The sequence below is a fragment of the Streptomyces subrutilus genome (genome assembly GCF_008704535.1).
GTDB lineage: Bacteria > Actinomycetota > Actinomycetes > Streptomycetales > Streptomycetaceae > Streptomyces > Streptomyces subrutilus.
Window position 1 is genome coordinate 5,309,974 of the sequence record NZ_CP023701.1, and the last position, 115,343, is coordinate 5,425,316.

99 protein-coding genes, 1 pseudogene and 1 riboswitch (2 of these 101 only partly in view) are annotated in these 115,343 nt (G+C 73.2%); of the genes and pseudogenes, 62 read left to right on the forward strand and 38 right to left on the reverse strand.

The window, feature by feature from the left end:
- From CP968_RS23510 to pulA, 7 genes are all read left to right on the forward strand, one after another.
- Positions 1–1,002 carry the 3' portion of an extracellular solute-binding protein gene (locus tag CP968_RS23510; RefSeq protein ID WP_150519882.1) on the forward strand. 273 nt of this gene lie to the left of the window's left edge, so the window shows 1,002 of its 1,275 coding nt (coding positions 274–1,275); the start codon falls outside the window, past its left edge; the stop codon is at positions 1,000–1,002.
- Positions 1,003–1,008: 6 nt separating this feature from the next.
- The gene (locus tag CP968_RS23515) at positions 1,009–2,067 is read left to right on the forward strand and encodes a carbohydrate ABC transporter permease (RefSeq protein ID WP_150519883.1); all 1,059 of its coding nucleotides are present in this window, start codon (positions 1,009–1,011) and stop codon (positions 2,065–2,067) included.
- Positions 2,068–2,069: 2 nt separating this feature from the next.
- Positions 2,070–2,909 carry a sugar ABC transporter permease gene (locus tag CP968_RS23520; RefSeq protein WP_189829262.1) on the forward strand — a complete coding sequence of 280 codons (840 nt, stop codon included), beginning with the start codon at positions 2,070–2,072 and terminating at the stop codon, positions 2,907–2,909.
- A 51-nt stretch (positions 2,910–2,960) separates the two neighbouring features.
- A complete protein-coding gene (locus tag CP968_RS23525; RefSeq protein ID WP_150519885.1) occupies positions 2,961–4,562 on the forward strand; it encodes a glycoside hydrolase family 13 protein in 1,602 nt (533 codons plus the stop codon).
- The gene (locus CP968_RS23530) at positions 4,550–5,566 is read left to right on the forward strand and encodes a LacI family DNA-binding transcriptional regulator (RefSeq protein ID WP_229886359.1); all 1,017 of its coding nucleotides are present in this window, start codon (positions 4,550–4,552) and stop codon (positions 5,564–5,566) included. The genes CP968_RS23525 and CP968_RS23530 overlap by 13 nt, the downstream gene beginning before the upstream one ends.
- Positions 5,567–6,391: 825 nt before the next feature.
- The gene (locus tag CP968_RS23535; RefSeq protein WP_150519887.1) at positions 6,392–8,107 is read left to right on the forward strand and encodes a carbohydrate-binding module family 20 domain-containing protein; all 1,716 of its coding nucleotides are present in this window, start codon (positions 6,392–6,394) and stop codon (positions 8,105–8,107) included.
- Positions 8,108–8,201: 94 nt separating this feature from the next.
- Positions 8,202–13,574 carry a pullulanase-type alpha-1,6-glucosidase gene (pulA, locus tag CP968_RS23540; RefSeq protein ID WP_150519888.1) on the forward strand — a complete coding sequence of 1,791 codons (5,373 nt, stop codon included), beginning with the start codon at positions 8,202–8,204 and terminating at the stop codon, positions 13,572–13,574.
- Here the strand turns inward: pulA and CP968_RS23545 are convergent.
- From CP968_RS23545 to CP968_RS23575, 7 genes are all read right to left on the reverse strand, one after another.
- Complete coding sequence (locus CP968_RS23545; protein WP_150519889.1) at positions 13,561–14,097, reverse strand: GNAT family N-acetyltransferase; 537 nt, start codon at positions 14,095–14,097, stop codon at positions 13,561–13,563. The two genes, pulA and CP968_RS23545, sit on opposite strands and share 14 nt — an antisense overlap.
- 25 nt (positions 14,098–14,122) lie before the next feature.
- On the reverse strand, positions 14,123–14,869 hold the full coding sequence (locus tag CP968_RS23550; RefSeq protein ID WP_150519890.1) for a TetR/AcrR family transcriptional regulator: 747 nt from the start codon (positions 14,867–14,869) through the stop codon (positions 14,123–14,125).
- A 50-nt stretch (positions 14,870–14,919) separates the two neighbouring features.
- Positions 14,920–15,963, reverse strand: coding sequence for a PDR/VanB family oxidoreductase (locus tag CP968_RS23555; RefSeq protein ID WP_150519891.1), 1,044 nt, complete (start codon positions 15,961–15,963; stop codon positions 14,920–14,922).
- On the reverse strand, positions 15,960–16,856 hold the full coding sequence (locus CP968_RS23560) for a metal-dependent hydrolase (protein WP_150519892.1): 897 nt from the start codon (positions 16,854–16,856) through the stop codon (positions 15,960–15,962). The genes CP968_RS23555 and CP968_RS23560 overlap by 4 nt, the downstream gene beginning before the upstream one ends.
- Positions 16,857–16,975: 119 nt before the next feature.
- On the reverse strand, positions 16,976–18,898 hold the full coding sequence (locus CP968_RS23565; protein WP_373304066.1) for a hypothetical protein: 1,923 nt from the start codon (positions 18,896–18,898) through the stop codon (positions 16,976–16,978).
- An 81-nt stretch (positions 18,899–18,979) separates the two neighbouring features.
- Entirely contained in the window at positions 18,980–19,774 is a 795-nt protein-coding gene (locus CP968_RS23570; RefSeq protein WP_150519894.1) for a tyrosine-protein phosphatase, read from the reverse strand.
- Positions 19,775–19,930: 156 nt separating this feature from the next.
- Positions 19,931–20,530, reverse strand: coding sequence for a rhomboid-like protein (locus tag CP968_RS23575; RefSeq protein WP_229886357.1), 600 nt, complete (start codon positions 20,528–20,530; stop codon positions 19,931–19,933).
- Positions 20,531–20,595: 65 nt separating this feature from the next.
- Between CP968_RS23575 and CP968_RS23580 the strand changes: the two genes are divergently transcribed.
- Positions 20,596–21,552: a hypothetical protein gene (locus CP968_RS23580; RefSeq protein ID WP_150519895.1), complete on the forward strand. Its 957-nt coding sequence runs from the start codon at positions 20,596–20,598 to the stop codon at positions 21,550–21,552.
- 74 nt (positions 21,553–21,626) lie between these two features.
- A complete protein-coding gene (locus CP968_RS23585; protein WP_150519896.1) occupies positions 21,627–23,090 on the forward strand; it encodes a PepSY-associated TM helix domain-containing protein in 1,464 nt (487 codons plus the stop codon).
- Positions 23,091–23,177: 87 nt separating this feature from the next.
- Here the strand turns inward: CP968_RS23585 and CP968_RS23590 are convergent, their stop codons facing one another.
- On the reverse strand, positions 23,178–23,795 hold the full coding sequence (locus CP968_RS23590; protein WP_150519897.1) for a winged helix-turn-helix domain-containing protein: 618 nt from the start codon (positions 23,793–23,795) through the stop codon (positions 23,178–23,180).
- Between the two features lie 509 nt (positions 23,796–24,304).
- On the reverse strand, positions 24,305–25,324 hold the full coding sequence (gene glnII / locus CP968_RS23600; protein WP_150519899.1) for a glutamine synthetase: 1,020 nt from the start codon (positions 25,322–25,324) through the stop codon (positions 24,305–24,307).
- Between the two features lie 294 nt (positions 25,325–25,618).
- Here glnII and CP968_RS23605 point away from each other — a divergent pair, with 294 nt between their 5' ends.
- Positions 25,619–26,491, forward strand: coding sequence for a Gfo/Idh/MocA family protein (locus CP968_RS23605; RefSeq protein WP_229886374.1), 873 nt, complete (start codon positions 25,619–25,621; stop codon positions 26,489–26,491).
- A 16-nt stretch (positions 26,492–26,507) separates the two neighbouring features.
- Here the strand turns inward: CP968_RS23605 and CP968_RS23610 are convergent.
- A pseudogene (locus CP968_RS23610) lies at positions 26,508–26,870 on the reverse strand (ArsC/Spx/MgsR family protein); the annotation flags it as partial.
- 130 nt (positions 26,871–27,000) lie between these two features.
- On the opposite strand from CP968_RS23610, the gene CP968_RS23615 reads away from it, so the two are divergent.
- Positions 27,001–27,252 carry a hypothetical protein gene (locus CP968_RS23615; RefSeq protein WP_150519900.1) on the forward strand — a complete coding sequence of 84 codons (252 nt, stop codon included), beginning with the start codon at positions 27,001–27,003 and terminating at the stop codon, positions 27,250–27,252.
- Between the two features lie 52 nt (positions 27,253–27,304).
- On the opposite strand, the gene CP968_RS23620 is transcribed toward CP968_RS23615, so the two are convergent.
- Entirely contained in the window at positions 27,305–28,423 is a 1,119-nt protein-coding gene (locus tag CP968_RS23620; protein ID WP_150519901.1) for a PP2C family protein-serine/threonine phosphatase, read from the reverse strand.
- Positions 28,424–28,513: 90 nt separating this feature from the next.
- Between CP968_RS23620 and CP968_RS23625 the strand changes: the two genes are divergently transcribed.
- From CP968_RS23625 to CP968_RS23635, 3 genes are all read left to right on the forward strand, one after another.
- Complete coding sequence (locus tag CP968_RS23625; protein WP_373304065.1) at positions 28,514–29,284, forward strand: VIT1/CCC1 transporter family protein; 771 nt, start codon at positions 28,514–28,516, stop codon at positions 29,282–29,284.
- A 112-nt stretch (positions 29,285–29,396) separates the two neighbouring features.
- Positions 29,397–30,284, forward strand: coding sequence for a TIGR01777 family oxidoreductase (locus CP968_RS23630; RefSeq protein ID WP_150519902.1), 888 nt, complete (start codon positions 29,397–29,399; stop codon positions 30,282–30,284).
- 255 nt (positions 30,285–30,539) lie between these two features.
- Positions 30,540–31,811: an NAD(P)/FAD-dependent oxidoreductase gene (locus CP968_RS23635; protein ID WP_150519903.1), complete on the forward strand. Its 1,272-nt coding sequence runs from the start codon at positions 30,540–30,542 to the stop codon at positions 31,809–31,811.
- 93 nt (positions 31,812–31,904) lie between these two features.
- On the opposite strand, the gene CP968_RS23640 is transcribed toward CP968_RS23635, so the two are convergent.
- On the reverse strand, positions 31,905–33,347 hold the full coding sequence (locus tag CP968_RS23640; RefSeq protein WP_150519904.1) for an NsdA family TPR-like regulatory protein: 1,443 nt from the start codon (positions 33,345–33,347) through the stop codon (positions 31,905–31,907).
- A gap of 297 nt (positions 33,348–33,644) precedes the next feature.
- Between CP968_RS23640 and lipB the strand changes: the two genes are divergently transcribed.
- The 4 genes from lipB to CP968_RS23660 all read left to right on the forward strand — a co-directional run bounded on the left by lipB (position 33,645) and on the right by CP968_RS23660 (position 36,664).
- A complete protein-coding gene (gene lipB, locus CP968_RS23645; RefSeq protein WP_150519905.1) occupies positions 33,645–34,442 on the forward strand; it encodes a lipoyl(octanoyl) transferase LipB in 798 nt (265 codons plus the stop codon).
- 108 nt (positions 34,443–34,550) lie between these two features.
- Entirely contained in the window at positions 34,551–35,501 is a 951-nt protein-coding gene (gene lipA / locus CP968_RS23650; RefSeq protein ID WP_150519906.1) for a lipoyl synthase, read from the forward strand.
- 257 nt (positions 35,502–35,758) lie between these two features.
- A complete protein-coding gene (locus CP968_RS23655; protein WP_150522085.1) occupies positions 35,759–35,947 on the forward strand; it encodes an SCO2195 family GlnR-regulated protein in 189 nt (62 codons plus the stop codon).
- A gap of 18 nt (positions 35,948–35,965) precedes the next feature.
- Positions 35,966–36,664: a DUF4191 domain-containing protein gene (locus tag CP968_RS23660; RefSeq protein WP_150519907.1), complete on the forward strand. Its 699-nt coding sequence runs from the start codon at positions 35,966–35,968 to the stop codon at positions 36,662–36,664.
- Positions 36,665–36,799: 135 nt separating this feature from the next.
- Here CP968_RS23660 and CP968_RS23665 read toward each other — a convergent pair whose 3' ends face one another.
- A complete protein-coding gene (locus CP968_RS23665; RefSeq protein ID WP_150519908.1) occupies positions 36,800–37,267 on the reverse strand; it encodes an RDD family protein in 468 nt (155 codons plus the stop codon).
- Positions 37,268–37,451: 184 nt separating this feature from the next.
- Between CP968_RS23665 and glnA the strand changes: the two genes are divergently transcribed.
- Both glnA and CP968_RS23675 read left to right on the forward strand, forming a co-directional pair.
- Positions 37,452–38,861 (forward strand): type I glutamate--ammonia ligase, encoded by a 1,410-nt coding sequence (gene glnA, locus CP968_RS23670; protein ID WP_150519909.1) that lies wholly within the window; start codon positions 37,452–37,454, stop codon positions 38,859–38,861.
- Positions 38,862–39,028: 167 nt separating this feature from the next.
- Entirely contained in the window at positions 39,029–39,415 is a 387-nt protein-coding gene (locus CP968_RS23675; protein ID WP_150519910.1) for a hypothetical protein, read from the forward strand.
- On the opposite strand, the gene CP968_RS23680 is transcribed toward CP968_RS23675, so the two are convergent.
- Entirely contained in the window at positions 39,409–40,071 is a 663-nt protein-coding gene (locus tag CP968_RS23680) for a TetR/AcrR family transcriptional regulator (RefSeq protein ID WP_150519911.1), read from the reverse strand. The genes CP968_RS23675 and CP968_RS23680 overlap by 7 nt on opposite strands.
- Positions 40,072–40,157: 86 nt before the next feature.
- On the opposite strand from CP968_RS23680, the gene CP968_RS23685 reads away from it, so the two are divergent.
- On the forward strand, positions 40,158–40,928 hold the full coding sequence (locus CP968_RS23685; RefSeq protein WP_150519912.1) for an SDR family NAD(P)-dependent oxidoreductase: 771 nt from the start codon (positions 40,158–40,160) through the stop codon (positions 40,926–40,928).
- 84 nt (positions 40,929–41,012) lie between these two features.
- Here CP968_RS23685 and CP968_RS23690 read toward each other — a convergent pair whose 3' ends face one another.
- The 6 genes from CP968_RS23690 to CP968_RS23715 all read right to left on the reverse strand — a co-directional run bounded on the left by CP968_RS23690 (position 41,013) and on the right by CP968_RS23715 (position 50,414).
- The gene (locus CP968_RS23690) at positions 41,013–41,531 is read right to left on the reverse strand and encodes a DUF4240 domain-containing protein (RefSeq protein ID WP_150519913.1); all 519 of its coding nucleotides are present in this window, start codon (positions 41,529–41,531) and stop codon (positions 41,013–41,015) included.
- Between the two features lie 118 nt (positions 41,532–41,649).
- Positions 41,650–44,334: a pyruvate dehydrogenase (acetyl-transferring), homodimeric type gene (aceE, locus tag CP968_RS23695; RefSeq protein WP_150519914.1), complete on the reverse strand. Its 2,685-nt coding sequence runs from the start codon at positions 44,332–44,334 to the stop codon at positions 41,650–41,652.
- Positions 44,335–44,577: 243 nt separating this feature from the next.
- Positions 44,578–45,201, reverse strand: coding sequence for a GntR family transcriptional regulator (locus CP968_RS23700; RefSeq protein WP_150522086.1), 624 nt, complete (start codon positions 45,199–45,201; stop codon positions 44,578–44,580).
- Between the two features lie 132 nt (positions 45,202–45,333).
- Positions 45,334–47,118, reverse strand: a complete 1,785-nt coding sequence (gene sucB, locus CP968_RS23705; RefSeq protein WP_150519915.1) for a 2-oxoglutarate dehydrogenase, E2 component, dihydrolipoamide succinyltransferase — start codon at positions 47,116–47,118, stop codon at positions 45,334–45,336.
- 57 nt (positions 47,119–47,175) lie between these two features.
- The gene (gene lpdA / locus CP968_RS23710; RefSeq protein ID WP_150519916.1) at positions 47,176–48,564 is read right to left on the reverse strand and encodes a dihydrolipoyl dehydrogenase; all 1,389 of its coding nucleotides are present in this window, start codon (positions 48,562–48,564) and stop codon (positions 47,176–47,178) included.
- Positions 48,565–48,887: 323 nt separating this feature from the next.
- Positions 48,888–50,414 (reverse strand): leucyl aminopeptidase, encoded by a 1,527-nt coding sequence (locus CP968_RS23715; protein WP_150519917.1) that lies wholly within the window; start codon positions 50,412–50,414, stop codon positions 48,888–48,890.
- A 346-nt stretch (positions 50,415–50,760) separates the two neighbouring features.
- Here CP968_RS23715 and CP968_RS23720 point away from each other — a divergent pair, with 346 nt between their 5' ends.
- The 5 genes from CP968_RS23720 (at position 50,761) to CP968_RS23740 (ending at position 57,567) form a co-directional block, all read left to right on the forward strand.
- Positions 50,761–52,791: a hypothetical protein gene (locus tag CP968_RS23720; RefSeq protein ID WP_150519918.1), complete on the forward strand. Its 2,031-nt coding sequence runs from the start codon at positions 50,761–50,763 to the stop codon at positions 52,789–52,791.
- 104 nt (positions 52,792–52,895) lie between these two features.
- Entirely contained in the window at positions 52,896–54,410 is a 1,515-nt protein-coding gene (gene pelF, locus CP968_RS23725) for a GT4 family glycosyltransferase PelF (protein ID WP_150519919.1), read from the forward strand.
- Complete coding sequence (locus CP968_RS23730; RefSeq protein WP_150519920.1) at positions 54,407–55,978, forward strand: hypothetical protein; 1,572 nt, start codon at positions 54,407–54,409, stop codon at positions 55,976–55,978. The genes pelF and CP968_RS23730 overlap by 4 nt, the downstream gene beginning before the upstream one ends.
- Positions 55,979–56,074: 96 nt before the next feature.
- Positions 56,075–56,737 carry a spherulation-specific family 4 protein gene (locus CP968_RS23735; RefSeq protein WP_150519921.1) on the forward strand — a complete coding sequence of 221 codons (663 nt, stop codon included), beginning with the start codon at positions 56,075–56,077 and terminating at the stop codon, positions 56,735–56,737.
- Complete coding sequence (locus CP968_RS23740; RefSeq protein ID WP_150519922.1) at positions 56,734–57,567, forward strand: endo alpha-1,4 polygalactosaminidase; 834 nt, start codon at positions 56,734–56,736, stop codon at positions 57,565–57,567. Before CP968_RS23735 ends, CP968_RS23740 begins: the two co-directional genes overlap by 4 nt.
- 43 nt (positions 57,568–57,610) lie before the next feature.
- On the opposite strand, the gene CP968_RS23745 is transcribed toward CP968_RS23740, so the two are convergent.
- The 5 genes from CP968_RS23745 to CP968_RS23765 all read right to left on the reverse strand — a co-directional run bounded on the left by CP968_RS23745 (position 57,611) and on the right by CP968_RS23765 (position 63,927).
- Positions 57,611–58,846 (reverse strand): sensor histidine kinase, encoded by a 1,236-nt coding sequence (locus CP968_RS23745; protein WP_373304064.1) that lies wholly within the window; start codon positions 58,844–58,846, stop codon positions 57,611–57,613.
- 48 nt (positions 58,847–58,894) lie between these two features.
- Entirely contained in the window at positions 58,895–59,602 is a 708-nt protein-coding gene (locus tag CP968_RS34425; protein ID WP_229886355.1) for a hypothetical protein, read from the reverse strand.
- The gene (locus CP968_RS23755; RefSeq protein WP_150519923.1) at positions 59,599–61,491 is read right to left on the reverse strand and encodes a phosphatidylglycerol lysyltransferase domain-containing protein; all 1,893 of its coding nucleotides are present in this window, start codon (positions 61,489–61,491) and stop codon (positions 59,599–59,601) included. The genes CP968_RS34425 and CP968_RS23755 overlap by 4 nt, the downstream gene beginning before the upstream one ends.
- Positions 61,492–61,574: 83 nt before the next feature.
- A complete protein-coding gene (cobT, locus tag CP968_RS23760; protein ID WP_150519924.1) occupies positions 61,575–62,648 on the reverse strand; it encodes a nicotinate-nucleotide--dimethylbenzimidazole phosphoribosyltransferase in 1,074 nt (357 codons plus the stop codon).
- Positions 62,649–62,721: 73 nt separating this feature from the next.
- Positions 62,722–63,927, reverse strand: coding sequence for a bifunctional adenosylcobinamide kinase/adenosylcobinamide-phosphate guanylyltransferase (locus CP968_RS23765; RefSeq protein WP_150519925.1), 1,206 nt, complete (start codon positions 63,925–63,927; stop codon positions 62,722–62,724).
- Positions 63,928–64,020: 93 nt separating this feature from the next.
- On the opposite strand from CP968_RS23765, the gene CP968_RS23770 reads away from it, so the two are divergent.
- Positions 64,021–64,233 (forward strand): hypothetical protein, encoded by a 213-nt coding sequence (locus CP968_RS23770; RefSeq protein WP_150519926.1) that lies wholly within the window; start codon positions 64,021–64,023, stop codon positions 64,231–64,233.
- A gap of 117 nt (positions 64,234–64,350) precedes the next feature.
- Here the strand turns inward: CP968_RS23770 and CP968_RS23775 are convergent, their stop codons facing one another.
- Positions 64,351–65,151, reverse strand: coding sequence for a class I SAM-dependent methyltransferase (locus CP968_RS23775; RefSeq protein ID WP_373304063.1), 801 nt, complete (start codon positions 65,149–65,151; stop codon positions 64,351–64,353).
- A gap of 8 nt (positions 65,152–65,159) precedes the next feature.
- Positions 65,160–65,768: a DUF3043 domain-containing protein gene (locus tag CP968_RS23780; RefSeq protein ID WP_150519927.1), complete on the reverse strand. Its 609-nt coding sequence runs from the start codon at positions 65,766–65,768 to the stop codon at positions 65,160–65,162.
- A 271-nt stretch (positions 65,769–66,039) separates the two neighbouring features.
- On the opposite strand from CP968_RS23780, the gene CP968_RS23785 reads away from it, so the two are divergent.
- Positions 66,040–66,834: a PspA/IM30 family protein gene (locus CP968_RS23785; protein WP_150519928.1), complete on the forward strand. Its 795-nt coding sequence runs from the start codon at positions 66,040–66,042 to the stop codon at positions 66,832–66,834.
- Between the two features lie 13 nt (positions 66,835–66,847).
- A complete protein-coding gene (pspAA, locus tag CP968_RS23790) occupies positions 66,848–67,126 on the forward strand; it encodes a PspA-associated protein PspAA (RefSeq protein WP_150519929.1) in 279 nt (92 codons plus the stop codon).
- Between the two features lie 68 nt (positions 67,127–67,194).
- On the opposite strand, the gene CP968_RS23795 is transcribed toward pspAA, so the two are convergent.
- Positions 67,195–67,980 (reverse strand): hypothetical protein, encoded by a 786-nt coding sequence (locus tag CP968_RS23795; RefSeq protein WP_150519930.1) that lies wholly within the window; start codon positions 67,978–67,980, stop codon positions 67,195–67,197.
- 87 nt (positions 67,981–68,067) lie between these two features.
- Here CP968_RS23795 and CP968_RS23800 point away from each other — a divergent pair, with 87 nt between their 5' ends.
- The 3 genes from CP968_RS23800 (at position 68,068) to CP968_RS23810 (ending at position 72,963) form a co-directional block, all read left to right on the forward strand.
- Positions 68,068–68,889: an adenosylcobinamide-GDP ribazoletransferase gene (locus CP968_RS23800; protein WP_150519931.1), complete on the forward strand. Its 822-nt coding sequence runs from the start codon at positions 68,068–68,070 to the stop codon at positions 68,887–68,889.
- A 45-nt stretch (positions 68,890–68,934) separates the two neighbouring features.
- Complete coding sequence (locus CP968_RS23805) at positions 68,935–69,654, forward strand: response regulator (protein WP_189828897.1); 720 nt, start codon at positions 68,935–68,937, stop codon at positions 69,652–69,654.
- A 174-nt stretch (positions 69,655–69,828) separates the two neighbouring features.
- Positions 69,829–72,963 (forward strand): efflux RND transporter permease subunit, encoded by a 3,135-nt coding sequence (locus tag CP968_RS23810; protein ID WP_150519932.1) that lies wholly within the window; start codon positions 69,829–69,831, stop codon positions 72,961–72,963.
- Between the two features lie 82 nt (positions 72,964–73,045).
- On the opposite strand, the gene nadA is transcribed toward CP968_RS23810, so the two are convergent.
- Positions 73,046–74,233 carry a quinolinate synthase NadA gene (gene nadA / locus CP968_RS23815; protein WP_189828896.1) on the reverse strand — a complete coding sequence of 396 codons (1,188 nt, stop codon included), beginning with the start codon at positions 74,231–74,233 and terminating at the stop codon, positions 73,046–73,048.
- 294 nt (positions 74,234–74,527) lie between these two features.
- Here nadA and erpA point away from each other — a divergent pair, with 294 nt between their 5' ends.
- A complete protein-coding gene (erpA, locus tag CP968_RS23820; RefSeq protein ID WP_008738845.1) occupies positions 74,528–74,884 on the forward strand; it encodes an iron-sulfur cluster insertion protein ErpA in 357 nt (118 codons plus the stop codon).
- A 103-nt stretch (positions 74,885–74,987) separates the two neighbouring features.
- Here erpA and CP968_RS23825 read toward each other — a convergent pair whose 3' ends face one another.
- A complete protein-coding gene (locus tag CP968_RS23825; RefSeq protein WP_167536719.1) occupies positions 74,988–76,442 on the reverse strand; it encodes a hypothetical protein in 1,455 nt (484 codons plus the stop codon).
- 107 nt (positions 76,443–76,549) lie between these two features.
- A complete protein-coding gene (locus tag CP968_RS23830; RefSeq protein ID WP_150519935.1) occupies positions 76,550–76,789 on the reverse strand; it encodes a hypothetical protein in 240 nt (79 codons plus the stop codon).
- A 132-nt stretch (positions 76,790–76,921) separates the two neighbouring features.
- Here CP968_RS23830 and CP968_RS23835 point away from each other — a divergent pair, with 132 nt between their 5' ends.
- Positions 76,922–77,896 (forward strand): carbohydrate kinase family protein, encoded by a 975-nt coding sequence (locus CP968_RS23835; RefSeq protein ID WP_150519936.1) that lies wholly within the window; start codon positions 76,922–76,924, stop codon positions 77,894–77,896.
- Between the two features lie 60 nt (positions 77,897–77,956).
- Here the strand turns inward: CP968_RS23835 and CP968_RS23840 are convergent, their stop codons facing one another.
- On the reverse strand, positions 77,957–79,342 hold the full coding sequence (locus CP968_RS23840) for a cysteine desulfurase/sulfurtransferase TusA family protein (protein ID WP_150519937.1): 1,386 nt from the start codon (positions 79,340–79,342) through the stop codon (positions 77,957–77,959).
- 283 nt (positions 79,343–79,625) lie between these two features.
- On the opposite strand from CP968_RS23840, the gene ctaC reads away from it, so the two are divergent.
- From ctaC to CP968_RS23860, 4 genes are all read left to right on the forward strand, one after another.
- The gene (gene ctaC / locus CP968_RS23845) at positions 79,626–80,648 is read left to right on the forward strand and encodes an aa3-type cytochrome oxidase subunit II (RefSeq protein ID WP_150519938.1); all 1,023 of its coding nucleotides are present in this window, start codon (positions 79,626–79,628) and stop codon (positions 80,646–80,648) included.
- Positions 80,645–82,378, forward strand: coding sequence for an aa3-type cytochrome oxidase subunit I (ctaD, locus tag CP968_RS23850; RefSeq protein WP_150519939.1), 1,734 nt, complete (start codon positions 80,645–80,647; stop codon positions 82,376–82,378). Before ctaC ends, ctaD begins: the two co-directional genes overlap by 4 nt.
- Entirely contained in the window at positions 82,375–82,773 is a 399-nt protein-coding gene (locus CP968_RS23855) for a cytochrome c oxidase subunit 4 (RefSeq protein WP_150519940.1), read from the forward strand. The genes ctaD and CP968_RS23855 overlap by 4 nt, the downstream gene beginning before the upstream one ends.
- A gap of 129 nt (positions 82,774–82,902) precedes the next feature.
- Positions 82,903–84,150, forward strand: coding sequence for a L,D-transpeptidase (locus CP968_RS23860; RefSeq protein ID WP_150519941.1), 1,248 nt, complete (start codon positions 82,903–82,905; stop codon positions 84,148–84,150).
- A 141-nt stretch (positions 84,151–84,291) separates the two neighbouring features.
- Here CP968_RS23860 and CP968_RS23865 read toward each other — a convergent pair whose 3' ends face one another.
- A complete protein-coding gene (locus CP968_RS23865) occupies positions 84,292–84,696 on the reverse strand; it encodes a DNA-binding transcriptional response regulator (protein WP_150519942.1) in 405 nt (134 codons plus the stop codon).
- Positions 84,697–84,895: 199 nt separating this feature from the next.
- Here CP968_RS23865 and ctaE point away from each other — a divergent pair, with 199 nt between their 5' ends.
- The 6 genes from ctaE to CP968_RS23895 all read left to right on the forward strand — a co-directional run bounded on the left by ctaE (position 84,896) and on the right by CP968_RS23895 (position 92,196).
- Positions 84,896–85,516 carry an aa3-type cytochrome oxidase subunit III gene (gene ctaE / locus CP968_RS23870; RefSeq protein ID WP_008738823.1) on the forward strand — a complete coding sequence of 207 codons (621 nt, stop codon included), beginning with the start codon at positions 84,896–84,898 and terminating at the stop codon, positions 85,514–85,516.
- A 76-nt stretch (positions 85,517–85,592) separates the two neighbouring features.
- Positions 85,593–86,402: a cytochrome bc1 complex diheme cytochrome c subunit gene (gene qcrC, locus CP968_RS23875; protein WP_150519943.1), complete on the forward strand. Its 810-nt coding sequence runs from the start codon at positions 85,593–85,595 to the stop codon at positions 86,400–86,402.
- Entirely contained in the window at positions 86,399–87,457 is a 1,059-nt protein-coding gene (gene qcrA, locus CP968_RS23880) for a cytochrome bc1 complex Rieske iron-sulfur subunit (protein ID WP_150519944.1), read from the forward strand. The genes qcrC and qcrA overlap by 4 nt, the downstream gene beginning before the upstream one ends.
- Complete coding sequence (qcrB, locus tag CP968_RS23885; RefSeq protein WP_150519945.1) at positions 87,454–89,085, forward strand: cytochrome bc1 complex cytochrome b subunit; 1,632 nt, start codon at positions 87,454–87,456, stop codon at positions 89,083–89,085. The genes qcrA and qcrB overlap by 4 nt, the downstream gene beginning before the upstream one ends.
- Positions 89,086–89,272: 187 nt before the next feature.
- A complete protein-coding gene (gene trpD / locus CP968_RS23890) occupies positions 89,273–90,337 on the forward strand; it encodes an anthranilate phosphoribosyltransferase (protein WP_150519946.1) in 1,065 nt (354 codons plus the stop codon).
- A gap of 90 nt (positions 90,338–90,427) precedes the next feature.
- Positions 90,428–90,544: riboswitch (SAM riboswitch) on the forward strand.
- 227 nt (positions 90,545–90,771) lie between these two features.
- A complete protein-coding gene (locus CP968_RS23895; RefSeq protein ID WP_189828895.1) occupies positions 90,772–92,196 on the forward strand; it encodes an aminotransferase class V-fold PLP-dependent enzyme in 1,425 nt (474 codons plus the stop codon).
- Between the two features lie 61 nt (positions 92,197–92,257).
- Here CP968_RS23895 and CP968_RS23900 read toward each other — a convergent pair whose 3' ends face one another.
- Together CP968_RS23900 and CP968_RS23905 are read right to left on the reverse strand one after the other, a co-directional pair.
- A complete protein-coding gene (locus CP968_RS23900; protein ID WP_008738815.1) occupies positions 92,258–92,539 on the reverse strand; it encodes an Lrp/AsnC family transcriptional regulator in 282 nt (93 codons plus the stop codon).
- Complete coding sequence (locus CP968_RS23905) at positions 92,536–93,270, reverse strand: rhomboid family intramembrane serine protease (protein ID WP_150519947.1); 735 nt, start codon at positions 93,268–93,270, stop codon at positions 92,536–92,538. Before CP968_RS23905 ends, CP968_RS23900 begins: the two co-directional genes overlap by 4 nt.
- A gap of 124 nt (positions 93,271–93,394) precedes the next feature.
- On the opposite strand from CP968_RS23905, the gene CP968_RS23910 reads away from it, so the two are divergent.
- The 7 genes from CP968_RS23910 to CP968_RS23940 all read left to right on the forward strand — a co-directional run bounded on the left by CP968_RS23910 (position 93,395) and on the right by CP968_RS23940 (position 101,758).
- Positions 93,395–93,634 carry a hypothetical protein gene (locus CP968_RS23910; RefSeq protein ID WP_008738811.1) on the forward strand — a complete coding sequence of 80 codons (240 nt, stop codon included), beginning with the start codon at positions 93,395–93,397 and terminating at the stop codon, positions 93,632–93,634.
- Between the two features lie 40 nt (positions 93,635–93,674).
- Positions 93,675–95,039, forward strand: coding sequence for an NYN domain-containing protein (locus CP968_RS23915; protein ID WP_150519948.1), 1,365 nt, complete (start codon positions 93,675–93,677; stop codon positions 95,037–95,039).
- 252 nt (positions 95,040–95,291) lie between these two features.
- Complete coding sequence (locus CP968_RS23920) at positions 95,292–96,323, forward strand: C40 family peptidase (protein ID WP_150519949.1); 1,032 nt, start codon at positions 95,292–95,294, stop codon at positions 96,321–96,323.
- A gap of 264 nt (positions 96,324–96,587) precedes the next feature.
- Entirely contained in the window at positions 96,588–97,631 is a 1,044-nt protein-coding gene (locus CP968_RS23925; protein ID WP_150519950.1) for a C40 family peptidase, read from the forward strand.
- A gap of 93 nt (positions 97,632–97,724) precedes the next feature.
- Positions 97,725–98,840 carry a hypothetical protein gene (locus CP968_RS23930; protein ID WP_150519951.1) on the forward strand — a complete coding sequence of 372 codons (1,116 nt, stop codon included), beginning with the start codon at positions 97,725–97,727 and terminating at the stop codon, positions 98,838–98,840.
- 33 nt (positions 98,841–98,873) lie between these two features.
- On the forward strand, positions 98,874–100,016 hold the full coding sequence (locus tag CP968_RS23935; protein WP_150519952.1) for a glycosyltransferase family 4 protein: 1,143 nt from the start codon (positions 98,874–98,876) through the stop codon (positions 100,014–100,016).
- Between the two features lie 125 nt (positions 100,017–100,141).
- Positions 100,142–101,758 carry a GMC oxidoreductase gene (locus tag CP968_RS23940; RefSeq protein WP_150519953.1) on the forward strand — a complete coding sequence of 539 codons (1,617 nt, stop codon included), beginning with the start codon at positions 100,142–100,144 and terminating at the stop codon, positions 101,756–101,758.
- 19 nt (positions 101,759–101,777) lie between these two features.
- On the opposite strand, the gene CP968_RS23945 is transcribed toward CP968_RS23940, so the two are convergent.
- On the reverse strand, positions 101,778–103,574 hold the full coding sequence (locus CP968_RS23945; protein WP_150519954.1) for an AMP-dependent synthetase/ligase: 1,797 nt from the start codon (positions 103,572–103,574) through the stop codon (positions 101,778–101,780).
- Between the two features lie 231 nt (positions 103,575–103,805).
- Here CP968_RS23945 and CP968_RS23950 point away from each other — a divergent pair, with 231 nt between their 5' ends.
- The 6 genes from CP968_RS23950 to CP968_RS23975 all read left to right on the forward strand — a co-directional run bounded on the left by CP968_RS23950 (position 103,806) and on the right by CP968_RS23975 (position 108,922).
- On the forward strand, positions 103,806–104,582 hold the full coding sequence (locus CP968_RS23950; protein ID WP_150519955.1) for a metallophosphoesterase family protein: 777 nt from the start codon (positions 103,806–103,808) through the stop codon (positions 104,580–104,582).
- A gap of 132 nt (positions 104,583–104,714) precedes the next feature.
- Positions 104,715–105,155: an SRPBCC family protein gene (locus tag CP968_RS23955; protein WP_150519956.1), complete on the forward strand. Its 441-nt coding sequence runs from the start codon at positions 104,715–104,717 to the stop codon at positions 105,153–105,155.
- Between the two features lie 178 nt (positions 105,156–105,333).
- On the forward strand, positions 105,334–106,557 hold the full coding sequence (locus CP968_RS23960) for an ArsA family ATPase (RefSeq protein WP_150519957.1): 1,224 nt from the start codon (positions 105,334–105,336) through the stop codon (positions 106,555–106,557).
- 73 nt (positions 106,558–106,630) lie between these two features.
- Complete coding sequence (locus CP968_RS23965; protein WP_150519958.1) at positions 106,631–107,086, forward strand: DUF5304 domain-containing protein; 456 nt, start codon at positions 106,631–106,633, stop codon at positions 107,084–107,086.
- A 61-nt stretch (positions 107,087–107,147) separates the two neighbouring features.
- Positions 107,148–108,089 carry an ROK family glucokinase gene (locus tag CP968_RS23970; RefSeq protein WP_150519959.1) on the forward strand — a complete coding sequence of 314 codons (942 nt, stop codon included), beginning with the start codon at positions 107,148–107,150 and terminating at the stop codon, positions 108,087–108,089.
- 71 nt (positions 108,090–108,160) lie between these two features.
- A complete protein-coding gene (locus CP968_RS23975; RefSeq protein WP_150519960.1) occupies positions 108,161–108,922 on the forward strand; it encodes an endonuclease/exonuclease/phosphatase family protein in 762 nt (253 codons plus the stop codon).
- A gap of 67 nt (positions 108,923–108,989) precedes the next feature.
- Here CP968_RS23975 and CP968_RS23980 read toward each other — a convergent pair whose 3' ends face one another.
- Both CP968_RS23980 and CP968_RS23985 read right to left on the reverse strand, forming a co-directional pair.
- The gene (locus CP968_RS23980) at positions 108,990–109,640 is read right to left on the reverse strand and encodes a hypothetical protein (RefSeq protein WP_150519961.1); all 651 of its coding nucleotides are present in this window, start codon (positions 109,638–109,640) and stop codon (positions 108,990–108,992) included.
- The gene (locus CP968_RS23985) at positions 109,633–110,412 is read right to left on the reverse strand and encodes an alpha/beta hydrolase (RefSeq protein WP_150519962.1); all 780 of its coding nucleotides are present in this window, start codon (positions 110,410–110,412) and stop codon (positions 109,633–109,635) included. The genes CP968_RS23980 and CP968_RS23985 overlap by 8 nt, the downstream gene beginning before the upstream one ends.
- A gap of 170 nt (positions 110,413–110,582) precedes the next feature.
- Here CP968_RS23985 and CP968_RS23990 point away from each other — a divergent pair, with 170 nt between their 5' ends.
- The 5 genes from CP968_RS23990 to CP968_RS24010 form a co-directional block, all read left to right on the forward strand.
- Positions 110,583–111,320 carry a lysophospholipid acyltransferase family protein gene (locus tag CP968_RS23990; RefSeq protein WP_150522091.1) on the forward strand — a complete coding sequence of 246 codons (738 nt, stop codon included), beginning with the start codon at positions 110,583–110,585 and terminating at the stop codon, positions 111,318–111,320.
- Between the two features lie 35 nt (positions 111,321–111,355).
- The gene (macS, locus tag CP968_RS23995) at positions 111,356–112,573 is read left to right on the forward strand and encodes a MacS family sensor histidine kinase (protein ID WP_150519963.1); all 1,218 of its coding nucleotides are present in this window, start codon (positions 111,356–111,358) and stop codon (positions 112,571–112,573) included.
- Positions 112,570–113,265: a response regulator gene (locus tag CP968_RS24000; protein WP_150519964.1), complete on the forward strand. Its 696-nt coding sequence runs from the start codon at positions 112,570–112,572 to the stop codon at positions 113,263–113,265. The genes macS and CP968_RS24000 overlap by 4 nt, the downstream gene beginning before the upstream one ends.
- A gap of 99 nt (positions 113,266–113,364) precedes the next feature.
- The gene (locus CP968_RS24005; protein ID WP_150522092.1) at positions 113,365–114,393 is read left to right on the forward strand and encodes a 6-phosphofructokinase; all 1,029 of its coding nucleotides are present in this window, start codon (positions 113,365–113,367) and stop codon (positions 114,391–114,393) included.
- 82 nt (positions 114,394–114,475) lie between these two features.
- A protein-coding gene (locus tag CP968_RS24010; RefSeq protein WP_150519965.1) for a 2-hydroxyacid dehydrogenase crosses the window boundary here: on the forward strand, positions 114,476–115,343 show its 5' portion. The gene runs 128 nt beyond the window's last position; the window shows 868 of its 996 coding nt (coding positions 1–868); its start codon is at positions 114,476–114,478; its stop codon lies off the right edge, out of view.

Sequence of the window (115,343 nt, forward strand, 5' to 3'; positions counted from 1 at the left end):
AGCGGCTCCGACGCACCCGACGTGATCCGCGCCGACGTCGGCTGGGTCGCGGACTTCGCCTCCCTCCAGTACCTCGACGAGGTGCCTGCCGAGACGGCCGGGAAGATCGACGCCGAGTTCCTCCCGCAGGCCGCGGCCAGCGGCAAGTACGAGGGCAAGAGCTACGCCGTACCGCAGGTCATCGACACCCTCGGCCTCTTCTACAACAAGAAGATGCTCGCCGACGCCGGTGTGCAGCCCCCCGCCACCCTGGAGGAGCTGAAGACCGCCGCGGCCGCGATCAAGGCCAAGACCGGCAAGGCCGGCCTCTACCTGCGCGGCGACGACTCCTACTGGTTCCTCCCGCTGATCTACGGCGAGGGCGGCGACCTGGTCGACGCCAAGAACAAGACGGTCACCGTCGACAACCCGGCGGGCGTCAAGGCCTTCAAGGCCGCACGCGACCTGGTCACCTCGGGGGCGGCGCTCACCAACGCCACCGACGGCTGGACCAACATGCAGACCGCCTTCAAGTCCGGGGAGGTCGCGATGATGATCAACGGCCCCTGGGCCGTCGCCGACACCTACGCGGGCGACCAGTTCAAGGACAAGGCCAACCTCGGCGTCGCCGCCGTCCCGGCCGGCTCCGTCAAGGCCGGCGCCCCGCAGGGCGGCCACGACCTCGCGGTCTACGCCGGCTCCAAGAACACCGCCGCCGCGCACGCCTTCGTCGACTACATGACCTCCCAGGAGGTGCAGGTCCAGACCGCGAAGGAGCTGAGCCTGCTCCCCACCCGCACGGCCGCCTACGAGCAGCCGGACGTCAAGGGCAGCGAGATGGTGCAGTTCTTCAAGCCGGCCGTGGACAAGGCCGTCGAGCGCGCCTGGATCCCGGAGAACGGCTCCCTCTTCGAGCCGCTCAAGGTCGAGTACACGAAGGCGATCACCGGGTCGTCGAGCCCGGAGGACGCCGCGAAGGCGGCCGGGGCGGAGTTCCGCAAGATCCTCAAGGGTTGGAAGTAACGAACGATGGCTGCTCACACCAGCCAGTCGGTGGCGAAGGCCGCGGGCGACGACGTCGAGAACAACGACGCCGCCGCCCGCGGCCGGAGCCGCTTGGCTGACGGCCGGAACACCGGCACCGGGAACAAGAACGGCGCGCGCGGCGGACTGCGCCGCGCCCTCGCCACCCACTGGTACGCCTGGACCATGATCGCCCCGGTGGTGCTGGTCCTCGGCGTGATCATCGGCTGGCCGCTCGTCCGCGGCGTGTACCTGTCGCTGACCGACGCCAACGAGCGCAACGTCGCCCGGACCATCGGCGTCCGGCACATCGACGCCACGTACCGGTTCGTCGGCCTCGACAACTACACCGCCGTGCTCGGCGACCCGGTGTTCCTGCAACGGCTGGTGTGGACGGTCGTCTGGACCGTCGCCTGCGTGTCGATCACCTTCACGATCGGCCTGGCCCTCGCGAACATGCTCAACCGGGACTTCCGGGGCCGCGCCGCCTACCGGATGGCGCTGATCCTGCCCTGGGCCGTCCCCGGCTTCGTCTCCGTCTTCGCCTGGCGGTTCCTCTTCAACCGCGACAACGGCATCCTCAACAAGGTCCTCGACGGCGGCGGCATCTCCGCGATCCCGTGGCTCGACGACCCGACCTGGGCCAAGTTCTCGGTCATCGCCGTCAACGTCTGGCTCGGCGTCCCCTTCATGATGGTCGCCCTCCTCGGCGGCCTCCAGTCCATCCCCGGCGAGCTGTACGAGGCCGCCGAGATGGACGGCGCCACCCCCTGGCAGCGGTTCCGCCACATCACCCTGCCCGGGCTGCGCTCGGTCAGCATGACGGTGATCCTCCTCTCCACCATCTGGACCTTCAACATGTTCCCGGTGATCTTCCTGCTCACCCGGGGCGGCCCGGGCGACTCCACGGAGATCCTGGTGACCCAGGCCTTCCGCGAGGCCTTCATCACCAGCCCGCGCGACTTCGCCACCTCGGCGACCTGGGGCGTCCTGATCCTGGCCCTGCTCATGATCTTCGCGCTGGTCTACCGGCGCTCGCTGCGCAAGCAGGGAGAGGTGTGGTGACCATGACCACGCGCACGCGGGGCCGCCGCGCCCCCCTCGCCTCCGTCGGCCTGCACGCGACGCTCGTCGTCGCGTCCGTGATCGCCGTCTTCCCGGTCCTGTGGATCCTGCTGACCTCGCTCAAGCCCGCGCAGCACGCGATCACCACCGACTTCGTCAAGGAACCGACGCTCGCCAACTACACCTACCTGCTGGAGTCGAGCCACTTCCTCAGCTGGTTCGCCAACTCCGTCCTCGTGGCCGGCGTCACGACCGTGCTCGGCGTCTTCATCGCCGCCACCACCGGCTACGCCGTCAGCCGGTTCAAGTTCCCCGGCATGAAGCCGCTCATGTGGACGCTGCTCATCACGCAGATGTTCCCCATGGCCATCCTGATCGTCCCGCTCTACAACCTGATGGGCGACCTCGGCCTGCTCAACCAGCCGGTCGGCCTGATCATCACCTACCTCACCATCGCCGTGCCGTTCTGCGCGTGGATGATGAAGGGCTTCTTCGACACCATCCCGGTCGAGATCGACGAATCCGGCCGCGTCGACGGACTCAACCCCTTCGGCACCTTCTGGCGCCTCATCCTGCCGCTGGCCAAGCCCGGCCTCGCCGTCACCGGCTTCTACGCCTTCATCACGGCCTGGGGCGAAGTCGCCTACGCCTCCGCCTTCATGGTCGGCGAGGAGAACCTCACCCTCGCCGGCGGCCTGCAGACCTTCGTCACGCAGTACACCTCCAACTGGGGTGCGATGAGCGCGGCCTCCGTCCTCATCGCCATCCCGGCGGCCGTCTTCTTCCTCTTCGCCCAGCGTCACCTCGTCGCCGGGATGACGGCAGGCGCCACCAAGGGCTGACCACCCGAGCCTGCCCGCCACACCTCCCGGCCCGATCTCTCCAAGGACGACATGACCCAGCACCTCGCCGACGCACTCCCCACCTCCACCGGCACCCGGCCCGGCTGGTGGAGAGAAGCGGTGATCTACCAGGTCTATCCGCGCAGCTTCGCCGACTCCAACGGGGACGGCATGGGGGACCTCGAAGGCATCCGCCGCCGCCTGCCCTACCTCAGGGACCTCGGCGTCGACGCCGTCTGGCTCAGCCCGTTCTACGCCTCGCCGCAGGCCGACGCGGGCTACGACGTCGCCGACTACCGGGCCATCGACCCCATGTTCGGCACCCTGCACGACGCCGACGCCGTGATCCGCGAGGCCCACGCCCTGGGCCTGCGGATCATCGTGGACCTCGTCCCCAACCACTGCTCCGACCAGCACGAATGGTTCAAGCAGGCCCTCCGTGAAGGCCCCGGCAGCCCGCTGCGCGAACGCTTCCACTTCCGCCCCGGGCAGGGCGCCGACGGCGAACTCCCGCCCAACGACTGGGAGTCGATCTTCGGCGGCCCCGCCTGGACCCGGGTCGCCGACGGGCAGTGGTACCTGCACCTCTTCGCCCCCGAGCAGCCCGACTTCAACTGGGAGCACCCCGCCGTCCAGGACGAGTTCCGCTCCATCCTGCGGTTCTGGCTCGACCTCGGCGCCGACGGCTTCCGCATCGACGTCGCCCACGGCCTCGTCAAGGCCCCCGGCCTGCCCGACCTCGGCCGCGACGAGCAGCTCAAACTGCTCGGCAACCAGGTGCTGCCCTTCTTCGACCAGGACGGCGTCCACGACATCTACCGCTCCTGGCGGACCGTGCTCGACGAGTACGCCGGCGACCGCATCGGCGTCGCCGAGGCCTGGACCCCGAGCGCCGACCGCACCGCGCTCTACCTGCGCCCCGACGAGCTGCACCAGGCATTCAACTTCCACTACCTGAACACCGGCTGGGACGCCGACGCGCTGCGCGCCGCCATCGACGACTCCCTCGACGCGATGCGCCCCGTGGGCGCGCCGACGACGTGGGTGCTGTCCAACCACGACGTCGTCCGGCACGTGACCCGCTACGGCGGCGGGGAGCGGGGCCTGGCCCGGGCGCGGGCGGCCGCCCTGCTGATGCTGGCCCTGCCCGGGTCCGCGTACGTCTACCAGGGCGAGGAACTCGGCCTCCCCGAGGTCCTCGACCTCCCCGACGACGTCCGCCAGGACCCCTCCTTCTTCAAGGAGAACGGGCAGGACGGGCTGCGCGACGGCTGCCGCGTGCCGATCCCGTGGTCCGGCGACCGGGCCCCGTACGGCTTCGGCGACGGTGGCAGCTGGCTGCCCCAGCCGGCCGAGTGGGCCGGGCTGAGCGTGGCCGCGCAGACCGGCGACCCGGCATCGACGCTGGAGCTGTACCGCGCGGCCCTGCGGGTGCGCCGGGAGCGGCCGGAGCTCGGCGCGGGCGACGCGGTGGAGTGGCTCGACGCCCCCGCCGGGGTGCTCGCCTTCCGGCGCGGCGGCTTCGTCTGCACCGTGAACACCACGGGCGAGCCGGTCCGGCTGCCCGCACCCGGCACCGTGCTGCTGGCCAGCACCGACCCCGTCGACCCGGAGCTGCTGCCGGCCGACAGCGCGGTGTGGTGGCTGGGGTGACGTCCCCGCTGCGGCTCACCGACATCGCCGCGCAGGCCCAGGTCAGCGAAGCGACGGTGAGCCGCGTGCTCAACGGCAAGTCCGGCGTGGCCGCCGGCACCCGGCACAAGGTGCTGGCCGCGCTCGACCTGCTCGGCTACGAGCGGCCCGTCCGGCTGCGCCGACGCAGCAACGGGCTGGTAGGGCTGCTGATCCCGGAGCTCACCAACCCGATCTTCCCGGCCTTCGCCCAGGTCATCGAACAGGCCCTCGCCGGGCACGGCTACACGCCGGTGCTGTGCACGCAGACCCCGGGCGGCGCCACCGAGGACGAACTGGTGGAGCAGCTGGAGGAGCGCGGGGTCACCGGCATCGTGTTCCTGTCGGGCCTGCACGCCGACTCGGCCGCGGACCCCTCGCGCTACCAGCGGCTGGCGGCGCGGGGGGTGCCGTTCGTCCTGATCAACGGCTTCAACGAGCAGGTGCACGCCCCGTTCATCTCCCCGGACGACCGGGCGGCGGCCGACATGGCCGTACGGCACCTGGAGGACCTGGGGCACCGCAGGATCGGCCTGGCGATCGGGCCGACCCGCTACGTGCCCTCGGCGCGCAAGGAGCAGGGCTTCCTGGCCGCGCTGCCGGGCGCGGACGAGGAGGGCCTCGTGCAGCGCACCCTGTTCACGGTCGAGGGCGGCCACGCGGCGGGCGGCGCGCTGCTCGACCGCGGGTGCACGGGCATCGTGTGCGGGAGCGACCCGATGGCGCTCGGCGTCATCCGCGCGGCGCGGGAGCGGGGGCTGCGGGTGCCGCAGGACGTGTCGGTGGTCGGGTTCGACGACTCGCCGCTGATCGCGTTCACCGACCCGCCGCTGACCACGGTGCGCCAGCCGGTGCGCGCCATGGCCACGGCCGCGGTCGGCGCCCTCCTGGAGGCGGTGGGCGGCACCCCGGTCCAGCGCACCGAGTACGTCTTCCAGCCCGAACTGGTGGTCCGCGGCTCAACCGGCCAGGCCCCGGGCCAGTAGCGACCACCCGGCCGGGGCCTGGCCCGCACCCCGGCCGACCCCGGGCTGGGCGGGGCCGGCGGGGGCGGAGGCGAGCCTGGCCCGGTGCGGGGCCACCCCCACCTGGGTAGGGCTTGGGCCCGGACCGGGGCCAACCCTCCGGCCCGGCCACCGCCCGGGCCCGGGCCGGGGCACGGCCACCCCCGCCGCCCGGGCGCGGCCTCGGCCCCGCCATGGCCGAGCCAGGCCTTGGCCGCGAACGGGTCGGCCTGCACTCGGCTTCGCCCGCGTTCGGGCCCGGCCACCTCCGCCCGGGCGCGGTGTGACCCGCGCCCGGGTCCTCCGCAGGTCCGCGCCCGACGCACCCGCCCCGCCGGGCTCCAGCCCACCTCCGGCCCGCACTCGCCTTCGCCCGCGCCCGGGCCCTCCGCAGGTCCGCGCCCGACACTGGGCCCCGGCCAGGGCGCGGCCACCCCCGCCGGGCACGCCTCGGGCCGCTCCGCGCCCGGCTTCGCCCGGCCTCCGCCGACCCACCCGCCCCACGCCCGACCCCCCCCACCCCACGCCACGGCTCCGACCGGCCCCGGCTTCGGCCGACCCGCGCGCACCCCCACCCCACCACCACCCCCCCCTGCGGCGGGAGCTCGGCGGGTGTGTTCCGACTGGGTCGTGTCCGGGGTGAGTTGATCGATCCGGATTCGCCCCCTCCTGGGGCCGGCCGGCGGGCCGCCGGTTCGGACACGTCGCGGAAACAATTCTGCAATCCCTTGCGCAATCTCTTGCAGGGCTCCCGACCGGCCCCTACGGTCGCTGCAATCCCCACCTCTTCCGCCAGGAGGCCCCCGCATGCCTGCCAGAGCCGCCAGAGCTGCAACCCTTTTCGCCACCACCGCACTCGCCGCCGCGACCCTCACCGGACCGGCGTCCGCGCCGGCCGTCGCCGCGGCGCCCGGCGACAAGGACGTCACCGCCGTCCTCTTCGAGTGGAAGTTCGACTCGGTCGCCCGGGCCTGCACCGACACCCTGGGCCCCGCCGGCTACGGCTTCGTCCAGGTCTCGCCCCCGCAGGAGCACATCCAGGGCCCGCAGTGGTGGACCTCGTACCAGCCCGTCAGCTACAAGATCGCCGGGCGGCTGGGCGACCGGAACGCCTTCAAGGCCATGGTCGAAACCTGCCACGCCGCCGGTGTGAAGGTCGTCGCCGACTCCGTCATCAACCACATGGCGGCCGGCGACGGCACCGGAACCGGCGGCAGTCCGTACACGAAGTACGGCTACCCCGGCATCTACTCCGGCGCCGACATGGACGACTGCCGGGCGACGATCACCAACTACCAGGACCGGGCCAACGTCCAGAACTGCGAACTGGTGCAGCTGGCCGACCTCGACACCGGCGAGGACTACGTGCGCGGCCGCATCGCCGGCTACCTCAACGACCTGCTCTCCCTCGGCGTCGACGGCTTCCGGATCGACGCCGCCAAGCACATGCCCGCAGCCGACCTCGCCAACATCAAGTCGCGGATGTCCAAGCCCGGCGTCTACTGGAAGCAGGAGGCCATCTACGGCGCCGGAGAGGCCGTGTCGCCCTCCGAGTACCTCGGCACCGGCGACGTCCAGGAATTCCGCTACGCCCGCGACCTCAAGCGGGTCTTCCAGAACGAGAACCTCGCGCACCTGAAGAACTTCGGCGAGGCGTGGGGCTACATGCCCTCCGGCCAGTCCGGGGTCTTCGTCGACAACCACGACACCGAGCGCAACGGCGAGACCCTCAGCTACAAGAACGGCTCCGCCTACACCCTGGCCAACGTGTTCATGCTGGCCTGGCCCTACGGATCGCCCGACGTGGCCTCCGGCTACGAGTGGTCCGACAAGGACGCCGGTCCGCCCAACGGCGGCAGCGTGAACGCCTGTTACGCGGACGGCTGGAAGTGCCAGCACGCCTGGCGGGAGATCTCCTCCATGGTGGGCCTGCGCAACGCGGCCCGCGGCCAGGCCGTCACCGACTGGTGGGACAACGGCGGCGACCAGATCGCCTTCGGCCGCGGTTCCAGGGCCTACGTGGCGATCAACCACGAGGGCGCCTCCCTCACCCGCACCTTCCAGACCTCCCTGCCGGCCGGCGACTACTGCGACGTGCAGAGCGGCCGGGGCGTCACCGTGAACGGCTCCGGCCAGTTCACCGCCACCCTCGGCGCCGGGACCGCCGTCGCCCTGCACGCCAACGCCCGCAGCTGCGCGGGCGGCGGCGGGACGACCCCGCCGCCCTCCGCAGCCGGGGCCTCCTTCGCGGTCAACGCCACGACCGTGCCGGGCCAGGACGTCTACGTGACCGGGGACCGCCCCGAGCTCGGCGGCTGGAACACCGGCTCCGCCCTCAAGCTCGACCCGGCGGCCTACCCCGTCTGGAAGCTCGACGCGGCCCTCCCGGCCGGGACTGCCTTCGCCTACAAGTACCTCCGCAAGGACGCCGCCGGGAACGTCACCTGGGAGAGCGGCGCCAACCGCACCGCCACCGTCCCCGCGTCCGGCCGGGTGGCGCTGAACGACACCTGGCGCAGCTGAGCCGCGGCTCGACGCCGCACAGACCAGGGCCGCCCGGCACCCCGGCCCCGCCACCGCCGGGCGGCCCTCACCCCCGTACCCGAGGAGAACCGCCGTGATACGCCCCGCCGCAGGAGTCCTCGCCGCCGCGCTGGCCGTGACGCTCCTGCCCGCCCTCCCCGCCGCCGCCGCCGCGGCCAAGGCGCCACCGCCGCCCCCGGACGCGAAACTGGCCGCCGAGCCCGCCCGCCACGACCTCACCCGGGAGCAGTTCTACTTCGTCCTCCCGGACCGCTTCGCCAACGGCGACCCGCGCAACGACCGGGGCGGCCTGACCGGCTCCCGGCTCCAGACCGGCCTGGACCCGACCGACAAGGGCTTCTACCAGGGCGGCGACCTCAAGGGGCTCACCGACCGGCTCGACTACGTCAAGGGCCTGGGGACGACGGCCATCTGGCTGGCGCCGATCTTCAAGAACCAGCCGGTGCAGGGCAAGGGCGACGACGTGTCGGCCGGCTACCACGGCTACTGGATCACCGACTTCACACAGGTCGACCCGCACTTCGGCACCAACGCCGACCTGGAGCGGCTGATCGACAAGGCGCACGCGAAGGGGATGAAGGTCTTCTTCGACGTCATCACCAACCACACCGCCGACGTCGTCGACTACCGCGAGGCCTCCTACTCGTACCTGTCCAAGGGCGCCTTCCCCTACCTGACCAAGGACGGGGTGCCCTTCGACGACGCCGACTACGCCGACGGCCGGCGCGCGTTCCCGAAGACGGACGCGGACTCCTTCCCGCGCACGCCGTTCGTGCCCGACGCGAAGAAGGACCTCAAGGTCCCGGCCTGGCTCAACGACCCGCGGATGTACCACGACCGGGGCGACTCCACCTTCGCCGGGGAATCCTCCGAGCAGGGCGACTTCTACGGGCTCGACGACCTGTGGACCGAGCGCCCCGAGGTCGTCGAGGGGATGGAGAAGATCTACGAGAAGTGGGTCGGGGACTTCGACATCGACGGCTTCCGCATCGACACGGTCAAGCACGTCAACACCGGCTTCTGGACCCAGTGGGCCACCGCCCTCGACGCGTACGCGGCCGAGCGCGGCCGGGACGACTTCTTCATGTTCGGCGAGGTCTACTCCGCCGACACCGCCGTCACCTCGCCCTACGTGACGCGGGGCCGCCTCGACGCCACCCTCGACTTCCCGCTCCAGGACGCGATCCGCGCGTACGCCTCCCAGGGCGCGGGCGCCGGCCGGCTGGGCTCCGTCCTGGCCGACGACTACCGGTACACCACCGACAAGGCCAACGCCTACGAGCAGGTCACCTTCCTCGGCAACCACGACATGGGCCGCTTCGGGACCTTCCTGAAGCAGGACCGGCCGGGTGCGGGGGAGCAGGAGCTGCTGGACCGCTACCGGCTCGCCAACGAGCTGATGTTCCTCTCCCGGGGCAACCCGGTCGTCTACTCCGGTGACGAGCAGGGCTTCACCGGCGCGGGCGGGGACAAGGACGCGCGGCAGCCGCTGTTCGCCTCGCAGGTCGCCGACTACCTCGACGACGACCAGCTCGGCACGGCCCGCACCCACGCGAGCGACGCCTACGATCAGCAGCACCCCCTCTACCGGCAGATCAGTGCCCTCTCGAAGCTGACCAGGGCCCACCCCGCCCTGCGCGACGGAGTGCAGAGCGAGCGGCTCTCCGACGGCTCCGTGTACGCCTTCGCGCGCACGGACGACGGCAAGGGCGGCCGCAAGGGCGGCCGCACCGAGTACCTGGTCGCCGCCAACAACGCCGCCGAGGCCCGCACGGTGCAGCTCGACGCCCCCGCCGGCGCCCAGTACCGCACCCTCTACGGCGGCACCGCCCTGATCCGCGCCTCCGCCGCCGGCAAGCTCACCGTCACCGTCCCGGCCCTCGGCTCGGTCGTCCTCCAGGGCGTCACCCCGCTCGCCGCGCCCGCCACCCGGCCCTCCCTCACCCTCAAGGCCCCGGCCCCCGGCGCCGCGGGCACCGTCGAGCTCTCCGCCGACGTCACCGGCGGGGCCCTGAACCGCGTCGTCTTCGCCGCCCAGACCGGCACCGGCCCGTGGCAGGTCCTCGGCTCCGCCGACCACGCCCCGTACAAGGTCACCCAGCACGTCGAGGCCGCACCCGGCACCCCCCTGCGCTACAAGGCCGTCGTCGTCGACTCCGCCGGCCGCACCGCCGGCGCCCTCGCCGCGTCCACCGCCGGCCGGACGCCCCCGCCGGAGGTCCCGACCGCCACCCAGCGCGACTACGCGGTCGTCCACTACAACCGGCCCGACGGCGACTACACGAACTGGCGGCTCTACGCCTGGGGCGACCTCGCCGACGGCGAGAGCACCCCGTGGCCCGAGGGCCACGCCTTCACCGGCCGCGACGCCTACGGCGCCTTCGCCCACGTCAAGCTCAAGCCCGGTGCCTCCTCGGTGAGTTACCTGGTCATCGACAAGGACGGCACCAAGGACGTCGCCGCCGACCGCACCATCGACGTCACCCGGACCGGCGAGATCTGGCTGGAGCAGGGCGAGGAGGCCGCCCGCACCGACCGCCCCGCCTACCCGCCGCAGGACACCGGCAAGGCCGTCCTGCACTACCAGCGCCCCGACGGCGCCTACGACGGCTGGGGCCTGCACGTCTGGACCGGCGCCGCGCAGCCCACCGACTGGTCCGCCCCGCTGCTGCCCGCCCGCACCGACTCCTACGGCGCGGTCTACGAGGTCCCGCTCGCCGCCGGCGCCACCAGCCTGAGCTACATCCTGCACAAGGGCGACGAGAAGGACCTGCCCACCGACCAGTCCCTCGACCTCGCGGCCACCGGCCACGAGGTGTGGATGCTCGGCGGCAGCCCGTCCTACCTGCTGCCCCAGCCCGCCGGCTCCGCCGCCGCCCTCGACCTCACCAAGTCCGAGGCCGTCTGGCTCGACCGGAACACCGTCGCCTGGAAGGCCCCGCAGGCCGCCGCCTCCGTGCAGCTCCTGGCCTCGCCCACCGGCGCCGTCACCACCGGCGACGGCACCCTCCGCGAGGGCGGCGCCGCATGGCTGCGCCTGGCCCGGACCGAGCTCACCGCCGCCCAGAAGGAGAAGTTCCCGCACCTGGCCGCGTACCCGGCCTACACCGTCGACCCGCGCGACCGCGACCGGGTCCGCGCGGCCCTGCGCGGCCAGCTCGTCGCCTCCGCCCGCGCCGCCAACGGCGCCGTCCTCGCCGCCACCGGCGTCCAGCTCGCCGGAGTCCTCGACGACCTCCACGCGACCAACGCCCCCCTCGGCCCGGTCTTCCACGACGGCCGCCCCACCCTCTCCGTCTGGGCGCCGACCGCCCAGAAGGTGGCCCTCGAACTCGACGGCCGCACCGTGCCCATGCGCCGCGACGACGCCACCGGCGTCTGGTCGGTGCGCGGCGAACGCGGGTGGACCGGGAAGCCCTACCGCTACGACATCACCGTCTGGGCCCCCAGCACCCGCCAGGTCGTCCGCAACCTCGTCACCGACCCGTACTCCACCGCCCTGACCGCCGACTCCGCCCGCAGCCTCGTCGTCGACCTCGCCGACCCGAAGCTCGCCCCGCCCGGCTGGCGCGGCCTGCGCAAGCCCGCCGCCGTCCCCTTCACCACCGCCCAGATCCAGGAGCTGCACGTCCGGGACTTCTCCGTCGCGGACCGCACCTCCCGGCACCCCGGCCAGTACCTGGCCTTCACCGACACCGCCTCGGCCGGCATGCGCCACCTGCGCGACCTGGCCGCCGCCGGCACCTCCTACGTCCACCTCCTGCCCGTCTTCGACATCGGCACCATCCCCGAGAAGCCGGGCGACCGCACCGAACCTGCCTGCGACCTGAAGGTCTACGCCCCCGACTCCGAGCAGCAGCAGGCCTGCGTGGCCGCCGCCGCCGCGAAGGACGCGTACAACTGGGGCTACGACCCCCTGCACTACAGCGTCCCCGAGGGCAGCTACGCCAGCGACCCGGACGGCACCGCCCGCACCGTCGAGTTCCGCAGGATGGTCCAGTCCCTCAACGGGGCCGGGCTGCGCACCGTGATGGACGTGGTCTACAACCACACCGTCGCCTCCGGCCAGGCCGAGACCTCGGTCCTCGACCGCGTCGTCCCCGGCTACTACCAGCGGCTGCTGCCCGACGGCAGCGTCGCCAACTCCACCTGCTGCTCCAACACCGCACCCGAGAACGCCATGATGGGCCGCCTCGTCGTCGACTCCGTCGTCACCTGGGCCAGGGAGTACAAGGTCGACGGATTCCGCTTCGACCTCATGGGACACCACCCCAAGGCCAACATCCTGGCCGTCCGCAAGGCCCTCGACGAGCTCACCCCCGCCAAGGACGGGGTCGACGGAAAGAAGATCATCCTCTACGGGGAGGGCTGGAACTTCGGCGAGGTCGCCGACGACGCCCGCTTCGTCCAGGCCACCCAGAAGAACATGGCCGGCACCGGCATCGCCACCTTCTCCGACCGGGCCCGCGACGCCGTCCGCGGCGGCGGCCCCTTCGACGAGGACCCGCGCGTCCAGGGCTTCGCCTCCGGCCTGTTCACCGAGCCCAACGGCTCGGCCGCCAACGGCACCCCCGCCGAGCAGCGCGCCCGGCTGCTGCACGCCCAGGACCTGATCAAGGTCGGCCTGTCCGGGAACCTCGCCTCCTACGCCTTCACCGACACCACCGGACGCCGCACCAAGGGCTCCGAGGTCGACTACAACGGCTCGCCGGCCGGCTACGCGGCCGCCCCCGGCGACGCCCTGGCCTACGCCGACGCCCACGACAACGAGACCCTCGCCGACGCCCTGACCTTCAAGCTCCCGCCCGCCACCAGCCCCGCCGACAAGGCCCGCATGCAGGTCCTGGCGATGGCGACGGCCACCCTCTCCCAGGGCCCGTCCCTCTCCCAGGCCGGGACCGACCTGCTGCGCTCCAAGTCCCTGGACCGCAACTCCTACGACAGCGGCGACTGGTTCAACGCGATCCAATGGGACTGCCGCGACGGCAACGGCTCCGGCCGCGGCCTGCCCCCGGCCGCCGACAACGGGCCCAAGTGGAGCTACGCCAAACCCCTGCTGACGCTCCCCGCCCCCGGCTGCCCGGAGATCACCGGAGCCTCGGCCGCCTACCGCGACCTGCTGCGCATCCGCACGACGGAACGCTCCTTCGCCCTCACCACCTCCGAGGTGGTGCAGGAGCGGCTGGCCTTCCCGCTCTCCGGCACGGACGAGACCCCCGGCGTCATCACCATGACCCTGGGCGACCTCGTGGTGGTCTTCAACGCCACCCCCACCACCCGGACCCAGCGCGTCCCGGCCCTCGCCGGCCGCGACTACGCCCTCCACCCGGTCCAGGCGGCCGGGTCCGACGCCACCGTCAAACGCTCCGGCTACGACGCGCGGACGGGGGAGTTCACCACCCCGGGCCGCACCGTCGCCGTCTTCAGGACCCTCACACGACCGTGAACCGGTCCAGCCGCTTCTCCAGCAGGATCACCCCGTAGCGCCGGCCGTCCGCGGCCTGCTTCGACGGGAACTCCCCGACCACCCGGTAGCCCGCGCCCTGGTAGTACGCGAGCAGCCGGGGGTTGGTGGAGACGCAGTCCAGCCGGGCCCGCGCCAGCCGGGACCGGGCGATCCGGCGCTCGGCGTGTTCGAGCAGCCGGCGCCCGGCCCCGGCCGGCGCGGTCCGGCGCTCCACCATCAGCCGGTGCACGTATCCCGCGACCGGCGGCTGCACCCCCCAGGCGTCCTCGTCGGACCAGCACAGTTCGTACCCGCCGACGATCCGCCCGTCACCGTCGCCCGCCAGCCACACCTCGCCCTCGCGCATCGCCGCGAGGAAGTGCGCGGCGTCCCTCTCGCCGGGCTTCCACTGCTCGATCCCGCGCTTCTGCATCCACCGGGCGGCCCGGTCGTACAGCTGCACCAGCGTGCCGGCGTCCTTCTCCCTGGCCTGCCGGAACAAGATCTCGTCGTCAATGATCACGCGGGCATTATCGCCACAGCGCCGATCACCGCGGAACGGGCGGCGCCTCGGGCCCGCCACCGGCCACCGCGTCCGGAATCCCGCCCGCCGCCAGCACGCCCAGCCGCCCCACCAACTGCCCGAAGGGTCCGTCGGCGGGCTCGTCGGCCAGGATGCGCACCAGCAGCGCGGCCATCTCCGCGTCGTACGCGGCGCTCACCGCGGCCAGCGCCGCGAAGTCGTGCACCAGCTGCAACTCCAGCTCGGCGCGCGGGATCCGCCGCCCGTCCAGCCAGATCAGCGCCGTCGACTCGGCCAGCGACACCCACGAGCGCACCACGAGCTCCAGCCGCGCCGGCGGCTCGGACACCCCCAGGTGCGCCACGATCTGCTCGTACGCCGCCCGCCGCACCTCGTCGATCATCGCGTGGGTCTGGCTGCTGCCCACCGCCGGCCCCCCGCGCATCAGCGCCGAGAAGCCCGGGCCGTGGTCGTCGACGAACGCGAAGAACCGGCCCATGACCCGCAGCAGCCGCGCCCCCAGAGGCCCCTCGCGCGGCTCGACGAACCGCAGCGCCAGCTCGTCCGCGGCCCGCCGCAACGCCGCCTCGTACAGGCTCAGTTTGCCGGGGAAGTAGTGGTAGACGAGCGGCCGCGATATCCCCGCGGCCGCCGCGATCTCGTCGATCGACACCTCGTCGGGCGACCGGTGGCTGAACAGCTCCAGGGCGACCCCGATCAGCTGCTGCCGCCGCTCCTCGACACCCATCCTGCGCCGCACCCCGGTTGTCATGCCGACACCCTAACTTCTCCGCCCGGCCCCGAACCCGTGCGGACGGCGCCCTACAGGTCCAGCACCAGCCGGTCGCCCGCGGCCCGCGACACGCACAGCAGCATGGAGTCCTCGCGCTCCCCGTCCGTCAGCAGCTCGTCGCGGTGGTCCACCTCGCCCGCCAGCACACGGTGCTGGCAGGTCCCGCAGAAGCCCTGCTCGCAGGAGTACGCGGTGCCCGGCAGCTCGCGGCGCACCGCCGTCAGCGCCGACTCGTCCGCCGCGACCTCCACCGTGCGCCCCGAGCGGCCCAGTTCCACCGTGAAGGGCCGGGCCGCACCGGCAGCCGCCGGGGCGAAGCGCTCCAGGCGGACCGCGGCCGGGTCGGCGGCGGCCGCCACCACGGCCGCCATCAGCGGCTCGGGCCCGCAGCAGTAGACCAGCGTGCCGGGCGCGGCCGCGGCGAGCGGGCCCAGGTCGGGCAGGCCCGTCTCGTCCTGCGGGCAGAGCGTCACCCGGTCCCCGTACGCGGCCAGCTCGTCCAGGAAGGGCATCGAGGCGCGCGACCGGCCCCCGTACAGCAGGGTCCATTCGGCGCCCGCCGCCGTGGCCGCGCGGAGCATCGGCAGCAGCGGGGTGATCCCGATGCCGCCCGCGACGAAGGCGTACGAGGACGCCGGGACCAGCTCGAACCGGTTGCGCGGCGCCCGCAGTTCCAGCTCCGCCCCCTCGACCAGCTGCGCGTGGGCCTCGCGGGAGCCGCCGCGGCCGTCCTCGACCAGGCGGATCGCCACCGCGTAGCGCCCGACGTCGGCCGGGTCCCCGCACAGCGAGTACGGGCGGACGAGCCCGGACGGCAGGGTGAGGTCGACGTGCGCGCCCGGCGTCCAGGCGGGCAGCTCGGGGGATTCCAGGACCAGGCGCAGGACACCGTGCGCCGGCTCCGTGCGGGAGACGACCAGCGCGCGCAGCGCGCGTCGCGGGGAGTGCCCCGACACGGGCTCCTCCAGCGCGGGCAGCGGCCAGAGCGGGGAGCGGCCTATGCGCCGGTTCAGGGCGCGCTTGGCGGCCCAGGCGCCGCCCGCCAGGGCGGTGGCCATCAGGACGCGCCTCATCCGCGGACACCGCCGTTCGCGCCGGGGGAGGAGGCCAGGTAGGCCACCGCCTGTGCGGTCGAGCCCTCCTGGGAGGGGTGGTAGGTGCGGGAGAGGTAGGTGGGGATGGACTGGAGCATGGCGCCCGCGGAGGGCAGGACGCCCTGCTGCCCGGCGCGCAGGAACTGGCCCAGCGAGGCCTTGCCGTCGACCAGCGACGGGTCGTTCTCCATGAAGAAGCGCACCCCCCGCTGCCACAGGAAGACCAGCGCGGAGAAGGCGGTCGCCCAGGTCCGGGCCCTGCGCCGGTAGCCCCCGTCCACGTGCATGAAGAGGTCGAAGGCCACCGAGCGGTGTTCGACCTCCTCGGCGCCGTGCCAGCGCAGCAGGTCCAGCATGGTGGGGTCGGCGCCCCGTCGGTCGAGCTCGTCCGCGTTCAGCACCCAGTCGCCGAGGAAGGCCGTGTAGTGCTCGATCGCCGCGATCAGCGCGACCCGCTCCATGAGCCACCACCGGCTCGCCCGGCCCGGCGGCAGGGTCCGGTCGCCCAGCAGCTTCTCGAACAGCCAGTCCACCTGCGCCGTGTAGGGGGTCGGGTCCAGGCCCAGCCGCTTCAGGTGGGGCAGCACGTCGTCGTGGGCGGCTGCGTGCATGGCCTCCTGCCCGATGAAGCCGACGACGTCCGCGCGCAGCTGCTCGTCCTCGACGTACGGCAGCACCTGCTTGTAGACGTGGACGAACCAGCGCTCGCCCGCGGGGAGCAGCAGGTGCAGCACGTTGATCATGTGACCGGCGAAGGGGTCCTTCGGCAGCCAGTGCAGCGGGGTGTCCTCCCAGCCGAAGGACACGTTCCGGGGCCTCAGGTCCACGTGTTCCGACGCCACGGGGACGGGCGCGAGCGGCGTATTAGACATGGCGTCAATGTACTGATGGGTAGAGGCGAGGAAAACCCCTCTGCACGCACTTCCTGCCACCGGCACCCGACCGGCACCCGACCGGCATCCGACCGAACCGAGCCCGCACCGCGCCCGGCTCAGCGCAGCGAACCCGCCTTGGAGCCGTCCGTGAGCCTGCCCGACAGGTCCACCTGGGCCCCGGCCGGAGCCTTGACCGCCAGCCGGTTGCCGTTCGCCGTCCCGCTCACCCCGCCGCCCGACGCGGACACCGAGGCGAACTGGGCACTGCCCGCCGCGACCACGTACCACTGCCCCGCCCGCGACTTCCACAGCACGCCCGCCAGCACCCGCGGTTCCCGGGACCCGCACGCAGGCGTCCCCTCCGCCCGGGCCGCCTGTGCGGCCGCCGACGCCCCCGGGGCGAGGAACTGCGCCTGCACCCGGTCCGCCGCGCCCTGCCAGGTCTCGGCCCGCGTGCACAGCCAGGCCGCCGTCCCGCCGCCCTCCGGCAGCGGCTGCTTCGCGTACGTCCACGCGTTGACCGTACGGACCCCGTGCGAGCGCACCGAGGGCAGCAGGCAGGCGATCCGCGACCAGTCGCCGAGCTCCGCCGCCTCCGTCACGTCGCGCTCGGCGCCCGGCGCGCCCGACGTCAGCCGGGCCGGGGTCAGCTCGCCGAGGTCGGTGATCAGCCGGGTGGCGCCGTCGCCGGTCAGGGCCAGGGCGTTCCAACTGCTGCAGGTCCCGGCCGGGGCCGGGCTGACGACCGGCGGGGTGACCCCGTCCGGGGTCGTCTTCAGCGCGGTCGGGCCCTCGCCCGGCTTCAGCAGGTCCCGCAGGGCCACGGCGGTGACCCAGGGCGCCGTCAGGTAGCGGACGTTGCCGTCGACCCGGCTGAGCACCAGCGCGGCCGCGGTCTGCGCCGACGCCCCGTCCGTCCGGGCGAAATCGAGGGCGGCCCCCGCGGTCCCGGCCCGCGGCTCCGCGTAGCGCACCACGCGCAACCCGTCGTACAGCAGGACCACGACGGCCTGGTCGACGGTGCCCGCGAACAGCAGTTGCGCCGGTCCCATCGCCGGCCCGGCAGGGGTGCCCGGCGTGGCCGAGACGGCCACCGAGGCCCCGGGCCGGGCCCAGACGGCCAGTGCCCGGCGCAGCAGTGCCGCGTCGTCCGCCCGGTCGCCGCGCGCCGGCCAGGTGGAGAAGTCCGTACGCGACGAGGCGCGCCACAGCGTCGGCGCGGCCCGCACCAGCCGGCCCGGGTCCAGGGCCTGTTCGGCCGCGGGGTTGAGCGCGTACGGCGGGGCGGCGGCCCCGTCGGCCCCCCAGCCCCCGCCCGGCAGCGCGAGCAGGGCCCCGCACACGGCCAGGGCCGCCGCGGCCGCGAGGGATCCCCGCACGAGACGGCGCCGGCGCAACAGGTCGGTCGGCCGGGCCTGGAGCACGCACGGGTCGAACTCGGGAGAGGCGAAGAGCGCGTCGTGCGCCGGTTCGCCGGACCCCGCGACCGCCGCGGCCGGGTCCGCGACCCCGGCCTCGTCGAGCACCCGCAGCACCTCGGGCTCCGACAGCCGCTCCAGGGCCCGCAGCACGCAGGCCGCGCGGCCGGGCCCGTCGAGCGTGGCCAGCCACTGGTCGAGGGCCAGCTCCTCGGCCCCGCCCGAGCGCGGGAACAGCCGCAGCCCCCACACCTGCGGCAGGGCCGGCGGCAGCTGCGCCCGCCGGGGCAGCGCGCGGAACGTCAGCGGCAGCCCGCCCTCCAGGGCGCCGCGCAGCACGCGCAGCCGGACGTACGCGTACCCGGAGTCCTCCGGCGCGCCCCCGCGCTGACCGGGCACCCCGCCCCGCACCGCCGGGACCGCCTCCCGCTCCCGCCGTCCGCGCGGCAGCGCCCGCTGGGCCAGCGCGTGGGCGGTGAGCACCCGCCGGTTGCGGCCGAGGGCGGGCGGCAGCACCAGGTAGGCGAGCCGCACCAGCCGCGGGTAGTGCTCGACGATGGCGGCCTCGGCCTGCTCGACGTCGGGAGACAGGGGGCGGGTGGCGGTATCCGGCGCAGTCACGTTCAGCAGAACGAGCGAATCGTCGGATGGTCACCCGCCCCGGCGCGCGCGCCGGGGCGGAGGGCTGAGGGCGGCCGGGGCTCAGGCCACCAGGCGGGCGCGCAGCGCCTCGACGGTGCCGTCGGGCACGCCGAGGCCCTCCCGGACGTACTTCTCCATGGAGCCGTAGCGCGTCTCGACCTCGTCCAGCGCCGCTTCCAGGTACGCGGGGAAGACCCCGATCAGCGCGAGCGCGATGTCCGGGTCGCCGCCCGCCGTCGTGAACCCCTCGATCATCGGGGCGAAGGCCCGCTTGACGGCCGGGTTCACCGACAGGTATTCGGCCATCAGGGTCTCGTCGTCCGCGCCGAGCAGGGAGAGGATGACCGTCGCGCCCCAGCCCGTACGGTCCTTGCCCGCCGTGCAGTGGAACAGCAGCGGGCCCGCCCCGGGGTCGGCGGCCTCGGTCAGCAGGGTCCGGTAGGCGGCCCGCGCGGACGCGGACCGCACGAAGGAGCGGTAGACGTCGGCGAACAGGGCCTGCGCCTTCCCGCCGCCCAGGTGCCGTTCGGCGACCGCCGGGTCCGACAGCAGGTCCTTGAGCTGGGCGGCGACGGGCATGCCGCCGGCCCGCATCTTGTCCGCGAGCACATCGCCGACCAGGACCCGGACGCCGGCCGGCACCCGGTCGGGGTGGTCGGCGCGCTCGGCCTCGGTGCGGAAGTCGATGACGGTGCGCAGCCCGAGGGCGGCCACCACCGGGTCGGCGTCGAGGTCGAGCCGGTCGAGCTGGCCGGAGCGCAGCACCAGGCCGGGACGGACGGTGCGGCCGCCGGAGAGCGGGGTGCCGCCGAGGTCGCGGAGGTTGGCGACGGTGGTGGAGGGGGTGGCGGTCATCGTGTCGGCTCCAGCGGTCTGCGGTCTGCGGTCTGCGGTCTGTGGTCAGCGGTGGGTGGTCAGCGGTGGGTGGTCGGGGGTGTGCGGGGCGTCCCCCGGGTGCGGCCCGCACGGCGACGCGGGGCTCGGGGGCTGCTTACTCGTGTCATTGTCGGGTCACGCAATTTTCCGATGTCTCGCCGCGGAAAGACAATCGGCGACCACCCCGACCCCGACCCCGACCCCCAGGGCCACCAGGTGCCCGGCGTCCGTGAACGTCCGGCCGCGTTTGACCACCGGCGCGGCGGCCAGCAGGACCAACCCCGCCCGGACTCCCGTCCGGACCGGCCCGTACGGCAGGGCGGAGGTCAGTGCGCCGAGCACGGCGTTGAACCCGTAGCTGGTGCCCACGTCCAGCGCCCGCCGCACGCGCGGATCGGGCGTCCGGTGCAGGACGCCGTAGACCAGCAGGGTCGCCGAGGCGTGCCCGAGCAGGAACACCCCGGCCGTCCACCAGGCCCCGTAGGCGTACTCGGCGTACCCCAGCACGGCGACGAGCAGCAGCGCGTACGGCAGCGGCATCGGCTCCTCGACGACGAAGGCGCTGGTCAGCAGCGTCTCCCAGCGTCCGGCGGTGAGGTTGTCGACGTTCGTCGAGCAGCCGCGCAGCAGCCGCTCCCGCTCCGCCTCCCCGATCCGCTCCAGGGCGTACGAGCCGAGCTGCACCCCGCCCGCGTAGACCGTGCTCAGGGGCGCCGGCCATGGCAATGGATTCACCCGCCCATGATCGGATACGGCCCTCCGGCGGGCATCACCGGGCCCCGTGCGAACATGGCCCGGCCATGTCAGGGACTCCCGCGCCGATGCGCGCCACGCGGGCCGCGATGTTCGCGGCGGTCTGCGTCGCTCTGGGTGCGCTGGGGCATTCGTACATGTCCGGTGCGGATGTTCCGCTCGTGGGGCTTCTCGGGGCCTTCGGGGTGACCGGCGTCCTCGCCTGGCTCGCCGCCGGGCACCGGCGGGGGCCGGTGGGCATCACCGCGGCGCTGCTCACCGTCCAGGGAGCCCTGCACCTCGCCTTCACCGCCGGCCAGGCCGCGGCGACCCGCTCCACCGCCGGCCCCGGCCCCGCGCCGATGCCCCACGGCCACCACCACACCCCGACGGGCGCCCCCGGCACGGCCCACGGCCACGCGGCGACGCACGCCGCCGGCACGCCGCCCACACCGGACCCGGGCGCCGCGCCCGGCACGGCGACCGTCCCTCCGGCCCCGGCGCATGCCCACGCCGGGGCAGCGGACCTGACGCACGCCCCCGGCGCCGCGGCGGACCTGACGCAGGTGTCCGGCGGGGCGGGCCCGCGGGGCGTTCCCGGGGCGGCCGACCTCGCGCACCTGCCGGGGGCCGCCGACCTCGCGGACGTGCCCGGGGCCGCGGACCTCGCGGACATGGCCGAGATGGCCGGGATGGCCGGGCACGGCGGGTTCGGGATGCTCGCCGCCCACGTGCTCGCCGGACTGTTCTGCGCCCTCTGGCTGGCGTGGGGCGAGGCCGCCGTCTTCCGGCTGGCCCGGGCCGTGCGCGCGGCCGCCCGCCACGCCGCCCGGCCGCTCGCCCACGCGTGCGTCCTGGTCCGCGCGCGGGCGGCGCACGCACCCGCCCCGGCCGTGTTCCCCGCGCCCTGCGAACGCCCGCGCCGCCTGCGCGGAGCCGTACACGCCCACACCGCGGTGCGCCGCGGGCCGCCCGGGGGCCGAGCCCTCCGCGTCACGGCCCCCGGCCGGCCCGCCCGCGCCTGACCGGCGCTCCTCCTCGCGGAGGGGGCGACACCGGGGGTCGATTCCCCCTGTCCCCGCCCTCACCTAGGAACCCCATGTCCCTCGACGCGCTCCACGACGCCCGCCCGCCGGGCCCCGACCCCGACCCCGCCACCGACGCCCCGGCACCCGCCCCCCGCGGCGGCTGGGCCGCGCTGCGGCCCCTGCTGCTGCGCATGCACTTCTACGCGGGCCTGCTCATCGCCCCGCTGCTCTTCGCGGCCGCCGCCACCGGGCTGCTCTACGCGGCCTCCTGGCAGGCCGAACGGATCGTCTACTCCGACGAGCTGACCGTGGCCCGGGTCGGCGGCGACCCGCTGGCGCTGAGCGCCCAGGTGGCCGCCGCCCGCAGCGCGGAGCCCCGGGGCGAGGTCGTGTCCGTGTGGCCCGCGCCCGACGCCGGGGCCACCACCCGGGTGATCATGGAGAGCCCGGGCCTCCCCGAGGGCCGGACCCTCACCGTCTTCGTCGACCCGTACACGGCCGAGGTGCGCGGCCGGCTCGCGACGGTCGGCGACGCACTGCCGCTGCGGGCCTGGCTGAGCGAGTTCCACTCCAGCCTCCAGCTCGGCGCGTTCGGCCGGAACTACAGCGAGCTCGCCGCGAGCTGGCTGTGGGTGGTCGCCCTCGGCGGCCTCGCGCTGTGGATCGGCCGCCGCCGCAAGCGGAGGTCGCAGCTGGTCCTCCCGGACCGCAGGGCCACCGGCCGGCGCCGCACGCTGTCCTGGCACGGCGCCGTCGGACTCTGGGCCGTCGTCGGCCTCGTCGCCCTCTCCGCCACCGGTCTGACCTGGTCGAGGTACGCGGGCGAGAACATCGGCCGGGTGCAGGACGGCCTCGGCGGAGCCACCCCCGCCGTCGCCGCCGAGCTGACCCCCGGCGCGGGCGCCGCGGGCGGCGACGAGCACGCCGGGCACGTCATGACCGACGGGATGGAGATGCCCCCGCCCGCGCCCACCGCGGACGTCGGCATCGACCGGGCCGTGGCCGCCGCCCGGGCGGCCGGCGTCACCGAGTCCCTCCAGGTGACGCTCCCGGCCCGCGGCAAGGGGTACGTGGTCAAGGAGAAGGACGCGCAGGTGCCGGTGCACCTGGACGCCGTCTCCGTCGACCCCGCCGACGGCCGGGTCATGGACGAACTGCGCTTCGCCGACTACCCGCTGCTCGCCCGACTGACCCGCTTCGGCATCGACCTGCACATGGGCCTGACCTTCGGGCTCGCCAACCAGCTCGCCCTGGCCGCGCTGGCCGCCGCGGTGATGTTCCTCGTCTTCTGGGGCTACCGCATGTGGTGGCTGCGCCGGCCGACGAAGGACCGCACGCTGTCCGCGGGCCGCGCCCAGCCGCGCGGGGCCTGGCGGAAGCTGCCGGTGACCGTGGTGCTGCCCGTGGTCGCCGTGACCGCCGCGGTCGGCTGGTTCGTCCCGATGCTCGGCATCAGCCTGGCCGTCTTCCTCGTGGCCGACGCCGCGCTCGGCTTCGCGGCCGGCCGTCGGGCGAAGGCGGCGCGGGCGACCTAGACCGTCTGCCCGCGGGCCCGCGACGGCCGGTGGGCCCGTACTCCCCCTCGTGAGTACGGGCCCACCGTGGCGCGGTCGACGGTCCGGTCAGGGCGCGTACTTGTAGCCCACCCGGCGCACGGTCTGGATCGCGCCGCGGTGGGAGGCGCCCAGCTTGCGGCGCAGCCGGGCGATGTGCACGTCCACGGTCCGGCCGTCGCCGACGTGGCCGTAGCCCCAGACCGTGGTGACCAGCTGGTCCCGGCTGTGCACCCGGTGCGGGTGCTTCACCAGGTGGGCGAGGAGCTCGAACTCCAGGTAGGTCAGGTCGAGCACGGTCCCGTCGACCTCGGCGGTGCGCTGCGCCGTGTCGATCCGTACGAGGGGGTCGCCGACCGTGGCGGCGGTGCCCGGACCGGCCGCGGCCGGGGCCTGCGGCGCCTGCGGGGCGGCGGTCGGGAAGCCGTGCGGCGCGAAACCGGCCGGCGGCTGCTGGTCGGCGGGGACCAGCACCAGGTAGCCGATCATCGGGGGCTGTCCGGGGAGCGCGGGCAGCGTGTGCTGGGGCGCGGGCAGCCAGGTGGCGCCCGGCGGCAGCAGGTCCACGACCCGGGCCACCTCGTCGCGGTCGACGGCGCGCAGGCGGTGGCGCGGACTGGGAGGGAAGGTCAGGGGAGGGGCGGTCGCTGCGGAGGCGGCGGAGGTGAGGGAACGGGTGTTCGCCATGAGTGGTCAGCTCTTTCACGCGGAGTGGTCGGCAGAAGACGTGCGTACGTCGTCGATGTCGGCACCGCGCAGACCGAAGGCCCCGGGGGGAGGTCGGACAGGACGTCCCGGAGGCTTTAGAGGGCCGGCGCGTTCTTCGCGCGGCAACACACCCGGTCGAAATCGTGGTCCTGGCGAGAAGGCCAGAACGGCTCGAGGTCGCTGCGACCTGACGAGGTGTACGAGGTGTACGAGTGGCTGGCCATGCGGTCATTCAAGCAGAAGGAGCGTTCCCCGGGCAGGGTCCGTCTCAGCCCGTGGATCGGAATCTCATATTCAGCGTTCACCTCGCCGTCATACCCCTGCATTCCCGACAAAATATTCTTCCGAGGCCGCCCGTCCTCCAGCGGTCTCCACGACCCCGTCCCGCATGCCGGTCACCCTCCCCGCGGGCCCGCACGCGCCGGCGCCCGCCGGGCCGCGGGGGCCCGGCGGGCGCGGCCCGTACGGTGCGCGGTGGCGGCGGCCGGTCAGACCAGGCCGTCCTTCTCCAGGCCGGTGCAGCAGGTGTCCGTGATCAGGCGGGTCACCACGTACGGGTCCACGTTCGCGTTCGGGCGGCGGTCCTCGATGTAGCCCTTGCCGTCCTTCTCCACCTGCCACGGGATGCGCACCGAGGCGCCGCGGTCCGAGACGCCGTAGCTGAACTCGTTCCACGGGGCCGTCTCGTGCAGGCCCGTCAGACGCTCGTCGATGCCCGCGCCGTAGTTCTTCACGTGGTCCAGCGGCTTGCTGCCCTCGCCCAGCGCCTCGCAGGCGGCGACGATCGCGCGGTAGTCCTCGCGCATCGCCTTCGTGGAGAAGTTGGTGTGCGCGCCCGCGCCGTTCCAGTCGCCCTTCACCGGCTTCGGGTTCAGCGTCGCGGAGACGTTGAAGTCCTCGGCCGTGCGGTAGAGCAGCCAGCGCGCGATCCACAGCTGGTCGGAGACCTCCAGCGGGCCCACCGGGCCGACCTGGAACTCCCACTGGCCCGGCATGACCTCGGCGTTGATGCCGGAGATGCTCAGCCCCGCCGCGAGGCAGTGGTCCAGGTGCTTCTCGACGATGTCGCGGCCGAAGATCTCGTCCGAGCCGACGCCGCAGTAGTAGCCGCCCTGGGCGGCCGGGAAGCCGTTGACCGGGAAGCCGAGCGGCCGGGACCCGTCGAAGAAGGTGTACTCCTGCTCGATGCCGAAGATCGGCTCCTGGCCGGCGAACTCCTCCGCGACCGGGCGCAGCAGCGCGCGGGTGTTGGACGCGTGCGGGGTCATGTCGATGTTCAGGACCTCGCACAGCACGAGGACGTCGTCGCCCCCGCGGATCGGGTCCGGGCAGGAGAACACCGGGTCGAGGACGCGGTCGGAGGCGTGGCCCTCGGCCTGGTTCGTGCTCGATCCGTCGAAGCCCCAGATCGGCAGCGCGTCGCCGTCGCCGAGGATCTTCGTCTTGGAGCGAAGCTTCGCCGTCGGCTCGGTGCCGTCGATCCAGATGTACTCAGCCTTGTAGCTCACGGGCCCCATCCTCAGACTCTGCGGGTGCTGCCGGCCGCCGCCTCGTCGCCGCGGTGATGACCGCAGCGTGCCCGGCCGCGATTTCCCCTCCGTTGCCCGTGTGTGAACCCCGTGTTACCGGGGTTCGCGGGCGGGCGGGGCGGTTCGTACGGGTGCGGGACGGGCGGGGGCGGTGCGGCCGGCCGGGTGGGGCAGACTGGCCGGGTGAGCATCTTGTCTGACGTGAACTCCGCCGGCGACCCCGCCGAGAGTGCCGCCGATCAGTCCTCCGCAGGCCGCCGACCCCGGGTCGGACTGCTGGGAACCGGTCCCTGGGCACACCACACCCACGCCCCCGCGCTCGCCGCGCACGCGGGCTCCGACTTCGCCGGGGTCTGGGGCCGCCGGCCCGAGGCCGCCGCCGAGCTGGCCCGGGCGCACGGCGTGACGGTGTACGAAGACCCCGACGCCCTCTTCGCCGACTGCGACGCCGTGGCCTTCGCCCTGCCGCCCGACGTGCAGGCCCCGCTGGCCGTGCGGGCGGCGGCCGCCGGCTGCCACCTGCTGCTCGACAAACCCGTCGCCACCACCGTCGAGGACGCCCGGGCCGTCGCGGACGCCGCCCGCCGCCACCAGGTCGCCTCCGTCGTCTTCCTGACGCTGCGCTTCGCCGAGCCCACCTGCGGCTGGGTGGCCGAACAGGTCGGCCGTTCGGGCTGGTTCACCGCCGCCGCGCACTGGCTCGGCGCCGTCTTCCCGCCCGACGGCGCCCCCAGCCAGTACGCCGACTCGCCCTGGCGCAGGGCCAAGGGCGGCCTGTGGGACGTCGGTCCGCACGCCCTGTCCGTCCTGATCCCGATCCTCGGCGACGTCACGGCCGTCAGCGCCACCCGCGGCCCCTCCGACGTGGTCCAGCTGGCCCTGCGGCACGCCTCCGGAGCCGCCAGCACGGCCGTGCTCAGCCTGGGCGCGCCGAAGGCCGCCGCCGGCGTGGGCCTCCAGTTGCGCGGCGCCGAGGGCGTGTACGAACTGCCCGACTGGACGGACGTACCGGACGCCTACGGGCGGGCCCTGGACGCACTGCTGACCGCCGCCCGGACCGGGGTCGCCGACGCGCGCGACGCGGAGTTCGGAGCCCGGCTGACGCAGATCCTGGCCGAGGCGGAGTCCCAGCTCCCGACGGACTGACCCGGCGGCCCGCCCGCCGGGACAGCGCCTCGCGGACGGCCTCGTCGGAGCGGGCGAGCACGGCCGTGCCGTACTCGGCGGTGATGATCGGGCGCTGGATCAGCCCGGGGTGCGCCGCCAGGTGGGCGATCCAGCGCTCCCGCACCGCGTCGGTCCCCTCGCGCGGCAGGTCCGCCACGCCCGTCTCGCGGGCCAGCGGGTCCGCGGTGCGCGTGATGTCCCACGGCTCCAGGCCGAGCCGCCCGAGCACCCCGCAAATCTCCTGCGCGGAGGGCACGTCCTCCAGGTAGCGGCGCACCGTGTAGTCGGCGCCCTCCGCGTCCAGCAGGGTGAGCGCGGCACGGCACTTGGAACAGGCGGGGTTGATCCAGATCTCCATGCCGCCGACCCTGTCCAGGCCCGCCGGGGGCACCGGTCGGGGGCCCGTCCGGCCAGGGGCTTTTGTCAGTGGTCCCCGGTAAAATCGAAGGAGCACGACAGGAAGCCAACTACCGTTTGGGAGGCTGTAGATGGCCACTGCCACCATCGTCGGACACGTCAAGAAGAAGCCGCTGCCGGCGGGCCTGCCCCGCGAGTGGTACGAGAGCCACAACCGCCGCCTGAAGGCCATGCGGCTGGCGATATCCCTGCTCGACTCCGGCACGTACGACGCGCGGCGCGCCACCAACCGGAAGATCCGCACCATGGCGGTCCGAACGGGCATCCGCCGGCCGTCCAACGTCACCTGCAGGATGGTCCGCGCCTTCATCCGGGAGTCGTAGACCGGCCGCGGCCCGCGCCCGGCGGGCCGTCCGGGCCGCGGTGCGGGCGGGCTCAGGGCGGCGCCGGTCTTGCGCCGCCGCCGTCCAGGGTCAGCAGCAGCAGGGCCACGTCGTCGCGGGGGCCGCCGTCCGTGAAGGCGGCCAGGTCCCGCCAGACGGCCTGGACCAGCCCGGCCCGGTCCCTCGCCAGCACCGGCAGCCGCGCCTCCAGCGGGTAGAACCGGCCCGCCCGGTCCCGGGCCTCCGTCACCCCGTCGGTGTGCAGCAGCAGCCGGTCCCCGGAGCGCACCCGCAGCTCGGCCGTCACCGCCTGGAGCGGCCCGGCCAGGCCCAGCCCCAACCCCAGCGGCGGCCCCGGCTCCACCGTCAGCTCGCGCACCGCGGCCCCGCGCAGCAGCAGGGCCGGCGGATGCCCGCAGGACAGCACCCGTACGACGTCCCGCCCCGGCGGGAACTCCAGCAGCACCACCGTCGCGAACAGCTCCGGCGGCCCGGCGTCGGCGTCCGCCGACTGCGCGTTGTCCGCGACCAGCCGCCGGTCCAGCCGGGCCGCCACCGCCGCCAGCTCCGCGTCGTCCAGCACGCCCTCGCGGAACGCGCCGAGCAGCGCGGCCACCGTCCCGACCGCCGCCAGGCCGTGGCCCTGCACGTCGCCGACGAGCGCCCGCACGCCGTAGGGCCCGGCCCGTACGTCGTACAGGTCGCCGCCCACCAGGGTGCCGCGGTGCGCCGCGCGGTAGAGGCCGTGGCAGCGCACCGGGCCGACCCGCTCGGGCAGCGGCGGCAGCACGGCGAGCTGGGCCGCCTCCGCCACCGTCCGCACGCTGACCAGCTGGGCGTCGCGCCGCCTCCGCACCCAGGCGATCACGACGCTCAGCAGACCGACGGCGGCCACGGTGGCCAGGTCCGAGCCGCGGGCGTGCGCGATGCCGAGCGCGGGTACGCCCAGCAGCACCAGCACGACGGCGGCGAAGAACGCCGTCCCGGCGGCCCCGTACGCGAAGGCCGCCACCGGGGGCAGGCCCGCCAGGAAGTACCCGATCTCCACGTCTCCGGGGGTGATGCGCTGCGCGAGCACCAGGACGACCAGGGCCACGGCGGGAGCGAGCCGGGCCCACTGCGGGGGCGGTTCCCCGTGCAGCCCCTCCCGGTCCTCGCGTCCGCGTCTCACCCCTCCACCCTGGTACCGGGTCGGGAGCCGCGCACCCCGGACCGGGCCTCCGGGTGGCCGGGCGGGGTCCGGCCCGCGACAGTGGGGAGCGTGACGGACGACGAAGCCCCCGGTCCCGCCCCGGCCCCCGGCAGGGCGCCGACGCGGGCGCACATCGAGGCCCACGGCTCCGGGGACGGCGCGGCGAGCGGCGCGATCAGCACCCGGCTCAACTGGCTGCGCGCGGGGGTGCTCGGCGCGAACGACGGGATCATCTCCACGGCCGGCCTGGTGGTCGGTGTCGCCGGAGCCACCACCTCGCGCTCCGCGATCCTGGCGGCGGGCGTGGCCGGACTGCTGGCGGGCGCGCTGTCGATGGCGGCGGGGGAGTACGTCTCCGTCAGCTCCCAGCGGGACTCCGAGCGGGCCGCCCTCGACCTGGAGCGCCGGGAACTGGCCGAGGAACCGGAAGCGGAGCTCGACGAACTCACCGACCTGCTGGCCGCCCGCGGACTGGGCCGGGACGTGGCCCGCGAGGCCGCCGAGCAGCTGACCCGACGGGACGCGCTGCGGGCGCACGCCAGCGTGGAGCTCGGCATCAACCCCGACGAACTGGCCAACCCGTGGCACGCGGCCTTCGCCAGCCTCGTCGCCTTCACGGTGGGGGCGCTGCTGCCGCTCCTCGCGATCGTGCTGCCGGGCCCCTCGGTCCGGGTGCCGGTCACGGTGGCGGCCGTGCTGGCGGCGCTGACGCTGTGCGGGGTGGTCAGCGCCCGGCTCGGCGGAGCCCCGGCCGGCCGGGCCGTCCTGCGCAACATCACGGGCGGCGCGCTGGCCATGGCCGTCACCTACGCGGTCGGCACCTGGATCGGCAACGCCTGACCCCCGCCCCACCCCCGATCCGCCCGGCGCGGCCCCGGGGCCGGGCGGTGGGGGACGCGTTCCGGCGGGTCGGTCCGGCCGGGCCGGCAGGGCGCGGGGGCAGGATGGGGCCATGCGCATCGCAGTCACCGGTTCCACCGGACTCATCGGCCAGGCCCTCGTACGGTCCCTCCGCGCGGACGGGCACGAAGTGGTCCGCTTCGTGCGCCGGGCCCCCGCCGCCGCCGACGAGGCGCGCTGGGACCCCGCCCGGGGCGAGGTGGACGCCGCCGGCCTGGCGGGCTGCGGGGCCGTCGTGCACCTGGCGGGGGCCGGCGTGGGCGACCACCGGTGGACCGACGCGTACAAGCGCGAGATCCGCGACAGCCGGGTCCTCGGCACCACCGCCATCGCCCGGGCGGCGGCCGCCCTCGACCAGCCGCCCGCCGTCCTGGTCAGCGGTTCGGCCATCGGCTACTACGGGGACACCGGCGCCCGCTCCGTCGACGAGGACGCCCCCGCCGGGCAGGGGTTCCTGCCCTCCGTCTGCGTCGAGTGGGAGGCCGCCGCCGCGCCCGCCCGCGAGGCCGGCATCCGCACCGCGTTCGCCCGCACCGGGCTCGTCGTCGCCCGCGACGGCGGCGCCTGGGCGCGGCTGTTCCCGATCTTCCGGGCCGGTGTCGGCGGCCGCCTCGGCAGCGGCCGCCAGTTCTGGTCGTACATCTCGCTCCGGGACGAGGTCGCCGCGCTGCGCCACCTCCTCGACACGCCGGCCCTGTCCGGCCCGGTCAACCTGACCGCCCCCGAACCGCTCACCAACAGCCAGGTCACCGCGGCCATGGGCCGGGTGCTGCGCCGCCCCGCGGTGCTGCCGGTACCGGCCGTCGCGCTGCGCGCGGTGCTCGGGGAGTTCGCCGAGGACGTCCTCGGCAGCCAGCGGGTGCGGCCCGCCCGCCTGCTGGAGTCCGGCTTCGTCTTCCGCGACCCCGGCATCGAGCAGGCGATCCGGGCCGCGCTCTGACCCGGCCGCCCGCCCTCCGGCCCCGCGCGGGCGCCCATGCGCCCGTGCGGCCGTGCAGCTGTCGCCCGACCGTTCACGACCTGAATGTGACGCAGAACGACTGCGCCGCGATCGCAGTACGGCCGCCGTACGTCCGGAACATGACCACTGTGCGACCGGAGTTGACCGTAATACCATCCCGAACTCGGGTTCCGGTGGAGTCCGTCGGGGGAAAGGAGGACGAGACACAGCCGGGCCGACCTCGGGGAGGGGCACGTGCTCACCAGCTCACACCATGCCGCACACCACGCGGACGTCGTCATCGTAGGGGCCGGGGTCTCAGGACTCGCGGCCGCGCAGCACCTGATCGCAGCGGGGGTCACGGTCACCGTCCTGGAAGCCGCCGCCGATGCCGGCGGCCGGATGGCCACCGCCTCGGCCGACGGGTTCCGGCTGGACCGGACCGGCCAACTGCTCACCACCGCCTCCGCCGAACTGTCCCGCACGCCCGGCCTGGAGGCCCTGACCCTGCGCCCCTTCGCGCCCGGGGTCCTCGTCCACACCGACGGCCGGCAGCTGCGGGCCGGGGCCCTCACCCCCGCCCGCGCCCTCGCCAGCGGCTCCCTCGACCAGGCACGGCTCAGCGCGGCCCTCGGCCGGCTCGCGGCCCTGCCCGAGGAGAAGCTGCTCGCCCGCCCCGAACGCACCGCCCGCGCCGCCCTGCGCTCCCGCGGCCTGCCGCCGCGCACCGCCCACGGCGTCCTGCGGCCGCTGCTCTCGGCTCTGCTGCGCGACCCGGAGCTCACCACCTCCAGCCGCGTCGCCGACCTGGCCCTGCGCACCTTCGCCCGCGGCCGGCTCGCCGTGCCCGAGGGCGGCGCGGCGGCCCTGCCGGACCAACTGGCCGCCGCCCTGCCGCCGGACACCGTGCACACCGGCGTCCGCGTCCGCTCGGTCGCCACCAACCGCGTCACCACCGAGGAGCACGGCACCTTCGACTGCCGCTCGGTCCTGCTGGCCACCGGAGCGCGCGCCGCCGCCGACCTCCTGCCCGGCCTGCGGGTGCCCGCCTTCCACGAGGTCACCGTCCTGCACCACGCCACCGCCGGACCGCTGCCCTGGGACGGCTCGCTGCTCCTGGACGCCGACCCGGCCTGGCCCGTCTCCCACACCGCCGTGATGAGCGCGGTCGACCCGACGCGGGCCCCGGCCGGCCGGAGCCTCGTCACGACCACCGTGCTCGGGCCGCCGCCCCCCGTCCGCACCGTCGCCTCCCGGCTGGCCCGGCTCTACGAGAGCGCCACCCGGGACTGGGAGCTGCTCGCCGTCCACCACACCCCGGAGGCCGTGCCCGCCATGCCCCCGCCGTACGACCCGCGGCGCCCGGTCCGGGTCCTCGCCGGGCTGTACGTGTGCGGCGACCACCGCGACACCAACACCGTGCAGGGCGCCCTCCGCTCGGCCCGCCGCGCCGCCCACGCCGTCCTGCGCGACTTCGGCATCCCGCTCCCGGCACCCCAGGAGCCCGCCCTGCCCGTCGCGGCCTGAACCCACCGCGGTCGCCGCCGCACCGGCCGCCCCGCGTACGGACCCGGCCCCGGACCCCCGGGCCCGGGCCCGTACGCGCCCGACCGGGCGCCCTCAGGACGGCAGCGCCGCCACCCGGTCCCGGTAGGTCCGCACCGCCGAGGCGTCCCGGTACGGCTCCAGCCGCCGCTCGAAGTCCCGTACGTACTCCACCGCGCGCACCGACCGCATCTCGCTCGCCTGCTGCGCCGCCTCCGCCCCCAGCGCGCACGCCTGGTCCAGCTCGCCCAGACCCAGCCGCGCCGTCGCCAGCACCACCCGGCAGAACAGCCGCGACCGCGCGTACCCCGGCGCCCGCAACTGCAGCGAGCGCTCCGCGTGCTGGGCCGAGGCCCGGTACTGCTGGAGGTCCCGGTGGCAGTGGCCGAACTCGTCCGCCAGCTGGGCCTCGTCGTAGAACCGCGCCCAGTGCGGCACCTCGTCCCCCGGCCGCGCCGCACCCAGCGCCCGCTCCGCCCGCACCAGCGAGGCCGTCGCCGCCCGGACCTCGCCGAGCACCGCGTGGCCCCGCGCCTCCGCCGAGTGCATCAGCGCCTGCACCACCGGCGGCGGCCCCGAACCGACACCCTGCTGCGCCACCCGGGCCAACTGCACCGCCTCCCGGCCGTGGCCCAGGTAGACGGCCTGCCGGCTCATCGTGACCAGCACGTAGCTGCCGTACGGCCGGTCCGCGGCCGCCTGCGCCAGCCGCAGCGCCTGCACGAAGTACCGCTGGGCCAGGCCGTGCGCGGCGATGTCGTACGAGGTCCAGCCCGCGAGCCGGGTCAGGTCGGCCGCGGCCGAGAACAGCCGCCGCCCGGTGGTCTCCCCGTAGGTGCCGCGGAGCATCGGCTCGGCCTCGTGCTCCAGGTAGCGCACCAGGGCCTGCCGGGCGTGGCCGCCGCCGTAGGTCCGGTCCAGGGTGCGGAAGAGCTCGCTCACCGACCGCAGCGCCGCGATGTCCCCGCCGGTCACCCGCTGCCCGGGCCCGCGGTCGACCTGCCGCTGCCGGGGCACCGAGGCCCGGCCCTGGACCGGCACCCGCACCGCGCCCGGGTCCCCGCCCCGGCCCACCCGCTCGTCGGCCCGCCCGATCAGCCAGTCCCGGCTGGGCACGACCAGCCCGGCCGGGGTGAAGGCGATCTTGCGGAGCTCGGCGTGCGAACCGGAATCCTTGCGCCACAGCCCGCTGGCGATGTCCACCGCCTCCTCCGGCGTGGCCGCGAACTCCAGCCCCGCGTACACGGGCGCACAGGCGTCCAGCCCGAGGTCCTGCGCGGACAGCCGCCGCCCGAGCCGCCGGGTGAAGACCTCGGCGATCAGCGCGGGGGTGGTGCCGCGGGGCTGCTGGCCGCGCAGCCACCGGGTCACGGAGGTCTTGTCGTACCGCAGGTCGAGACCGTGCTCCAGACCGAGCTGGTCGACGCGGCGGGCGAGACCGGCGTTGGAGAACCCGGCTTCCTCGATCAGCGCCGCGAGCTGCCGGTTGGGGACGCGCTGGGCAGGTCGTTCCGTCATCGGCTCCACGGTCTCCTGACGTGACGGACCGGGGGCCCGGCCCTGTGAACGGCGTGAATGTAGCGGCGAACGCGCCTCGTACCGCCCCGTCTGTCCCACATTCATCCGATCGTGTGCAGAACGGAACCCGAGGTGGACGCCGCCCCGTGGCCGGGAACGAGCGCCGGTCCGGCGGGGACCCGCCCATGGCCCGTCCCCGCACCCGCGCCCCGGGCCCCTGAAAGGGCCGCGGGGCGCCGCCGTACCCTTGGCTGGTGCGATACGTGCACACAGCAGGTTCAACGAGGAGGCGCTGCGGTGGCTGAGCTTGGGTTTGTCCATCTGGGCTTCGGACCCGAATCCGTCGAGTACACCGAGGCCTGGGAAGAGCAGCGCCGGGTGCACGCCGCCCGCTTCGCGGACGAGGTCGGGGACACCTGCCTGCTGCTGGAGCACCTGCCGGTCTACACCGCCGGCCGGCGCACCGACCCCAGCGAGCGCCCGCTCGACGGCACCCCGGTCGTGGACGTGGACCGCGGCGGGAAGATCACCTGGCACGGTCCGGGCCAGCTGGTCGGATACCCGATCATGAAGCTGCCCCGCCCGGTGGACGTGGTGGCCCACGTCCGCCGCCTGGAGGACGCGCTGATCCGCACCGCCGCCGACTTCGGCCTGGAGACCACCCGCGTCGAGGGCCGCAGCGGCGTCTGGGTGCTCGGCGACCCGGTCGAGCAGCGCCCGGCGATCGGCGGCCTCTCGCTCGACCTGGACCCGCGGATGCACGACGACGAGTTCGACGCCCGCCTCAACGGCCCCGAGTACGCCCCGTCCAACGCGGGCCAGCGCCGCGAGGACCGCAAGCTCGCCGCCATCGGCATCCGCGTGGCCAAGGGGGTCACCATGCACGGCTTCGCGATCAACGTGAACCCCGACAACACCTGGTTCGACCGGATCGTGCCCTGCGGCATCCGGGACGCGGGTGTGACCTCGCTCTCGTACGAACTGGGCCGCGAGATCACCATCGCCGAGGTGCTGCCCGTCGTGGAGCGGCATCTGAAGGACGTCCTGGAGCAGGCGGAGCTCCGGCCCCGGGAGGTCGAGCCCGCCGCGGGCTGACCATCGGGAATGCGTTCGGCGGCGCCCGGGTTGCCCGACGTAAGAGCGTACGAAATTACGGGCGTACCCTGGTGGGCGCCGAAGAATCGAAGTCACAGGGAGCCGGTCGTGTCCGCAGTCGCACCCGACGGACGCAAGATGCTGCGCCTCGAGGTCCGTAACGCCCAGACCCCCATCGAGCGCAAGCCCGAGTGGATCAAGACCCGGGCGAAGATGGGCCCCGAATACACCAAGATGCAGGCCCTGGTGAAGGGCGAGGGGCTGCACACGGTCTGCCAGGAAGCCGGCTGTCCGAACATCTACGAGTGCTGGGAGGACCGCGAGGCCACCTTCCTCATCGGTGGCGACCAGTGCACCCGGCGCTGTGACTTCTGCCAGATCGACACGGGCAAGCCCGAGGCCCTGGACCGGGACGAGCCGCGCCGCGTCGGCGAGTCCGTGGTCACCATGGACCTGAACTACGCCACCATCACCGGCGTCGCCCGCGACGACCTGCCCGACGGCGGTGCCTGGCTGTACGCGGAGACCGTGCGCCAGATCCACCAGCAGACGGCGGGCCGCGAGAGCGGCCACACCAAGGTCGAGCTGCTGGCCCCCGACTTCAACGCGGTCCCGGAGCTGCTGGAGGAGGTCTTCGCCTCCCGTCCCGAGGTCTTCGCGCACAACGTCGAGACGGTGCCGCGGATCTTCAAGCGGATCCGCCCCGGCTTCCGCTACGAGCGCTCCCTCGACGTGATCACCCGGGCCCGCGCCTACGGCCTGGTGACCAAGTCGAACCTGATCCTCGGCATGGGCGAGGAGCGCGAAGAGGTGACGCAGGCACTCAAGGACCTGCACGAGGCCGGCTGCGAGCTCATCACCATCACCCAGTACCTGCGGCCCTCGCCGCGGCACCACCCCGTCGAGCGCTGGGTCAAGCCCGCCGAGTTCGTGGAGCTGGCGAAGGAGGCCGAGGAGATCGGCTACTCCGGCGTGATGTCCGGCCCGCTGGTCCGCTCGTCCTACCGGGCCGGCCGCCTCTACCAGCAGGCGATGGAGAAGCGAGCGGCGAGCGTGTGACGCGCGCTACCGTACGGAGTGTGTGAACTCGCGCACAAAGTCTTACCAATGAGTAATGCGCACGGACGCGGCCCCTAGGCTCTTCTCGGGAGGAGCCCGGCGGGTCGCGTCGTGTTTGCAACGTGTCCATCACATTTGACCGGCCGGTCACGCCCTGGTAACACCGGTGAGTGACGCTGGACCCACGCACCGCAACCGCTCCGCACCCGCACCGCACCCGCTCTGTCGACGTGAATTCCGTGAAAGGGATCGACATCATGCAGGCCGCGCCCGTACGCGCCATCCCCCTCCCCTCCTTCTCCGACGCCTTCCGGGGCTTCGAGTCCCTGCTGATGAGCGGTGCCCGCAGGAACGCCTGGACGGCGGTCCTGGAGGACCGGCGCCGGGCCAAGGACCGGGTCGAAACCGAACACGTACTTGAGGCCGCGGCGACCCGCACCCCGTAGGCCACGTAAACTCGCCTTATGGCGAGGAAGTCAAACGCAGAGACTGCTGCGAACCCCGGGCGACTGAAGCAGATCGCCCTGACGTACAAAATGACGCGCAAGGCCGACCCGAAGGTCGGTCTGATCGTCGCGGGCGTGGGAATCGTCACCTTCGGTGTCTTCCTTGCGATCGGCTTCCTGATCGGCCACCCGGTCTACCTGGGCATCCTGGGCTTCCTGGTGGCGTTCCTCGCGATGGCGATCGTCTTCGGGCGACGGGCCGAGCGGGCTGCCTTCGGGCAGATGGAGGGGCAGCCGGGTGCGGCCGCGGCCGTACTGGACAACGTGGGACGGGGCTGGACGACCACCCCGGCCGTCGCGATGACCCGGCAGCAGGACATCGTCCACCGCGCGGTCGGCAAGGCCGGCGTGGTGCTGATCGCCGAGGGCAACCCGAACCGCGTGAAGCCGCTGCTCGCGAACGAGAAGAAGAAGCTGGCCCGGATCATGCCGGACGTGCCGGTCCACGACTTCATCGTGGGCACGGGCGAGGGCGAGGTGCCGCTCAAGAAGGTGCGCACCACCCTGCTCAAGCTGCCGCGCGTGCTGGCCGGGCCCCAGATCACCCAGGTCAACGACAAGCTGCGGGCCATGGGCGACCTCATGAGCAACATGCCGCTGCCGAAGGGCCCGATGCCCAAGGGCATGCGGATGCCGCGCGGCGGAAAGACGCGCTGACCGGACGCTCATCCGCTTTTCGTATACGAGAGGGGGTGTCCCCGAGCCGACCGGCTCGGGGACACCCCCTCTCTCTCGTGCCTCTCGTGCTTCTCCCGTCGCGGCGCGGGCCCGGACGGGGGCCTCGGCGCGGAGCTAGATGCGGACCTGGACGGCGCGGGCCAGCCGGTCGTGCAGGCCGCGGCCGTCGCGGTCCCAGATGACGGCCGGGACGACCAGGGCCAGCAGCAGGGTGCGCAGCACGACCCGGCCGAGGCCGAGCCGGCCGCCGTCCTCCGCGATGACCCGGAGCCCGACGATCCGCTTGCCCGGGGTGAAGCCCACGGTCCCGACGGTCAGGACGGTCAGGACCACGAAGATCCCCAGCGTCCAGTTGCCGGTCCCGGCCAGCTCGCCGCCGGTGATCAGTCCGTACGCGATCAGCTGGCAGCCGATCCAGTCCAGGGCCACGGCGCCCATCCGGCGCCCGAACCGGGCCACGGACCCGGGCCCCTCCCGGGGGAGGCCGAGGCGCTGCCCCGGGTACCCGAAGTCGACGCCCATGTCCTCGGCGGTCGCGCGGGGGCCGGAGAGCCACGATCCGATTGCTTGCCTGTTGTCCACCCGAACACGGTACCTGTGCGGCTCCACGGCACCGTGGCGGGACCCTGGTTAACTTGTGCGAAACAAATGGGTCATGCTTGAGAAATCCCGTCTGCTTATGGTCGGGTCAGCGTGCGGCACCGCACTGACGCACCACGAGCTATAAAACCCGCCCCTGCCCCGGGGTGGGAGTAGGAGGAGTTGGATGTTCCAGAACGCCGACGAAGTGAAGCAGTACATCGAGGAGAACGACGTCAAGTTCGTCGACGTCCGCTTCTGTGACCTGCCTGGTGTGATGCAGCACTTCACCATCCCGGCTAGGGCATTCGACCCCGCGGAGGAGCTGGCCTTCGACGGCTCGTCCATCCGCGGCTTCCAGGCGATCCACGAGTCCGACATGGCGCTGCGCGCCGACATCAGCACCGCGCGCCTGGACCCGTTCCGCAAGGACAAGACGCTCAACATCAACTTCTTCATCCACGACCCGATCACGGGCGAGGCCTACAGCCGCGACCCGCGCAACATCGCGAAGAAGGCCGAGGCGTACCTCGCCTCCACCGGCATCGCCGACACCGCGTACTTCGGGCCCGAGGCCGAGTTCTACGTGTTCGACAGCGTGCGCTTCGCGACCGCGGCGAACGAGAGCTTCTACCACATCGACTCCGAGGCCGGCGCCTGGAACACCGGTTCCGAGGACAACAACCGCGGCTACAAGGTCCGCTACAAGGGCGGTTACTTCCCGGTCGCCCCGGTCGACCACTTCGCGGACCTGCGCGCCGAGATCTCCCTGGAGCTCGACGCCCAGGGCCTCCAGGTCGAGCGCCAGCACCACGAGGTCGGCACCGGCGGCCAGGCGGAGATCAACTACAAGTTCAACACGCTGCTCGCCGCGGCCGACGACCTGATGCTCTTCAAGTACATCGTGAAGAACGTCGCCTGGCGCAACGGCAAGACCGCGACCTTCATGCCGAAGCCGATCTTCGGCGACAACGGCTCGGGCATGCACGTGCACCAGTCGCTGTGGGCCAACGGCGACCCGCTGTTCTACGACGAGGCCGGCTACGCGGGCCTCTCGGACACCGCGCGCTACTACATCGGCGGCATCCTCAAGCACGCCCCGTCGCTGCTGGCGTTCACCAACCCGACGGTGAACTCCTACCACCGCCTGGTCCCGGGCTTCGAGGCCCCGGTCAACATGGTGTACTCGCAGCGCAACCGCTCCGCCGCGATGCGCATCCCGATCACGGGCTCGAACCCGAAGGCCAAGCGCGTCGAGTTCCGCGCCCCGGACCCGTCCTCGAACCCGTACCTGGCGTTCGCGGCGCTGCTGCTGGCGGGCCTCGACGGCGTCAAGAACAAGATCGAGCCGATGGAGCCGATCGACAAGGACCTCTACGAGCTCTCTCCGGACGAGCACGCGAGCGTCCCGCAGGTCCCGACCAGCCTGGACGCCGTCCTCAAGGCGCTGGAGGAGGACCACGAGTACCTCCTGGCCGGCGGTGTCTTCACCCCGGACCTGATCGAGACCTGGATCGACTACAAGCGCACGAACGAGATCGCCCCGATCGCCCTGCGCCCGCACCCGCACGAGTTCGAGATGTACTTCGACATCTAGGAACCCGCGCACCCGCGCCCCGAAGGCCCCGCCGGCTCTCCAGGAGAGCCGGCGGGGCCTTCCGCATGCCGGGGGAGCGCTCCTGCTTTGACAGGGGGCCGGTGGGGGGTGACCGTGGGAAGGGGCTGGACGTCGGATGAGCGAGATACGTGCGGAGGTGCATCGAGATGCGCCGAAGGATCGTCGCGGCAGTGATCGCCGGAGCCGCCGGGGCCACGCTGGGACTGCTGCCCGTGGCCAGTGCCTCGGCCGCCACCACGAGTGGTGGGGGTGGTGGCGGGGGCGGCTGGTGTTCCCACCGGAGCGACTCCCGCTGGAACGAGTGCTGCAACCGGGACTGGAGCCACCGGCCCTCGTGGTGCTGGGACGGCCACGACCACAACGGCTGGAACGACCCGTCGTGGAACCACGGTTCCCACTGGCGCGACTCGGACCGGCGGGACGACACGCACCGGAACTCCGGGTGGCACGACAGCGACCACGGCGGCTGGAACCACGACCACGGCGACCGGGGCCACGACTCCGGCGGCCGGGGCGGCGGCGGTGGTCACTGATCGCGGCGCAGCAGCGGCATCGCGCTCGTGAGGTCGTGCAGGCAGCGGACCGCGAGTTCGGCGGGTGAGCCGGGGCCGGAGACCGGGGCGTCGGTGGCCGACCACAGTTCCAGGGAGATGCGGATCGCGTCCGTCGCCGCCGCCGCGAGCAGCCGTACGCCCAGCGGGTCCGGCTCCGGGCCGGCCAGGCGGGCGATCACGGGGACCAGGTACTCCTCCGAGTCCTGGTTCACCCGGTACCAGACCGCGCGCAGGGCCTGGTCGGTGGCGGCCGCGCGGAGCAGGCCGCGGGTGACCTCCAGCCCTTCCTCGACCGCCTGGGAGTCGCTGAGCGACCGGGTCACGGCCCGTTCCAGGGCCTCGGCGAGGGGGGTGCCGGGGGTCTCCTCGGCGAGCAGGGCGCGCCAGGCGTCGCCGCCGCCCGCGAGCAGGGGGGCCACGGCCTCCTGCTTGTTGCGGAAGTAGCGGTAGAACGTGCGCAGCGCGACGCCCGCGCGGTGCGCGATGTCCTCGGCCGTCGTGCCGTCGGGGCCGTGCTCGGCGAAGAGCTCGCAGGCCGCTCGGGCGATGTCGAGCTGGGTGGCGGCCTTGCGGCGCTCGGTCAGCGACGGGGCTCCGGGGCCGGCCTGGGGGGCGTACGGGCGGGGGGATCTCACAGGGTGAAGCGTACCGGTCGCGTCTGTGCCGGATTGCATTCCGCGCCATCCTGGCAAAACGTGTCATGCAGTCGTACGCTCGTGGCATGAACCGTTACGAAGGACGTCGCGTCCTCATCACCGGCGGCGGCTCCGGCATCGGCCGCGCCACCGTGCACCGCATCCTCTCCGAAGGCGGACGGGTCCACGCCGTCGACGTCAGCGAGACCGGCCTGCGGGCCACGGCCGACCAGGCCGCGGCCGACGGCCACCAGGCCCGCCTCACGACCGCGCTGCTCGACATATCCGACGAGAACGCCGTCCGGGAGGGGGTGGCCGTCGCGGTCGACGCCCTCGGCGGGATCGACGTGCTCGTCAACGCAGCCGGCATCCTGCGCTCCGCGCACACCCACCAGACCACGCTCGAATTCTGGAACACGGTCATCGGGGTCAACCTCACCGGCACCTTCCTGATGATCCGCGAATCGCTCCCGGCGCTGCTCGCGGGCGACCGGCCGGTCGTGGTGAACTTCAGCTCCACCTCGGCCTCCTTCGCCCACCCGTACATGAGCGCCTACGCGGCCAGCAAGGGCGGCATCCAGTCCATGACCCACGCGCTGGCCGCCGAGTACAGCAAGCAGGGCCTGCGCTTCGTCTCCGTGGCCCCCGGGTCCATCGAGAGCGGCATGACCACCGGCAACGGCCCCGGCCTGCCCGAGGACACCGACTGGTCCCTCTTCGCCAAGCTCGCCCCGGCCCTCGGCCAGGGCTTCGCCGGCCCGCAGACGGTGGCCGGCGTGGTCGCCATGCTGGGCTCGGAGGACGGCGCGTTCATCACCGGCACGGAGATCCGCGTCGACGGCGGCACGCACTACTGAGCCGCCCGGGAGGGTGGGCGGCCGACGTCGCTGCGCGTGCCGTACGCCCGGCCCGCGTGCCGCACGCCTGTCCGTCCGCGCGCCTCAGCCCCTGAAGCGGTCCCAGAGCCGGGGGAAGCGCTCCGCCAGCACGGCTTCGTCCTCGAAGTCGAGCGGGGTGCCCTCCGGCTCTGCAGGCTGCAGCGGGACACCCAGGTCGGGCGCGGCCGAACCGGTGAGCTGCTCGTAGGCCTCGTCGGCCGCGTACCCCAGCTCCTCGCCGTCCCCGTCGATCTCGTCGTCGAACTCGCCGAGGAGCTCCGCCAGCCGGTCGGGGTCGTGCACCCCGCCCTCGAAGACCTCGCGGCCCTGCCCGATGAGCCAGCAGCGGAAGTAGTCGAACGCGTCGTCGCTGGCCCCGTCGAGCAGCACCCACGCGGCGCCCCACAGGTCCCAGCTGTAGGCCCGGTTGTAGCGGGCCTCGAAATGCCGGGCGAAGTCCAGGACGGAGTCCGGGTCGAGCTGCGCCAGCCGCTCCACGAGCAGCTCGGCGTGCTCCTCGGGGTCGCCGTCGGCGGCCTCGCGGGTACGGTCGACGATCTCCCAGAACTCCGTCTCGTCCATCACCGCTCCAGCATCACGGGTCCGCCCCCGCACCGCCACCGCGCACCGTGCGAAAGGCCGGTGTCCGCCCCCGGGAGGGGGTGGACACCGGCCTTTTCACCTGCGGTCGCTCGGGGCCTCAGAGGCCGTAGCGCTCCCGGGCCTCCTTGACGGAGGACGCCGGCACCTCGCCGCGGCGGGCGAGCTGGGCCAGCGCGGCCACCACGATCGACTGGGCGTCGACGCCGAAGTGGCGGCGGGCGCCCGCGCGGGTGTCGGAGAGGCCGAAGCCGTCCGTACCGAGCGAGGTCCAGTCCTGCTCGACCCACTGGCTGATCTGGTCCGGGACCTGGCGCATCCAGTCGGACACGGCCAGGACCGGGCCTGCGGCGCCCTCCAGGGCGCGGGTGACGTACGGGGTGCGCACCTCGCCGCGCAGCAGCGCCTCGTCGCACTCCAGCGCCTCGCGGCGCAGCTCGCCCCAGGAGGTGGCGGACCAGACGTCGGCGGCCACGTTCCACTCGGCGGCGAGCAGCTTCTGGGCGTCGAGCGCCCAGTGGATCGCCGTGCCCGACGCCAGCAGCTGCAGCTTCGGCGCCCCGGCGGCCGGGGCCGCCTCGGCGAGGTCCGCCGCGGTGTTGAAGCGGTACAGGCCCTTGACGATGCCCTCTTCGACGCCCTCGGGGATCGCGGGCTGCACCTTCGGCTCGTTGTAGACCGTCAGGTAGTAGAAGACGTCCTCCGGCTGCTCGCCGTACATCCGGCGCAGACCGTCCTTGACGATCACCGCGATCTCGTACGCGAAGGCCGGGTCGTAGTTGAGCGACGCCGGGTTCGTGGACGCGATCAGGTGCGAGTGGCCGTCCGCGTGCTGCAGGCCCTCGCCGGTCAGCGTGGTGCGGCCGGCGGTGGCGCCGACGATGAAGCCCTTGCCGAGCTGGTCGGCGAGCTGCCACATCTGGTCGGCGGTGCGCTGCCAGCCGAACATCGAGTAGAAGATGTAGAACGGGATCATCGGCTCGCCGTGCGTCGCGTACGACGTGCAGGCGGCGATGAAGTCGGCCATGGCGCCGGCCTCGGTGATCCCCTCGTTGAGGATCTGGCCGTCCTTGGCTTCCTTGTAGTACATGAGCTGGTCGCGGTCGACCGGCTCGTACGTCTGGCCCAGCGGCGAGTAGATGCCGGCCGACGGGAAGAGCGACTCCATGCCGAAGGTGCGGGCCTCGTCGGGGACGATCGGCACCCAGCGCCTGCCGGTCTCCTTGTCCCGCATCAGGTCCTTGACGAGCCGGACGAAGGCCATGGTGGTGGCCATCTCCTGCTTGCCGGAGCCCTTGAGCAGCGGGGCGAAGGAGCGGTCCGCCGGAGCGGGCAGGGCCACGGGCTTGACCTTGCGGGCCGGGGCCGGGCCGCCGAGCGCCGCACGGCGTTCGTTGAGGTACCGGACCTCGGGGCTGTCCGCGCCCGGGTGGCCGTAGGGGACCTGGCCGTCGGCGAAGGCGCTGTCCGGGATCGGGAGTCCGAGCTTGTCGCGCATGCTCTTGAACTCGTCGATCGTCAGCTTCTTCATCTGGTGGTTCGCGTTCTTCGACTCGAACCCGGCGCCCAGCGTGTAGCCCTTGACGGTCTGCGCGAGGATCACCGTCGGCGCGCCCTTGTGCTCCAGGGCGGCCTTGTACGCGGCGTAGACCTTGCGGGGCTCGTGGCCGCCGCGGGAGGTGTGGAAGCACTCGGCGATCTTGGCGTCGGAGAGCACCGAGGCCAGCTGCACGAGCGCGGGGTCCGCGCCGAAGAAGTGATCGCGGATGTAGGCCACGTCGCGGGTCGCGTACGTCTGGAACTGCGCGTCGGGCACCTCGCGCAGGCGGCGCACCAGGGCGCCCGTGGTGTCGAGCCGGAACAGCTCGTCCCAGGCGGAGCCCCACAGCGACTTGATGACGTTCCAGCCGGCGCCGCGGAACTGGGCCTCCAGCTCCTGGACCACGCGGAAGTTCGCGCGGACCGGACCGTCGAGGCGCTGCAGGTTGCAGTTGATCACGAAGGTCAGGTTGTCGAGCTGCTCGCGGGAGGCGAGGGCCAGGGCCGCGGTCGACTCGGGCTCGTCCATCTCGCCGTCGCCCAGGAAGGCCCAGACGTGCGAGTTGGCGGTGTCCTTGATGCTGCGGTTGTGCAGGTAGCGGTTGAACCGCGCCTGGTAGATCGCCGACAGCGGGCCGAGGCCCATGGAGACCGTCGGGAACTCCCACAGCCACGGCAGGCGCCGCGGGTGCGGGTAGGACGGCAGACCGTTGCCGCCGGACTCCTGGCGGAAGTTGTCGAGCTGCTGCTCGGAGATCCGGCCGTCGAGGAAGGCGCGGGCGTAGATGCCGGGGGAGGCGTGGCCCTGGATGTAGAGCTGGTCGCCCGACCCGTCGGCCTCCTTCCCGCGGAAGAAGTGCTGGAAGCCGGTCTCGTACAGCCACGCGGCGGAGGCGAAGGTGGCGATGTGGCCGCCGACGCCGTGCTTGGAGCCGCGGGTCACCATGGCGGCCGCGTTCCAGCGGTTCCAGGCGGTGATCCGGGCTTCCATCTCCTCGTCACCGGGGAACTCGGGCTCCGCGGCGGTGGGGATGGTGTTGACGTAGTCCGTCTCCAGCAGCTTCGGCAGCGCGAGGCCGGCGGCCTCGGCGTGCTGGAGCGTACGGCGGAGCAGGTATTCGGCGCGGCGCGTACCGGCGGCCTGGGCGACGGCGTCGAGTGAGGCCGCCCATTCGGCGGTCTCCTCGGTGTCGCGGTCCGGGAGCTGGTCGAGCTCGCTCGGAAGCTTTCCTACGGGGTCGGACATCGGTGTGCGCCGCCTTCCGGACAAAGGAGAGGTGGTGAAGAAATCCCTGACGGGCAGGACAGGGTCGTTGGGCCTGGTTGAGGCCCGCGAAGACTGTAAATCGCTGATCGATGATCGATCAAATAAAAGTGACAATAAAATGACCATCCGACCAAAGTCGGCACCGCGTGCCAGGGAATTAGGCACGCAGTGCCGGTCAAAACGGTCCATTCCCGGCGCCCGGCGCCGGGCTGTCGGCCCCGGTCAGGCGCGCGGTGCGCACCCCAGAACGTGCCGTTTCACCAGCAGCCCGATCTCCGGATCCTGGCTGCGGAACGCCTCGACGAGGGCCTCGTGCTCCTCCGCGTAGGACTTCTGGACCGTTCCCAGCCACCGGATGGACAGGGCCGTGAACACCTCGATGCCCAGGCTCTCCCACGTGTGCAGCAGCACGCTGTTCCCGGCCGCCCGGACCAGCTCCCGGTGGAACCCCACCGTGTGCCGCACCTGCGCGGTGCCGTCCTCGCTGCGGTCGGCCTCCCACAGGGCCGCCACGTGCGGCTCCAGGGCCGTGCAGTCGGCCGCCAGCCGGGGCGCGGCCAGCTCGGCAGCGATCTGCTCCAGGCCGGCCCGGACCGGATAGATCTCCTCCAGGTCCGCCGCCGAGAGGTTCCGTACGCGCACGCCCTTGTTCGGCGCCGACTCGATGAGCCGCAGCGTCTCCAGCTCGCGCAGGGCCTCGCGCACGGGCGTCTGGCTGACCTCCAGCTCCACGGCGATCCGGCGCTCCACGATCCGCTCGCCGGGCTTCCAGCGCCCGCTGACGATCCCCTCCACGATGTGCTCGCGGATCTGCTCGCGCAGCGAGTGCACGACGGGTGGGGTGATCATCGGGGCTTCATCTCCTGATGGCTGAGCAGGGGGCGTGCGGGCCTGATGCGTAGACAATACGGCGGCGCCCCCGTCCGGAAGCATTCCGGACGGGGGCGCCGATGGTGAGGCTGGTAACAAGCCGAACGGCTACAGGCCGAGCTCGACCTCGAACTCGCCCGCCTCCAGGATCGCCTTCACGGCCGAGAGGTACCGGGCCGCGTCCGCGCCGTCCACCAGGCGGTGGTCGTAGGACAGGGTCAGGTACGTCATGTCGCGGATGCCGATGTTGGTGCCCTCGGCGGTTTCGATGACGACCGGGCGCTTCACCGTGGCACCGATGCCCAGGATGGCGACCTGGTTCGGCGGCACGATGACCGTGTCGAACAGGGCGCCGCGGGAGCCGGTGTTGCTGATGGTGAAGGTCGCGCCCGACAGCTCGTCCGGTGTGATCTTGTTGCCGCGGACCTTGGAGGCCAGGTCGGCGGTGGCCTTGGAGATGCCGGCCAGGTTGAGGTCGCCCGCACCCTTGATGACCGGGGTCATCAGGCCCTTCTCGGAGTCCACGGCGATGCCGATGTTCTCCGAGTCGAAGTAGGTGATGGTGCCCTCGGCCTCGTTGATCCGGGCGTTGACGACCGCGTGGGCCTTCAGCGCCTGGGCCGCGGCCTTGACGAAGAACGGCATCGGGGACAGCTTGACGCCCTCGCGGGCGAGGAAGCCGGCCTTGGCCTTCTCGCGCAGCTTCATGATCTTGGTGATGTCCACCTCGACCACGGAGCTGAGCTGCGCCTGCGAGTGCAGGGCCTTCATCATGTTCTCGCCGATGACCTTGCGCATGCGGGTCATCTTGACCGTCTGACCGCGCAGCTCGGACACCGCGGCGGCGGCCGGAGCCTTGGCGGCCGGGGCGGCGGCCGGAGCCGGAGCCGCGGCGGCCTTGGCGGCCTCGGCGGCGGCCAGGACGTCCTGCTTGCGGATGCGGCCACCGACACCGGTGCCCGAGACCGCGGACAGGTCCACGCCGGACTCCGTGGCGAGCTTGCGCACCAGCGGGGTCACGTACGCGCCCTCGTCACCGGCGGAGGCCGGAGCGGCGGGGGCGGCCGGGGCCTGGGCGGCGGGAGCCGGAGCCGGAGCGGCCGGAGCCGGAGCGGCAGCCTGGACCGGAGCCGGAGCCGGAGCCGGAGCCGGAGCCGCGGGGGGCGCCGGGGCCGGGGCGGGAGCGGCGGGAGCCGGGGCGGCGGCCTCGGCCGGCGCCGGGGCGGCCGGGGCCGGAGCGGCGGCCGGAGCCGCGCCCGCGGCGCCGATGACGGCCAGGCGGGCACCGACCTCGGCGGTCTCGTCCTCGCCCACCACGATCTCCAGCAGGGTGCCGGAGACCGGGGCCGGGATCTCGGTGTCGACCTTGTCGGTCGACACCTCCAGCAGCGGCTCGTCGGCCTCGACCGACTCGCCGACCTGCTTCAGCCAGCGGGTGACGGTGCCTTCGGTGACGGACTCGCCCAGCGCGGGCAGCACGACATCGGTGCCCTCGGCGGAACCGCCGCCGGCGGCCGCGTCGGCGGTCGGGGCCGGAGCCTCGGAGCCGGCCGGGACCTCGGTGGACGGAGCGGCCTGCGGGGCCTCCTGCGCCGGGGCCTCGGGGGCGGCCGGGGCCTCGGCGGCCGGAGCGGCCGACTCGGCGGCGGCGCCGCTGCCGTCGTCGATGACGGCCAGCTCGGCGCCGACCTCGACGGTCTCGTCCTCGGCGACCTTGATGGAGGCCAGGATGCCGGAGACGGGCGACGGGATCTCGGTGTCGACCTTGTCGGTCGAGACCTCGAGCAGCGGCTCGTCGGCCTCGACGCGCTCGCCCTCGGCCTTCAGCCAGCGGGTGACAGTGCCCTCGGTGACGCTCTCACCGAGCGCCGGAAGGGTTACGGAAACCGACATGGTTTCAGTTGCTCCTAACGAATGTGCGGAAGTGGTCGTCGCGCCCGTGACTGTGGATTAGTCGTGGGAGTGAAGCGGCTTGCCGGCCAGGGCCAGGTGGGCCTCGCCGAGCGCTTCGTTCTGGGTCGGGTGCGCGTGGATGAGCTGCGCGACCTCGGCCGGCAGAGCCTCCCAGTTGTAGATCAGCTGGGCCTCGCCGACCTGCTCGCCCATCCGGTCACCGACCATGTGGACGCCGACCACGGCACCGTCCTTGACCTGGACGAGCTTGATCTCGCCCGCGGTCTTGAGGATCTTGCTCTTGCCGTTGCCCGCGAGGTTGTACTTCAGCGCCACGACCTTGTCCGCGCCGTAGATCTCCTTGGCCTTGGCCTCGGTGATGCCGACGGACGCGACCTCGGGGTGGCAGTAGGTGACGCGCGGGACGCCGTCGTAGTCGATCGGGACGGTCTTGAGACCGGCCAGACGCTCTGCGACCAGGATGCCCTCGGCGAAGCCGACGTGCGCGAGCTGGAGGGTCGGGACGAGGTCGCCGACGGCCGAGACGGTCGGCACGTTGGTCTGCATGTACTCGTCGACCAGCACGTAGCCGCGGTCCATCGCGACGCCCTGCTCCTCGTAGCCCAGGCCCTGCGAGACCGGTCCGCGGCCGATCGCCACCAGCAGCACCTCGGCCTCGAAGGTCTTGCCGTCGGCCAGCGTCACGCGGACGCCGTCCTCGGTGTACTCGGCCTTGTCGAAGAAGGTGCCCAGGTTGAACTTGATCCCGCGCTTGCGGAACGCGCGCTCCAGCAGCTTGGAGCTGTTCTCGTCCTCGACCGGCACGAGGTGCTTGAGGCCCTCGACGACGGTGACGTCGGTGCCGAAGGACTTCCACGCGGAGGCGAACTCGACGCCGATGACGCCGCCGCCCAGCACGACCGCGGACTTCGGCACGCGGTCCAGGACCAGCGCGTGGTCCGAGGAGATGATGCGGTTGCCGTCGATGTTCAGGCCCGGCAGCGACTTCGGCACGGAGCCGGTCGCCAGCAGGACGTGGCGGCCCTGGACACGCTGGCCGTTCACGTCGACGGAAGTCGGGGAGGAGAGGCGGCCCTCTCCCTCGATGTAGGTCACCTTGCGGGAGGCGACCAGGCCCTGCAGGCCCTTGTACAGGCCCGAGACGACCTCGTCCTTGTACTTGTGCACACCCGCGATGTCGATGCCCTCGAAGGAGGCCTTGACACCGAACTGGGCGGCTTCGCGCGCCTGGTCCGCGATCTCACCGGCGTGCAGCAGAGCCTTCGTGGGGATGCAGCCGTTGTGCAGGCAGGTGCCGCCGAGCTTGTTCTTCTCGATCAGCGCAACGTCGAGACCCAGCTGGGACGCGCGGAGAGCCGCGGCGTAACCGCCACTGCCACCGCCGAGGATCACTAGGTCGAAAACGGTGCTGGCGTCGTTCGCCACGTCACGTCCTCCATGCATGTGCGCCGGGCACCGGTCCTCTGTGACCGGGCGGCGGCTGGTAATCGGCCGCTAGTTTCTTCGGCCCTGTGGTGGGGGCCCTGTCCTGCCGAGAACCCATCTTCGCATTTGTCGGGGGAACGCGGGACGCCGGGCCCACGATGTGGCCGGTCGTTCCGCCCGAAGCAGTGGTTACCCGTGCGTAGAAAGCTACGGATTTCGTTGTGAGCTGAACGGATATGACCGCACCCCGGCCCTTGATCTCCGTTCGATCAAGGGCCGGGGTGCGTCACGCGTCACATCGGGCGCGGGGTGGGGTCCGCGGGTCAGCCCAGGTCGCCCGTGGCGGTGCGCTCGGCCAGCCGGACCAGGGTGCGGACGGCGGAGCCGGTGCCGCCCTTGGGGGTGTAGCCGTAGGGCGCGCCCTCGTGGAAGGCCGGGCCCGCGATGTCGAGGTGGGCCCAGGTGATGCCCTCGCCGACGAACTCCTGGAGGAAGAGGCCGGCCAGCAGGCCGCCGCCCATCCGCTCGCCGATGTTCTGCAGGTCGGCGGTGGGGGAGTCCATGCTCTTGCGCAGGTCCGCGGGGAGCGGCATCGGCCACGAGGCCTCGCCGACCTCCTCGGCGATCTCGTGCACGGAGGTGCGGAAGGCGTCGTCGTTGGCCATGATGCCGAAGGTGCGGTTGCCCAGGGCGAGCACCATGGCGCCGGTCAGCGTGGCGACGTCGACGATCGCGTCCGGGTTCTCCTCGGACGCCTTGGTCAGCGCGTCCGCGAGGACCAGGCGGCCCTCGGCGTCCGTGTTGAGGACCTCGACGGTCTTGCCGCTGTACATGCGCAGCACGTCACCGGGGCGGGTGGCGGAGCCCGACGGCATGTTCTCGGCGAGCGCGAGCCAGCCGGTGACGTTGACCCGCAGGCCCAGCTTCGCGGCCGCGACGACGGCGGCGAACACGGCGGCGGCGCCGCTCATGTCGCACTTCATCGTCTCGTTGTGGCCGGCCGGCTTCAGGGAGATGCCGCCCGAGTCGTAGGTGATGCCCTTGCCGACGAAGGCCAGGGTCTTCTCCGCCTTGGGGTGCGTGTAGGAGAGCTTCACCAGGCGCGGCGGGTTCTCGGAGCCCTTGCCGACGCCGACGAGACCGCCGTAGCCGCCCTTGACCAGGGCCTTCTCGTCCAGGACCTGGACCTTGATGCCGTTCTCCTTCGCGGTCGCGGAGGCGACGGCGGCGAAGGCCTCGGGGGTGAGGTCGTTCGGCGGGGTGTTGATCAGGTCGCGGGCAATGTTGACCTCGGCGGCGACGATCGCGGCGCGCTCGGCCGCGGCCTTGTGCTCCTTGTCGCGCGGCTTGGCGCCCAGCAGGGCGACCTCGGCCAGCGGCAGCTTGGGGCCGTTGTTCCCGGCCTTCTTCTCGCCTCCCTGGTAGGCGGTGAAGGCGTAGGCGCCCAGCAGCGCGCCCTCGGCGACGGCGGTCACGGCGGACGCGTCGTCGAGGGGGAGGGAGAAGGCGGCCTTCTTCGCTCCGTGCAGGGCGCGGGCGGCGGCGCCGGCGGCGCGGCGCAGCACCTCCTCGTCGTACGACTCGTCGGTCTCCGGCAGGGAGCCGAGTCCGACCGCCAGCACGACCGGGACCTTGAAGCCGTCCGGGGCCGGGAGCTTGGTGATCTCGCCTTCGGAGCCGGAGGCCCCGAGCGCTTCGAGCACGGAGGCGAGCTTGCCGGCGTACGCGGTGTCCACGGCCTCGGCGCCCGCGGCGGCGACCGGGCCCTTGGGGCCCTTCGCCACGCCGACCACGAGGGCGTCGGCGCGCAGCGTCGCCGCGCCGGCAGTGCTGAGAGTCAGAGCAGTCACGGTGGTGAGGTCTCGCTTCCGTATGTATGTGTGGGCCGAGTGGGTGGACGGCCATCCGTGGCGATGGTATTCCGGCCCGGCCGCCGCCGGAAATGAGCCTACGCGTACGGACTCGTCCGCACGCCACTCGAAGGTTTGGGAAGTTGTTCGATCATCGGGCCGACGGGTTCACCCGTCTGTGGCGTCTGTTCCAGGTTTGCCGTTCCGGCCCGACGCGGTCCGAAAGACTCGGTCCACTCTCGCAAGGGGACAGGGGGTTCCCTTGCATGGATTCCACAGTGCCTCCCCGGCCCGGCCGTCCGCCCAGGGCCGCTGTCGAGGGATGCCTGCGGGGGGAAAGGCCGACATGGTCAACAAGAACCGGATGAACAGGGTCGCCGCCGCCATGGCCGCGGCGGCCCTGGTGTCCGTGGTCCTGCCCGCCGCGACCGCCCAGGCGGCCGCGGCGCCACCGCGCATCGACCTGAAGGTGCTCGTCGTCGACGACGGCGGCAGCTCGGTCGAGGCCATCACCGCCGAACTCCGCGACACCGGGGTGCCGTTCACCCGTGTCCGGCTGGGCGGCAGCGGCCGCCCGGTCATCAACGCGGCCTACCTCAGCGACACGGTCGACGGCCGCCCGCGCGCCAGGTTCCAGGGCGTGGTCCTGCCCAACGAGAACCCGTTCGGGGAGGGTTCGGCCGAGATGGCGGCGCTCACCGCCTACGAGACGGCCTACGGGATCCGCCAGGTCGACGCGTACACCTGGGCCCACCCGGGCGTCGGGCTGGAGTACACCGACAACGGCGGCTACAGCGGCCGGCTCGACGGCACCCGGGCCGCCGTCACCGCCGCGGGCCGGGCCGGCCCCTTCGGATACCTGGGCGGGGCCGTCACCTTCGAGGACAACTCCGCCCTCGTGCCCGAGAGCTACGGCTTCATGGGCAGGCCGCGGGCCGGCTACACCAGCTACCTCGACGCCCCCGTCGGCTCCGGCCGGGCCTCGCTCGTCGGCGAGTACACCCACGACGGGCGCAGCGAACTGGTCGTCACCTTCGGCTACAACCAGTACCAGCAGCAGTTCCGGCTGCTCGCCCGGGGCATCGTCGAATGGCTCACCCAGGGCGTCCACCTCGGCCAGGAGCGCAACTACTTCGCGGTCCACGTCGACGACGTCTTCGCCCCCGACGCCCGCTGGAGCAAGGAGCTCAACTGCACGCCGGGCGACTACGCCTGCGCCGGCGGCGAGGGCCGGGAGAGCACCATCCGGATGACCGCCGACGACGCCCGGTACGCGGCGCAGTGGCAGAGCGCGAAGAACTTCAAGCTCGACCTGCTCTTCAACGCGGGCGCCGGCGAGGAGTGGAAGGCCGAGCACGGCGGCACGGACGCGCTGACCGCCCAGCTGGTGGCCGACCGGGCCGGGTACCGGTGGATGAACCACACCTACACGCACCCCTTCCTCGGCTGCGTCCAGGACACCACCACCTCGCCCTGGACCTGCGTCAAGAACGCCCAGGGCGCCGTCCAGTACATGAGCCGCGCCGAGATCTCCGCGCAGATCCGCGACAACAACAACTGGGCCGCCGCCAAGGGCATCACCACCGACCGCACCGAGCTGGTCACCGGCGAGCACTCCGGCCTCAAGACCCTGCCGCAGCAGCCCGTCGACAACCCCAACCTGGCCGGCGCGCTCGCCGACAACGGCGTCAAGTGGGCCGGCAGCGACAACTCCCGCGAACCGGACCAGCGCGCGGTCGGCGCCGCCCTGACCGTCCCGCGCCACCCGATGAACGTCTACTACAACACGGGCACCAACGCGGAGATGGCCGACGAGTACAACTGGATCTACACCAGCCGCGCCGACGGCGGCAGCGGCCTCTGCGAGGACAACCCGGCGACCTCCACCTGCCTGCCGGCCCCGGTCGACCCGGTCACCGGCTACCTGGACCACATCGTCCCCCAGGAGGCCCGGACCGCCCTGCGGCACGTCCTCGCCAACGACCCGCGCCCGCACTACGTCCACCAGTCCAACCTCGCCGAGGACCGCACCCTCTACCCGGTGCTCGACCAGGTCCTCGACACCTACCGCACGCTCTACGCGCCCAGCGCGCCGATCGTCAACCAGAGCATGAAGGACACCGGCGTCGAGCTCGGCCGCCGCGCCGCCTGGGACAAGGCGCTCGCCGAGAACAAGGTCACCGCCTACCGCATCGGCACCACCGTGACCGTCAAGGCGCCCTCCGGCGTCGACGCCCCGGTCACCGCCCCGACCGGCACCCGAAAGCAACTGCTGCTCGGCACGACCGACTTCGGCACCGCCTACGCCGGCACGCGCTCCACGTGGACCTCGCCCGAGCTGCTCCAGAGCGCCGTCACGCTCAGGCTGCCCGGCTGACGCTCCCGAGAGCCGTCACCCGCACGCGCGACCCGTACCACCTAGCGCCGGCGCTCCGAACCCATGGGCGCCGGCCCCTTTTCCGTCCTGGGGGGACACACCGCATGAGCCATGGGCGTCATGTCACCATGCTCACCGAAGGCACCTACCCGCACGTCCACGGCGGCGTCAGCACCTGGTGCGACCAGCTGGTCCGCGGCATGCCGGAGGTCGACTTCAACGTCATAGCCCTGACCGGCTCCGGACGGGAGCCGGTCACCTGGGACCTGCCGCGCAACGTCTACCGGCACACCGCCGTACCGCTCTGGGGGCCGCCCCCCGGGCGCGGGCGCCGCTCGGCCCTGCGGGGCCGGGCCCACCGCCGCTTCACCGAGGTGTACGAAACCTTCCTGCACTCCCTGCTCGACCCGGCCCACGGCGGCTTCTCCGCCGCCCTGCGCGAACTGGCCCTGCTCGCCCGGGCCGGCCGGCTCGCCCCGGCCCTGCGCTCCGAGTCCGCGCTCCGCCTGCTGATGACGCTCTGGACCCGCCCCGGCCTGGCCACCGCCGCGGCCCGCCCCACCATCCACGACGCGCTCACCGCCACCGACCTGCTGGAACACGCGCTGCGCCCGCTCGCCGTCCGCATCCCGCCCGACAGCGTCGCGCACGCCGTCAGCAGCGGCCTGGCCACCCTCCCCGCGCTCGCCGCCGCCTACCTCGACAAGGTGCCCTTCCTCCTCACCGAGCACGGCATCTACCTGCGCGAGCGCTACCTCGGCTACCGCAGCGAGGCCCAGCGCTGGCCCGTCAAGGCCCTCGTGCTCGGCTTCTACCGCGAGCTCAACACCGAGGGGTACCGGCGGGCCGACCTGATCACCCCGTGCAACCAGTACAACCGCCGCTGGGAGGAGCGCGGGGGCGCCGCGACCGACCGGATCCGCACCGTGTACAACGGCGTCGACCCGCACGCCTTCCCCGACGCGGGACCCGAGCCCGAGGTGCCCACCCTCAGCTGGTGCGGCCGGATCGACCCGATCAAGGACCTCGAAACCCTCATCCGCGCCTATGCCTTCATGCGCGAGGAGCTGCCCGCCCTGCGGCTGCGGCTCTTCGGACCGGTCCCGGCCGGCTGCGAGGAGTACAAGCTGCGCCTGGAGAAGCTGGCCGCCGAACTCGGCGTCGGCGACGGCATCACCTACGAGGGCCGCATCGAGCAGGTGGCCCGGGCCTACGCGGCCGGCTCCGTCGTGATGCTCTCCTCCATCAGCGAGGGCTTCCCCTTCAGCATCATCGAGGCCATGTCCTGCGGCCGCACCACCGTCTCCACCGACGTCGGCGGGGTCCGCGAGGCCGTCGGCGACACCGGCCTGGTCGTCCCGCCGCGCGAGCCCGAGACCATGGCCCGCGCCACCCTCGCCCTGCTCCGCGACGACGCCCGCCGCGCCGAGCTCGGCCGGATGTCCCGGCAGCGGGTGGTGGAGAAGTTCACCCTCCACCAGTCCGTGGACGGCTTCCGGCACATCTACCGGGAACTCGCCGACCAGCCCGTCCTGCCCGTCCACGAGGGCGACGGCTGGACACAGCGGCTCGCCGCCCCCTGGTACCGCGAACTCGCCGCCGACGGGAGCCCGTGGTGAGCGGATCGCTCTGGCTCAAGGACCCCGGCCGGGAGGACGGCCGCCCGGCCGCCCGCGGCGCGCTCCCGGCCGTCCCGCGGCCCCGGCGCACCGCCGCCGTCGCCGCGGCCCCGGCCGCACCGGGCGCCGACCCGATGGACGAACTCGCCGACCGGCTGGGCGGGTTCGTCGCCTCCGCCGTGCACCCCGACGAGATAGCCGCCGTCCTCGAATCCGACGGCATGACCGACGAGTACATCCGGCTCACCTACGGCCGCCGCGACTCCTTCGCCCTCGCCGAGGACCTCTACCGCCGGGTGCCCCGCTCCTTCCCGGAGCCCGAGGGCGCCCCCGACCCCTGGAAGGTCTCCCTCACCGCCTGTCTGCTGCGCGGAGTGGTCTTCGCCCTGCCCGGCCTGGCCTACGTGCTCGGCGCGCCCCTGCTCGACGGCCCGAAGGACCGGCTCGGGCTGCCCGCCGGCACCCTGACCCTGCTCGCCGGCGCGCTCATCGGCTGGGTCTGGGACCAGACCCTCTCGCACCGGGCCTACTCCCGGCTCGGCCTCGGCGACCGTGCCGCCGCCGGGCGGACCCTGCTCGCCGGGGCCCCCGCCGGAGCCCTGCTGGGCACCGCCGCCGCACTGTCGGTGCCCGGCGGGCCGCCCTTCTCGTACGTCTTCGCCGCCGGGCAGTCCCTGTACGTCGGCGCCGCCACCGTCCTGCTCGTCCTCGGCCGGGAGCGGCTGCTGCTCGCCGCGCTCGCGCCGATGGCCGCGGGGGCGGTGCTCGCGCTGTTCGCCGACCTCCCGGTGCCGGTCCGCACCGCCCTGCTCGCCGTGTCCCTGGCCGCCGCCTGCGCCCTGGCCGTACGGGAGCTGCCCGTCGCCGGCGCGGTGCGCGCGGCCGCGGCGCGCGGGAGGGGACGGGCGGGGCGCCGGCCGGGCGCCGGGCCGGTGCGCTGGCGGGTGCTGCGCGGGGCCGAGGAGGAGCGCACCCCGCGCGGGCCCCGGCTCGGGGACTCGGTGCCGTACGGGGTCTTCGGCCTCGGCACCGGCCTGCTCGTGCTGTACGCGGCCCTCGGTGAGGTGCTCGCCGGCGGCCCCGCCGAGGCCGTCGCCGCCCCCTCCGCGGTGGCCCTCACCCTCAGCATGGGCCCCGCCGAATGGCTGCTCCACCGGTTCCGCAGCGGCAGCCTCGCCGGACTGCGGGCGGCCCGCTCGCCCCGCGGCTTCCGGCGCCGGATGCTCACCACCCTCGCCCGCTGCCTCGCCGGCTACCTGCTGGTGCTGACGGCCCTGGGCGCCACCGGCACCCTGCTCTGGCCGGGCGCCCCCGGCCTCACGGGGGTCCGGACGGCCACCCTGCTGCTGCTCGGCACCGTGATGTGGACCGGGCTGCTCCTGCAGTCCTTCGGCGCGGTCCGGCCCGCCGCCGTCGTCTGCGCCGCGGCGGCCGTCGCGCAGAGCCTCGCCCTGCTCACCGGGGCGGGGCAGCCGCGCACGGTCCAGCTGGTGGTGGCGGGCGCCGCGGCCGCCGCCCTGGCCGCCCTGGTCTGCCTGCTCCTCGGCCGCGCCACGGCGCACCGGTGAGCGCCCGCGCGGACCCGTACCCGCGGCCGCCCCCGCGACCCCGGCCCCGCACCCCGTTGACCCCGCACCCGTGACCCCGTACGAGGAGATGGACCCATGCTGCTGGTGCCCCTGTACGAGCATCCCGCCGACCGCCCCGAGGCCTGGGAGCGGCTCATCCGGTCCGCCGGACGGCTCCACTCGGTGGTGCTCAACCCGGACAGCGGGCCGGGAGACGCCCCCGACGAACGGTTCGCCGCGGTCGCGCGGCGGCTGCGCGAGGCCGGGGTGCCCGTCCTCGGGTACGCCGACACCGACTACGGGCGGCGCCCGCACGCGGCGGTGGTCCATGACCTGCTGCGCCACCGCGACTGGTACGCCACCGACGGGGCCTTCCTCGACCAGGCATCCTCTGACCCGGACCTGCTGCCCCACTACGGGCGGCTCTGCGTCGCGGCCCGGGCCGCGGGCGCGCACACCCTCGTGCTCAACCACGGGGTGCACCCGCATCCCGGGTACGCCGAACTCGCCGACCTGCTCGTCACCTTCGAGGGCCCCTGGGACGCCTACCGCGACGCGGCCGCCGCCCCGCCGTGGACCGCGGACCACCCCGCGCAGCGCTTCTGCCACCTGGTCTACGCCGTCCCGCCGGGCGCCTCCGCCGCGGAACTCGCCGGGGAGCTCGCGGCCCAGCGCGGAGCGGGGGTGCACTGCGCGGTCACCGGGAGCGGCGCGCACCCGTGGGGGACCCTCCCGTACGCGCTGGAGGCGGCCGGATGAGCCGCCTGCGCCTCCCGCGCCCGCGCCTGCTGTGGCTCGTACCGCTCCTGCTGCTCGCCGCGTGCACGGCTCCGCCGGACGAGGAGGACGCCGACGGGGCGCCCTACCCGTGGCCCGACCAGGCGCCGGGCGAGCGCTGGCAGCCGCCGCCCGGGGTGGGCTGGCAGTGGCAGCTGACCGGCCGGCTGGACCTGTCGGTGAACGCGCCGGTCTACGACGTCGACGGGTTCACCACCACCAAGGAGCAGGTCGCCGCGCTCGCGAAGGCCGGGCGCAAGACCATCTGCTACCTGTCCACCGGAGCCTGGGAGGACTTCCGCCCCGACGCGGACGCCTTCCCGAAGGCGCTGCTGGGCCGGGGCAACGGCTGGGAGGGCGAGCGCTGGCTCGACATCCGGCGGCCGGCCGAGCTGGAGCCGCTGATCGCGGCGCGGTTCGACATGTGCCGCGACAAGGGCTTCGACGCGGTGGAGCCGGACAACATGGACGGCTACCGCAACGCCACCGGCTTCCCGCTCACCGCCGCGGACCAGCTCGCGTACAACCGGCTGATCGCCAGGCTGGCCCACGAGCGGGGGCTGGCCGTGGGGCTGAAGAACGACCTCGACCAGGTCCCGGAGCTCGTCGGCGACTTCGACTTCGCCGTCAACGAGCAGTGCGCGCAGTACCGCGAGTGCGACCGGCTGACCCCGTTCACGGCGGCGGGCAAGGCCGTCTTCCACGTGGAGTACGAGCTGGCGGCGGACCGCTTCTGCGACCGGTCCAGGGAGCTGGGGCTCAGCTCCCTGGAGAAGAGGTACGGGCTCGGTGCCTGGCGCAAGGCCTGCTGAGCGGCGCCGGGCCCCCGCCGTCCCGCTGCCGCACGGCCCCGGACTACTGCACCGGCAGCACGGCGTGCACCCGGTAGCCGCCGCCGTACCGGTGCCCGGCGAAGCACGAGCCGCCGAGCGCGCCCGCCCGCTCGCGCATGCCGAGCAGCCCGTGGCCGCCGCCCGGGTCGGCCGGCTCCGGATGCGGGGCGGTCGCGGGCACGGGGGCCGCGCCGCCGTCGTCCAGTACGGTCACCTCCACCGAGGGACCCACCCGCACCACGCTGACCTCGGCGCGGGCCCCCGCCCCGGCGTGCTTGCGCACGTTGGTCAGCGCCTCCTGGATCACCCGGTACGCCGCCAGGTCCACGGCGGCCGGCAGCGGGTCGGCGCCCGCGTGCGCGAGCTGGACGATCACCTCCACGGGCAGGCCCGCATGGCGGAAGGTGTCCACCAGCGCGTCCAGGACGGCCAGCCCGGGCGCCGGCTCGGTGGGCGCCTCGGGGTCACCGGACTGGCGCAGCAGTCCGACGGTGGCCCGCAGCTCGTTCAGCGCCGACCGGCTGGCGTCCCGTACGTGGGCCAGGGCCTCCTTGGCCTGGTCGGGGCGCTTGTCCATGACGTGCGCGGCCACCCCGGCCTGCACGTTGACCAGGGCGATGTGGTGGGCCACCACGTCGTGCAGGTCCCGGGCGATCCGCAGTCGCTCCTCGGCGACCCGCCGCCGGGCCTCCTCCTCGCGGGTGCGCTCGGCCCGCTCGGCCCGCTCCCGGATCGCGTCGATGAAGGCCCGCCGGCTGCGCACCGCGTCCCCGGCCGCCGCGGCCATGCCGGTCCAGGCGAAGATGCCGAGGTTCTCCTGCGCGTACCAGGGCAGCGGCCCGGCCAGCATGGCCACGCCCGTCAGCCCGGCCATGGTGAGCAGGCCGATCCGCCAGGTCGTGGGCCGGTCGGTGCGGGCCGCGACCGTGTACAGCGAGATCACCGCGCACATCACGACGGGGGCCCGCGGCTCCCCGGTGGTCAGCTCCAGCAGGGACAGGACGCAGGTCGCGGCCAGGACGGCCCGGGGCCTGCGGCGCCGCAGCACCAGGGCCGCCGCGCCGAGCAGCATCAGCAGCAGGGAGAACGCCTCGGGGGTGCGCGTGCCGAAGGTGGGCCCGTGCGGGCCGTGCGGGTCGGCGAAGGAGCCGAAGACCATGGAGACGAACGCCCCGAGGGCCAGCGCGGCGTCGGTGGCGAGCGGGTGGGCCCGCATCCACCGCCGGGTGGGCGCGAACGGCCCGAGGTGTGTCGTCACCCCGATACCGTACGGCCTGCCGCGGGCGGCCCGGCCGGCCCGGACGTGCTAACCGCCGTCCACCGGGGGAGGGAGCCGGTGCGGCGGGGCGGGGGCGGGACCCCACGCGGCCCGCACCACGCAGACGAGCATCACGGCCGCGATGGCCGCCAGGTGCTCCTTGCCCGCCAGGTTGTCCTTGACCAGCACCTCGCCGATCATCACCAGCACCACCAGGGCACCGGTCAGGTACGCCCGGTAGCGCCAGCAGACGTAGAGGGCGAGGCCCACCACCGCCGCCGAGGGCCCGGTGTCGTTGACGATCCGGTCGGAGAGCGGCAGGCCGAAGGGGTGCTCGGGGCTGAGCGAGAGCCCGATCCGCGCGTACGTGGTGCCGGCGAGGGTGGCGATGTAGCCGATGAGCAGCGTGCGCCACCAGCCGATGCAGATCTCGGAGATCCCGAAGACGAGCAGGACCTGCGCCAGCGCCCCCCAGACGGGCAGGTCGAGGGCGGGCACGAACAGCGACAGGGGGGTGCGGAGCAGGGCGAGCCAGAGCGGGTCGGCGGCTTTGACGGACCCCAGGTTCTGGACCGGCTGGAAGCCCCAGGGGGTGTTCTGCACGATCTGGAAGACCGAGGTCAGACACACCGCCCCGAGGGTCATCGGGACGGCCCGCCACCGGTCGTGGACGAGCGCGTCCCGGACGGTCCAGAACAGGGGACCCCACTCGCGCCGGGCGAACCGGCGCAGTGGGGTGGTGGTCCGCGCTGTCAACGACGGGTCTCCAGGTGTCTGCGGTGCAGCCACTTCGGCAGGCCGGGAGCTTCCAGGAAGCCCTCGGCCCGGCCCGCGGCGATGCCGATCCGCAGCAGGTCCGAACTCTTCTCGAAGAGCATGAACCGCGGTTCCCAGATCGGCCGGTATTTGGCGTTGGCCCGGTAGAGGGACTCGATCTGCCACCAGCGGGAGAAGAAGCTCAGCAGCGAACGCCACATCCGCAGCACCGGACCGGCGCCGAGCCGCGAACCGCGCTCGAAGACGGACCGGAACATCGCGAAGTTCAGCGAGACCTGGGTGACCCCGATCTCCTTGGAGCGCTCCAGGAGTTCGATGACCATGAACTCCATCAGGCCGTTCTCGGAGTCCCGGTCACGGCGCATCAGGTCCAGCGACAGGCCCTTGGGGCCCCACGGCACGAAGGACAGCACCGCCCGCAGGTCGCCGTTGCCGTCGGTGCACTCCAGCATCACGCACTGGCCGTCGCCGGGATCACCCAGCCGGCCCAGCGCCATCGAGAACCCGCGCTCGGTGGCCCCGTCGCGCCAGTCGTCGGCGCGCCGCAGCAGCTCGTCCATCTCCTCGGCGGGGATGTCGGCGTGACGGCGGATGCGGACCGTGTAACCGGCCCGCTTGACGCGGTTGTACGCCTGCCGGACGGTCCGCATCGCACGGCCCTCCAGGGTGAACTCGGCCGTCTCGACGATCGCCTCGTCCCCCAGCTCCAGCGCGTCCAGGCCGTGCCGCGCGTAGATCTGCCCGGCCTCCTCGCTGGCCCCCATCACGGCCGGCACCCAGCCGTGCTCGCGGGCCTCGGCCAGCCACGGCTCGATGGCGCCGGGCCAGGCCTCCGGGTCGCCGATGGGGTCGCCGGAGGCCAGCGAGACGCCGCCCACGACCCGGTAGGTGACCGCGGCCTTCCCGGTGGGGGACCAGACCACGGACTTCTCGCGGCGCAGCGCGAAGTAGCCGAGCGAGTCGCGGTCGCCCTGCCGGGACAGCAGCGCCCGCAGCCGCTCCTCGTCCTCGACGGAGAGCGGGTCGACGGCGCGCCGCGAGCGGAAGGCGGCGAACAGCACGGCGAGCAGCAGCAGCATCGACATCACGTTGACGAAGACGTCCACCCAGCCGGGCGTGGTGATGGTCCGGGAGGCCTGGGCGTCCGGGGCCAGCGTGACCAGCCGCATCGCCCCGTACCGCCAGCGGGCCAGGAAGGTGGCGTCCGCGCTGTCGGGATGGGTGTTGGTGGCGCCGACGAGCAGCGCCGCGACCAGCGAGGTGACCAGCAGACCGACGGCGGCGACGACGGTGGCGAGCGCCGGGTTGGAGCGGTCGCCGCGCGCGTAGAACTCGCGGCGGCCCAGCCACAGGGAGCCGACGAAGGCGGCCGTCAGACCGAGGGACACCCAGTTCTGCGCGTGGCCGCGGAACTCCGGGTAGCAGAGGTTGAGGTCGCCCTGGGTGCACGGCGCGAAGGCCGCGGTGGCGAAGGCCAGCAGCAACGCCCCGCCGAGCACCAGGTTCAGGATCCAGGCGGCGCGCTTGCGGCGTCCCATGGTGACGGCCAGCAGCAGCGAGAACAGGCCGGAGGCGAAGCCGGCCGTCAGCAGGTAGGGGGTGTAGAAGTCCTCGGTGTTGTGCCGCCGCAGGTCCTGCCCGAGGGAGAGCCACACCGCGCTCAGGAAGTTGACGAAGGTGACGGCGCGCAGGTACCAGACGGCAAACGCCGCACCGCGTCGTGAGCGGGCGGTCCCCCGGCCGGTCTCCCGGCCGCCCCCCGCAGCCCTGCCGGCGCTGTCGCCGGCCTCTTTCCGTGCCGTTGCCGAGCCGGGTGCCTGTACGGCGTCGCGGTCGGTCTCTACGCTGGTCAAACGGACCTCTCCCATAAAAAGCGATCATATGGGGCGTCGCAGTCCGTCGTGGGCCGGTCCGGGACCACGGCTTGGTCAGGACCGCGGGCCCCGGTGGCCTACTCGGTCGGTTCCTCTTCCACCCGCTCCACCCGCTCCGGGAGTTCCGCCGCGAGCGCGGCGGCCGCCTGGACCAGCGGGAGGGCCAGCAGCGCCCCCGTTCCTTCCCCCACTGTGACGCCGTGGTCGAGCACGGGGTTGAGCGCCATCCGGTCCAGTGCCTTCGCCTGGCCCGGCTCGCCGCTCGCCTGCCCGGCCAGCCACCAGTCGGGCGCGCGGAACGCGGCCCGCTGGGCCACCAGCCCGCAGGCCGCCGAGACGATGCCGTCCAGGATGACCGGGGTGCGGCGCACCGCGCACTGGAGCAGGAAGCCGGTGATCGCGGCCACGTCCGCGCCGCCGACCGCGCCCAGCAGCGCCACCTGGTCCCCGAGGACCGGGCGGGCCCGGCGCAGCGCGTCGCGGATCGCCGCGCACTTGCGCATCCAGGCCAGGTCGTCGATGGGCGCGCCGCCGCGGCCGGTGACCACGGAGGCGTCGGTGCCGCAGAGGGCGGCGACCAGGGTGGCGGCCACCGTGGTCCCGCCCACGCTGAGGTCCCCGAGGACGACCAGGTCGGTGCCCGCGTCCGCCTCCTCGTCGGCGATCCGCACGCCGAGCCGCAGCGCGGCCTCGGCCTCCTCGGGGGTGAGCGCGTCCTCCACGTCGATCCGGCCGCTGCCGCGCCGGACGCGGTGGCGCACCACCTCCTCGGGCAGCAGCCCGGGATCGCAGTCCAGACCCGCGTCGACGATCCGTACGGGGGCGCCCAGCCGGCCGGCCAGGATCGAGACCGGGCTGGTGCCGTCGAGCACGGACCGCACCAGCTCGTACCCGCTGCCGGCGGCCCGGGCGGAGACGCCCTGGGCCGCGATGCCGTGGTCGGCCGCGAACAGCACGACGCGGGGCCGCTCGATCGGCCGGACCGGCACCCGCCCCTGGGCGGCGGCGAGCCACTCGGCGAGCTCGTCGAGCCGGCCCAGCGCACCGGGCGGCACGGCCAGCCGTTCACGGCGGTCCTCGGCATCACGCCGGACGCCCCCGTCGGGGCGCTCGATCAGATCGGAGAAGTCGTCGAGATTCAGCGTGCTCATCTGCCAGAGAGTACAGCCGGTGAGGCCCTCCCCTTGGGGCGTGGTGCGGATCGGCCACGTCCCGCCGCCCGGCTCACTCCTTCAGCACCAGCACCTGCCCGGCGACCACCAGCAGCACCTGTTCGCACTCGGCCGCCACCGCGTTGTTCAGCCGGCCCAGTTCGTCGCGGAACCGCCGTCCGGAGGAGGTCGCCGGGACGACCCCCGCGCCCACCTCGTTGCTGACCAGCACCACCGGGCGCCGGGTCGCGCGCACCGCCGCCGCCAACGCGGCGGTGCGCTCGCCCAGTTCCCGCCGGCCGCCCTTCTCCCACACGTCGTCGTCCCAGGCCCCGGCCCGGTCCATCGCGTCGGTGAGCCACAGCGCCAGGCAGTCGATCAGCAGCGGTGGCCCCTGTTCCGCCAGCAGCGGCACCAGGTCGCAGGTCTCCGCGGTCCGCCAGCCGGCCGGCCGCCGCTCCCGGTGCAGACCCACCCGGTGGGCCCACTCCGCGTCCCCGTCGCGGGCGCCGCCGGTGGCCACGTAGACCACCTCGGGGAAAGCGCCCAGCCGCCGCTCCGCCTCGAAGGACTTGCCCGAGCGGGCCCCGCCCAGCACCAGCGTCCGGCGCGGTGCTCCGGGCCCCGGCCGCCGCTCCCCGACGACCACGGTGGTGCCGTCCGCCACCGCCCTGGCCCCCGCGGCCGCGCACCGGCGCTCCAGCTCCCGCCCCGGCGGGGTGTCGTGGTCCAGGTGCACCGCGATCACGTCCGTGGCCGGGCCCACCGCGCCGCTCGCCCGCAGCCGGGCCAGCGCCTCGGGCCGGCCGAGCACGTCCGCGAGGACCACGGCGTACGGGCGCTGCCCGGTCGTCCCGCCGATCCCGGCCGGCGCCCCGCCGGGCGGCAGGTACAGCAGCCGGCCGCCGTCCGGCCCGATCACCTCGTACCCCGTGCCCGGCGCGTCCATCGCCACCGCCCGCACCCGGTGCCCGGAGATCACCGCCAGCTCCCGCCCGTCCGGCACCCGCCCGGCGGCCGGCAGCCCGGGCGGCAGCTCCACCGGGGGGCCGTCGTGCGGGTGGGTCAGCAGGACCTGCCGTACGCCGGCCGGCGAGCGCCCCGCCCGTACGCCGGCCGGCGCGGCCCCGGGCGTCAGGTCGAGCAGCAGCGCGCCGTCGACGAGCACGGACGTGGCGGCGCGGGAACGGGGCCCCGCGGAGACGGCGCAGGCCGCGCAGGGACAGCCGGGGCGGGGCAGCCCCTCGGGTGTGCCGGTGCCGAGCAGAGTGAGTTCCACAGGATGATCCTCCCGCGTCCGCGGGAGTGGTGCGCGCCCGGTTACTCTGCGGGCAGACTCAAGGCGAGAAGCGGACGAGCAACGGAGGCGGACATGGCGTGGACGTGGCGGTTCGAGACGGCCGACGGCAGCGAGGCGAGCCCGTCGGTGGTTCCTGAGGAGTTCACCACGCAGGGGGACGCGGAGTCCTGGATCGGCGAGTACTGGAAGGAACTGCTGGAGGGCGGTACCGAACAGGTGAAGCTCTCCGACGACTCCGGGACCGAGCTGTACACCATGAGCCTGCGCGCGGCCCTGGACGCCTGACCCGGCGGCCGGGCACGGCAGCGGCGCATCCCCGGGGCCCCGGACGGACCCCGGGGACCGCGACGGCCGGCAGCGGCCCGGGCGGACCCGGGCCGGGCCGGCGCACGCCGCACGGGTTCAGCCGCGCACGCCGCACAGGTGCAGCAGCGCGGCGACGCCCCGGTAGGGGTCGGTGCGCCCGGCGCGGTCCTCGGCGGCCAGCAGCCGCTCCAGCTCCTCGTCGGGCGGGAGGTGCTCGCCGGCCTCGGTGCCGTCGGTGAAGACGCGCACCCCGTACCAGGCCTGCAGCGGGGCACCGATCCCGGAGAGCGTGGCCGTCAGGCCGGCCAGCCGGTCGGCGCGGACCTCCAGGCCCAGCCGGTTCGTGTAGGCGACCCCGTCGAAGGCGGCCACCGCCCCGTCCCAGTCGCCGTCCAGCCCCGGCCGCATGGCCAGCGCGTCGCCGTTGCGCACCAGCAGGGACAGCAGCCCGCCGGGGGCCAGCATCCGGGCCAGCCCGGCGAGCATGGCGTCGGGCTCGGGCACGTACATCAGCACCCCGTGGCACAGCACCACGTCGAAACTGCCCGGGAGGAAGTGCGCTCCGGTCTCGCGGCCGTCGCCCTCCATGAGGCGGACCCGGTCGCGGATCCCCGGGGGCTCGGCCTCCAGGGCCTCGCGGGCGACGGCGAGCATGCCGGCGTCCTGCTCCAGACCCGTCACCTTGTGCCCGGCGCGGGCCAGGCGCAGCGCCTGCGTGCCCTGCCCCATGCCCACGTCGAGGACGCGCAGCCGCTGTCCGACCGGGAAGCGGTGCGCGATCTGCTCGTCCACCTGCCGGCCGACGAGCTCCTGGCGGACGGCGTTGCGCAGTCCGCCCAGACCTTCGAGCCAGACCCGGGCACCACCCGAGAAACCTTCTCCCGGCCCCCCGGGCACCCCTCGGCTCAGGGCCGTTCCCCGCGCTTGACCTGCGGCTTCGGCAGACGGAGCCGGCGCATCTGGAGGGTGCGCATCAGGCCGTAGGCGATGGCGCCGCGGCGCGGCTCGTCCGGGTGGCGCTGCACGAGCGCCTTGCGGAGGCGGAAGACGAGGCCGACGGAGTCGAGGATGATCAGCGCGATCACACCGAGCCACAGCAGCAGCGCGATGTTCTGGATCGAGGGGACCCGCACCATGCTCAGCACCAGGATGATCACGGCCAGCGGCAGGAACATCTCGGCGACGGAGAAGCGGGAGTCCACGTAGTCGCGCACGAAACGGCGGACCGGGCCCTTGTCACGGGCGGGCAGGTACCGCTCGTCGCCGTTGGCCAGCGCCTCGCGCTGCTTGGCCATCTCGACGCGACGGCGCTCACGGTTTCGCTTGGCATCCTCCTTGCGATTGCCGGTCGAGGCCACCACGGCCTTGCGCTGCGACTGGGCCACAGCACGCTTCGGCGTAGGGCGGCCCTTCGGGGCCTGCGGGTCACGGGGCTGCGAGAGGTCGGCGCTCACCTTGTCGGTGGCGGCGGCCTTCTCTTCCTTGGAGGAGCGGCTACCAAACACAAAACCCAAGCGTACGTGGTTGCGGGCATGGGCCCCACCCCGGCGGGGAACGATCCGGCAACGGCGGGCGTCTTCCCCCTTGCACGGCCGTGCGGTGGGCCCGCCCTCCTGGGGTCACCTACTCCCTACGCCTGACACGGCGGAGGCGTAGTCGTCCTGGAGGAGGAGCGCATCCGTACTCGAACAGTGCGGTAATGGAGACAGGGCCCGTACTGTGGGTCTTGTTGGTGACCTGGAGCACAGTCCGTCCAGTCCGTCTAGAAGGGGGCGCGCGAAGCCCATGAGCGGTGTCATGAAGCGTATGGGGATGATCTTCCGCGCGAAGGCGAACAAGGCCCTTGACCGGGCCGAGGACCCGCGCGAGACCCTCGACTACTCGTACCAGAAGCAGCTCGAACTGCTGCAGAAGGTGCGCCGCGGGGTCGCCGACGTGGCGACCTCCCGCAAGCGCCTGGAGCTGCAGCTGAACCAGCTGCAGGGCCAGTCGGCCAAGCTGGAGGACCAGGGCCGCAAGGCCCTCGCCCTCGGCCGCGAGGACCTGGCCCGCGAGGCCCTGTCCCGCCGCGCCTCCCTCCAGCAGCAGGTCAGCGACCTGGAGGTGCAGCACCAGACCCTCCAGGGCGAGGAGGAGAAGCTGACCCTGGCCGCCCAGCGGCTCCAGGCCAAGGTGGACGCCTTCCGGACGAAGAAGGAGACCATCAAGGCCACCTACACCGCGGCCCAGGCCCAGACCCGGATCGCGGAGTCCTTCTCCGGCATCTCCGAGGAGATGAGCGACGTCGGCGTGGCCATCCAGCGCGCCGAGGACAAGACGGCGCAGCTCCAGGCCCGCGCCGGCGCCATCGACGAGCTGCTGGCCTCCGGCGCGCTCGACGACCAGAGCGGCCTCGGCACCAAGGACGACATCCAGGCCGAGCTGGACCGCCTCTCGGGCGGTACGGACGTGGAGCTGGAGCTCCAGCGGATGAAGGCCGAGCTGGCCGGCGGCCCGTCCGCGCAGCAGCAGGCCATCGAGGGCGGCGCCCCGGGCACCACCCAGCCCTCGCAGACCCCCCACCGGTTCGACAAGCAGTAGGACGGGGCCCGTCATGATTGTCCGCATCATGGGCGAAGGGCAGCTGCGGGTGGCCGACGGCCACTTCGCCGAGCTCAACACACTGGACGACGAGCTGCTCGCCGAGATGGAGAGCGGCGACGCGGAGGGCTTCCGGCGCACGCTGGGCTCCCTGCTCGAAGCGGTGCGCAGGCTCGGCGAGCCCCTCCCGGACGACGCGCTGGAGCCGTCCGAGCTGATCCTGCCCGGCCCGGACGCCGGGCTGGACGAGGTCAGGGAGATGCTCGGCGACGACGGCCTCATCCCCGGCTGAGCGCACACGGCGCCGACGCCCGGTGCCGGGCACGGACGGAGGGACGGGCGGGGGCCGGCCGACGCCCCTCAGCCGCCCGGCGGCGGGTCCTTCGGCGCCGGGCCCACGGCCCGTACCTCCTCGTCGGGGGTGCCGCCGATGAAGTTCTCCAGCCTGCGCCGCGGCACCGCCCACCGCCGGTCGTGGCGGAAGGCGCGCAGACCGGCCCTGGCCCGGGCGCGCGGGCGGTTGGCGTAGAACCGCTTCGCGTACGGGGACCCGGGCCGGGCCAGGCGGATCGCGCCGATCAGCGCCACGAACGGGATGACCGTGCCGAAGAAGGCGGTGCGCGCCTTCCCCTTCCACAGGGCGATCAGGGCCAGGAAGAAGTTGGTCGCGGTGTTGATGACCACCAGGCCGCGGCTGTGCCGCTCCCCGCTCGTCAGGTCGTTCACCCCGAACGGCAGGAACCCGCCGAGCACCAGCGCCACCAGGGCGGCCGTCAGCACCACGATCTCGACGCTCTTGCGTCCCTGCTCGCTCCAGTAGACGTCGTCCAGGTGCAGGATCAGCGCGAACTCGTCGAGGACCAGTCCCGCCCCCAGTCCGAAGATGACGGCCGAGAGCACCGAGCCGAAGCTGTGCTGGCCGCTGCCGACCGCACCGAACCCCCCGATGATCACCAGGATCACCCCGGGCACCACGTGGTGGACGTGCAGGCCGCCGGGGGTGACGTTCTTGAACGGGCCGCGGCCCGCCCGGATCAGGCGGGTGATCACGCGCGTGACGAGGAACGACAGGACGAACGAGAACAGCGCGACCAGCAGGGGGAGCTTCCCCGGTTCCACGATGTTGCGGTACCACCAGTGATCCATCGCATCCGCTCCCTGTTCGGCAGCCCCCGCGCACGTGCCCGTATCGGGTAATTTACCGCCCGCCCCCAACGGGTAGCGTTCGCGCCGATGACAGATTCGTTCGACGCCCCGCCCCCGACGCCGCCCCCCGACCGCGCCTCGCTGCGCGACGGCGTCCGCTTCGCCTTCGGCACCCTCACCGTGCTGCCCGCCCGCATCACCCGCTGGGACCGGCCCGCCGCCCGGACCGGCATGGCCTGCGCCCCCCTCGCCGGCCTGGCCGTGGGCCTGCTCGCCGCCCTGCCCGGGGCGGCCCTGCTGGCCCTCGGCGGCGGGCCGCTGCTGGCCGCCGTCGTGACCGTCGCCGTGCCGGCCGCGCTCACCCGGGGACTGCACCTCGACGGGCTCGCCGACACCGCGGACGGGCTGGGCAGCGCCAAACCGGCCGAGGACGCCCTGCGCATCATGAAGCAGTCCGACATCGGCCCCTTCGGCGTCGTCACCCTGCTGATCGTCCTGCTGGTGCAGGTGGCCGCCCTGGCCGACGTGTACGCCGACAGCTGGACCCGCGGCGCCCTCGCCGCCGTGACCGCCGCCGTGACCGCCCGCCTCGCCATGACCCTGGCCGCCCGCGAAGGCGTGCCCGCCGCCCGCCCCGGGGGCCTCGGCGCCGCCGTCGCCGGAGTGCTCCCGCGCGGCGCGGCCGCCGCGCTCGCCGTCGGGACCACGGTGCTCGCCGGGGTCTGCGCCCTCCCGCTCGGCCTGCCGGCCGCCCTCGGCCACGCCTTGGCCGTACCGGCCGCCCTCGGCGCCGGCGAACTGCTGCTGCGCCGCTGCGTACGCCGCTTCGACGGCGTCACCGGCGACGTCTTCGGCGCCCTGGCCGAGGTCTCCGCCGCCACGGTCCTGGTCCTCCTGTCCCTGGGCTGACCGCCCGCCCGCACCGGCCCGCCGGGGCCGACGTACCCTCACCCCGTGGACCACACCCCGCCGGAGCCGGCCGCCGCCGCGCCCATCACCGTCCTCCTCGCCGACGACCAGGCCCTGCTGCGCAGTGCCTTCCGGGTGCTCGTCGACTCCGAGCCCGACATGGAGGTCGTCGGCGAGGCCTCGGACGGGGCGCAGGCCTTCGAGCTCGCCCGGCGGGTGCGGCCCGACGTCGTCCTCATGGACATCCGGATGCCCGGAACCGACGGGCTCGCCGCCACCCGCATGATCAGCGCCGATCCGGAGCTCGCCGCCGTGCGCGTGGTGATGCTGACGACCTTCGAGGTCGACGAGTACGTGGCCGCGGCGCTGCGGGCCGGCGCCTCCGGCTTCCTCGGCAAGGGCGCCGAGCCCGAGGACCTGCTCAACGCCATCCGCGTCGCCGCCGCCGGCGAGGCACTGCTCTCCCCGGCCGCCACCAAGGGGCTCATCGCGACCTTCCTCGCCCAGGGCGGCGGCGGGGACGCCCCCGCCGCCGGCGCCGCGCACTCCGAGCGGCTCGCCGCGCTCACCGGCCGCGAGCGCGAGGTGCTCGTGCTCGTCGCGGCCGGGCTCTCCAACGACGGGATCGCCGGCCGGCTGGAGGTCAGCCCGCTCACCGTCAAGACCCACGTCAACCGGGCCATGGCCAAACTCGGCGCCCGCGACCGCGCCCAACTGGTGGTCATCGCCTACGAATCGGGCCTGGTCCGGCCGCGCACCGACTGAACGCCGGCCCCCCGGCCCGCTCCGGCCGCCGCGCGCGGGGCCGTCCGCAGTAGCGCGGCGTACTGCGGACGCGGTATGCCGCGCATAAGGACGGCACCTGCGAGCGACGCTGTGCGCCCCCGCCGTGGGAAAGGCTGGGGGACCACGCGTTCGTCACTGCAGAGAGATCCCGCCATGTCCTGGCTGTCCCGCTTCAGCCTTGCCCAGAGAGCACTGATCGGCCTCGTGTCGCTCGTCGCGCTCCTCTTCGGCGCCATAGCCATCCCGCAGCTCAAGCAGCAGCTGCTGCCGTCCATCGAACTGCCCATGGTCTCCGTGCTCGCGCCGTACCAGGGCGCCTCGCCCGACGTGGTGGAGAAGCAGGTCGTCGAACCGATCGAGGCCATGCTCAAGGGCGTCGACGGCATCACCGGCATCACCTCCACCGCCAGCGAGGGCAACGCCCTCGTCATGGCCACCTTCGACTACGGCGACAGCGGCACCAAGCAGCTCGTCGCCGACGTCCAGCAGGCCGTCAACCGGGCCCGCGTCCGGCTGCCCGCCGCCGTGGAGCCGCAGGTGGTCGCCGGATCCACCGACGACATCCCGACCGTGATCCTCGCCGTCACCTCGGACAAGGACCAGCAGGCCCTGGCCGACCAGCTGGAGGGCTCGGTCGTCCCGGTCCTCTCCGACATCGACGGCGTCGCCCAGGTCACCGTGGACGGGGTCCAGGACCTCCAGGTCGCCATCACCCCCGACAACGCCAGGCTCGCCGCCGCCGGCCTCAGCGGCGCCACCCTCGCCCAGGGCCTCCAGGCGGGCGGCGCGACCGTCCCCGCCGGCTCCTTCGACGAGGCGGGCAAGAACCGCACCGTCCGCGTGGGCAACGGCTACACCTCCCTCGCCCAGGTGGAGGACCTGCGCCTGAGCCCCGGCCCCGGCAAGCCCGCCGTGCGCCTCGGTGACGTGGCCACGGTCAAGCAGGAGGCCGCCAAGGCCGTCTCGATCACCCGTACCAACGGCAAGCCCAGCCTCGCCCTCGTCCTGACCATGGACAAGGACGGCAGCGCCGTCGCCATCTCGGACGCCGTCAAGGACAAGCTGCCCCAGCTGCGCTCCGTCCTCGGCGCCGGCGCCGACCTGACCGTGGTCAGCGACCAGGGCCCGGCCGTCGCCAAGTCCATCTCCAGCCTCACCACCGAGGGCCTGCTCGGCCTGGTCTTCGCGGTGATCGTGATCCTGGTCTTCCTCGGCTCGCTGCGCTCGACGCTGGTCACCGCGGTCTCCATCCCGCTGTCCGTCGTCCTCGCCCTGATCGTGCTGTGGACCCGCGACCTGTCGCTCAACATGCTGACCCTGGGCGCGCTCACCATCGCCATCGGCCGCGTCGTCGACGACTCGATCGTCGTCCTGGAGAACATCAAGCGCCACCTCGGCTACGGCGAGGAGCGCGAGGCCGCCATCCTCACCGCGGTCCGGGAAGTGGCCGGCGCGGTCACCTCCTCCACGCTCACCACCGTCGCCGTCTTCCTGCCCATCGGCCTCGTCGGCGGCATGGTCGGCGAGCTCTTCGGCTCGTTCTCGCTGACCGTCACCGCGGCCCTGCTGGCCTCGCTGATCGTCTCGCTGACCGTCGTGCCGGTGCTCTCGTACTGGTTCCTGCGCGCCCCCGCGGGCGTCACGGCCGACGACGCCGCGAGCGCCGCCGAGGCCCGCCGCGAGGCCGAGGAGAAGGAGTCGCGCAGCCGACTCCAGCAGTTCTACGTACGCGTCCTGGGCTTCGCCACCCGGCGCCGCCTCACCAGCGTGGGCATCGCGGTGGTCGTCCTCGTCGCCACCTTCGGCATGACGCCGCTGCTCAAGACCAACTTCTTCGACCAAGGCGAGCAGGACGTCCTGACGGTCAAGCAGGAACTGCCCCCGGGCACCTCGCTGGGCGCCTCCGACGAGGCGAGCCGCAAGGTCGAGAAGGTCCTCGCCTCGGTCGAGGGCGTCAAGAGCTACCAGGTCACCGTCGGCTCCTCCGGCTTCATGGCGGCCTTCGGCGGCGGCACGGGCTCCAACCAGGCCTCGTACCAGGTCTCGCTGAAGGACTCCGGCGACGCGGACTCCGTCAAGAAGGCCATCGAGAAGGGCCTCAAGGGGCTCGACGGCATCGGCGACACCCGGCTCGCGGCGGGCGGCGGCTTCGGCAGCCAGAACCTCAGCGTGGTCGTGAAGGCCGGTGACGCCGCCACCCTGGCCAAGGCCGCCGAGCAGGTCCGCGCCGCGGTCGCCGGCCTGGACGACGTCACCGACGTCCAGAGCGACCTGTCCCAGTCCGTGCCCCGGATCTCGGTCACCGCCACCCCCAAGGCCGCCGCGGCGGGCCTGGACCAGGCCGCGCTCGGCGCGATCGTCGCCCAGGCCGTACGGGGCACCCCGGCCGGCAAGGCCGTCCTCGACGACACCGAGCGGGACATCGTCATCAAGTCCGCGCAGCCGGCCACCACCCTGGCCGAACTGCAGGCGCTCCCGGTCGGCCCGGCCAAGCTCGGCGACCTCGCCGAGGTCAAGGAGGTCCCCGGCCCGGTCGCGATGACCCGGATCGACGGCGCCCGCGCCGCCACCATCACCGCGAAGCCGGTGGGCGACAACACCGGCGCCGTCGGCACCGCGCTGCAGACGAAGCTCAAGGCCCTCGACCTGCCGGACGGTGCCACCGCCACCGTCGGCGGCGTCGCCGAGGACCAGGACGACGCCTTCGCCTCGCTGGGCCTGGCCATGCTCGCGGCCATCGCGATCGTGTTCATGCTGCTGGTCGCGACCTTCCGCTCGCTGGTCCAGCCGCTGATCCTGCTCGTCTCGATCCCGTTCGCGGCGACCGGCGCCCTGGGCCTGCTGATCGTCACCGGCACCCCGATGGGCGTCCCGGCCATGATCGGCATGCTGATGCTCATCGGCATCGTCGTGACCAACGCGATCGTCCTGATCGACCTGGTCAACCAGTACCGGACCCAGGGCATGGGCGTCGTCGAGGCGGTCGTCGAGGGCGGCCGGCACCGACTGCGCCCGATCCTGATGACGGCCCTGGCGACGATCTTCGCCCTGCTCCCGATGGCGCTGGGCGTCACCGGCTCGGGCGGCTTCATCTCGCAGCCGCTCGCGGTCGTGGTGATCGGCGGCCTGGTCAGCTCGACCCTGCTGACGCTGCTGCTGGTGCCGACCCTCTACACGATGGTCGAGCTCCGCAAGGAGCGCCGCCGGGACCGGAAGGGGGCCCGCCGCACGGCGGTCCCGGCTCCGCAGGCCGCTCCGCAGGACGAGGGCGAGCCGGCGAAGGTCTGACGCACGCGCCGAAGGGGCGCCCCCGGACGGGGGCGCCCCTTCGTGGTGCGTGGGGCGGCCGGCACCCGGCGCGCGCGTCCCGCTAGGGGAGGGCCAGCATCCGCTCCAGCGCGAGCTTCGCGAAGCTCTCGGTCTCCTTGTCGACCTGGATCCGGTTGACGAGGTTGCCCTCGGCCAGGGACTCCAGGGTCCACACCAGGTGGGGGAGGTCGATGCGGTTCATCGTCGAGCAGAAGCAGACCGTCTTGTCGAGGAAGACGACCTCCTTGTCCTCGGCGGCGAATCGATTCGCCAGCCGCCGGACCAGGTTCAGCTCGGTGCCGATCGCCCACTTGGACCCGGCCGGCGCCGCCTCCAGCGCCTTGATGATGTACTCCGTCGAGCCGACGTGGTCCGCGGCCGCCACGACCTCGTGCTTGCACTCCGGGTGGACCAGGACGTTCACGCCGGGTATGCGGGCGCGCACGTCCTCGACCGACTCCACGGAGAACCGGCCGTGGACGGAGCAGTGGCCGCGCCACAGGATCATCCTGGCGTCGCGCAGCTGCTCGGCGGTCAGGCCGCCGCCCGGCTTGTGCGGGTTGTAGAGCACGCAGTCGTCCAGGGACATGCCCATGTCGCGGACGGCGGTGTTGCGGCCGAGGTGCTGGTCGGGGAGGAAGAGCACCTTCTCGCCCTGCTCGAAGGCCCACTCCAGGGCCTTCTTCGCGTTCGAGGACGTGCAGATCGTGCCGCCGTGCTTGCCGGTGAAGGCCTTGATGTCGGCCGAGGAGTTCATGTACGAGACGGGCACCGTGGCCCCGGCCACGCCCGCCTCCGTCAGCACGTCCCAGCACTCGGCGACCTGCTCGGCCGTGGCCATGTCGGCCATCGAGCAGCCCGCGGCCAGGTCCGGGAGGACCACCTTCTGGTCGTCCGAGGTCAGGATGTCCGCGGACTCGGCCATGAAGTGGACGCCGCAGAAGACGATGTACTCGGCGTCCGGCCGGGCGGCCGCGTCCTTGGCCAGCTTGAAGGAGTCACCGGTGACGTCGGCGAACTCGATGACCTCGTCGCGCTGGTAGTGGTGGCCGAGGATGAAGACCTTGTCCCCGAGCTTCTCCTTGGCCGCGCGGGCGCGCGCCACGAGGTTCGGGTCCGACGGCGACGGCAGGTCGCCCGGACACTCCACCCCGCGCTCGCTCTTGGGGTCGGCCTCACGGCCGAGCAGCAGCAGGGCGAGGGGCGTCGGCTGGACGTCCAGGGGCTGGGCGGTGGTCACGACACGCACCCTTTCTTTTCTGCGACAAGGGACTTCTGGAGGTACCGCTGCGACTTCTCGTCTATTTGACGCTATCTATCATAACCTCTTCACGTCAGTTTGACGATGCCGTTCGTGTCGATGTGACGAATGAGGGCCCCCCTCCACGGAGCCCCCTCCCGCGCCCGGTGTGCGAGCATGAATGTCTGAAACAAGCGTCGGGTCCCGGAATGAAACCGCGGTCCCGCTCGTTGCCACCGATGGCAAGAGTCCGACGTTTCCCTGCCTGAGGCGGGGAGCCGCCCACTTCGGGAGTGAATGCAGATGTCCGTACAGGACGACAAGACCACCGTGAGCGACGGCATCCTCCTGTCCGACGCCGCCGCCGAAAAGGTCAGGACCCTGCTGGAGCAGGAAGGCCGCGAAGACCTGGCGCTGCGCGTCGCCGTCCAGCCCGGCGGCTGCTCCGGCCTGCGCTACCAGCTCTTCTTCGACGAGCGCTCGCTCGACGGCGACGTGGTCAAGGACTTCGACGGGGTGAAGGTCGTCACCGACCGGATGAGCTCCCCGTACCTGCACGGTGCCTCCATCGACTTCGTCGACACCATCGAGAAGCAGGGCTTCACGATCGACAACCCCAACGCCACGGGCTCCTGCGCCTGCGGCGACTCGTTCAGCTAGGCCTGGACGACCCCGCTCCGCGGCGAGGGCCCGCCACCGGTCGCACCGACCGGTGGCGGGCCCTCGCCGCGTTCCGCCCCGCACCCGGCGGGCACGCGCCGTCCTACCGGCGCTGGAGCGGCTTGCCCGTCGTCGCGTCCACCACCGCGCGGTCGCCCAGCGGCCGGCCCAGCGTCGTCGTCAGGGACATCTCCTGCGCGAGCATGATGCACGCCTGGCCCGGCTGGTTCGGCGTGTCCGTGATCTTCACCAGCACCGGGCCGTCCTGCTCCCGCGCCTCCACCGCGTACGTGCTGCACGGGCTGCCCCAGAAGGTCACCGTCAGCTTCCGGTCGGCCTCCGTGTACGCGAACCCGGGCACCGTCCGGCCGTCCCCCGGAGCGGGGGAGGCCGGCTCGGCCGCCGCCGGCTCCGTCACCGTCCGGCCCGCGCCGCCGTCCCGGCCGGCCACCGCGAAGAGCCAGGCCGGGACCAGGCCCCGCGCACCGTCCACCGTCCCCGGGGCCAGCCCGAACACCGCGCCCGTGACCGTCTCCGTCCGCGGCGGCTTCATCGGCCGCGGGTCCGGGTTGCACGGCACCGGCCCCGGGCCGCCCGCCGCCGCGTCCGGCTCCAGCGGGACCGACGTCGCGCAGCCGCTCGGAGCCGGGGTCCCGCCGCCCGCGCCGCCCGAGCGCGCGTTCAACCGGGCCAGCGCCTCCACGGCGCCCGTCACCGGCCGCTCGGCGGCCCGCACCGGCACCCGGAGCTCACCGCCGGCCGCCACCACCGCGCCGTCCGCACCCACGCTCACCCGCGTGGACCAGCCCTGCGTGGGCAGACCGCCGACCACCGGGTCCACCGTCACCACCCGGACCGCCCCCTCGGTGAGCCGGGCGTCCGCCTTCGCCCCCGCCAGGCCCGCTGCGGCCAGCACCGGAGCCGCGGCCGCCCGGGCGGCCTCCTCGGAGACCGGCGTGCCCGGACCCGCGTCCGCGCCGCCACCCGCCCCGGGGAGCGTCGCGGGCCCGCAGGTGTCCTTGCCGCGCACGCAGGAGTCGCCCGCGCCGCTGCCGGTGCCGTCACCGGGCGGCCGGCCCTGGAAACGGCTGAAGTTCCACGTCCCGGGGGCCTTGTAGGCCACCGTCAGCCGGGGCCCCGACCCGTCGGCCGCCTCCCCGGCCAGCCAGCTCTCGCCCGACAGCCGCGGGGTCCCCGGGACACCCAGCGCCGCCGCCAGCCGGGCCACCTCCGCCGAGGCCACCTCGCCGGACGCGGTGAACGCGGGCGCGCTCGCCGGCGCCTCCGGCAGCTTCACGTCGGCCCGGTAGACCACCCCGCCGCCGGACGGGTCCGGCTCACCGGGTGCGATGCCGGGGGCCGGGGGGGTGCCGGCCGCGCGCGGGGCGGAGGCCGCGCTGTCACCCGTACGGCCGCCCGGGCCGCCGTCCCCGTGGGCGGTGGACGCCCAGTACGCCGTACCGCCGCCCGCGAGCAGCACGGCCGCCGCGATCGAGCCGACGGCCCAGGCCGGCCGCCGTCGTGTGCCGCGTGATGTGTCGGGTCGTTCGCTGGTCACCGCATCGCTCCTTCACCCGTTCCGTCGTCCGGTGCGGATGGGACGGAACAGACGCGCAACCGGTTCCCCGGACCTCCGCGCCCCCCTGCCGGGCCGTGCCCGCGGGCCTACTGGTCCCCGTACGCGGCCGTCGCCGCGATCAGCCGGGCCGAGGCCTGCGGGACGCGGATCCCGTGGATCTGCGAGGGCGCCACCCGATCCGGACGCGGCCCCGCCGCAACCGCCCAGTGCGGCGCCATCCGGGCGCAGTCGCCCAGCAGACGGCTGAGACCCGGCTGCCGGGCGCCTTCCGCGCCGCGCGCCTCGGGGGTGTACTCGCTGTAGCCGAAACCGTCGGTGTAGGTCATGCCGGAACCGTAGGCACGGCGGCTCACGGTAAGAAAGACCTACTACGGGGTAGTTTCTGCCGGTCGGCTCAGCCGCCCCGACCGGGTAGTTTTGACTGTCCCCTTGCCGTCCTCCGCAGGAGCGTCCACGCCGTGCGCATCGCAGTCACCGGCTCCATCGCCACCGACCACCTCATGACCTTCCCCGGCCGTTTCGCCGACCAGCTGGTCGCGGACCAGCTGCACACGGTCTCCCTCTCCTTCCTCGTCGACAACCTCGACGTCCGACGGGGCGGCGTAGGCCCGAACATCTGCTTCGGCATGGGACAGCTGGGCACCCGCCCGGTCCTCGTCGGCGCGGCCGGCTACGACTTCGACGAGTACCGGGCCTGGCTCGACCGGCACGGCGTCGACACCGAGTCCGTCCGGATCTCCGAGGTCCTGCACACCGCGCGCTTCGTCTGCACCACGGACGTCGACCACAACCAGATCGGCTCCTTCTACACGGGCGCGATGAGCGAGGCCCGCCTGATCGAGCTCAAGGCCGTCGCCGACCGCGTGGGCGGGCTCGACCTCGTCCTGATCGGCGCGGACGACCCCGAGGCGATGCTGCGCCACACGGAGGAGTGCCGGACCCGGGGCATCCCGTTCGCCGCCGACTTCTCGCAGCAGATCGCCCGCATGGACGGCGACAACATCCGCACCCTGATGGAGGGCGCGACCTACCTCTTCTCCAACGAGTACGAGAAGGGCCTCATCGAGTCGAAGTCCGGCTGGACCGACGCCGAGATCCTGGCCAAGGTCGGCACCCGCGTCACCACCCTCGGCTCGAACGGCGTGCGCATCGACCGGGCCGGCGAGGCCCCGATCGTGGTCGGCTGCCCCGAGGAGAACGCGAAGGTCGACCCGACGGGCGTCGGCGACGCCTTCCGCGCCGGGTTCCTGACCGGCCTCGGCTGGGGCGTCGGCCTGGAGCGGGCGGCGCAGGTCGGCTGCATGCTGGCCACGCTGGTCATCGAGACCCTCGGCACCCAGGAGTACACGCTGGCCCGGGCCCACTTCATGGAGCGGTTCACCAAGGCGTACGGCGACGAGGCCGCCGCCGAGGTCCGGTCCCACCTGGCCTGACCCCGCCGCGCACGCCGGCCCGGCCGGGCCCCCGCGCCCGGCCGGGCCGTGCCGCACCCGTCAGCGGACGCGGCGGACCGTGTAGGCCGTGCCGGCCGGCCGGGGCGACTCGCCCACGTAGGCGTGGCCCCGCATCGCGCACCACGCCGGGATGTCCAGCCGGGCCACCTCGTCGTCCGACAGCACGGTCACCGTGCCCCCGACCGGGACGGTGCCGATGGCCCGGGCCAGCTCGATCACCGGCTGGGGGCAGCGCAGCCCGAGCGCGTCCAGCTCCACGGAGTCCGCCACCGGCTCCGCCGGGACCGCCGGGGGCCCGCTCACGCCGAGCCGCTCCCGTACGCCGGCCACCGCACCCGGCAGCACCTCCAGGAACCCGTTGACCTCCTCCGCCGTGGTCCCGGGCGGCAGCGACACCCGCACGTTCCCCTCCGACAGCACTCCCATGGCCCGCAGCACGTGACTGGGGGTCAGCGTCGAGCTGGTGCACGAGGAGCCCGAGGAGACCGAGAAGCCGGCCCGGTCCAGCTCGTGCAGCAGGCTCTCGCCGTCGACGTACAGGCAGGAGAAGGTGACCAGGTGGGGAAGCCGGCGGTCCGCGTCGCCGACCACCTCCACATCGGGCATCAGCCGGACCACCCGCCGGCGGATCCGGTCCACCAGCACCCGCAGCCGGGCCGCCTCCGCCTCCGCCCCGGCCCGCACCGCCCGCAGCGAAGCCGCCGCCGCCACGATCGCCGGGAGGTTCGCGAAGCCGGGGGAGCGGCCCGACTCCCTCTCGTCCGCAGGGTGTTGCGGGGCGAACCGGACCCCCTTGCGCACCGCCAGCAGCCCCACCCCCGGCGGCCCTCCCCACTTGTGCGCGCTCGCGGTGAGCACGGACCAGCCGCCCTCCACCGGCCCCCAGCCCAGCGACTGCGCCGCGTCCACCAGCAGCGGCACCCCGGCCTCCGCGCAGACCCCGGCCACCTCCGCCACCGGCTGGACGGTGCCCACCTCGTGGTTGGCCGACTGCAGGCAGGCCAGCGCGGTGCCCTCGGCCAGGGCCGCGCGGTAGCCGGCCGCCGACACCGCGCCCAGCCGGTCCACCGCGACCTCCACGACCGAGCCCCCGGCGGCCGCGTGCGCCGCCGCCGCATGGAGTACAGAACTGTGTTCGACCGCCGACACGACCAGACGGCTCCCCGCGCGCCGGCGTCCGGCCAGGACCCCCGCGACACCCGTGTGAACCGCGTGCGTCCCCGAAGGAGTGAACACGAGCTCGTCGGGCCGGCACCCCACGGCCTCCGCCGCCGCCTCCCGCGCCGCGTCCAGCAGCAGCCGGGCCCGCCGGCCCTCCCGGTACAGCCGGGCCGGATCGGCCCAGCCCTCGTCCAGGGAGGCCTGCAACGCCTGCCGGGCCACGGGGTGCAGGGGGGCGGCGGACGCGGTGTCGAAGTACGGCATCCGGCCACGCTAGCCGGAGGCTCCCGGGGGCCGGGGTCAGGGGCCGTCAGTTGTCTTCCGGAGCCGGGCGTTCAGGGCCATTCGCGCCGTCCCCCGGACGGCGGAACCACCCCTTCGGGGTCAGTAGCGGCGCGTTGGGCACCCTCCCCGCGCGACCCCAAATAGCGTCCAGTAGGGTTTGGTCCGCATAAACATCCAAACCCCTGCCTGCGTCAGGGCCGGCGACCGACCCGAACACGGCCGCGGCCGGCCGCGCGGGCCGAGACTCTCGGGAAGGCGCTACGTGAGTCCCTACGGCTCCGACCGCTCGCCGCGGCGCCCGATGCGGCGGAAGCTGCTGCAGGCGCTGACTGCGGGCGTGGTCCTGGCGACCGCCACTGGTTGCTCGTATACATGGAAAGACTTCCCCCGCCTCGGAATGCCGACTCCGGTGACCGAGGAGGCTCCGCGCATCCTCTCCCTGTGGCAGGGATCCTGGGCGGCCGCGCTCATCACGGGCATCCTGGTGTGGGGCCTGATCATGTGGAGCGTCATCTTCCACCGGCGTAGCCGGACGAAGATCGAGGTCCCCGCGCAGACCCGGTACAACATGCCCATCGAGGCGCTGTACACCGTGGTCCCCCTCATCATCGTCTCCGTGCTCTTCTACTTCACGGCGCGCGACGAGTCGAAGCTGCTCTCCCTCTCCGCCAAGCCGGCCCACACGATCAACGTGGTCGGCTTCCAGTGGAGCTGGGGCTTCAACTACGTCGAGGACGTCGACGGCGACGCGGCCACCCCCAAGGCGCGGGAGCTGCCCCAGCGGCCCGGCGCGGAGGAGTCCGCCGCGCGGACGACGACGGTCCCCAAGGAGCTCGACTCCATCCCGGACCGCTTCACCAAGGACTTCCCGGCCGGCGCCGAGGGCGTCTACGAGAAGGGCGTCCCCGGCGACCGCAACCCGCAGACGGGGAACCCGGGGCCGACCCTCTTCCTGCCCAAGGGCGAGAAGGTCCGCTTCATCCTGTCGTCGAACGACGTCATCCACTCCTTCTGGGTGGTCCCGTTCCTGTTCAAGCAGGACGTCATCCCGGGCCACACCAACGTCTTCGAGGTCACTCCGACCCAAGAAGGCACCTTCATGGGCAAGTGTGCCGAGCTCTGCGGCGTCGACCACTCCCGCATGCTCTTCAACGTCAAGGTGGTTTCGCCCGAGAAGTACCGGGCGCACCTGAAGGAGCTCGCGGCGAAGGGGCAGACCGGTTTCCTCCCGGCCGGCATCAAGCAGACCGACCCGGCCCGGAACGCGGAGACGAATAAACTGTGAGCATCCTCAACGAATCCCAGGGTGCCGCCGCAGCTGACTCGTACGAGAACGAGCTGCCGGTGCGGCGCAAGCAGCCGGGCAACGTGGTCATCAAGTGGCTCACCACCACCGACCACAAGACCATCGGCACGATGTACCTGGTCACGTCGTTCGTGTTCTTCATCATCGGCGGGATCATGGCGCTCTTCATGCGCGCCGAGCTGGCCCGACCGGGCACGCAGATCATGTCGAACGAACAGTTCAACCAGGCGTTCACGATGCACGGCACGATCATGCTGCTGATGTTCGCGACGCCGCTGTTCGCCGGATTCGCGAACTGGATCATGCCGCTGCAGATCGGCGCGCCCGACGTGGCGTTCCCGCGGCTGAACATGTTCGCGTACTGGCTGTACCTCTTCGGCTCGACCATCGCGGTGGCCGGCTTCGCGACGCCGAACGGCGCCGCCGACTTCGGCTGGTTCGCCTACTCCCCGCTGTCGGACGCGGTCCGCTCGCCGGGCATCGGCGCCGACATGTGGATCATGGGTCTGGCCTTCTCGGGCTTCGGCACGATCCTCGGTTCGGTCAACTTCATCACCACGATCATCTGCATGCGCGCGCCCGGCATGACGATGTTCCGCATGCCGATCTTCACCTGGAACGTCCTGCTGACCGGTGTCCTGGTCCTGCTGGCCTTCCCGGTCCTCGCCGCCGCGCTGTTCGCGCTGGAGGCCGACCGCAAGTTCGGTGCGCACGTGTTCGATGCGGCGAACGGCGGAGCCCTACTCTGGCAACACCTCTTCTGGTTCTTCGGCCATCCAGAGGTGTACATCATCGCGTTGCCCTTCTTCGGGATCATTTCCGAGGTCATCCCGGTCTTCTCCCGCAAGCCGATGTTCGGCTACATCGGTCTGATCGGTGCGACGATCGCCATCGCCGGCCTCTCGGTGACCGTGTGGGCCCACCACATGTACGTCACCGGCGGTGTGCTGCTGCCGTTCTTCTCCTTCATGACCTTCCTGATCGCGGTACCGACCGGTGTGAAGTTCTTCAACTGGATCGGCACCATGTGGAAGGGCTCACTGTCCTTCGAGACCCCGATGCTCTGGGCCGTCGGCTTCCTGATCACCTTCACCTTCGGTGGTCTGACCGGCGTCATCCTGGCCTCGCCCCCGATGGACTTCCACGTCTCCGACTCGTACTTCGTCGTCGCGCACTTCCACTACGTCATCTTCGGCACCGTGGTCTTCGCGATGTTCTCCGGCTTCCACTTCTGGTGGCCGAAGTTCACGGGCAAGATGCTGGACGAGCGCCTCGGCAAGATCACCTTCTGGACGCTGTTCATCGGCTTCCACGGCACCTTCCTGGTGCAGCACTGGCTGGGCGCCGAGGGCATGGCGCGCCGGTACGCGGACTACCTCGCCGCCGACGGCTTCACCGCGCTGAACACGATCTCCACGATCAGTTCGTTCCTGCTCGGCCTGTCGATGCTGCCCTTCATGTACAACGTCTGGAAGACGGCGAAGTACGGCAAGAAGGTCGAGGTCGACGACCCGTGGGGTTACGGCCGCTCGCTGGAGTGGGCGACCTCCTGCCCGCCGCCGCGGCACAACTTCCTCACCCTGCCGCGGATCCGTTCCGAGTCCCCGGCGTTCGACCTGCACCACCCGGAGATCGCGGCCCTCGACCACCTCGAGGACCACAGCGCCGCCACCAAGGCCGTCGCAGGTGGCAAGGAGGCCGGCAAGTGAAGATCCAGGGCAAGATGTTCCTCTGGCTCTCCTTCTTCATCCTGATCATGGCCGTCGTGTACGGCGTGTGGTCGAAGGAGCCCGTAGGCACCACCGCGCTCTTCCTGGCCTTCGGCCTGAGCGTGATGATCGGCTACTACCTGGCCTTCACGGCCAAGCGCGTCGACGAGATGGCCCAGGACAACCTGGACGCCGACGTCGCCGACGAGGCCGGCGAGCTGGGCTTCTTCGCCCCGCACAGCTGGCAGCCGCTCTCCCTGGCCATCGGTGGCGCGCTCGCCTTCATGGGCGTCATCTTCGGCTGGTGGCTGATGTACTTCTCGGCTCCGGTCATCCTGATCGGCCTGTGGGGCTGGGTGTACGAGTACTACCGCGGTGAGAACCAGAACCAGTAGCGAAACCCTCGCGAGCGGCTTCGCGAGAACGGCGTGACCGGGCCCGGACACCTCTTCGGAGGAGTCCGGGCCCCTCGTTTGCAGTCATCCCGCATGCCGGAATTGTCATATGTTCATAGCGTTAGCCTCATGAACCACTCACCGCGTCTTTGGACGGTTGTCGGCTGCTCCCTGCTGGTCGCGTCCCTCGGGGCCGGCGCCACCGCATGCGGGTCGGGCGACAAGAACCCACTGTCCGCCCGCCCGTACGACGCGGGCGAGCAGATCAGCTTCAACCAGGCCGCCGGCGGACGTCCCGTCGACCCCGACAAGCCCTTCGAGGTCACGGCGAAGGCGGGCAAGGGGCGCATCACCGACGTGATGGTCGTCGACACCCACGGCCGCCGCCTGGCGGGCGAGCTGTCCGCCAAGGGGGACCGCTGGCACAACACGGTCCCGATGGCCGCCGGCGTGCGCTACGCGGTCACCGTGCACACCGAGAACTCCGAGGGTGCCCCAGGGCAGCGCACAGCGGCTTTCGAGACCACCCCGGCCAAAGGCGTCCTCAAGGTGGAATTCGGCCCGGACGAAGGCAAGTACGGCGTCGGACAGCCCATCACGGCCGAACTCAGCGAACCCGTCAAGGACAAGGCCGCCCGCGCCGTCATCGAACGGGGCCTGGTCGTCACGGCCCCCTCGGGCGTCGAGGGCGCCTGGCACTGGGTCGACGACAAGAAGCTCCACTACCGGCCCAAGGACTACTGGCCGGCCAACATCGAGGTCTCCGTACAGAGCAACCTGGAGGGCGTCCGTGTCGGCGACCACCTCTACGGGGCCGCGGCCAAGCCGCTGAAGCTGGAGATCGGCGACCGCGTCGAGGTCACCACCGACGCCTCCTCGCACTACCTCACGTTCCGCCGCAACGGAGAAGTGATCAACACCATTCCGGTGACCACCGGCAAGCCCGGCTTCTCCACGCGCAACGGCGTGAAGGTGGTGCTCGGCAAGCAGTACTTCGTCCAGATGCGCGGAGACACCGTCGGCATCGGCGGCAGCGAGTACTACAACCTGCCCGTCTACTACGCCACCCGCGTCACCTGGAGCGGTGAATACGTCCACGCCGCGCCGTGGTCCGTCGGCTCCCAGGGCTACGAGAACGTCAGCCACGGGTGCACCGGCATGAGCACCGGCAACGCCGCCTGGTTCTACGAGAACATCACCGAGGGCGACGTCGTCAGGGTGATCAACAGCATCGGCGACGACATGGACATCTTCGGCAACGGCTTCGGCGACTGGAACATGGACTGGAAGGACTGGCGCGAGGGCAGCGCGCTCCTCAAGGGCACCCAGGAGGGCCGCAACGCGATCGACCAGGCCCGCCTGCGCCCGACCGTCTGACGCGTCCGGCCGTCCGGCGTCCGCGCGGCCCCGCCGCGCCGACGTCCGCGTCCGTCCTGCGGCTCACCCTTCCGTGCGGCATCCGGTCGTCCGCGACCCGGAGTTCGCACGGACGGGTGAGCCGTCCGCGTCGGGTGACGCTCAGGCCGCGGACGAGGCCAGGCGGGCCCGCAGCAGACCCGCCAGGGCGTCCGCGAACTCCACCGGGTCCACCGGAAGGGTGACCGCGGCGTCCGCGCGGCTCCAGGTGGCCAGCCAGGCGTCCTGGGGGCGCCCCATCAGCAGCAGCACCGGAGGGCACCGGAAGATCTCGTCCTTGATCTGCCGGCACACGCCCATGCCCCCGGCCGGGACGGCCTCGCCGTCCAGCACGCACACGTCGATGCCGCCCGCGTCCAGCTCCGACAGGACCGCCGGCAGCGTCGCGCACTCCAGGAACTCCACCGGCGGCAGGTCGGCGGCCGGCCTGCGCCCGGCCGCCAGCCGCACCTGCTCCCGGGTGCCCGCGTCGTCGCTGTAGACCAGAACCCGCGCAGTCGCCCGCATTTCGTTCCTCCACGTGTCCCGTGAATCACGTTGATGTTGCGCGGGATGCTACTCCTCCCGATGCGTTGTCAACATCGGTTCGGACAGGCTCGCGAGTGGCGTCCGGAGGGCCGTCCGATGGGCCGTTCGGGCCTTGCACACCCCCCGGACACTCCGAACGGCACCCCCCGGGGTGAGGGCGGGATAAGCGACCGACATAATGTCGGTCGTGGCGACAGCAACGACAGTAGATACCGGGCACGCGCACCCGACGGTCAACCGGCCGAACCTCGTCAGCGTCGGAACCATCATCTGGTTGAGTTCCGAGCTGATGTTCTTCGCGGCCCTCTTCGCGATGTACTTCACCCTGAGATCAGTGACGGGTGCCGAGTACTGGACAGAGCAGGCCTCGGCCTTGAATCTGCCCTTCTCGGCGACGAACACGACGATCCTGGTGCTTTCCTCGCTCACCTGCCAGCTCGGCGTTTTCGCAGCCGAGCGCGGTGACGTGAAGAAGCTCCGGACGTGGTTCATCATCACGTTCGTCATGGGTGCGATCTTCATTGGCGGCCAGGTGTTCGAGTACACCGAGCTGGTCAAGCACGAGGGCATGAGCCTCTCGTCCGGTCCGTACGGCTCGGTGTTCTACCTGACCACCGGCTTCCACGGGCTGCACGTGACGGGCGGTCTCATCGCCTTCCTGCTGGTCCTCGGCCGGACGTACGCGGCCAAGAGGTTCACCCACGAACAGGCCACGTCGGCCATCGTCGTGTCCTACTACTGGCACTTCGTCGATGTCGTCTGGATCGGCCTCTTCGCCACGATCTACCTGATCAAGTAGCGAACACGTCGCCGGGCAGGCCCCGGCACTCCATCCAGAAACACCGACGCAGAAGATCCTGACACCGGGGTAATCCGTGAAAAAGCTCTCCGCACGACGACGCCATCCGCTGGCGGCGGTCGTCGTTCTACTCTTCGCGCTGGCGGCCACCGGGGGGCTGTACGCCGCCTTCGCCCCCGCGGGCAAGGCGCAGGCCGATGAAACCGCCCAGTCCCTCGCCATCGAGGAGGGCAAGAAGCTCTACGCCGTCGGCTGCGCAAGCTGCCACGGAACCGGCGGTCAGGGTTCCTCTGACGGCCCGAGCCTGGTGGGCGTCGGCTCCGCGGCCGTCGACTTCCAGGTGAGCACGGGCCGCATGCCCGCCCAGCAGCCCGGCGCCCAGGTGCCGAAGAAGCCGGCCATCTACACCCAGGCGCAGATCGACCAGCTGGCCGCGTACATCGCGTCCCTCGGCGCCGGCCCGATCACGCCGACGGCCAAGCAGTACGACCCGGCGGGCGCCGACATCGCCAACGGTGGTGTGCTCTTCCGCAACAACTGCGCGCAGTGCCACAACTTCACCGGCGAGGGCGGCGCACTGACGAACGGCAAGTACGCCCCGAACCTTGAGGACGTCTCGTCGAAGCACATCTACGAGGCCATGCTCACCGGCCCGCAGAACATGCCCTCCTTCCCGGACAGCACCATGCCGGAGAAGGAGAAGAAGGACATCATCGCGTACCTCCAGAACGTGAACGGCGAGAAGTCGACCAACCCTGGTGGCCTCAAGCTCGGCGGCCTCGGCCCCGTCTCCGAGGGTCTCTTCGGCTGGATCTTCGGTCTGGGTGCGCTGATCGCTGTCGCCGTCTGGGTCGCGGCCCACACCGCTAAGGCCAAGAAGTCATGAGTAGCCAAGACATTCCCGAAGAGAAGCACCTGCCGAGCGAGCAGGGCGACGCGCACCACGGTGCCGTGGCGGTCGCGGACGACCCGTTCGCCGACCCCGGCCTGCCGGTCCACCGGCCCCGCATCCAGGACATCGACGAGCGGGCGGCGAAGCGCTCCGAGCGCACCGTCGCGATGCTCTTCACGCTGTCGATGCTGGCCACGATCGGCTTCATCGCGTCCTACGTGATCTTCCCGGTCGACAAGATCGTCTACATCTTCCCCATCGGGAAGGTGAGCGCGCTCAACTTCGCGCTCGGCATGACCCTGGCCACGGCGCTCTTCTGCATCGGCGCGGGCGCGGTCCACTGGGCCCGCACCCTGATGTCCGACGTCGAGGTCGCCGCCGAGCGCCACGAGATCGCCGCCCCGCCGGAGGTCAAGGCGCAGGTCCTGCAGGACTTCGCCGACGGCGCGCGCGAGTCCGGCATCGGCCGCCGCCCGCTGATCCGCAACACGATGCTGGGCGCGCTGGCCATGCTGCCGCTCTCCGCCGTCGTGATCATGCGCGACCTCGGGCCGCTGCCCGAGGACAAGCTGCGCAAGACCCTGTGGGCCAAGGGCAAGCTGCTCATCAACGACAACACCAACGAGCCGCTGCGTCCCGAGGACGTCATCGTCGGTTCGCTGACCTTCGTCCGGCCGGAAGGCCTGGAAGAGGGCCAGCACGACTTCCAGACGCAGATCGCCAAGGCGGCCCTGATGATCGTCCGGCTCCAGCCGGCCGACATCAAGGACAAGCAGGAGCTGGAGTGGTCCCACGAGGGCATCGTGGCCTACTCGAAGATCTGCACCCACGTCGGCTGCCCGATCAGCCTGTACGAGCAGCAGACGCACCACGTGCTCTGCCCGTGCCACCAGTCCACCTTCGACCTCTCCGACGGCGCCCGTGTCATCTTCGGCCCGGCCGGTCACGCGCTTCCGCAGCTGCGGATCGGCGTGAATGACGAAGGCTTCCTCGAAGCGCTCGGCGACTTCGAAGAGCCCGTCGGTCCTGCATTCTGGGAGCGCGGATGAGCACTGCCACTGACACCAAGCCGGCGCGCAAAGCGCCCGCCGGCGAGCGCGTAGCCGACTGGGCGGACGGCCGCCTGGGCATCTACGGGTTGGCCAAGGCCAACATGCGCAAGATCTTCCCGGACCACTGGTCCTTCATGCTGGGCGAGATCTGCCTCTACAGCTTCATCATCATCATCCTCACGGGTGTGTACCTGACGCTGTTCTTCCACCCCAGCATGAACGAGGTGGAGTACCACGGCTCGTACGTCCCGATGCAGGGCGTCATGATGTCCGAGGCCTTCGCGTCGACGCTGAACATCAGCTTCGAGGTCCGCGGCGGCCTGCTGATCCGCCAGATCCACCACTGGGCCGCGCTGATCTTCGTCGCGGCGATGCTCGTGCACATGATGCGCGTCTTCTTCACCGGTGCGTTCCGCAAGCCCCGCGAGATCAACTGGGTCTTCGGCTTCCTGCTGCTGGTCCTCGGCATGTTCACCGGCTTCACCGGCTACTCGCTGCCGGACGACCTGCTCTCGGGCACCGGCGTCCGCTTCATGCAGGGCGCCATCCTGTCCGTCCCGGTCGTCGGCACGTACCTGTCGATGTTCCTGTTCGGCGGGGAGTTCCCGGGCGGCGACTTCGTCGCGCGGTTCTACTCGGTGCACATCCTGCTGCTGCCCGGCATCATGATGGGCCTGCTGGTAGCCCACCTGATCCTGGTCTTCTACCACAAGCACACCCAGTTCGCGGGCCCCGGCAAGACGAACAACAACGTCGTCGGCATGCCGCTGCTGCCCGTCTACATGGCGAAGGCCGGAGGCTTCTTCTTCCTGGTCTTCGGCGTGATCGCGGCCATCGCGGGCCTCGCGTCGATCAACCCGATCTGGGCGCTCGGCCCGTACCGCCCGGACCACGTGTCCACCGGTGCGCAGCCCGACTGGTACATGGGCTTCTCCGAGGGCCTGATCCGCGCCATGCCCGGCTGGGAGATCAACCTGTGGGGCCACACGCTGGTCCTGGGCGTCTTCGTCCCGCTGGTGATCTTCCCGCTGGTCCTGGCGGCGATCGCGGTCTACCCGTTCATCGAGTCCTGGGTCACCAAGGACAACCGCGAGCACCACATCCTGGACCGTCCGCGCAACGTCCCGACCCGTACGGCCTTCGGCGTCGCCTGGATCACCTGGTACGTGATCCTGCTGATCGCCGGTGGAAACGACATGTTCGCGCAGTACTTCCACCTGTCGATCAACTCGATCACCTGGTTCGCCCGGATCGGCTTCTTCGTCGGCCCGGTCATCGCCTTCGTGATCACGAAGCGCTTCTGCCTCGGCCTGCAGCGCCGGGACCGCGACAAGGTGCTGCACGGTCGCGAGACCGGCATCATCAAGCGCCTCCCGCACGGTGAGTTCGTCGAGATCCACGAGCCGCTCTCGCAGGGCCAGCTGCACAAGCTGACCTCGCACCAGCAGTACAAGCCGGCCGAGATCGGCCCCACGGTCGACGAGAACGGTGTCGAGCGCAAGGTGGGCGCCCTGGAGAAGCTGCGCGTCAAGCTCAGCAAGGGGTACTACGCCGAGGACAGCCAGATTCCGAAGCCCACGGTGGAGGAGTACAAGGAGATCCAGAGCGGCCACGGCCACCACTGACCTCCCGCGGTACCGCATGACCGTTTGAGGGGCTGATTCCGGTCAGTCCTGGTGTCGCCACGGCGAGAGCCCCGTCCAGTGTCCGGACGGGGCTCTTTGCCGTAACCGGGGCTGGATAGGCTTGCCCCCTTCCCCAATCGACGTGGGCGGCGGATACGGGAGCGGCCCACTAGCGCAGGAGCGGACCATGGACGTGGTGACCCCGGCAGGCGGCGACAGCGCGGCGGCCCGTGGCTGGCCGGGCGTGCTCGACGCACTGCTGACCGGCCAGGACCTGCGCGCCGACGACACGGCCTGGGCGATGGACCGCATCATGCGCGGCGAGGCCACGGACGCCCAGATCGCCGGCTTCGCGGTCGCCCTGCGGGCCAAGGGCGAGACCGTCGCCGAGATCAACGGCCTGGTGCGGACCATGTACGAACACGCCAACCTGATCGAGGTGCCCGGCCGGACCGTGGACATCGTCGGCACCGGCGGCGACGGGGCCAAAACGGTGAACATCTCCACGATGTCGGCCGTCGTGGTGGCCGGGACGGGCGCCAAGGTCGTCAAGCACGGCAACCGGGCCGCGTCCTCCGCGAGCGGCGCCTCGGACGTCCTGGAGAAGCTCGGCGTCAACCTGGACCTCACGCCGGCGCGGGTCGCCGAGGTCGCGGAGGAGGCCGGGATCACCTTCTGCTTCGCGGTCAGGTTCCATCCCGCGCTGCGGCACGTCGCGGCCGCCCGCAAGGAGCTGGGCATCCGCACCACCTTCAACTTCCTCGGCCCGCTCACCAACCCGGCGAAGGTGCGGGCCCAGGCCACCGGCGTGGCCGACGCCCGGATGGCCCCCATCGTCGCCGGGGTGCTCGCCGAGCGCGGCTCCTCCGCGCTGGTCTTCCGCGGCGACGACGGCCTCGACGAGCTGACCACGACCGCGACCTCGCGCGTCTGGTGGGTCCGGGACGGGAAGGTCGCCGAGCAGGCCTTCGACCCGCGCGACGTGGGGATCGGGCTGGTCGACGTGGCGGAACTGCGCGGCGCGGACGCCTCGTACAACGCGGACGTCGCCCGCCGCCTGCTGGCCGGCGAGCGCGGCCCGGTGCGCGACGCCGTCCTGCTGAACTCGGCCGCCGCCCTGGTGGCCCTGGACCCGGGCACGGGCACGCTGGAGGAGCAGCTCGCGGCCGGCATCGCCCGTGCGGCCCAGGCCGTCGACTCCGGCGCCGCCCTGGCGGCCCTGGAGCGGTGGGTGGCGGCCAGCAACGCCTGAACCGCGCCGGCCCCTTGCGCGCCACGACCCCGGTCCACCATGCGGACCGGGGTCTTGCGCGCGGCGGATCATGTGGCAGGATGCTTCCCAGGTCACGAGTGACAGCGTTTAGGCCCCGGCTTGCTGTCCGGCAACCCTCCTTCCGTGGCGGGGTGCCCCGGGTGATGACCAGGCCGTAGGCAGCGAGGTCTACGGCAAGCGCGGATCCCTCGACACCAGGGGTCCTGGTCTCTCGAGGAGCGTTTTTCGTGAGCAAGCGAATGCGATAGGGCGACTCCGCCCCTTCTTCCACCCTCGGAACAGGGTCACTTCCGTGTACCCCCGCGGCGCCCGTGCGCCTTCCGAGGACCCTCCCGTACCCCGGTCGGCCGCAGCGCCGCATCCCGTACGGGCGCACCGAAGCCATTCACCCCTGCCTGCCGGGAGACTCCGCCATGTCCGCATCCCTGAACGCCGCCACCGCCTCCGCCACCGCTCCGGCCGAGACCTCCGCCGTGCCCGCTCCCGTCGCCCCCGCCGCGGACCCCGCCTGTGCCGAGCCGCTGGCCGTCCTCGGCCGGGACGTCACCGTCCCGCTCGTCACCGGCGGCGAGGTCACCTACGCGGCCCTCGACTACGCGGCCAGCGCGCCCGCCCTCCAGCGGGTCTGGGACGACGTGGCCGCCTACGCCCCCTACTACGGCAGCGTGCACCGCGGCGCCGGCTACCTCTCGCAGCTCTCCACCGACCTGTTCGAGCAGAGCCGGGTCACGGTCGCCGAGTTCCTCGACTGCCGCCCCGCCGACCAGGTCGTCTTCACCCGGTCCACCACCGACTCGCTCAACCTGCTCGCCGCCGTCCTGCCGGCCGGCTGCCAGGTCTTCGTCTTCGAGACCGAGCACCACGCCTCCCTGCTGCCCTGGGTGGACGCCGAGGTCACCTACCTCAACGCCCCGCGCACCCCGGCCGAGGCCGTCGCCACGCTGGAGCGGGCGCTGGCCGACCGCCAGCCCCACGGCCCGGCCCTGGTCTGCGTCACCGGCGCCTCCAACGTCACCGGCGAGCTGTGGCCGGTCAAGGAGCTCGCCGCCGCCGCGCACGCCCACGGTGCGCGGATCGTGCTGGACGCCGCCCAGCTGGCCCCGCACCACCCCGTCTCGGTGCAGGAGCTCGACGTGGACTGGGTGGCCTTCTCCGGCCACAAGCTCTACGCCCCCTTCGGCTCGGGCGTCCTGGCCGGGCGGGCCGACTGGCTCCAGGAGGCCGAGCCGTACCTGGCGGGCGGGGGCGCCTCCCGCAAGGTGGCCCGGCGCGAGGACGGCGGCGTGGACGTGGAGTGGCACACCACCGCCGCCCGCCACGAGGCCGGCTCCCCGAACGTGATCGGCGTCTACTCCATCGCCTCCGCCTGCAAGGCCCTGACGGAGGCCGGGTTCGAGAGCCTGGTCGCCCGTGAGCACCACCTCATCGCCAAGGTCCGCGCGGGCCTGGCCGAGGTCCCGGCGGTCCGCGTGCTGTCCCTCTTCGGGGACGACGCGCCGCGCGTCGGCGTCATCTCGTTCGTGGTGGACGGCTGGAACAGCTCGCACTTCGCCGCCGCCCTCTCCGCCGAGTACGGGATCGGCGTCCGCGACGGGCTGTTCTGCGCCCACCCGCTGGTGCGCACCCTGCTCGGCAGCGAGCCGCAGGAGCCGGGTGAGTGCGGGGCGCCGGAGGCGGCGCCGGGCGAGCGCTCGCTGAACGCCATCCGGGTGAGCTTCGGCGCGGGCACCCCCGACGAGCACGTGGAGCGGTTCGTCCGCGCGGTGAAGGAGCTCGTCGCGGACGGCGCGCAGTGGCAGTACCGCACGGAGGCGGGCCGCTGCGTCCCGGCCGTCTGACGGTCCGGCCGTCTGACCGGTCCGGCCCGCCGGCGGGCCGGACCAGGCGCCGGCGGTGGGGTCAGGCGTCCAGGCCGATGGCGAAGGCCGCTTCCAGGTCGTGCTGGGAGTACGTGCGGAACGCGACGTGCGTGTCCGTGGCCTCGACGCCGGGGATCTTGCTGATGCGGCCCGGGATGATGTCCGCCAGGTTCTCGTGCCGGGCCACGCGGACCAGCGCGATGAGGTCGTACGTGCCGGTGACCGAGTAGACCTCGCTGACGCTGTCCAGCGCGGCGATGGACTCGGCGATCTCGGGGATGCGGTCCACGCTGGTCTTGATGAGCACGATCGCGGTGATCACGGCTGGCTGTCTCCCTCGGTGGCCGTCGCTGGTCGCCTCACTCTAGTCGCACCCCGGTAGCGCACCCACGCGTAGAGGAAGCCGAGCGAGAAGCCCACCAGGTGCGCCAGGTAGGCCACCCCGGGGCCGCTCTCCGCGCGCTGCGCGGCCACCCACTGCAGGGCGAACCAGAAGAGCAGCACCATCCACGCCGGGAAGCGCAGCGGCAGGAAGAAGAGGAACGGGAACAGGCTCGTCACCCGGGCCCGGGGGAGCAGGTAGAGGAACGCGCCCAGGACCGCCGAGATGGCTCCGGAGGCGCCGACCAGGGTCTGGGCGGAGTCGTGGTTGGCGGCCGCGTAGGCCGCCAGGGCCGCGTACCCGGTGCACAGGTAGAAGACGAGGAACGGCCCCCGGCCCATCCGCTCCTCCGCCAGCGCCCCGAAGACGTACAGGAAGAGCATGTTCCCCAGCAGGTGCAGCCAGCTGCCGTGGACGAAGAGCGCGGTGAGCGGCGTCAGCCAGGCCCGGGCGCTGCCCGTGAAGAGCTCGTCCGGGACCACGCCCCAGCGTTCGAAGTAGGCCGTGCCGGCCGCCAGCAGCCGGTCGCCGGTTCCGTAGACCGGGTTCAGCCCGGATGCCGGGCTCAGCACGAACACCACACCGCAGCCCGCGATCAGCGCGTGGGTGACCACCGGTCCCCGGGCAGCCTCGCGTACGGCCCGCCACCTTACGATCATGTGACAGAGCATGACGCAAGCGGGCCCTCCCGGGCCGGTGGCAGGCCGTAGGGTTACGAGCTGCGCTCCGGCGGCCGCAGCACGGGGCCGCTCGGACCGCTTTAATTGAAACAGCTACGAAGGAGAGAGCGGCCCGATGACGGTTCCCCTGCCGACCGACACCACCCGGTGGCGCTGCACCCTGTGCGGCAACCTCACGCGATTCGACGTCACGCGCTCGTCGAAGGTCGTGGAGTACGTCCACCTGGACCTCGCCGGGGAGCCGAAGGTCGAGGAGCGCGAGGTGGTCAATGAGACCATCGAGTCGGTCCGCTGCCGCTGGTGCAACGCGGTGGACCAGATCGAGCTCGTGGACAGGCCGGGCGCGGACTCCTGAGGGAGGCGCGTCCACAGGTAGATCACGGTAGGGGTGACGGATTGTGGAGCCAGCAAGCGGCGCTGAACCGGCCGACGCGGCCGGCGGCGCCGCCGAGGTGCTCGACCGCCCGCTGCCGGAAGGCGTGCGGCGCCGGGTCGTCGCGCTCGTCTCGGACGCCTTCGGCGGACTGACGGTCGCGGACCTCCCGGCGCAGCTGCGCCAGTACGCCCGGTTCACCCCGACCCGGCGGGCCAAGTTCGCGGGCAACGCGATGGCCGCGGCGGTCGAGTCCGACCCCGTGTTCCGCGGCCGGGTGGCCGAGCGGCTGCGCGAGGCGCAGGGCGACCTGGCCGGCGCCCTGGAGTCGGGCGCGCCGCCCGCCGCCGCGGACCCGCTGGACGTGGCGGCCGCGGCCTACGTGCTGCGGCCGGCCGGGTGGGTCAAGCTGGTGGCCGCCGCGGGCGAGGAGGCGCAGCGCGCCGACGCCGAGCGGGCGGACGAGGAGACCCGGCGGGAGCTGGAGCGGCTGCGCGAGGAGCTGGCCCAGCTGCGGGAGGCGCAGCGCAGCGGCGGTGACCAGACGCGGGCGGAGCTGGACGCGGTCCGCAAGGAGGCCGAGGCGCTGCACCGCAAGCTGCGCAGCGCGCTGAGCGACGTCAAGCGCGGCGAGGCGGCCCTGCGCAAGGTGAACGCGGAGGTCGACGGGGCGCGCGCGGAGGCGGCGGCCCGGGTGGCCGCCGCCGAGAGCGAGTCGCGGCGGCTCAAGTCGCGGCTGGCGGAGGTGGAGACGGCGCTGGAGACCTCGCGCCGGGCCACGCGCGAGGGGCGCAGCATCGAGGACATGCGGCTGCGGCTGCTGCTGGACACGGTGCTGGACGCGGCGGCGGGGCTGCGCCGCGAGCTGGCGCTGCCGCCCCTCTCCACGCGGCCGGCGGAGACCGTGGAGGCGGTCGAGCCGGGCCGGATGACGCCCAAGGACATCGCGGCGCGCGCGCTGTCGGAGACCGATCCGGCGCTGCTGGACCAGTTGTTGGCGCTGCCCCAGGCCCATCTGGTCATCGACGGCTACAACGTGACGAAGACGGGCTACCCGACGATGCCGCTGGAGAAGCAGCGGCTGCGGCTGCTGGGCGGGCTGTCCATGCTGGCCGCGCAGACCGGCGCGGAGATGACCTGCGTGTTCGACGGGGCGGAGCTCGCGGCCCCGGTGCTGCTCGCGCCGCCGCGCGGGGTGCGGGTGCTGTTCTCCAAGGCCGGGGTGACGGCGGACGAGCTGATCCGCCAGCTGGTGCGGGCGGAGCCGCCGGGCCGGCCGGTGGTCGTGGTCTCCACGGACCGGGAGGTCGCCGACGGGGTGGCCAAGGCCGGGGCGCGGCCCGTTGCGTCCGCCTTGTTGCTGAAGCGGCTTTCGCGCGTTTCGTAACTGCTGGGCGCAATGCCGCGCTTGCGGGCGTGCTGCGGGAACGTACCGTCAAGTGCCCGGCACACAGCGTGTGCTGAAGGTAAAGAAGCTGGTAGGGGACCGGGTTTTTTCACGTCGGGATTTGAACTGATCACAGCGAGGTCACTAAGGTCTGTTCAAACCTTCGTGCGGTAGATCACTCATTCGGGGTGACGGCGGAGGTGCTGCCGAGTTGCGTTCTTCGGCGGCTCTAGGAAGAAGGAGCTCGCCTTCGTGGCGTCCCACCGTCGACCCAAGCAGCCGACCCGCGCTCGCGTCACCGTCCTGACCGCCACCGCGGCCGCCGCCGTCGCGCTCTCCTCCCAGGGTGCCTCCGCCGCTCCGGCCAAGCCGGGCAAGGACGAGGTCAAGACCCAGGTCGACGCCCTCTACGAAGAGGCGGAGCAGGCCACCGAGAAGTTCAACGCGGCCAAGGAGCGCCAGGAGAAGCTGGAGAAGGAGATAGGCCAGCTCCAGGACCAGGTCGCGCGCGGCCAGGGCGACCTCAACGAGCTGCGCAGCACGCTGGGTTCGATGGCCAGCGCCCAGTACCGCAACGGCGGCATCGACCCGTCCCTCGCGCTGCTGCTCTCCGAGGACCCCGACAGCTACCTCGACAAGGCATCCTCCCTCGACCACCTGAGCGGCAAGCAGGTCGAGGCCGTCCAGAAGATCCAGGCCAAGCAGCGCAGCCTCGCCCAGCAGCGCCAGGAGGCCGCCGGCAAGCTCGCCGACCTCGACGCGACCCGCAAGGAGCTCGGCGAGAAGAAGAAGGCCTCGACGGACAAGCTCAACGAGGCGCAGGCCCTCCTCAACACGCTGACCGCGCAGGAGCGCGCGCAGATCAAGGACGAGGACGCCCGGGCCAGCCGCAGCGAGGGCGAGCGCGCCGAACTCGGCCCGCCGGTCAAGGCCTCGGGCCGGGCCGGAGCCGCCCTCGCCGCCGCGAAGACCAAGCTGGGCGGCGCCTACGTCTCCGGTGCCACGGGCCCCAGCGCCTTCGACTGCTCGGGGCTGACCCAGTGGGCCTACAAGCAGGCCAACGTCAGCATCAGCCGGGTCACCTACACCCAGGCCAACGACGGCACCCGGATCAGCCGCAGCCAGCTCCAGCCCGGTGACCTGGTCTTCTTCTACGGCGATCTGCACCACGTCGGCCTGTACGCGGGCAACAACATGACGCTGCACGCCTCCAACCCGCGCGGCGGCATCAAGTACGAGTCGATGGACAACATGCCGTTCCAGTTCGGCGTCCGCATCGGCTGACCGGGCCGCCCGGCCCCGCACGACCCGCTCCGCCCCCCGGGGACGCGCCGTACACCGCCCATCCGGGCGAATTACGGGCCCGCGCCCTGACCGCACGCCCCGCCGGTGACCTGCGTCTCCTGCGGGGCGTCGGCGTGCGTGCCCGCCCGGGGTCGTTGGCCGGTGGGTGGTCGCACGGCTACTGTCTGCCAGCGCGGAACCCGGCACACGGCCGCCCACGGAGGGCGGACCCGGGCACCGCGCAGCGGAAGGGAGCGGTCTCACGTGGCGTCCCATCGCCGGCCCGGCCCCACCGGCCTGGACCGGAACACGAAGGTCACCGTCCTCACCGCCGCCGCGGCGACGGCCGCGGTCGCCATGGCCGGAGCGCCCGCGAGCGCCGCGCCCGGGTTCCCGCAGGAGCCCCCGGCCGGCAGCCGCGCCCAGGTGGACCGGCTCTTCGAGGAGGCCGAGCAGGCCACCGAACGCTTCAACGAGGCAGGCGAGAAGGCCGAACGGCTCCGCGCCGAGGTCAACCGGGCCCAGGACCTCATCGCCCGCGGCCAGGACCGCATCAACACCATGCGGGGCCTCCTGGGCACCTTCGCCGGGGCCCAGTACCGCAGCGGCGGCATCGACCCCGCCGTCGGACTGATGCTCTCCGAGGACCCCGACGACTACCTGGAGCGCGCCGCCGTGCTGGACCGGCTGACCGGCCGCCAGGCCCGCCAGCTCGGCGACCTGCGCGAGGAGCAGCGCCGGCTCGGCCAGGAGCGCCGGGAGGCCTCGCGCAAGCTCGGCGAGCTGGAGTCCCTGCGGGCCGAGGTGGCCCGGCAGAAGCGCTCCGTCACCGCGAAGCTCGCCGACGCGCGCCGGCTGCTGAACGCCATGCCCTCCCAGGAGCGGGCCGACTTCGAACGGGCCTCGCGCTCCGGCGGCCGCCCCGACGCCCTGCCCGACCCCTCCTCCGCCGGGCCCGCCTCGGGCCGGGCCATGACCGCGGTGATGGCGGCCCGGGCGGCGGTCGGGCGCCCGTACGTGTGGGGCTCGACCGGCCCCTCCGGCTTCGACTGCTCGGGGCTGATGGTGTGGTCGTACCGGCAGGCGGGCGTCTCCCTGCCGCGCACCTCCCAGGCCCAGCGGTACGCGGGCCGGCAGGTGCCGCTGTCGCAGGCCCGGCCGGGGGACCTGGTGACGTACCGCTCCGACGCCAGCCACGTCGGCATGTACGTGGGCAACGGGCAGGTGGTGCACGCCCCCTACCCCGGGGCCCGGGTGCGCTACGACCCGGTCGGGATGATGCCGGTGTCCTCGGTGACCCGGCCCTGACCCGGGGCGCGCCCGTCCGGGACCCCCGGGGCGGGGGCGCCCCCGCCCCGGACACCGCCGCCGCCCGGCGCGGGCCCTGCGTACGATCGGCTGATGCTCCCGGGTCCCCGCGCCGTGCGCCTGCTGCCGCTCCTGCTGTGCCTGCTGCTGGCCGGGTGCGGCGGGCGGCCCCCTGCCGACACCGCCGAGCCCGGCATCCGGCGGGCGGTGGCCGACTGGGCGCGCACCGTTCCCGCGCCGCTCGCCGCGGTCCCGCTCGACGGCTGGGCGTACGAGGTCGCCTCGGTGCGGCGGGACGGCGCGCGGGCCGTCGTACGGGCGCAGCTGCGCTACCGGCTGACCGGCTACGACGCCGCCCCGGACGGCTCGGCCCGCGAACTCGGCCTGGCCGAGGACGGCGGCACCTGGCGGGTCCGGTCCGACCGGCCCGCCCCCGGGGCGCCCGCGCAGCTGTGGGACCAGGGCCCGGTGAGCGTGGTCCGCGGCCAGCACGCGCTGGTCCTCGGCGGCGCCGGGCAGGGCGAGGACACGCTGCGGGCCGTCGCCGCCGAGGCCGACCGGGCGGTGCCCGCCGCGAGCGCCGCCTGGCCCCGGCCGTGGGCCGGCCGCGTGGTGGTCCTGGTCCCCGGCAGCCTGGAGCGGATGGCACAGCTGCTGGGCCGCCCGGCCGACACCTACCGCGGGCTGGGCGCCGTCACCACCGGACGGGTCGGCTCCGGGCCCGCTCCCGCCGACCGGGTGGTGGTCAACCCCGAGGGGTACGCGGGGCTGGGCGCGGAGGGGCGGCGGATCGTGCTGACCCACGAGGTCACCCACGTCGCCACCCGGGCGGCGACCTCCGCCACGACCCCGCTGTGGCTCTCGGAGGGCTTCGCGGACTGGGCGGCGTACCGGGGGACCGCCACCACCCCCGCGCAGGCGGCGCCCGCGCTCGCCCGGGCCGTGCGCCGGGACGGCCCTCCGGGGGAGCTGCCGGACGCGGCGGACTTCGCCTTCGGCGGGGACCCGGAGGCGCTGGCCCGCGCGTACGAGGGCGCCTGGCTGGCCTGCCGCGCGATCGCGGACCGGTGGGGCGGGGCCGCGCTGGTCGACCTGTACGGGCGGGCCGGGCGCGAGCCGCTCGACGCGGCCCTGCGGGAGGGCCTGGGGACGGACCGGGCCGGGCTGACGGAGACCTGGCGCGAGGCGGTGCGCGTCGGGCTCCGCTGACCGCCCGGAAGGGTCCGGTAGGGTCGGCTGACGATGCACAAGACGCTGATCGTGACCAACGACTTCCCGCCGCGCCCGGGCGGCATCCAGGCCTTCCTGCACAACATGGCGCTGCGCCTGGACCCCGACCGGATCGTCGTCTACGCCTCCACCTGGAAGCACGGCGCGGAGGGCCGCGAGGCCACCGCGGCCTTCGACGCCGAGCAGCCCTTCCGGGTCGTCCGCGACCGGACGACGATGCTGCTGCCGACCCCGCGCGTGACGCGCACGGCGGTGGGGCTGCTGCGCGAACACGGCTGCGAGTCCGTCTGGTTCGGGGCGGCTGCGCCGCTCGGGCTGATGGGGCCGGCCCTGCGGCGGGCCGGGGCCCGGCGGCTGGTGGCGACCACCCACGGGCACGAGGCGGGCTGGGCCCAGCTGCCGGCGGCGCGGCAGCTGCTGCGGCGGATCGGCGAGGGCACGGACACGCTGACGTACCTGGGCGAGTACACCCGCTCGCGGATCGCGTCGGCGGTGACGGACCGGGCGGCGGCCCGGATGGTGCAACTCCCGCCGGGCGTCGACGAGAAGACCTTCCACCCGGGCTCGGGGGGCGCGGAGGTCCGGGCCCGGCTCGGGCTGACGGACCGGCCGGTGGTGGTGTGCGTGTCCCGGCTGGTGCCGCGCAAGGGCCAGGACACCCTGATCGAGGCCATGCCGCGGATCCTGGCGGCGGTGCCGGACGCGGTGCTGCTGATCGTGGGCGGCGGACCGTACGAGGCGGACCTGCGGGCCCTGGCCCGGTCCACCGGCGTCGCGGACTCGGTGGTCCTCACCGGTGCGGTCCCGTGGTCCGAGCTGCCCGCCCACTACGGCGCGGGCGACGTCTTCGCGATGCCGTGCCGGACCCGGCGCGGCGGGCTCGACGTGGAGGGGCTCGGCATCGTCTACCTGGAGGCCTCGGCCACGGGCCTGCCCGTGGTCGCGGGGGACTCCGGCGGGGCGCCCGACGCGGTCCTGGACGGCGAGACGGGCTGGGTCGTCCGGGGCGGCTCCGCCGAGGAGGCGGCGGAGCGGATCACCGCCCTCCTGCTGGACCCGGAGCTGCGCGGCCGCATGGGCGCCGCGGGCCGCGCCTGGGTCGAGGAGAAGTGGCGCTGGGACCTGCTGGCGGAGCGGCTGCGCGCACTGCTCTGAGCCGCGGCGAGGACCGCGGCCGCGGGCACGGCCGGGGGCCGCGGCGCCGCCACGGCCCACTGTCCCCCGGATGCCTGGCAGCACCGTCTCTGGCCGGTTCGGCCGACTCCGCCCATCATGCCGCCATGACACCACATCTGACGCGCCGTCACGTCCTGGGCCTCGGCGCCCTGCAGACCGCCGCCGCGCTCGGCTTCACCCGGATCGGGCCGGCCGCGGCCGCCGAGGTGGAGCCGGCCGCCGCGCACTACGCCCCCGCCATCGTCGTCGGCTCCGGCTACGGGGCCGCCGTGGCCGCCCTGCGGCTCGGGCGGGCCGGCGTGCGCACCGTCGTCCTGGAGATGGGCCGGCTCTGGGAAACCCCGGGATCCGACGGCAAGGTCTTCCCGTCCACCTCCGCGCCCGACCAACGCTCCATGTGGTTCCGCACCCGTACCGAGGCCCCGCTCGCGCAGTTCCTCTGGCTCGACGTCGTCAACCGCGACATCAGCCCCTACCCCGGCGTCCTGGACCGCGTGAACTACGGCGACATGTCCGTGTACGTGGGCCGCGGCGTGGGCGGCGGATCGCTCGTCAACGGCGGAATGGCGCCGACGCCCCGGCGCGCCTACTTCTCCGAGATGCTGCCCCGGGTCGACGCCGACGAGATGTACGGCACCTACTACCCGCTCGCCCGCGCCATGCTCGGCGTCAACGACATCGACCCGGCCTGGTTCGAGTCCACCGAGTGGTACCGCTTCGCCCGGACCTCCCGCAAGCACGCGCAGAACACCGGCCTGAAGACCGTCTTCGTCCCCAACGTCTACGACTTCGCCCACATGAAGGCCGAGGCCGCCGGCACCGCGCCCAGGTCCGCCCTGGCCGGCGAGGTCATCTACGGCAACAACCACGGCAAGAAGAGCGTCGACAAGACCTACCTCGCCGCGGCCCTCGGCACCGGCAACGTCACCATCGAGACCCTCCAGCGGGTCGTCGCCGTCCGCCCGGACCCGGCCGGCGGCTACGTCCTGACCGTCCGCTCCATCGACCTCGCCGGCCGCGTCACCGGTACCCGCGAACTGGGCTGCGCGCAGCTCTTCCTCGGCGCCGGCAGCCTGGGCACCACCGAGATCCTGCTGCGGGCCCGCGAGACCGGGGCGCTGCCCCTGCTCAGCGAGAAGGTCGGGCTGGGCTGGGGCCACAACGGCAACGTGATGACGGCGCGGGCCAACCACCTGTGGGACACGGTCGGGGCCGACCAGTCGACCATGCCCGCCCTGGGCATCGACGACTGGGACAACGCGGCCAACCCGGTCTTCGCCGAGATCGCCCCGCTCCCGATGGGCTTCGAGCACTGGATCTCGATGTACCTGGCCATCACCCGCAACCCGGAGCGCGGCAGCTTCACGTACGACGCGGCCACCGACTCGGCGCGGCTGAACTGGCGGCGCGACCAGAACACGCCCTCCGTCAACGCCGCCAAGAACCTCTTCGACCGCATCAACCGCCGCAACGTCACCGTCTACCGCCACGACCTGTTCGGCGGCAACAGGGCCTTCGCCGACAACTTCACCTACCACCCGCTGGGCGGCTGCGTCCTCGGCGACGCCACCGACGACTTCGGCCGCGCCAAGGGCCACCCCGGGCTGTACGTGGTCGACGGCTCCCTGGTCCCGGGATCGCTGGGCGTCAACCCGTTCGTGACCATCACCGCGCTCGCCGAGCGCAACATGGCCCGGATCCTCGCCCAGGACCCCCGCTAGGCCGTCCCCGCCGTCGGTCTCAGCCCCGGTACAGCGCCTCGATCTCGTCCGCGAAGTCCTTCGCCACGACATTGCGCTTCAGCTTCAGCGACGGCGTGATGTGGCCCGACTCCTCCGTGAACTGGGAGGGCAGAATGCGGAATTTCCGCACCGATTCCGCCTTGGAGACCGCCGCGTTGCCGTCGTCCACCGCGTCCTGGACGGCGGCGATCAGGTCCGCGTCCTCGCGCAGCTCCGCGGCCGTCACGCCCGCCGGCTTGCCGTGCTCCGCCGCCCACCGGCCGAGGAACTCCTCGTCGATGGTGACCAGCGCGGCCACGAACGGCCGCGCGTCGCCGACCACCATGCACTCCGCGACCAGCGCGTGCGCCCGGATGCGGTCCTCGATCACGGCGGGGGCGACGTTCTTGCCGCCCGCCGTCACGATCAGCTCCTTCTTGCGGCCGGTGATCGCGAGGTAGCCCTCCTCGTCGAGGGTGCCGACGTCACCGGTGTGGAACCAGCCGTCGGTGAGCGCCTCGGCGGTCGCCGTCTCGTTCTTCCAGTACCCGGAGAAGACGTGCTCGCCGTGCAGCAGCACCTCGCCGTCGTCCGCGATGCGCACCACGGAGCCCGGGAGCGGCTGGCCGACCGTGCCGATCTTCTGCTTGTCCCACGGGTTGAAGGTGGTCGCCGCGCAGGACTCGGTCAGGCCGTAGCCCTCCAGCACCGTGAAGCCGATGCCGCGGAAGAAGTGGCCGAGCCGCTCGCCCAGCGGGGCGCCGCCGGAGATCGCGTACTCGCCGCGCCCGCCGAGCACCGCGTGCAGCTTGGCGTAGACGAGCTTCGAGAAGAGCCTGTGCTTGAGCTTCAGCGCGAAGGACGGTCCGCGCGGGGTGTCCAGCGCCCGGCTGTACGCGATGGCCGTCTCGGCCGCCGCGTCGAAGATGCGGCCCTTGCCGTCGGCCTGGGCCTTGGCCCGCGCCGAGTTGTAGACCTTCTCGAAGACCCGCGGCACGCCGAGGATCAGCGTGGGGCGGAAGGACTGCAGCTCGTCGGTGAGGTTCTTGATGTCCGGTACGCAGCCCAGCCGGATCGGCGCCAGCACGGCCGCCACCTCCACCAGGCGCCCGAAGACGTGCGCGGCCGGGAGGAAGAGCAGCACCGAGCACTCGCCGGTCTTGAACAGCGGGCTCAGCCGCTCGACCGCGTTGCCGCACTCGGCGAAGAAGTTGCGGTGGGACAGCACGCAGCCCTTGGGGCGGCCGGTGGTGCCCGAGGTGTAGACGATGGTCGCCGGGTCGTCGGCGTTCGCCAGGGCGCTGCGCCCGTCGATCTCGGCGTCCGAGATCCCGGCGCCCGCGGCCTTCAGCGCGTCCAGGGCGCCCCGCTCGATCTCCCAGACCTCGCCCAGGTCCGGCAGCCGGTCGCGCAGCGCGGCCACGGTCTCGCCGTGTCCGGGGCTCTCGACGACCGCGGCGACGGCGCCGGAGTCGCCGAGGATCCACTGGATCTGCTCGGGGGAGCTGGTCTCGTACACGGGGACCGTGACGCCGCCCGCGGTCCAGATCGCGAAGTCGATGAGCACCCACTCGTAGCGGGTGCGGGAGATCAGGGCGACCCGGTCACCGGGGCGGATGCCCGCCGCCACCAGGCCCTTGGCCGCGGCCCGGACCTCGGCGAGGAACCGCGTCGCGGTCACGTCCTGCCACCGGCCGTCGACCTTGCGGCTCATGACGGCGGTGTCGGGATGCCGAGCGGCGTTGCGGCGGATGAGATCCGTCAGGTTCCCGTCCGACGGGACCTCGTACAGGGCCGGAAGACTGAACTCGCGCAAGACTGCTGCTCCTCTGGGCGCCATCGCCACCATGTGGACCGACCGGACGTTACCCACCGGTAGTGGGTTCCGGATAGAGGGAACCGGCCAGATGTTCTCTGCGTCACATGACGCGGCCGTGCCCTGCCGACAGTAGTCGACCCCCTTCGCGACTCGGAAGTAACCGCAGGTCCGGCAGGCTCCGCGGCCCCCTCCTACCCACCGCCGCCGGGCGCCCCTAGGGTGGTCGCCATGGCTGGCACCACGCGCGTCCACGTCGTGAGCGACGTCCACGGCAATTCCGAGGCCCTCGCCCGGGCGGGCGACGGCGCCGACGCGCTGATCTGCCTCGGTGACCTCGTCCTCTTCCTCGACTACGCCGACCACTCGCGCGGCATCTTCCCCGACCTCTTCGGCGTCGAGAACGCCGACCGGATCGTCGAACTGCGCACCGCCCGCCGCTTCGACGAGGCCCGCGCCCTCGGCCGTGAGCTGTGGGCCGGACTGGACCGCGAACAACTGATCGAGGGGGCGGTCCGCCGCCAGTACGCCGCGATGTTCGCCGCCTTCCCCTCCCCGACGTACGCCACCTACGGCAACGTCGACGTCCCGGCCCTGTGGCCGGAGTACGCCGACCGGCCGGGCGTCACCGTGCTCGACGGGCAGCGGACGGAGATCGGCGGCCGGGTCTTCGGCTTCGTCGGCGGCGGGCTGCCCTCGCCGATGCGGACGCCGTACGAGGTCGACGCGGAGGAGTACGCGGCCAAGGTGGAGGCCCTCGGCGAGGTGGACGTGCTGTGCTCGCACATCCCGCCCGAGGTGCCCGAGCTCTGCTACGACACGGTCGCCCGCCGCTTCGAGCGGGGCAGCGAGGCCCTGCTGTCCGCGATCCGCCGCACCCGCCCCCGGTACGCGCTCTTCGGACACGTGCACCAGCCGCTGGCCCGGCGGATGCGGATCGGCGCGACGGAGTGCGTGAACGTCGGGCACTTCGCGTCGACGGGGCGGCCGTGGGCCATGGAGTGGTGAGGGACCGGGCCGCGGGAGCGGGTGGCGGGGTACGGGAGGTGCTGGAGTGGCGGACCCCGCACGCGCGGTAGCCTTCGAGCGGCGGCCGGAGGCCGCACACATCCTCGAACACTCCCCGGAGGAGCGACCGCGATGGCGGAACACACCAGCTCAAGCATCACGATCGAGGCCGCGCCGGCCGACGTGATGGCCGTGATCGCCGACTTCGCCCGCTACCCCGAGTGGACCGGCGAGGTGAAGGAGGCCGAGGTGCTGGCCACCGACGCCGAGGGCCGCGCCGCCAAGGTGCGGCTGCTGCTCGACGCGGGCGCGATCAAGGACGACCACACGCTCGCCTACACCTGGAAGGGCGCGGACGAGGTCAGCTGGACCCTGGACAAGTCCCAGATGCTGCGCCAGCTCGACGGCTCCTACCGGCTGGCCCCCCTCGACGGCGGCCGTCGGACCGAGGTCACCTACCAGCTCACCGTGGACGTCAAGATCCCCATGCTCGGCATGATCAAGCGCAAGGCCGAGAAGGTCATCATCGACCGGGCGCTCGCGGGACTGAAGAAGCGCGTCGAATCCACCTGATCCCCACGGGCCCGCCCGCCGCGCCCCCGGGGCGCGGCCCGCGTGCCGCCCCCCGCCCCTCCGCGTCCCGGGGCGCGGGCGCGGAGCGCCTCCGGGGCACGGGGTCCGCGGCCCCGGACGGTCCGCGGTCCGCCGCCGGGCCCGGGCGGAACGATCACTGAACCGGAGCACCCGCACCATGCGCATCCTGCTGATCACCGGCCCCGGCGGCGCCGGCCGCACCACCGTGGCCGCCGCCACCGCCCTCGCCGCCGCGCGCGAGGGGCAGCGGGTGCTGCTGCTGTCCGGTGACCCCGGCGACCCGGCGGGTGCCCTCGTCGGCGACCCGGTGGCCGCGGCCGCCGACACCGTGCCCGGGCTGCGGACCGTACCGGTCGCGGGCGGCTTCCGGGTGGCCCGGGTGGACTCCGGCGAGGAGTTCCGCACCGAGCTCGTCGCCCTCCAGGAGCGCGGCTCCACCCTCCTCGGCATGGTCGGCGCCCGCCCCCTCGGCTCCGAGGAACTGACCGAACTCCCCGGCGCGGAACAGTTCGCCCTGCTCCGCGCCCTGCGCCGGGCCGCCGCCGCCCCCGCCACCGACCTCGTCGTCGTCGACCTGCCGCCGCTCCACCAGGCCCTCGCCACCCTCGCCCTCCCCGCCCAGCTGCGCCGCTACCTCGCCCGGCTGCTCCCGGCCGAGCGGCAGGCCGCCCGCGCCCTGCGCCCCGTACTGGCCCAGCTGGCCGGCGTCCCCATGCCCGCCCAGTGGCTCTACGAGGCCGCCGCCCGCTGGGACGAGGAGCTCGCCGCCGTCCAGGCCGTGGTCGAGGCCGAGAGCACCTCGGTCCGGCTGGTCGTCGAACCCGGCCCGGCCGCCCGCGCCGCCCTGCGCACCGGGCTCCTCGGCCTCGCCCTGCACCGCCTCGCCGTGGACTGCCTGGTCGCCAACCGCCTCGTGCCCCGCGACTGCGCCGACCCCTGGGCCGCGTCGCTCGCCGCCCAGCAGCGCGCCTTCCTCGACGGGACGGACGCCGGGCCCGGGCGGATCCCGGCCGTCCGCGGCCTCCCGCACCTCGGCCGAGACCCGCGCGGCCCCGAGGACCTCGCGGAGCTGGCCGGCGCCGCGACGGGCGGCCCGCTCACCCCGGACCGGCCCGGCGGGCGCCCGGCCTGGCCCGTCGAGGACCGGCTCGCCGCGGACGGGGTGCTCCTCTGGTCCGTACGGCTGCCCGGCGCCCGCAAGGACGACCTCGACCTGATCCGCCGCGGCGACGAGCTGCTGCTCACCGCCGGCCCGTACCGCAGGATCGTTCCGCTGCCCGCCGCGCTGCGCCGCTGCACCGTCTCCGGCGCCGCCCTCGCCGACGACGTGCTCCGCATCCGCTTCACCCCCGATCCCGGACAGTGGCCGCGCACGCCCTGAACGCCGTACCGCCGTTCGGGTACCGTCGGAGATAGCCAGTACCGCCACCGCAGCCGCCGCAGGAGAGTCCGCCATGAGCGAGGCCACCGACCGTCCCACCGATGACGACGCCTGGGCCAAGGCCTGCGCCGAGGACCTCGCCGCAGAGAAGGAACGCCTGCGCGCCGAGGGCGGCCCCGGCGCCGGGGGCACCGGGACCGCCGCGGAAGAGCTGTTCAAGCTGTTCGAAGCGGTCGCCGACAAGGTGTCCGGGCTGAACAACCCGCTGCTCGGAGCCGCCGCACAGGGAGCCGTGCGCCAGTTCGCCGCCCAGGCCAGGAGCGCCGCGCAGCCCGTCATCGAACGCAACCCCGAGGTCTTCGACCACCTCGCCGCCGCCGGCTCCGAACTGCTCGCCGCCTACCGCTCCGCGGTCGAGGGACACGAGCGCCGCTGGACCCGCGACGAGCCCGCCGCGCCCCGTCGCGCACCCGGCCCGGGCGAAGAGGGCCCCGACGCGGGTCCGGCCGAGCGGATCGATCTCGACTGAACTCCCTCTTCCCTCGGGTACCGTTGGCCATGGCGGGGTTTGACCGGAAACCGAGGGACTAATGGGACTCACCATCGGCGTCGACATCGGCGGCACGAAGATCGCGGCCGGCGTGGTCGACGAAGAGGGCACGATCCTTGAGACGTACAAGGTGCCCACCCCGCCGACCGCGGACGGAGTGACGGAAGCGATCTGCTCCGCCGTGTCCGAGGTCAGCAGCAACCACACCATCGACGCCGTCGGCATCGGCGCCGCCGGGTACGTCGACGACAAGCGCGCGACGGTGCTCTTCGCACCCAACATCGACTGGCGGCACGAGCCGCTCAAGGACAAGGTCGAGCAGCGCATCGGGCTGCCCGTCGTCGTCGAGAACGACGCGAACTGCGCGGCCTGGGGCGAGTACCGCTTCGGCGCCGGCCAGGGCCACGACGACGTCATCTGCATCACCCTCGGCACCGGCCTGGGCGGCGGCATCATCATCGGCAACAAGCTGCGCCGCGGCCGCTTCGGCGTCGCGGCCGAGTTCGGCCACATCCGGGTCGTCCCGGACGGCCTGCTGTGCGGCTGCGGCAGCCAGGGCTGCTGGGAGCAGTACGCCTCCGGCCGGGCGCTCGTGCGCTACGCCAAGCAGCGCGCCAACGCCACCCCGGAGAACGCGGCCGTGCTGCTCGCGCTCGGCGACGGCACCCCCGACGGCATCGAGGGCAAGCACATCAGCGAGGCCGCCCGCGCCGGCGACCTCGTCGCCGTCGACTCCTTCCGCGAACTGGCCCGCTGGGCCGGTGCGGGCCTCGCCGACCTGGCCTCCCTGTTCGACCCCTCGGCGTTCATCGTCGGCGGCGGCGTGTCGGACGAGGGCGACCTCGTCCTCGACCCGATCCGCAAGTCCTTCAAGCGCTGGCTGATCGGCGGCGCCTGGCGACCGCACGCGCAGGTCCTCGCCGCCCAACTGGGCGGCAAGGCCGGGCTCGTCGGCGCGGCCGACCTGGCCCGCCAGGGCTGAGCCGGGACCTTCGGCACGACCGCCCGCCGCGCCCCTTGGGGGAGCGGCGGGCGGCTGCGTATCTTGCGGGCATGGACACGATGCCGCTTTCGCTGCCGAAGTCTCTGACGGAGCCGGACGGCTCTGCCGTGATCCGGGTGCTCAGCTACAACGTCCGCTCCCTGCGCGACGACGAGGACGCGCTGGCCCGGGTCGTCACGGCGTGCGCGCCGGACCTGGTGTTCGTCCAGGAGGCGCCGCGGTTCTTCCGGTGGCGCAAGCACGCGGCGCGGCTGGCCGCCAAGTGCGACCTGGTCGTCCTGGGCGGCGGCGCGACGGCCGCCGGGCCGCTGCTGCTGTGCTCGCTCCGGGCCTTCGTCGAGCGGACCGAGGACGTGCTGCTGCCGCTGACGCCGGGCCTGCACCGCAGGGGCTTCGCCACGGCGGTGGTCCGCTTCGGGGCGGCGCGCGTCGGCGTGCTCTCGGCCCACCTGTCCCTGGACCGGGCCGAGCGGCTGGGCCAGGCGCAGCTGCTCCTGGAGCGGCTGGAGGCGCTCGACGTCCCGTACGGCATCGCCGCCGGCGACATGAACGAAATCCCCGCCGGACCGGCCTTCGGGCGGCTGGCCGGCGCGCTGCGGGACTGCCGGACGGTCGCGCCGTGGGGGGCGGAGCACACGTTCCCCGCCGCGGCGCCGGACCGGCGGATCGACGCCGTCTTCGCGACGGCGGGCGTGGAGGTGCTCGGCTGCGGTGTCCCCGCGGGACTGGAGGGGGTGCGGGCCGCGGACCTGGCCGCCGCGACGGACCACCTTCCGGTCCTCGCGGCCCTCCGCCTGCCGGCCCCGGCGTAGCCGCCCCGACGCCGGGCCGCGGGCGGAGCCGCCGGGGCTGCGCCCCGGGTGCCGGGCGGGGGCGGGGTCAGACCACCGCGCCGCGGCCCGGGTCGTCGTCCTCGTCGTCGTCGTGTGCCATGCGGCCCACCAGCGTCGCGAAGCCGCCGAGGAAGCCGCCGATGCCCAGGGTGGTGAGCCACCAGGTCATCTCCCACTGGAACAGCACCGCGAGCAGCAGCAGCACCGGTCCGCCCACCACCGCCAGCCACGCGAACTTCGTCGTGGTGTCGGCCTGCGGCAGCTCCGGCTCCGGCGGGACGAAGTGTCCCTCCTCCGCCGCGCTCAGGTCGTCGTCCTTCGGCTCCGCGAGCGCGTGGTCCCGCGGTCCCGCCGCGCCGACGCCCGGCGCGAACACCACCGAACCGCCCAGCACCGTCCCGGCCGCGGCCGGCGGTTCGGGCTTCGCCTCCGGTGCGTCCGTCTCCGGCTGCTTCTCCTGCTTCGCCCCGGACTTCGCGTCCGGCTTCGTCTCCGGTTCCGCCGCGGGACCGGCGGGCGCGGACGCCGGCAGCGGCTTGACGTCCTCCTCCGGCAGCAGCAGGTTCTCGATCGGCCTGAAGGGTCTCGCCCCCGGCGGGTCCGGCGGCTCCTGCCCGTACCCGGCGACGATCGCCGCCCAGGCCGCCTCCTCGTCCAGCGGCGGAACCCCGCCCGACTGCTCCTCGTGCTCAGCCACCCGCCTCCGCCCCCTCCCTGCCCACGCTCTCCGCCAGTCGGCCGACGAACGCATAACTGTCCGCGAAGATCCGCTCCGCGTCATGGTCCAACGTCGCGACGTGGTAGCTCTGTTCCAGCAGCGTCTCCGTGACGTCCGCCGACGAGATCCGGGCCAGGATCCGCGCCGAGTCGGCCGGCGGCACCACGTGGTCCTGCGGGCTGTGCAGCAGCAGCACCGGCTGAGTCACCTGAGGCAACTCGGCGTCCACGAGCCGCAGGAACGTGCGCAGCGAGTGCGCGGCCCGGGTCGGGACGCGGTCGTAACCGACCTCCTCCGAGCCCTCCTTCGCGATGTCGCTGGCGATGCCCGGCGTGGACCGTACGAAGTGCTTGGCGACCGGAAGGGCCACGGCCAGCGGATCGTGCACCTTGTTGGCCGGGTTGACCAGCACCAGGCCGCTGATCGCGTCCCCGTGCTTCGCCGCCAGCCGCAGGCTCAGCGCGCCGCCCATCGACAGCCCGAAGACGAACACCCGCGCGCAGCGGTGGCGCAGTTCGCGCAGGGCCCGGTCCACCTCGGCGTACCAGTCCTGCCAGCCCGTGAGCTGCATGTCCTGCCAGCGCGTGCCGTGTCCGGGCAGCAGCGGGAGCGACACCGTGAGCCCGCGCGCGGCGAGGTACTCGGCCCAGGGGCGCATCGACTGCGGGGAGCCGGTGAAGCCGTGGCAGAGGAGCACCCCGACGTCACCGCCCTCGTGGCGGAACGGCTCGGCTCCAGGGAGGACGGGCACCAGGGTCTCCTTGATCATGATGTACGCCGGGTGGGTGCGTTGCTCTGTGTGACTTCACCGTACGCGACGGGGGGTGCACCGACCAGGGTCGTCGGCCCCCTCCGGACGGAGCCACGGGATAAGGTCTGTTCGACAGACACAGGAAGGCTTTCGAGTTGATCTACGGCGCAATGAAGTTCTCGATCGGCGGTTCCCTGAAGCTCGCCTTCAGGCCGTGGGTGGAGGGCCTCGAGAACATTCCCGCGGAGGGGCCGGCGATCCTCGCGAGCAACCACCTGTCCTTCTCCGACTCCTTCTTCCTGCCGGCCGTGCTGGACCGGAAGGTCACCTTCATCGCGAAGGCGGAGTACTTCACCTCCCCGGGGGTCAAGGGCAAGCTGACGGCGGCCTTCTTCAAGGGCGTCGGCCAGCTCCCGGTGGACCGCTCCGGAGCGCGCGGGGCGGGCGAGGCCGCGATCAAGAGCGGCATCGACGTCATCGAACGCGGGGAGCTGTTCGGTATCTACCCCGAGGGGACGCGTTCACCCGACGGTCGGCTCTACCGCGGCAAGCCGGGCGGTCTGGCCCGGGTCGCGCTGGCCACCGGGGCGCCCGTCATCCCCGTCGCGATGATCGACACCGAGAAGATCCAGCCGCCCGGCAAGGTGGTGCCCAAGCTGATGCGCCCGGGCATCCGGATCGGCAAGCCGCTGGACTTCAGCCGCTACCACGGCATGGACGGCGACCGCTTCATCCTGCGCTCGGTGACCGACGAGGTCATGTACGAGATCATGAAGCTCTCCGGCCAGGAGTACGTCGACATCTACGCGACGGCCGCCAAGCGCCAGATCGCCGACGCGGAGAAGGCCGCCAAGGCCGAGAAGGGCGACAAGGCGGAGAAGGCGGAGAAGGCCGACACGGCGGAGTAGCGGCGGGCCGCGCCGCCCGCGGGGGAGTGGGGGAGATGGCGAAGCGCGAGCGCGTCGTGCGCATGTCGGTGGAGCAGCCGCTCTGGCGCGCCCTGACGGGCTACCGGGTGCTCACCCTGGTCTACGCGGTGCTCCTGTTCGCCGCCGCCTACCGGGAGTTCAGCCGGCCCTGGGTCGCCGCCGGCTACCTCGCCGTCCTCGCCGTCTGGACCCTGGCCACGACCCCGCGCGTGGCGAACGCCGCCAGCTGCACCAAGCGCTTCCTCGGCGCCGACCTCACGGTGGCCCTGGCCGGCATCCTGCTCACCCCGGTCGCCGACGCCCACGACCGGATCGCGGGCGGCGGCCCCACCCTCCCCAGCATCTGGACCGCCGGTTCGGTCCTCGCCTTCGCGATCAAGGGCGGCTGGCGGTGGGCCGGGTTCGCCTCCACCTTCGTGGCCGCCGCGAACGTCTTCATCCACGGCGGCGACCCGACCCGCGACACCCTGCACAACGTCCTGCTCGTCTGGGTCGCGTCCATCGCCATCGGCTACGTCGTCGAGGTCGCCCGGGCCAGCGAGGCCACCCTCGCCCGCGCCCTGGAGATCGAGGCCGCCACCCGCGAACGGGAGCGGCTCGCCCGCGACATCCACGACGGGGTCCTCCAGGTCCTCGCCATGGTCCAGCGGCGCGGCACCGACCTGGGCGGCGAGGCCGCCGAGCTCGGCCGGATGGCGGGCGAGCAGGAGGTGGCGCTGCGCACCCTGGTCTCCACCGGGCTCGTGCACCCCTCACGGGTCTCCCGGGACGGGGCGCTCGGCGCGCTGGTCGACACGTACGAGGTGGAGGAGCCGGGCGCGGACGAGGGCGAGCTGGACCTGCGCACCCTGCTGGCCCCGCACGCGGGCTCGCGGATCAGTTTCGCCGAACCGGGTACCCCGGTGCCGCTGCCGGTGCCCGCCGCGCGGGAGCTGGCGGCGGCGGTCGGCGCCGCCCTCGACAACGTGCGGCGGCACGCGGGGGAGGGGGCCCGGGCCTGGATCCTGGTCGAGGACTGGGGCGACGAGGTGATCGTGACCGTACGGGACGACGGGCCGGGCATCCCGGCCGGCCGGCTCGACCAGGCCGAGGGCGAGGGCCGGATGGGGGTGGCCCTGTCCATCCGGGGCCGGCTGCGCGACCTCGGCGGCAGCGCCGAGCTGGTGTCCGTCCCCGGGCAGGGCACCGAAGTGGAACTGAAAGTGCCCAGGGGCAGGACGGACGAGAGATGAGCGAGCGCACCGACGTGAACGCAGCGAACGAGCCGCACGAGATCAAGGTGATGGTCGTCGACGACCACCCGATGTGGCGGGACGCGGTCGCCCGCGACCTCGCCGCCGCCGGCTTCGACGTGGTGGCCACCGCCGGGGACGGCCCCGAGGCCGTGCGCCGCGCCCCCGCCGCCGGCCCCGACGTGCTGGTCCTCGACCTCAACCTGCCCGGCATGCCCGGCGTGCAGGTCTGCAAGGAGCTGGTCGGCGCCCACCCCGCCCTGCGGGTGCTGGTCCTGTCGGCCAGCGGCGAGCACGCCGACGTGCTGGAGGCGGTGAAGTCCGGCGCGACCGGCTACCTGCTGAAGTCCGCCGGTGCCCAGGAGCTGATCGACGCGGTCCGCCGCACCGCCGCCGGCGACGCCGTCTTCACCCCCGGCCTGGCCGGGCTGGTCCTCGGCGAGTACCGGCGCCTGGCCGCGGACCCGGCGCCGACCGCCTCCCACGAGACGGCGCCCCGGCTCACCGACCGGGAGACCGAGGTGCTGCGACTGGTCGCGAAGGGGCTCTCGTACAAGCAGATCGCCGAGCGGCTGGTCATCTCGCACCGCACGGTGCAGAACCACGTGCAGAACACCCTGGGCAAGCTCCAGCTGCACAACCGGGTGGAGCTCGTGCGCTACGCCATAGAGCGGGGCCTCGACGACGCGTGAGCGGCCCGCCGCGCCGGCGTCCCCCGAATTGCCCCGCCCGCATCCCTTGCTGTGACGCGCGTCACTACTAGCGTGGCCGTCATGGCGAAGGGAGACCCCATGAAGGTCGGAGTGCTGACCGGCGGCGGCGACTGCCCCGGGCTCAACGCGGTGATCAGGGCCGTCGTCCGCAAGGGCACGCAGGAGTACGGGTACGGGTTCATCGGCTTCAAGGACGGCTGGCGGGGAGTGATCCAGGGCAGGGCCGTCCCCCTGGACATCCCGGCCGTCCGCGGCATCCTGCCCCGCGGCGGCACCGTCCTCGGCGCCTCGCGCACCAACCCGTTCACCACGGAGAACGGCGTGCGGGGCATCCGGGAGAACCTCGCCAAGTACGAGGTGGACGCGCTCGTCGCGATCGGCGGCGAGGACACCCTCGGCGTCGCCGCCCGGCTGCACGCCGAACACGGCATCCCCTGCGTCGGCGTCCCGAAGACCATCGACAACGACCTCTCGGCCACCGACTACACCTTCGGCTTCGACACGGCCGTCGGCATCGCCACCGAGGCCATCGACCGCCTCCACACCACCGCCGAGTCCCACATGCGGGTCCTGGTCGTCGAGGTCATGGGCCGGCACGCCGGCTGGATCGCCCTGCACTCCGGCCTCGCGGGCGGCGCCAACGTCATCCTCATCCCGGAGCAGCGCTTCGACATCGACCAGGTCTGCGCCTGGGTGGCCTCCCGCTTCGAGGCCAGCTACGCGCCGATCGTGGTGGTCGCCGAAGGGGCCATGCCCACCGACGGCGACCTGGTCCTCAAGGACGCCACCACGGACTCCTTCGGACACGTCCGGCTGTCGGGCGTCGGCGAGTGGCTCGCCCGGGAGATCTCGGCGCGGACCGGCAACGAGGCCCGTACGACGGTCCTCGGCCACGTCCAGCGGGGCGGCACGCCGAGCGCCTTCGACCGGTGGCTCGCGACCCGCTTCGGGCTGCACGCCATCGACGCGGTGCGCGACGGCGCCTTCGGCACGATGGTCGCGCTCCGGGGCACGGACATCGTCCGGGTGCCGATCACCGAGGCCACGGCGAAGCTCAAGACGGTGGACCCGGCGCTGTACGCGGAGGCCGGGGTCTTCTTCGGCTGACGCCGGGCGGCGCCGGCGGGCCATGGGCCGTAGGGTGGCGAACGGCTCATGGTCCGACGTACACGGCGCAACGGGAGCAAGCGTGGAGATCCTGGCATTCGGTGTCACCGCCGACGAGCGGCCCCTCCTGGAGCGCGCCTTCGCGGGACAGCACGAGGTCCGCTGCCTCGACGTCTTCCTGAGCGAGGACACCGCGCCCATCGCCGCCGGCTACGAGGTCGTCTCCTCCAGCGTGAACGCCGACCTCGACGCCCGGGTGCTGCGCACCCTGGCCGCCGGCGGGACGAAGATGATCGCCCAGCGCTCCACCGGCTTCAACAACATCGACCTGGACGTGGCCCGGCAGCTGGGCATGACGGTCGGCCGGGTCTCGTACTACTCGCCCTATTCGGTCGCCGAGTTCGCCTGGGCCCTGGCCATGGCCGTGAACCGGCGCATCGTCCGCGCCTCCAACCGCACCCGGGACTTCGACTTCCGGCTGAACGGGCTGATGGGCCGCGACATGCGCGGCCGCACGGTCGGCGTGCTCGGCACCGGCAAGATCGGCGAGGCCTTCACCCGGATCGCCCACGGCTTCGGGATGAACCTGCTGGGCTGGGACCTCGCGCAGAACCCGGCGTGCGTGGAGCTCGGCATGAAGTACGTGGACAAGGACGAACTGCTCGCCTCCTCCGATCTGATCAGCCTGCACGTGCCGCTGCTGGAGTCCACCCACCACATCATCGACTCGGCGGCCCTGCGGCTGATGCGGGACGACGCGATCCTGGTGAACTCCAGCCGGGGCGGGCTCGTCGACACCGACGCGCTCGTCACCGAGCTGCGCGCGGGCCGCTTCGCCGGCGTGGGCCTGGACGTGTACGAGGCGGAGGCCGGGGTCTTCTTCCTGGACAAGTCCCTGGAGGCGGTCGAGGACGACACCCTGGCCCGGCTGGTCACCTTCCCGCACGTGG

Excerpts from the sequence above, each read along its gene's own strand:
- CP968_RS23515 (WP_150519883.1), top strand. The coding sequence starts at position 1,009 with ATGGCTGCTCACACCAGCCAGTCGGTGGCGAAGGCCGCGGGCGACGAC.
- CP968_RS23520 (WP_189829262.1), top strand. The coding sequence starts at position 2,070 with ATGACCACGCGCACGCGGGGCCGCCGCGCCCCCCTCGCCTCCGTCGGC.
- CP968_RS23525 (WP_150519885.1), top strand. The coding sequence starts at position 2,961 with ATGACCCAGCACCTCGCCGACGCACTCCCCACCTCCACCGGCACCCGG.
- CP968_RS23535 (WP_150519887.1), top strand. The coding sequence starts at position 6,392 with ATGCCTGCCAGAGCCGCCAGAGCTGCAACCCTTTTCGCCACCACCGCA.
- CP968_RS23550 (WP_150519890.1), bottom strand. The coding sequence starts at position 14,869 with ATGACAACCGGGGTGCGGCGCAGGATGGGTGTCGAGGAGCGGCGGCAG.
- CP968_RS23555 (WP_150519891.1), bottom strand. The coding sequence starts at position 15,963 with ATGAGGCGCGTCCTGATGGCCACCGCCCTGGCGGGCGGCGCCTGGGCC.
- CP968_RS23560 (WP_150519892.1), bottom strand. The coding sequence starts at position 16,856 with ATGTCTAATACGCCGCTCGCGCCCGTCCCCGTGGCGTCGGAACACGTG.
- CP968_RS23570 (WP_150519894.1), bottom strand. The coding sequence starts at position 19,774 with ATGACCGCCACCCCCTCCACCACCGTCGCCAACCTCCGCGACCTCGGC.
- CP968_RS23580 (WP_150519895.1), top strand. The coding sequence starts at position 20,596 with ATGTCAGGGACTCCCGCGCCGATGCGCGCCACGCGGGCCGCGATGTTC.
- CP968_RS23585 (WP_150519896.1), top strand. The coding sequence starts at position 21,627 with ATGTCCCTCGACGCGCTCCACGACGCCCGCCCGCCGGGCCCCGACCCC.
- CP968_RS23590 (WP_150519897.1), bottom strand. The coding sequence starts at position 23,795 with ATGGCGAACACCCGTTCCCTCACCTCCGCCGCCTCCGCAGCGACCGCC.
- CP968_RS23615 (WP_150519900.1), top strand. The coding sequence starts at position 27,001 with ATGGCCACTGCCACCATCGTCGGACACGTCAAGAAGAAGCCGCTGCCG.
- CP968_RS23630 (WP_150519902.1), top strand. The coding sequence starts at position 29,397 with ATGCGCATCGCAGTCACCGGTTCCACCGGACTCATCGGCCAGGCCCTC.
- CP968_RS23640 (WP_150519904.1), bottom strand. The coding sequence starts at position 33,347 with ATGACGGAACGACCTGCCCAGCGCGTCCCCAACCGGCAGCTCGCGGCG.
- CP968_RS23655 (WP_150522085.1), top strand. The coding sequence starts at position 35,759 with ATGCAGGCCGCGCCCGTACGCGCCATCCCCCTCCCCTCCTTCTCCGAC.
- CP968_RS23660 (WP_150519907.1), top strand. The coding sequence starts at position 35,966 with ATGGCGAGGAAGTCAAACGCAGAGACTGCTGCGAACCCCGGGCGACTG.
- glnA (WP_150519909.1), top strand. The coding sequence starts at position 37,452 with ATGTTCCAGAACGCCGACGAAGTGAAGCAGTACATCGAGGAGAACGAC.
- CP968_RS23675 (WP_150519910.1), top strand. The coding sequence starts at position 39,029 with ATGCGCCGAAGGATCGTCGCGGCAGTGATCGCCGGAGCCGCCGGGGCC.
- CP968_RS23685 (WP_150519912.1), top strand. The coding sequence starts at position 40,158 with ATGAACCGTTACGAAGGACGTCGCGTCCTCATCACCGGCGGCGGCTCC.
- CP968_RS23690 (WP_150519913.1), bottom strand. The coding sequence starts at position 41,531 with ATGGACGAGACGGAGTTCTGGGAGATCGTCGACCGTACCCGCGAGGCC.
- aceE (WP_150519914.1), bottom strand. The coding sequence starts at position 44,334 with ATGTCCGACCCCGTAGGAAAGCTTCCGAGCGAGCTCGACCAGCTCCCG.
- sucB (WP_150519915.1), bottom strand. The coding sequence starts at position 47,118 with ATGTCGGTTTCCGTAACCCTTCCGGCGCTCGGTGAGAGCGTCACCGAG.
- CP968_RS23720 (WP_150519918.1), top strand. The coding sequence starts at position 50,761 with ATGGTCAACAAGAACCGGATGAACAGGGTCGCCGCCGCCATGGCCGCG.
- pelF (WP_150519919.1), top strand. The coding sequence starts at position 52,896 with ATGAGCCATGGGCGTCATGTCACCATGCTCACCGAAGGCACCTACCCG.
- CP968_RS23735 (WP_150519921.1), top strand. The coding sequence starts at position 56,075 with ATGCTGCTGGTGCCCCTGTACGAGCATCCCGCCGACCGCCCCGAGGCC.
- CP968_RS23740 (WP_150519922.1), top strand. The coding sequence starts at position 56,734 with ATGAGCCGCCTGCGCCTCCCGCGCCCGCGCCTGCTGTGGCTCGTACCG.
- CP968_RS23755 (WP_150519923.1), bottom strand. The coding sequence starts at position 61,491 with ATGGGAGAGGTCCGTTTGACCAGCGTAGAGACCGACCGCGACGCCGTA.
- cobT (WP_150519924.1), bottom strand. The coding sequence starts at position 62,648 with ATGAGCACGCTGAATCTCGACGACTTCTCCGATCTGATCGAGCGCCCC.
- CP968_RS23770 (WP_150519926.1), top strand. The coding sequence starts at position 64,021 with ATGGCGTGGACGTGGCGGTTCGAGACGGCCGACGGCAGCGAGGCGAGC.
- CP968_RS23785 (WP_150519928.1), top strand. The coding sequence starts at position 66,040 with ATGAGCGGTGTCATGAAGCGTATGGGGATGATCTTCCGCGCGAAGGCG.
- pspAA (WP_150519929.1), top strand. The coding sequence starts at position 66,848 with ATGATTGTCCGCATCATGGGCGAAGGGCAGCTGCGGGTGGCCGACGGC.
- CP968_RS23795 (WP_150519930.1), bottom strand. The coding sequence starts at position 67,980 with ATGGATCACTGGTGGTACCGCAACATCGTGGAACCGGGGAAGCTCCCC.
- CP968_RS23800 (WP_150519931.1), top strand. The coding sequence starts at position 68,068 with ATGACAGATTCGTTCGACGCCCCGCCCCCGACGCCGCCCCCCGACCGC.
- CP968_RS23810 (WP_150519932.1), top strand. The coding sequence starts at position 69,829 with ATGTCCTGGCTGTCCCGCTTCAGCCTTGCCCAGAGAGCACTGATCGGC.
- erpA (WP_008738845.1), top strand. The coding sequence starts at position 74,528 with ATGTCCGTACAGGACGACAAGACCACCGTGAGCGACGGCATCCTCCTG.
- CP968_RS23830 (WP_150519935.1), bottom strand. The coding sequence starts at position 76,789 with ATGACCTACACCGACGGTTTCGGCTACAGCGAGTACACCCCCGAGGCG.
- CP968_RS23840 (WP_150519937.1), bottom strand. The coding sequence starts at position 79,342 with ATGCCGTACTTCGACACCGCGTCCGCCGCCCCCCTGCACCCCGTGGCC.
- CP968_RS23860 (WP_150519941.1), top strand. The coding sequence starts at position 82,903 with ATGAACCACTCACCGCGTCTTTGGACGGTTGTCGGCTGCTCCCTGCTG.
- CP968_RS23865 (WP_150519942.1), bottom strand. The coding sequence starts at position 84,696 with ATGCGGGCGACTGCGCGGGTTCTGGTCTACAGCGACGACGCGGGCACC.
- ctaE (WP_008738823.1), top strand. The coding sequence starts at position 84,896 with ATGTCGGTCGTGGCGACAGCAACGACAGTAGATACCGGGCACGCGCAC.
- qcrA (WP_150519944.1), top strand. The coding sequence starts at position 86,399 with ATGAGTAGCCAAGACATTCCCGAAGAGAAGCACCTGCCGAGCGAGCAG.
- qcrB (WP_150519945.1), top strand. The coding sequence starts at position 87,454 with ATGAGCACTGCCACTGACACCAAGCCGGCGCGCAAAGCGCCCGCCGGC.
- trpD (WP_150519946.1), top strand. The coding sequence starts at position 89,273 with ATGGACGTGGTGACCCCGGCAGGCGGCGACAGCGCGGCGGCCCGTGGC.
- CP968_RS23895 (WP_189828895.1), top strand. The coding sequence starts at position 90,772 with ATGTCCGCATCCCTGAACGCCGCCACCGCCTCCGCCACCGCTCCGGCC.
- CP968_RS23905 (WP_150519947.1), bottom strand. The coding sequence starts at position 93,270 with ATGCTCTGTCACATGATCGTAAGGTGGCGGGCCGTACGCGAGGCTGCC.
- CP968_RS23910 (WP_008738811.1), top strand. The coding sequence starts at position 93,395 with ATGACGGTTCCCCTGCCGACCGACACCACCCGGTGGCGCTGCACCCTG.
- CP968_RS23930 (WP_150519951.1), top strand. The coding sequence starts at position 97,725 with ATGCTCCCGGGTCCCCGCGCCGTGCGCCTGCTGCCGCTCCTGCTGTGC.
- CP968_RS23935 (WP_150519952.1), top strand. The coding sequence starts at position 98,874 with ATGCACAAGACGCTGATCGTGACCAACGACTTCCCGCCGCGCCCGGGC.
- CP968_RS23940 (WP_150519953.1), top strand. The coding sequence starts at position 100,142 with ATGACACCACATCTGACGCGCCGTCACGTCCTGGGCCTCGGCGCCCTG.
- CP968_RS23950 (WP_150519955.1), top strand. The coding sequence starts at position 103,806 with ATGGCTGGCACCACGCGCGTCCACGTCGTGAGCGACGTCCACGGCAAT.
- CP968_RS23955 (WP_150519956.1), top strand. The coding sequence starts at position 104,715 with ATGGCGGAACACACCAGCTCAAGCATCACGATCGAGGCCGCGCCGGCC.
- CP968_RS23960 (WP_150519957.1), top strand. The coding sequence starts at position 105,334 with ATGCGCATCCTGCTGATCACCGGCCCCGGCGGCGCCGGCCGCACCACC.
- CP968_RS23965 (WP_150519958.1), top strand. The coding sequence starts at position 106,631 with ATGAGCGAGGCCACCGACCGTCCCACCGATGACGACGCCTGGGCCAAG.
- CP968_RS23970 (WP_150519959.1), top strand. The coding sequence starts at position 107,148 with ATGGGACTCACCATCGGCGTCGACATCGGCGGCACGAAGATCGCGGCC.
- CP968_RS23975 (WP_150519960.1), top strand. The coding sequence starts at position 108,161 with ATGGACACGATGCCGCTTTCGCTGCCGAAGTCTCTGACGGAGCCGGAC.
- CP968_RS23990 (WP_150522091.1), top strand. The coding sequence starts at position 110,583 with ATGAAGTTCTCGATCGGCGGTTCCCTGAAGCTCGCCTTCAGGCCGTGG.
- macS (WP_150519963.1), top strand. The coding sequence starts at position 111,356 with ATGGCGAAGCGCGAGCGCGTCGTGCGCATGTCGGTGGAGCAGCCGCTC.
- CP968_RS24000 (WP_150519964.1), top strand. The coding sequence starts at position 112,570 with ATGAGCGAGCGCACCGACGTGAACGCAGCGAACGAGCCGCACGAGATC.
- CP968_RS24005 (WP_150522092.1), top strand. The coding sequence starts at position 113,365 with ATGAAGGTCGGAGTGCTGACCGGCGGCGGCGACTGCCCCGGGCTCAAC.